The 115343-nt window shown below is 68.8% G+C and carries 108 protein-coding genes (2 of these 108 only partly in view); 46 read left to right on the top strand and 62 right to left on the bottom strand.

From position 1 onward, the window contains the following. Positions 1–743, bottom strand: partial view of a hypothetical protein gene (locus tag AC6CHX_RS08430; protein ID WP_498272432.1) — the 5' portion only. It extends 685 nt beyond the left edge of the window; the window shows 743 of its 1428 coding nt (coding positions 1–743); it begins with the start codon at positions 741–743; its stop codon lies off the left edge, out of view. A 215-nt stretch (positions 744–958) separates the two neighbouring features. On the opposite strand from AC6CHX_RS08430, the gene AC6CHX_RS08425 reads away from it, so the two are divergent. Beyond that, the gene (locus AC6CHX_RS08425) at positions 959–1432 is read left to right on the top strand and encodes an acyl-CoA thioesterase (protein ID WP_136041891.1); all 474 of its coding nucleotides are present in this window, start codon (positions 959–961) and stop codon (positions 1430–1432) included. A gap of 42 nt (positions 1433–1474) precedes the next feature. Here AC6CHX_RS08425 and AC6CHX_RS08420 read toward each other — a convergent pair whose 3' ends face one another. Continuing rightward, entirely contained in the window at positions 1475–2722 is a 1248-nt protein-coding gene (locus AC6CHX_RS08420) for a trans-sulfuration enzyme family protein (protein ID WP_498272431.1), read from the bottom strand. Between the two features lie 112 nt (positions 2723–2834). Here AC6CHX_RS08420 and AC6CHX_RS08415 point away from each other — a divergent pair, with 112 nt between their 5' ends. Both AC6CHX_RS08415 and AC6CHX_RS08410 read left to right on the top strand, forming a co-directional pair. After that, on the top strand, positions 2835–3302 hold the full coding sequence (locus AC6CHX_RS08415) for an Lrp/AsnC family transcriptional regulator (protein WP_452326379.1): 468 nt from the start codon (positions 2835–2837) through the stop codon (positions 3300–3302). A 358-nt stretch (positions 3303–3660) separates the two neighbouring features. Then, entirely contained in the window at positions 3661–5370 is a 1710-nt protein-coding gene (locus tag AC6CHX_RS08410; protein ID WP_498272430.1) for an AMP-binding protein, read from the top strand. 4 nt (positions 5371–5374) lie between these two features. On the opposite strand, the gene AC6CHX_RS08405 is transcribed toward AC6CHX_RS08410, so the two are convergent. Continuing rightward, positions 5375–5776, bottom strand: coding sequence for a hypothetical protein (locus AC6CHX_RS08405; RefSeq protein WP_498272429.1), 402 nt, complete (start codon positions 5774–5776; stop codon positions 5375–5377). A gap of 152 nt (positions 5777–5928) precedes the next feature. Continuing rightward, positions 5929–7401, bottom strand: a complete 1473-nt coding sequence (locus AC6CHX_RS08400) for an MATE family efflux transporter (RefSeq protein WP_498272428.1) — start codon at positions 7399–7401, stop codon at positions 5929–5931. A gap of 155 nt (positions 7402–7556) precedes the next feature. On the opposite strand from AC6CHX_RS08400, the gene cycA reads away from it, so the two are divergent. Then, entirely contained in the window at positions 7557–9032 is a 1476-nt protein-coding gene (gene cycA, locus AC6CHX_RS08395) for a D-serine/D-alanine/glycine transporter (protein ID WP_498272427.1), read from the top strand. 24 nt (positions 9033–9056) lie between these two features. Here cycA and AC6CHX_RS08390 read toward each other — a convergent pair whose 3' ends face one another. The 3 genes from AC6CHX_RS08390 to AC6CHX_RS08380 all read right to left on the bottom strand — a co-directional run bounded on the left by AC6CHX_RS08390 (position 9057) and on the right by AC6CHX_RS08380 (position 11511). Then, positions 9057–9506, bottom strand: a complete 450-nt coding sequence (locus tag AC6CHX_RS08390; protein ID WP_498272426.1) for a DUF2871 domain-containing protein — start codon at positions 9504–9506, stop codon at positions 9057–9059. Between the two features lie 101 nt (positions 9507–9607). Further along, positions 9608–10231 (bottom strand): response regulator, encoded by a 624-nt coding sequence (locus AC6CHX_RS08385; RefSeq protein WP_498272425.1) that lies wholly within the window; start codon positions 10229–10231, stop codon positions 9608–9610. Continuing rightward, positions 10228–11511, bottom strand: a complete 1284-nt coding sequence (locus AC6CHX_RS08380) for a sensor histidine kinase (RefSeq protein ID WP_498272424.1) — start codon at positions 11509–11511, stop codon at positions 10228–10230. Before AC6CHX_RS08380 ends, AC6CHX_RS08385 begins: the two co-directional genes overlap by 4 nt. Positions 11512–11686: 175 nt before the next feature. Between AC6CHX_RS08380 and AC6CHX_RS08375 the strand changes: the two genes are divergently transcribed. The 13 genes from AC6CHX_RS08375 (at position 11687) to AC6CHX_RS08315 (ending at position 24353) form a co-directional block, all read left to right on the top strand. Continuing rightward, positions 11687–12673 (top strand): aldo/keto reductase, encoded by a 987-nt coding sequence (locus tag AC6CHX_RS08375; protein WP_498272423.1) that lies wholly within the window; start codon positions 11687–11689, stop codon positions 12671–12673. A 34-nt stretch (positions 12674–12707) separates the two neighbouring features. Continuing rightward, the gene (locus tag AC6CHX_RS08370) at positions 12708–13361 is read left to right on the top strand and encodes an IMPACT family protein (RefSeq protein WP_498272422.1); all 654 of its coding nucleotides are present in this window, start codon (positions 12708–12710) and stop codon (positions 13359–13361) included. A gap of 70 nt (positions 13362–13431) precedes the next feature. Next, entirely contained in the window at positions 13432–14352 is a 921-nt protein-coding gene (locus tag AC6CHX_RS08365) for a J domain-containing protein (protein WP_136041879.1), read from the top strand. 261 nt (positions 14353–14613) lie between these two features. Beyond that, positions 14614–15618, top strand: coding sequence for a LacI family DNA-binding transcriptional regulator (locus AC6CHX_RS08360; protein WP_498272421.1), 1005 nt, complete (start codon positions 14614–14616; stop codon positions 15616–15618). 38 nt (positions 15619–15656) lie between these two features. Next, on the top strand, positions 15657–16928 hold the full coding sequence (locus tag AC6CHX_RS08355) for an extracellular solute-binding protein (RefSeq protein WP_498272420.1): 1272 nt from the start codon (positions 15657–15659) through the stop codon (positions 16926–16928). A 4-nt stretch (positions 16929–16932) separates the two neighbouring features. Beyond that, positions 16933–17829 (top strand): carbohydrate ABC transporter permease, encoded by an 897-nt coding sequence (locus AC6CHX_RS08350; RefSeq protein WP_376101481.1) that lies wholly within the window; start codon positions 16933–16935, stop codon positions 17827–17829. Further along, positions 17826–18668 (top strand): carbohydrate ABC transporter permease, encoded by an 843-nt coding sequence (locus tag AC6CHX_RS08345; RefSeq protein ID WP_376101483.1) that lies wholly within the window; start codon positions 17826–17828, stop codon positions 18666–18668. Before AC6CHX_RS08350 ends, AC6CHX_RS08345 begins: the two co-directional genes overlap by 4 nt. 28 nt (positions 18669–18696) lie before the next feature. Further along, entirely contained in the window at positions 18697–19668 is a 972-nt protein-coding gene (locus AC6CHX_RS08340; protein ID WP_136041874.1) for a glycoside hydrolase family 130 protein, read from the top strand. Positions 19669–19715: 47 nt separating this feature from the next. Next, positions 19716–20372, top strand: coding sequence for a histidine phosphatase family protein (locus AC6CHX_RS08335; protein WP_452326388.1), 657 nt, complete (start codon positions 19716–19718; stop codon positions 20370–20372). A 44-nt stretch (positions 20373–20416) separates the two neighbouring features. Beyond that, positions 20417–21382 (top strand): squalene cyclase, encoded by a 966-nt coding sequence (locus tag AC6CHX_RS08330; protein WP_498272419.1) that lies wholly within the window; start codon positions 20417–20419, stop codon positions 21380–21382. Positions 21383–21458: 76 nt separating this feature from the next. After that, positions 21459–21881, top strand: coding sequence for a Fur family transcriptional regulator (locus tag AC6CHX_RS08325; protein WP_029264333.1), 423 nt, complete (start codon positions 21459–21461; stop codon positions 21879–21881). Between the two features lie 66 nt (positions 21882–21947). Beyond that, positions 21948–23414 carry a catalase gene (locus AC6CHX_RS08320; RefSeq protein ID WP_498272418.1) on the top strand — a complete coding sequence of 489 codons (1467 nt, stop codon included), beginning with the start codon at positions 21948–21950 and terminating at the stop codon, positions 23412–23414. A 138-nt stretch (positions 23415–23552) separates the two neighbouring features. Further along, positions 23553–24353, top strand: coding sequence for an alpha/beta fold hydrolase (locus AC6CHX_RS08315; RefSeq protein WP_498272417.1), 801 nt, complete (start codon positions 23553–23555; stop codon positions 24351–24353). Positions 24354–24570: 217 nt separating this feature from the next. Here AC6CHX_RS08315 and msrA read toward each other — a convergent pair whose 3' ends face one another. Then, complete coding sequence (msrA, locus tag AC6CHX_RS08310) at positions 24571–25116, bottom strand: peptide-methionine (S)-S-oxide reductase MsrA (RefSeq protein ID WP_498272416.1); 546 nt, start codon at positions 25114–25116, stop codon at positions 24571–24573. Next, positions 25113–25601, bottom strand: a complete 489-nt coding sequence (gene msrB, locus AC6CHX_RS08305; RefSeq protein ID WP_452326392.1) for a peptide-methionine (R)-S-oxide reductase MsrB — start codon at positions 25599–25601, stop codon at positions 25113–25115. The genes msrA and msrB overlap by 4 nt, the downstream gene beginning before the upstream one ends. Positions 25602–25755: 154 nt before the next feature. On the opposite strand from msrB, the gene AC6CHX_RS08300 reads away from it, so the two are divergent. Genes AC6CHX_RS08300 through pnuC form a run of 3 tightly spaced genes read left to right on the top strand, consistent with a single transcriptional unit; the run spans position 25756 to position 27943 of the window. Then, positions 25756–26673: a DUF808 domain-containing protein gene (locus AC6CHX_RS08300; protein ID WP_136041927.1), complete on the top strand. Its 918-nt coding sequence runs from the start codon at positions 25756–25758 to the stop codon at positions 26671–26673. Between the two features lie 26 nt (positions 26674–26699). Then, on the top strand, positions 26700–27227 hold the full coding sequence (locus AC6CHX_RS08295) for a GNAT family N-acetyltransferase (RefSeq protein WP_498272415.1): 528 nt from the start codon (positions 26700–26702) through the stop codon (positions 27225–27227). A gap of 2 nt (positions 27228–27229) precedes the next feature. Then, positions 27230–27943, top strand: a complete 714-nt coding sequence (gene pnuC / locus AC6CHX_RS08290; protein WP_498272414.1) for a nicotinamide riboside transporter PnuC — start codon at positions 27230–27232, stop codon at positions 27941–27943. 30 nt (positions 27944–27973) lie between these two features. Here the strand turns inward: pnuC and AC6CHX_RS08285 are convergent, their stop codons facing one another. From AC6CHX_RS08285 to AC6CHX_RS08260, 6 genes are all read right to left on the bottom strand, one after another. Further along, complete coding sequence (locus AC6CHX_RS08285; protein ID WP_029264323.1) at positions 27974–28711, bottom strand: amino acid ABC transporter ATP-binding protein; 738 nt, start codon at positions 28709–28711, stop codon at positions 27974–27976. Beyond that, on the bottom strand, positions 28708–29574 hold the full coding sequence (locus tag AC6CHX_RS08280) for an amino acid ABC transporter permease (RefSeq protein WP_498272413.1): 867 nt from the start codon (positions 29572–29574) through the stop codon (positions 28708–28710). Before AC6CHX_RS08280 ends, AC6CHX_RS08285 begins: the two co-directional genes overlap by 4 nt. Further along, complete coding sequence (locus AC6CHX_RS08275; RefSeq protein ID WP_498272412.1) at positions 29571–30428, bottom strand: ABC transporter substrate-binding protein; 858 nt, start codon at positions 30426–30428, stop codon at positions 29571–29573. Before AC6CHX_RS08275 ends, AC6CHX_RS08280 begins: the two co-directional genes overlap by 4 nt. 82 nt (positions 30429–30510) lie before the next feature. Further along, a complete protein-coding gene (locus AC6CHX_RS08270) occupies positions 30511–30939 on the bottom strand; it encodes a cupin domain-containing protein (protein WP_498272411.1) in 429 nt (142 codons plus the stop codon). Between the two features lie 93 nt (positions 30940–31032). After that, entirely contained in the window at positions 31033–32328 is a 1296-nt protein-coding gene (locus AC6CHX_RS08265; RefSeq protein ID WP_498272410.1) for an amidohydrolase family protein, read from the bottom strand. Beyond that, entirely contained in the window at positions 32325–33767 is a 1443-nt protein-coding gene (locus AC6CHX_RS08260; protein ID WP_498272409.1) for an adenosylhomocysteinase, read from the bottom strand. The genes AC6CHX_RS08265 and AC6CHX_RS08260 overlap by 4 nt, the downstream gene beginning before the upstream one ends. Before the next feature lie 78 nt (positions 33768–33845). Here AC6CHX_RS08260 and AC6CHX_RS08255 point away from each other — a divergent pair, with 78 nt between their 5' ends. The 3 genes from AC6CHX_RS08255 to AC6CHX_RS08245 all read left to right on the top strand — a co-directional run bounded on the left by AC6CHX_RS08255 (position 33846) and on the right by AC6CHX_RS08245 (position 35818). Continuing rightward, positions 33846–34094 carry a type II toxin-antitoxin system Phd/YefM family antitoxin gene (locus AC6CHX_RS08255; protein ID WP_029264316.1) on the top strand — a complete coding sequence of 83 codons (249 nt, stop codon included), beginning with the start codon at positions 33846–33848 and terminating at the stop codon, positions 34092–34094. After that, the gene (locus tag AC6CHX_RS08250; RefSeq protein ID WP_498272408.1) at positions 34091–34348 is read left to right on the top strand and encodes a type II toxin-antitoxin system RelE family toxin; all 258 of its coding nucleotides are present in this window, start codon (positions 34091–34093) and stop codon (positions 34346–34348) included. Before AC6CHX_RS08255 ends, AC6CHX_RS08250 begins: the two co-directional genes overlap by 4 nt. Positions 34349–34435: 87 nt before the next feature. Next, positions 34436–35818 (top strand): LLM class flavin-dependent oxidoreductase, encoded by a 1383-nt coding sequence (locus AC6CHX_RS08245; RefSeq protein WP_498272407.1) that lies wholly within the window; start codon positions 34436–34438, stop codon positions 35816–35818. Between the two features lie 9 nt (positions 35819–35827). Here AC6CHX_RS08245 and AC6CHX_RS08240 read toward each other — a convergent pair whose 3' ends face one another. Next, positions 35828–36004: a hypothetical protein gene (locus AC6CHX_RS08240; protein ID WP_166804669.1), complete on the bottom strand. Its 177-nt coding sequence runs from the start codon at positions 36002–36004 to the stop codon at positions 35828–35830. 17 nt (positions 36005–36021) lie between these two features. Further along, a complete protein-coding gene (locus AC6CHX_RS08235) occupies positions 36022–36378 on the bottom strand; it encodes a DUF4406 domain-containing protein (RefSeq protein WP_498272406.1) in 357 nt (118 codons plus the stop codon). Positions 36379–36432: 54 nt separating this feature from the next. Between AC6CHX_RS08235 and AC6CHX_RS08230 the strand changes: the two genes are divergently transcribed. After that, positions 36433–37182 carry a DeoR/GlpR family DNA-binding transcription regulator gene (locus AC6CHX_RS08230; protein ID WP_498272405.1) on the top strand — a complete coding sequence of 250 codons (750 nt, stop codon included), beginning with the start codon at positions 36433–36435 and terminating at the stop codon, positions 37180–37182. Here the strand turns inward: AC6CHX_RS08230 and AC6CHX_RS08225 are convergent. Continuing rightward, positions 37154–37912, bottom strand: coding sequence for a MerR family transcriptional regulator (locus tag AC6CHX_RS08225; RefSeq protein WP_498272404.1), 759 nt, complete (start codon positions 37910–37912; stop codon positions 37154–37156). The two genes, AC6CHX_RS08230 and AC6CHX_RS08225, sit on opposite strands and share 29 nt — an antisense overlap. 61 nt (positions 37913–37973) lie before the next feature. On the opposite strand from AC6CHX_RS08225, the gene AC6CHX_RS08220 reads away from it, so the two are divergent. From AC6CHX_RS08220 to AC6CHX_RS08195, 6 genes are all read left to right on the top strand, one after another. Beyond that, positions 37974–38414, top strand: coding sequence for a DUF6194 family protein (locus AC6CHX_RS08220; RefSeq protein ID WP_498272403.1), 441 nt, complete (start codon positions 37974–37976; stop codon positions 38412–38414). 2 nt (positions 38415–38416) lie between these two features. Continuing rightward, complete coding sequence (locus tag AC6CHX_RS08215; protein WP_498272402.1) at positions 38417–38956, top strand: putative immunity protein; 540 nt, start codon at positions 38417–38419, stop codon at positions 38954–38956. Between the two features lie 55 nt (positions 38957–39011). Then, the gene (locus AC6CHX_RS08210) at positions 39012–39689 is read left to right on the top strand and encodes a response regulator transcription factor (RefSeq protein ID WP_498272401.1); all 678 of its coding nucleotides are present in this window, start codon (positions 39012–39014) and stop codon (positions 39687–39689) included. A 16-nt stretch (positions 39690–39705) separates the two neighbouring features. Then, the gene (locus tag AC6CHX_RS08205; protein ID WP_498272400.1) at positions 39706–40995 is read left to right on the top strand and encodes a HAMP domain-containing sensor histidine kinase; all 1290 of its coding nucleotides are present in this window, start codon (positions 39706–39708) and stop codon (positions 40993–40995) included. A 258-nt stretch (positions 40996–41253) separates the two neighbouring features. Continuing rightward, entirely contained in the window at positions 41254–42081 is an 828-nt protein-coding gene (locus AC6CHX_RS08200) for a PepSY domain-containing protein (RefSeq protein WP_498272399.1), read from the top strand. Positions 42082–42202: 121 nt separating this feature from the next. Continuing rightward, complete coding sequence (locus AC6CHX_RS08195) at positions 42203–42430, top strand: RNA-binding S4 domain-containing protein (RefSeq protein WP_136041943.1); 228 nt, start codon at positions 42203–42205, stop codon at positions 42428–42430. 9 nt (positions 42431–42439) lie between these two features. Here the strand turns inward: AC6CHX_RS08195 and AC6CHX_RS08190 are convergent, their stop codons facing one another. Beyond that, positions 42440–42892: a hypothetical protein gene (locus AC6CHX_RS08190; protein WP_498272398.1), complete on the bottom strand. Its 453-nt coding sequence runs from the start codon at positions 42890–42892 to the stop codon at positions 42440–42442. A gap of 99 nt (positions 42893–42991) precedes the next feature. Further along, positions 42992–43615 (bottom strand): LysE family translocator, encoded by a 624-nt coding sequence (locus AC6CHX_RS08185; protein ID WP_498272397.1) that lies wholly within the window; start codon positions 43613–43615, stop codon positions 42992–42994. Positions 43616–43713: 98 nt separating this feature from the next. Between AC6CHX_RS08185 and AC6CHX_RS08180 the strand changes: the two genes are divergently transcribed. Beyond that, positions 43714–44169, top strand: coding sequence for an Lrp/AsnC family transcriptional regulator (locus AC6CHX_RS08180; RefSeq protein ID WP_498272396.1), 456 nt, complete (start codon positions 43714–43716; stop codon positions 44167–44169). Positions 44170–44184: 15 nt separating this feature from the next. On the opposite strand, the gene AC6CHX_RS08175 is transcribed toward AC6CHX_RS08180, so the two are convergent. The 4 genes from AC6CHX_RS08175 to AC6CHX_RS08160 form a co-directional block, all read right to left on the bottom strand. Next, a complete protein-coding gene (locus AC6CHX_RS08175) occupies positions 44185–44583 on the bottom strand; it encodes a sigma-70 family RNA polymerase sigma factor family protein (RefSeq protein ID WP_498272395.1) in 399 nt (132 codons plus the stop codon). Continuing rightward, positions 44580–45542, bottom strand: coding sequence for an RNA polymerase sigma-70 factor (locus AC6CHX_RS08170; RefSeq protein WP_240745064.1), 963 nt, complete (start codon positions 45540–45542; stop codon positions 44580–44582). The genes AC6CHX_RS08175 and AC6CHX_RS08170 overlap by 4 nt, the downstream gene beginning before the upstream one ends. Further along, on the bottom strand, positions 45505–46275 hold the full coding sequence (locus AC6CHX_RS08165; protein ID WP_498272394.1) for an SDR family oxidoreductase: 771 nt from the start codon (positions 46273–46275) through the stop codon (positions 45505–45507). Before AC6CHX_RS08165 ends, AC6CHX_RS08170 begins: the two co-directional genes overlap by 38 nt. Before the next feature lie 100 nt (positions 46276–46375). Further along, a complete protein-coding gene (locus tag AC6CHX_RS08160; protein WP_498272393.1) occupies positions 46376–46966 on the bottom strand; it encodes a hypothetical protein in 591 nt (196 codons plus the stop codon). A 221-nt stretch (positions 46967–47187) separates the two neighbouring features. Between AC6CHX_RS08160 and AC6CHX_RS08155 the strand changes: the two genes are divergently transcribed. Then, positions 47188–47925 carry an SDR family oxidoreductase gene (locus AC6CHX_RS08155; RefSeq protein ID WP_498272392.1) on the top strand — a complete coding sequence of 246 codons (738 nt, stop codon included), beginning with the start codon at positions 47188–47190 and terminating at the stop codon, positions 47923–47925. Between the two features lie 66 nt (positions 47926–47991). On the opposite strand, the gene AC6CHX_RS08150 is transcribed toward AC6CHX_RS08155, so the two are convergent. The 3 genes from AC6CHX_RS08150 to AC6CHX_RS08140 all read right to left on the bottom strand — a co-directional run bounded on the left by AC6CHX_RS08150 (position 47992) and on the right by AC6CHX_RS08140 (position 50731). Next, entirely contained in the window at positions 47992–48930 is a 939-nt protein-coding gene (locus AC6CHX_RS08150) for an alpha/beta fold hydrolase (RefSeq protein ID WP_498272391.1), read from the bottom strand. Between the two features lie 70 nt (positions 48931–49000). Beyond that, positions 49001–49744 carry an alpha/beta fold hydrolase gene (locus AC6CHX_RS08145; RefSeq protein ID WP_498272390.1) on the bottom strand — a complete coding sequence of 248 codons (744 nt, stop codon included), beginning with the start codon at positions 49742–49744 and terminating at the stop codon, positions 49001–49003. Positions 49745–49780: 36 nt separating this feature from the next. Continuing rightward, entirely contained in the window at positions 49781–50731 is a 951-nt protein-coding gene (locus AC6CHX_RS08140) for an alpha/beta hydrolase (RefSeq protein ID WP_136041953.1), read from the bottom strand. Between the two features lie 209 nt (positions 50732–50940). On the opposite strand from AC6CHX_RS08140, the gene AC6CHX_RS08135 reads away from it, so the two are divergent. Together AC6CHX_RS08135 and AC6CHX_RS08130 are read left to right on the top strand one after the other, a co-directional pair. Further along, a complete protein-coding gene (locus tag AC6CHX_RS08135; RefSeq protein ID WP_498272389.1) occupies positions 50941–51696 on the top strand; it encodes an SDR family oxidoreductase in 756 nt (251 codons plus the stop codon). Between the two features lie 97 nt (positions 51697–51793). Beyond that, complete coding sequence (locus AC6CHX_RS08130; protein WP_498272388.1) at positions 51794–52549, top strand: SDR family oxidoreductase; 756 nt, start codon at positions 51794–51796, stop codon at positions 52547–52549. Between the two features lie 59 nt (positions 52550–52608). Here the strand turns inward: AC6CHX_RS08130 and AC6CHX_RS08125 are convergent, their stop codons facing one another. The 6 genes from AC6CHX_RS08125 to AC6CHX_RS08100 all read right to left on the bottom strand — a co-directional run bounded on the left by AC6CHX_RS08125 (position 52609) and on the right by AC6CHX_RS08100 (position 62381). Then, positions 52609–55149 carry a hypothetical protein gene (locus AC6CHX_RS08125; RefSeq protein ID WP_498272387.1) on the bottom strand — a complete coding sequence of 847 codons (2541 nt, stop codon included), beginning with the start codon at positions 55147–55149 and terminating at the stop codon, positions 52609–52611. Positions 55150–55198: 49 nt separating this feature from the next. Continuing rightward, on the bottom strand, positions 55199–56716 hold the full coding sequence (locus AC6CHX_RS08120) for a hypothetical protein (RefSeq protein WP_498272386.1): 1518 nt from the start codon (positions 56714–56716) through the stop codon (positions 55199–55201). After that, positions 56709–59237: a family 78 glycoside hydrolase catalytic domain gene (locus AC6CHX_RS08115; RefSeq protein WP_498272385.1), complete on the bottom strand. Its 2529-nt coding sequence runs from the start codon at positions 59235–59237 to the stop codon at positions 56709–56711. The genes AC6CHX_RS08120 and AC6CHX_RS08115 overlap by 8 nt, the downstream gene beginning before the upstream one ends. Positions 59238–59305: 68 nt before the next feature. Further along, on the bottom strand, positions 59306–60574 hold the full coding sequence (locus AC6CHX_RS08110) for an ABC transporter substrate-binding protein (RefSeq protein WP_498272384.1): 1269 nt from the start codon (positions 60572–60574) through the stop codon (positions 59306–59308). Between the two features lie 50 nt (positions 60575–60624). Beyond that, positions 60625–61449: a carbohydrate ABC transporter permease gene (locus AC6CHX_RS08105; protein ID WP_498272383.1), complete on the bottom strand. Its 825-nt coding sequence runs from the start codon at positions 61447–61449 to the stop codon at positions 60625–60627. Continuing rightward, a complete protein-coding gene (locus AC6CHX_RS08100) occupies positions 61446–62381 on the bottom strand; it encodes a carbohydrate ABC transporter permease (RefSeq protein WP_498272382.1) in 936 nt (311 codons plus the stop codon). The genes AC6CHX_RS08105 and AC6CHX_RS08100 overlap by 4 nt, the downstream gene beginning before the upstream one ends. A gap of 160 nt (positions 62382–62541) precedes the next feature. On the opposite strand from AC6CHX_RS08100, the gene AC6CHX_RS08095 reads away from it, so the two are divergent. Beyond that, positions 62542–63408, top strand: a complete 867-nt coding sequence (locus AC6CHX_RS08095) for a helix-turn-helix transcriptional regulator (RefSeq protein WP_498272381.1) — start codon at positions 62542–62544, stop codon at positions 63406–63408. Between the two features lie 25 nt (positions 63409–63433). Here the strand turns inward: AC6CHX_RS08095 and AC6CHX_RS08090 are convergent, their stop codons facing one another. Both AC6CHX_RS08090 and AC6CHX_RS08085 read right to left on the bottom strand, forming a co-directional pair. After that, on the bottom strand, positions 63434–64228 hold the full coding sequence (locus AC6CHX_RS08090) for an SDR family NAD(P)-dependent oxidoreductase (RefSeq protein WP_498272380.1): 795 nt from the start codon (positions 64226–64228) through the stop codon (positions 63434–63436). A 143-nt stretch (positions 64229–64371) separates the two neighbouring features. Next, complete coding sequence (locus AC6CHX_RS08085) at positions 64372–64971, bottom strand: class I SAM-dependent methyltransferase (RefSeq protein WP_498272379.1); 600 nt, start codon at positions 64969–64971, stop codon at positions 64372–64374. A gap of 155 nt (positions 64972–65126) precedes the next feature. Between AC6CHX_RS08085 and AC6CHX_RS08080 the strand changes: the two genes are divergently transcribed. The 3 genes from AC6CHX_RS08080 (at position 65127) to AC6CHX_RS08070 (ending at position 69596) form a co-directional block, all read left to right on the top strand. Then, positions 65127–65753 carry an RNA polymerase sigma factor gene (locus AC6CHX_RS08080; protein ID WP_498272378.1) on the top strand — a complete coding sequence of 209 codons (627 nt, stop codon included), beginning with the start codon at positions 65127–65129 and terminating at the stop codon, positions 65751–65753. Next, a complete protein-coding gene (locus tag AC6CHX_RS08075) occupies positions 65740–66858 on the top strand; it encodes a hypothetical protein (protein ID WP_498272377.1) in 1119 nt (372 codons plus the stop codon). The genes AC6CHX_RS08080 and AC6CHX_RS08075 overlap by 14 nt, the downstream gene beginning before the upstream one ends. A gap of 248 nt (positions 66859–67106) precedes the next feature. Further along, on the top strand, positions 67107–69596 hold the full coding sequence (locus tag AC6CHX_RS08070; protein ID WP_498272376.1) for a glycoside hydrolase family 2 protein: 2490 nt from the start codon (positions 67107–67109) through the stop codon (positions 69594–69596). A 68-nt stretch (positions 69597–69664) separates the two neighbouring features. On the opposite strand, the gene AC6CHX_RS08065 is transcribed toward AC6CHX_RS08070, so the two are convergent. The 9 genes from AC6CHX_RS08065 to AC6CHX_RS08025 form a co-directional block, all read right to left on the bottom strand. Then, positions 69665–72688: an alpha-mannosidase gene (locus AC6CHX_RS08065; RefSeq protein ID WP_498272375.1), complete on the bottom strand. Its 3024-nt coding sequence runs from the start codon at positions 72686–72688 to the stop codon at positions 69665–69667. A 46-nt stretch (positions 72689–72734) separates the two neighbouring features. Beyond that, complete coding sequence (locus AC6CHX_RS08060) at positions 72735–73622, bottom strand: carbohydrate ABC transporter permease (protein WP_498272374.1); 888 nt, start codon at positions 73620–73622, stop codon at positions 72735–72737. Continuing rightward, entirely contained in the window at positions 73622–74551 is a 930-nt protein-coding gene (locus AC6CHX_RS08055) for a carbohydrate ABC transporter permease (protein ID WP_342589076.1), read from the bottom strand. The genes AC6CHX_RS08060 and AC6CHX_RS08055 overlap by 1 nt, the downstream gene beginning before the upstream one ends. Before the next feature lie 10 nt (positions 74552–74561). Further along, positions 74562–75914, bottom strand: coding sequence for an extracellular solute-binding protein (locus AC6CHX_RS08050; protein WP_498272373.1), 1353 nt, complete (start codon positions 75912–75914; stop codon positions 74562–74564). A 142-nt stretch (positions 75915–76056) separates the two neighbouring features. Then, on the bottom strand, positions 76057–77271 hold the full coding sequence (locus AC6CHX_RS08045; RefSeq protein ID WP_498272372.1) for an ROK family transcriptional regulator: 1215 nt from the start codon (positions 77269–77271) through the stop codon (positions 76057–76059). A 289-nt stretch (positions 77272–77560) separates the two neighbouring features. Then, positions 77561–78538 carry a DUF4432 family protein gene (locus AC6CHX_RS08040; RefSeq protein WP_498272371.1) on the bottom strand — a complete coding sequence of 326 codons (978 nt, stop codon included), beginning with the start codon at positions 78536–78538 and terminating at the stop codon, positions 77561–77563. A gap of 66 nt (positions 78539–78604) precedes the next feature. Continuing rightward, on the bottom strand, positions 78605–79621 hold the full coding sequence (locus tag AC6CHX_RS08035) for a carbohydrate kinase family protein (RefSeq protein WP_498272370.1): 1017 nt from the start codon (positions 79619–79621) through the stop codon (positions 78605–78607). Continuing rightward, a complete protein-coding gene (locus tag AC6CHX_RS08030) occupies positions 79618–80790 on the bottom strand; it encodes a Gfo/Idh/MocA family protein (protein WP_498272369.1) in 1173 nt (390 codons plus the stop codon). The genes AC6CHX_RS08035 and AC6CHX_RS08030 overlap by 4 nt, the downstream gene beginning before the upstream one ends. Beyond that, positions 80787–81632 (bottom strand): class I fructose-bisphosphate aldolase, encoded by an 846-nt coding sequence (locus tag AC6CHX_RS08025; protein ID WP_498272368.1) that lies wholly within the window; start codon positions 81630–81632, stop codon positions 80787–80789. The genes AC6CHX_RS08030 and AC6CHX_RS08025 overlap by 4 nt, the downstream gene beginning before the upstream one ends. A 111-nt stretch (positions 81633–81743) precedes the next feature. On the opposite strand from AC6CHX_RS08025, the gene AC6CHX_RS08020 reads away from it, so the two are divergent. Then, positions 81744–82772: a class I mannose-6-phosphate isomerase gene (locus tag AC6CHX_RS08020; RefSeq protein WP_498272367.1), complete on the top strand. Its 1029-nt coding sequence runs from the start codon at positions 81744–81746 to the stop codon at positions 82770–82772. 38 nt (positions 82773–82810) lie between these two features. Beyond that, positions 82811–83803, top strand: coding sequence for a LacI family DNA-binding transcriptional regulator (locus tag AC6CHX_RS08015; protein ID WP_498272366.1), 993 nt, complete (start codon positions 82811–82813; stop codon positions 83801–83803). A gap of 99 nt (positions 83804–83902) precedes the next feature. Here AC6CHX_RS08015 and AC6CHX_RS08010 read toward each other — a convergent pair whose 3' ends face one another. The 9 genes from AC6CHX_RS08010 to AC6CHX_RS07970 form a co-directional block, all read right to left on the bottom strand. Continuing rightward, positions 83903–87076, bottom strand: coding sequence for a glycosyl hydrolase family 28-related protein (locus AC6CHX_RS08010; protein ID WP_498272365.1), 3174 nt, complete (start codon positions 87074–87076; stop codon positions 83903–83905). A gap of 36 nt (positions 87077–87112) precedes the next feature. Then, complete coding sequence (locus tag AC6CHX_RS08005) at positions 87113–88687, bottom strand: DUF4214 domain-containing protein (RefSeq protein ID WP_498272364.1); 1575 nt, start codon at positions 88685–88687, stop codon at positions 87113–87115. A 72-nt stretch (positions 88688–88759) separates the two neighbouring features. After that, on the bottom strand, positions 88760–89515 hold the full coding sequence (locus tag AC6CHX_RS08000; protein ID WP_498272363.1) for an SDR family NAD(P)-dependent oxidoreductase: 756 nt from the start codon (positions 89513–89515) through the stop codon (positions 88760–88762). Positions 89516–89517: 2 nt separating this feature from the next. After that, a complete protein-coding gene (locus AC6CHX_RS07995; protein WP_498272362.1) occupies positions 89518–90378 on the bottom strand; it encodes a carbohydrate ABC transporter permease in 861 nt (286 codons plus the stop codon). Beyond that, complete coding sequence (locus tag AC6CHX_RS07990; protein WP_498272361.1) at positions 90375–91337, bottom strand: carbohydrate ABC transporter permease; 963 nt, start codon at positions 91335–91337, stop codon at positions 90375–90377. Before AC6CHX_RS07990 ends, AC6CHX_RS07995 begins: the two co-directional genes overlap by 4 nt. Next, a complete protein-coding gene (locus AC6CHX_RS07985; protein ID WP_498272360.1) occupies positions 91338–92708 on the bottom strand; it encodes an ABC transporter substrate-binding protein in 1371 nt (456 codons plus the stop codon). Positions 92709–92814: 106 nt separating this feature from the next. Further along, entirely contained in the window at positions 92815–93594 is a 780-nt protein-coding gene (locus AC6CHX_RS07980) for an IclR family transcriptional regulator (RefSeq protein ID WP_498272359.1), read from the bottom strand. Positions 93595–93634: 40 nt separating this feature from the next. Beyond that, positions 93635–94501, bottom strand: a complete 867-nt coding sequence (locus tag AC6CHX_RS07975) for an NAD-dependent epimerase/dehydratase family protein (RefSeq protein WP_498272358.1) — start codon at positions 94499–94501, stop codon at positions 93635–93637. Positions 94502–94508: 7 nt separating this feature from the next. Beyond that, entirely contained in the window at positions 94509–95804 is a 1296-nt protein-coding gene (locus AC6CHX_RS07970) for an enolase C-terminal domain-like protein (protein ID WP_498272357.1), read from the bottom strand. A gap of 98 nt (positions 95805–95902) precedes the next feature. On the opposite strand from AC6CHX_RS07970, the gene AC6CHX_RS07965 reads away from it, so the two are divergent. Genes AC6CHX_RS07965 through AC6CHX_RS07955 form a run of 3 tightly spaced genes read left to right on the top strand, consistent with a single transcriptional unit; the run spans position 95903 to position 99611 of the window. After that, positions 95903–96763 (top strand): SMP-30/gluconolactonase/LRE family protein, encoded by an 861-nt coding sequence (locus tag AC6CHX_RS07965; RefSeq protein WP_498272356.1) that lies wholly within the window; start codon positions 95903–95905, stop codon positions 96761–96763. 32 nt (positions 96764–96795) lie between these two features. Beyond that, positions 96796–97638, top strand: coding sequence for a fumarylacetoacetate hydrolase family protein (locus AC6CHX_RS07960; RefSeq protein WP_498272355.1), 843 nt, complete (start codon positions 96796–96798; stop codon positions 97636–97638). Between the two features lie 23 nt (positions 97639–97661). After that, positions 97662–99611, top strand: a complete 1950-nt coding sequence (locus AC6CHX_RS07955; protein ID WP_498272354.1) for a glucosidase family protein — start codon at positions 97662–97664, stop codon at positions 99609–99611. Positions 99612–99690: 79 nt separating this feature from the next. On the opposite strand, the gene AC6CHX_RS07950 is transcribed toward AC6CHX_RS07955, so the two are convergent. From AC6CHX_RS07950 to dnaB, 3 genes are all read right to left on the bottom strand, one after another. Beyond that, entirely contained in the window at positions 99691–101640 is a 1950-nt protein-coding gene (locus AC6CHX_RS07950; RefSeq protein ID WP_498272353.1) for a glycosyl hydrolase 2 galactose-binding domain-containing protein, read from the bottom strand. Positions 101641–101680: 40 nt separating this feature from the next. Beyond that, entirely contained in the window at positions 101681–104896 is a 3216-nt protein-coding gene (locus AC6CHX_RS07945) for a GH92 family glycosyl hydrolase (protein ID WP_498272352.1), read from the bottom strand. Positions 104897–105098: 202 nt separating this feature from the next. Next, complete coding sequence (dnaB, locus tag AC6CHX_RS07940; protein ID WP_136041971.1) at positions 105099–106472, bottom strand: replicative DNA helicase; 1374 nt, start codon at positions 106470–106472, stop codon at positions 105099–105101. 530 nt (positions 106473–107002) lie between these two features. Here dnaB and AC6CHX_RS07935 point away from each other — a divergent pair. Together AC6CHX_RS07935 and AC6CHX_RS07930 are read left to right on the top strand one after the other, a co-directional pair. After that, complete coding sequence (locus AC6CHX_RS07935; RefSeq protein ID WP_498272351.1) at positions 107003–108007, top strand: hypothetical protein; 1005 nt, start codon at positions 107003–107005, stop codon at positions 108005–108007. Between the two features lie 103 nt (positions 108008–108110). Next, on the top strand, positions 108111–109889 hold the full coding sequence (locus AC6CHX_RS07930) for a chaplin family protein (protein WP_498272350.1): 1779 nt from the start codon (positions 108111–108113) through the stop codon (positions 109887–109889). 287 nt (positions 109890–110176) lie between these two features. On the opposite strand, the gene AC6CHX_RS07925 is transcribed toward AC6CHX_RS07930, so the two are convergent. The 6 genes from AC6CHX_RS07925 to rpsF all read right to left on the bottom strand — a co-directional run bounded on the left by AC6CHX_RS07925 (position 110177) and on the right by rpsF (position 114718). Further along, positions 110177–110647, bottom strand: a complete 471-nt coding sequence (locus AC6CHX_RS07925; RefSeq protein WP_498272349.1) for a hypothetical protein — start codon at positions 110645–110647, stop codon at positions 110177–110179. 373 nt (positions 110648–111020) lie between these two features. Further along, positions 111021–112736: an arginine--tRNA ligase gene (argS, locus tag AC6CHX_RS07920; RefSeq protein ID WP_498272348.1), complete on the bottom strand. Its 1716-nt coding sequence runs from the start codon at positions 112734–112736 to the stop codon at positions 111021–111023. 296 nt (positions 112737–113032) lie between these two features. Continuing rightward, positions 113033–113485 carry a 50S ribosomal protein L9 gene (gene rplI / locus AC6CHX_RS07915; protein WP_136042503.1) on the bottom strand — a complete coding sequence of 151 codons (453 nt, stop codon included), beginning with the start codon at positions 113483–113485 and terminating at the stop codon, positions 113033–113035. 11 nt (positions 113486–113496) lie between these two features. Beyond that, positions 113497–113751 carry a 30S ribosomal protein S18 gene (gene rpsR, locus AC6CHX_RS07910; RefSeq protein WP_017829850.1) on the bottom strand — a complete coding sequence of 85 codons (255 nt, stop codon included), beginning with the start codon at positions 113749–113751 and terminating at the stop codon, positions 113497–113499. Positions 113752–113828: 77 nt separating this feature from the next. Continuing rightward, positions 113829–114344: a single-stranded DNA-binding protein gene (locus AC6CHX_RS07905; protein ID WP_021201451.1), complete on the bottom strand. Its 516-nt coding sequence runs from the start codon at positions 114342–114344 to the stop codon at positions 113829–113831. Positions 114345–114349: 5 nt separating this feature from the next. Next, a complete protein-coding gene (rpsF, locus tag AC6CHX_RS07900; protein ID WP_029264265.1) occupies positions 114350–114718 on the bottom strand; it encodes a 30S ribosomal protein S6 in 369 nt (122 codons plus the stop codon). A gap of 225 nt (positions 114719–114943) precedes the next feature. Between rpsF and AC6CHX_RS07895 the strand changes: the two genes are divergently transcribed. Next, positions 114944–115343 carry the 5' portion of a hypothetical protein gene (locus AC6CHX_RS07895; protein ID WP_498272347.1) on the top strand. 305 nt of this gene lie beyond the right edge of the window, so 400 of the gene's 705 nt are visible here — the first part of the coding sequence; the start codon lies at positions 114944–114946; its stop codon lies off the right edge, out of view.

The raw sequence follows: 115343 nt of genomic DNA, 5'->3' as shown, positions 1-115343 counted from the left end.
GCCGCGAGGCGCGCGAGCGCCTGCAGCGTCGGGTTCTCGGGGTCGGCCGCGAGCAGTCCGGCGAGACCGTCGGCGAGCTGTTGGGAGTTGCCCGGCGCGGAGGCTGCGAGGCCTTCGAGGGCAATCTTCGTGTCGGGGTGGGCGAGGGTCTGCACCGAGGGGGTCACGCCCGCCGTCAGCGCGTTCCTCAGTTTGGTCGCACCGTCGAGCACGGCGTTCGTGTACTGATGAGCACCGTCGACCCCGGCCGCGAGCTTCGCTGCTCCCGTCGCGACGGTCTGCGCTCCGGCATCCGCCTTCACGAGCTTCGACGCGAGCTCCTGCGCTCCGGCGAGCGCAGTCTGGGCTCCCCCGCTGATCCTGCCCGCGCCGTCGACGGCCGAGGCGGCACCTGCGGCGAGACTTCCGGCGCCCTCCGCGAGTGTGGTCGCGCCGGCTGCCGCCTTCGTCGCACCGTCGCTCACCTTCTGCGATCCGTTCTTCGCGCTGGCCGCACCGGATGCGAGGTCGCCGCTACCCTCGGCGAGTCGGTCGGCGCCGTCCGAGAGATCGGTGGCACCGGCGGCGAGTTCGGCCGAACCGCCCTTCGCCGAGGTCGTGCCGTCGGCCAGTTCGGAGGCGCCGGCGGCGATCTTGTTCGTCACCACGAAGAACAGGATCACCATCGCGGCCAGCAGCAGGCTGAGCACGATCACGGCGATGCGCATGCCGTTGCCGTGCGCGTGGGGTTTCGTACTCGTCATCGAGGACTCCCGGGGGTCAGTGGCGTCGTTGCCACGGGTGACTGTATGGGCGCGCCGGTACACGACCCGCGGATTTGCCGCTCGAAACCAAGTCTCAGAGTCGCTGGCACTCAGTTTCTTGTGGCGAGTCCACAAACGGCGCCCGTGGCGGTCCGTCGTCGCCCCGAAAACGCCTCGTAACATCGCGGACTCACGCCCGGCCTACTCTCATGCCCATGGCGAAGCAGAAGGCACCGGCCTGGCAGTGGTCGGAAGACGGACTCAACTTCCGCACCCGCAAGTGGGTGCGGCCCGAGGATCTCAACGCGAACGGCTCCCTCTTCGGCGGGAGCCTGCTGAAGTGGATCGACGAAGAGGCGGCGATCTACGCGATCGTGCAGCTGGGCAACTACCGCGCGGTCACCAAGCACATCTCGGAGATCAACTTCGAGGCATCGGCGGTGCAGGGCGACCTGATCGAGATCGGCCTGCAGGCCACGCACTTCGGCACGACGTCACTGACGATGCGCGCGGTCGCCCGCAACATGATCACGCGCAAGCGCATCCTCACGATCGAGAAGATCGTGTTCGTCAGCCTCGATGAGGACGGAGTGCCGACCCCGCACGGCTACCGCGAGATCACCTACGACCGTGACCGGATGCCGACCGAGCACAGCACGACCGGGACGATCCGACTCCCCTCGCTCTGACCGCCGCGACCGCGAACCGCCCGAACCGCCCGAACCACCCCGCTATGTGCGAACGGCCCCCCTGCGCGCGTCACTCATGGGGGTGGCTCGGACGGAGAGGGGTGGCTCGGTTGGCGAAGACGCCGCCGCGAACGCCTGCGCGAGATCGGCGATCAGGTCATCGACGTCCTCGAGGCCGATCGACAGACGCAGCACATCGGCGGACGGGCGGGCTTCGGGCGGCACCGGGCGGTGGGTGAGCGCGGCCGGATGCTGGATCAGCGAGTCCACCCCGCCGAGCGAGACGGCGTGCGTGAACAGGCTCGTCGCGGTCGTGACGGCGGATGCTGCGGCGAAGCCGCCCCGCATCCGCATCGCGATCATCGCGCCCGTGCCGCGCATCTGCCGTTCCAGGATGCCCCGCGGGTCTCCGTCGAGCCCCGGATAGAAGACCTCGGCGACCTCGGGACGGTCGATCAGCCACTGCACCACCCGCCGCGCGCTCTCCTGCTGGTGCCGCACCCGCACCGGCAGGGTCGTGAGACCGCGGTGCAGCAGGTACGCCCCGAGCGGATGCAGAAGCCCCCCGGTCACCGCCCGCACGCGGCGCAGCGCCTCCGCGGTCTCTTCGCTGCAGGCGACGACTCCGGCGATCACATCGCCGTGGCCGCCGAGGTATTTGGTCGCGCTGTGCAGTGACATCGCGGCACCCAGGTCGATCGGGTTCTGCAGGATCGGGGTCGCGAACGTGTTGTCGACGACGACCGGCACCGAACCTGCCTGGCGCACCACTTCGGCGATGTCGGCGATGTCGAGCGTGGGGTTCGCGGGGGTCTCGACGACCACGAGCCCGGTGTCGGACCGCATGGACGCGGCCACCTCATCGGGGTGGCAGTACGTGGTCTCGACGCCGAGCAGTCCGGACCCGAGCAGGTGGTCGGTGCCGCCGTAGAGCGGACGCACCGCGACGACGTGGCGTGCGCCCGTCGCCCCCGTGTGCGCGAGGATCACGGCGGTCATCGCGGCCATCCCCGAGGCGAAGGCCACCGCGGCCTCCGCGTGCTCGAGCTCGGCGAGGGCCTCTTCGAAGCGGGCGACCGTCGGATTCCACAGCCGCGCGTAGACCATGCTGCCCTCGGCGGGCGGGCGGCCGCCCGTGGCCATCGCCTCGTAGGAGTCTCCGCCGCGCTCGATGTCGGGGAGCGGGTTGGTGGTCGACAGGTCGATCGGCAGCGCGTGGACCCCGAGACCCTCGAGATCGGAGCGCCCGCTGTGGACGGCGACGGTGTCGGGATGCAGCGGTGCAGTCATGTCTCCACGTTGCCGGAATCACGGCATCGGCGCAGGAAGTCGACAGAACACGCAATCGATTCGGCATCCAACGCTATTCTGTGCAGCATCCGGCGTCCGAAAGGGGAGCACATTGGCGAAAGCACAACTCGACGAGACGGATCTCGAGCTGCTGGCGATCCTCACTCGGGATGCCGAGACGACCAACAAGGCCCTGGCGCATCGCCTCGGCCTCGCCGAGTCGACGTGCGCGCATCGGGTGCGGGCGCTGCGTGAGCGGGGCGTCATCCGCGACACCCGCATCCGCATCGACGGGGCGGCTCTCGGCTTCCCCCTGCAGGCGATCATCAAGGTGCGCCTCGCCAACCACACCGGCGCCAAGGTGACGGCGCTGTTCGATGCGCTCGCCGACATCCCGCGGGTGCTGCAGGTCTTCCACGTCGCCGGCGTCGACGACTTCCTGGTGCACGTGGCCGTGCAGGATGCGACGGCACTGCGTGACATCGTGCTCGAGCACATCACGGTGCACCCGGTCGTGCGCGGCACCGAGACCCAGCTCGTGTTCGAGCTGCGCGACGGCCCCGGCGTGCTCCCCCGCTGACCCCGGACCTGCCTCGCCTGCCTTCCGGTCGCACCCTTACCCTTCCTCCATGCCACCGCCTTCGTTCCGGTCGCACCCTTCCTCCGTGCCAGCGCCTGCGTTCCGGTCGCACCCTTCCTCACGTACCAGCGCCTTCGTTCCGGTCGCACTTTCTGTCGCCCCGCGCGCGCGAAGGCGGCACGAACTGCGACCGGAACGGGCGAAGCGCAACACGAGGCGGCAGGAACTGCGACCGGAACGGGCGAAGCTCAACACGAGGTGGCAGAGACTGCGACCGGAACCAGCGAAGCGCGACCGGAACGGGCGAAGCTCGACGGACGGTGCGCGAAGATGGAACGCACGCCAGCAAGGGAGCACCATGAGCCGCAGCGCCACCACCGCCACGCACACCATCCGCGAGATGCGCGACTTCCTCTTCGCGAACGCCACCGACTACGCCGCAGCCCGCGCCGGTTTCACCTGGCCCGAGGCCCCGGAGTTCAACTTCGCGCTCGAGTGGTTCGACGTCATCGCCGGCGAGAACCCCGACCGTCCCGCGGTGCAGATCGTCGAGGCCGACCTGAGCCTGCGCACCTGGACGTACGGCGAGCTCTCGACGCGCTCCGATCAGGTCGCGGCCTGGCTCACCACCCTCGGCATCCGCCGCGGCGACCACGTGATCGTGATGCTCAACAACACGATCGAGCTGTGGGAGGTGATGCTGGCGATCACCAAGATCGGCGCCGTATCGATCCCGACCTCGACGCTGCTCTCCGCCTCCGATCTCGCCTACCGCGTCGAACACGGTCGCGCCGGCGCGGTGGTCACCCTCGGCCCGCTCGCCGACCGTCTCGCGGACATCGCCCCCGGCATCCTCCGCATCGGCGTGGGCGACGGCATCCCGACGGAGTGGGCACGCTTCGCCGACTCGGCCACCGCTCCGACCGCCTTCGAGCCCGACGGTCCGACCCCCGCGACCGACACCGCGCTGCTCTACTTCACCTCGGGCACCACGAACCGGCCGAAGCTGGTGCAGCACACGCACGTCTCGTACCCGGTCGGGCACCTGTCGACCATGTGGTGGCTCGGGGTGCGGCCCGACGACGTGCACCTCAACATCTCATCCCCCGGCTGGGCGAAGCACGCCTGGTCGAGCTTCTACTCGCCGTTCCTGGCCGAGGCGACCGTGTTCGTCTACAACTACGACCGGTTCGACGCGAACACCCTGATGCAGGTGATGGACACGCATCACGTCTCGACCTTCTGCGCGCCGCCGACCGTGTGGCGGATGCTGATCCAGGCCGACCTCGCCCGTCTCACCCACCCGCCGCGCGAACTGGTCGGCGCGGGCGAGCCACTGAACCCCGAGGTCATCGACCGGGTGCGCGATGCCTGGGGCGGCACGATCCGCGACGGCTTCGGGCAGACCGAGATGACGGCCTGCATCGGCAACTCCCCCGGTCAGCCCGTCAAGGTCGGCTCGATGGGACGCCCGCTGCCCGGCTACCCCGTCGTGCTGCTCGATCCGGTCACCGGAGAGGTCGTCGAGAGCGAGGGGGAGATCGCGCTCGACCTGTCGCAGCCGCCGCTCGGACTCATGGCGGGCTACTACGACGACCCGGAGAAGACCGCGGAGTCACGGGTGGGTGGCTTCCATCACACCGGCGACATCGCGGTGCGCGACGACGACGGCTACCTGACGTACATCGGTCGCTCGGACGACGTGTTCAAGGCCTCCGACTACAAGATCTCGCCGTTCGAACTCGAGTCGGTGCTGCTCGAGCACGACCTGGTGATCGAGGCGGCCGTGATCCCGAGTCCCGACCCGACACGGCTGGCCGTGCCGAAGGCGTACGTGTGCCTGACCCCGGATGCCGCCGTGCGCGCGGAGGATGCCGCCCGCGCGATCTTCACCTACGCGCACGACCGCCTGTCGTCGCACCTGTGGGTGCGGATCATCGAGTTCGTGCCGGAGCTGCCGAAGACGATCTCCGGCAAGATCCGCCGCGTCGAGCTGCGCGCACGAGAGGCGGCGCGGGTCGAATCCGGTGATGAGACCGGGCAGCACCGCGACCGCGACTACCGCTGAGCGCTCAGGGCACGACCGGTATCGACGCCGTCGCAGGAGACTTCGTCGTGAGCGGCGACTTCGACACCGCGGCCGGCTTGGCCGTGGACACGGCCTGCGGCAGCGTGTCGACCGCAAGAGCGTCGGTCCGCCCGACTCCGCCCGCGCTCATGATGGCCCGCACGACTCCGCCGATCACGAGCATCCCCACGAGTGAGGCGCACGCCAGTATCAGCGGCAGCCACTGCTGTGCGAACGACGCGGTGACACTCATCAGTGCGCCCACGATCCACACGCCGACCGCGCCCCCCACGAGCCCTCCGGACCCGCGGATCACGGCCACCGCGGCGACGATCGCACAGGCACCGGCGATCGCCGCGCCCACGTACCCGATCGGCACCATCACCTCGGCCAAATCGTTGGCCACTCTCATTGTCGTCATGACGACCCCCCGGTCCAGCGGAAACTCCGCTACCTCGACACTAGAAGTGTGTCGTGGAAAGGCCATCCGTCTCAAGTCCCATCCGCATCATCCTGCAGACGGAGATCTCGCGGCGTGGAATCGGGTGCGGCGAGGGGTCAGCGGCGGCTCGGCCACCGCAGGCGACGGGCGCGGAGGACGCGCACCGGCTGGGTGACGACGGCATCCACGACCATCGAGCCGTCGGTCGGGCCGACGATCGCGATCGCCGAGGTCTCGGTGGCCTCGGCCGGTGCGACCGGAAGCCGGCCGAGCTCGCGGTGCGCACGCACATAGGCCGGGACCAGCAGCACGATCGCGCCGATCCAGGCGAGCGGGTTGCTCAGCGCGACGCCGTCGAACCCGATCCACGCGCCCAGCACGATGGCCGCGCCCACGCGCATCACCAGCTCGATCACGCCGGTCACGGTCGGCACGAGCGTGTGCCCGAGCCCCTGCAGCGCGCCGCGCAGCACGAACAGCATGCCGAGCGCCCAGTAGCCGCAGCCGTTGATGATGAGCATCCGGTGGGCCATGTCGACCACCTCGTCGGACCCCGCACCGATGAACAGTCGCACCATCGGGGCGCCGAACGCGATCAGCAGGCCGCCGAGCACCACACCGGCTCCCACGGCCATCCAGGTCGCCTCGACGACCCCGCGACGGATGCGATCGGGGCGACGGCCACCGTGGTTCTGCGCGGCGTACATCGAGACCGCGAGGCCCAGCGATGACAACAGCGCGACGGCGAGGCTGTCGACCCGGGAACCGGTCGTGTAGGCGGCGACCGCGTCAGCCCCGAGGGTGTTCAGCGCGACCTGCACCGTGAGCGTGCCGATCGCGATGATCGACGCCTGGAAGCCCATGGGCAGGCCGAGGCGCAGGTGCTCGGAGATGTCGTCGCGACGGATCCGCCAGTCGGCCCGACGCAGGTGCAGCATCGGCAGGCGGCGGCGCACGAACTCGAGACACAGGGCGACCGAGACGGCCTGGGCGACGACCGTCGCGAGCGCGGCTCCGCCCACTCCCCACTCGAGCGGGCCGACCATCAGCACGACGAGCCCGACGTTCAGCGCGCACGAGACGGTGAGGAACACCAGCGGTGTCTTGGAGTCGCCGATCGCGCGGATGATCGCGGACAGGTAGTTGAAGAACATCGTCGCGCTGGCACCGAGGAAGCTGATCTGCGTGAAGATCGTGGCCTCGGCCATCAGCTCCGGTGGCGTCTGCAGCAGGGTGAGGATCGGGCCGGCCAGGAGAGGAGCGGCGACCGTCAGGATCACGCTCGTGATGGCACTGAGGAGCACTCCCGTGGCCACCGAGCGGCGCACGGCCGCATCATCGCGCGCCCCGAAGGCCTGGGCGATGGGGATCGCGAATCCACTCGTCAGACCCCAGGCGAATCCGAGCAGCAGGAACAGCAGGCTGCCGGTCGCACCCACCGCCGCGAGGGAGGTGACGCCGAGGTGCCGTCCGACGACGATCGCGTCGGCGAACTGGTACAGCTGCTGCACCACGTTGCCGAGGAGCAGCGGGATGGAGAAGGCGAGGATGACGCGCCACGGGCGGCCCGTGGTGAGGGAGGTGGCCATGAAGGAGCGGCTCGCAGAACTGAGGGGATGGATCGGGGCCGAACCAGACTATCGAATCGATTCGGCGAAGTGGTATCCCAGATCTCGATTCTGTCGCTCGGCATGGTGAAAGGTACCGTCGGAGCGACACCGTCGACGCAGACCGGAGGACGAGAGTGACGAAGCAGTATTCGGGGGGAACCGGAAGCCAGAGCGATGCCGGAGCCGTTGAGGAGGAGGAGCATCTGCGGCGAGCGCTGAGCAACCGCCACATCCAGCTGCTCGCGATCGGCGGAGCGATCGGGACCGGCCTGTTCATGGGCAGCGGCAAGACGATCTCGGTGGCAGGACCGTCGGTGATCTTCGTCTACATGATCATCGGCTTCATGCTGTTCTTCGTCATGCGGGCGATGGGCGAGCTGCTGCTGTCGAACCTGAAGTACAAGTCGTTCAGCGACTTCGCGAGCGATCTGCTCGGGCCGTGGGCGGGATTCTTCACCGGATGGACCTACTGGTTCTGCTGGGTGGTCACCGGCGTCGCCGACGTGATCGCGATCGCCGGATACACGGATGCGCTCATCCCCGGCATCCCGCTGTGGATCCCGGGCGTCCTCGTGATCGTGATCCTCCTCGCGCTGAACCTGCCGACCGTCGCCGCGTTCGGCGAGATGGAGTTCTGGTTCGCCCTGATCAAGATCGTCGCGATCGTGGCGCTCATCATCACCGGGCTCGTGATGATCTTCACCGGTTTCCAGCACGACGCGGGGACCGCCAGCTTCTCGAACCTGTGGGACCACGGGGGCATGTTCCCGCACGGCTTCATGGGCTTCGTCGCCGGCTTCCAGATCGCCGTGTTCGCGTTCGTCGGGGTCGAGCTGGTCGGCACGGCGGCCGCCGAGACCAAGGATCCGAAGCGCAACCTGCCGAAGGCGATCAACGCCATCCCGATCCGCATCCTTCTGTTCTACGTGGGCGCACTCATCGTGCTGATGGCGGTGACCCCGTGGACCGAGTACGTCGCCGGGGAGAGCCCGTTCATCGCGATGTTCGCCCTCGCCGGGCTCGGCATCGCGGCGACGGTGGTGAACCTGGTCGTGCTCACCTCGGCCATGTCGAGCGCCAACTCCGGCATCTACTCGACCTCGCGCATGGTGTTCGGCCTCGCGCAGGACGGCGACGCCCCGCGGATCTTCGGCCGGCTCTCGCGCCGCCGCGTGCCGCAGAACGCCCTGTTCCTCTCGTGCATCCTGCTGCTGTCCGGCGTGGTGCTGCTGTACGCGGGCAAGGACATCGGCACCGCCTTCGACATGGTGACCACGGTCTCGGCACTGTGCTTCATGTTCGTGTGGACGATCTTCCTGTGCAGCTACCTCGTGTACCGACGCACCCGCAAGGACAAGGTCGCGGCATCCACGTTCCGGATGCCGGGCGGGGTGTTCATGGTCTATGTGGTGCTCGCGTTCTTCGTGTTCATCCTGTGGGCGCTGACGACGCAGCCCGACACGCTGACCGCGCTGCTGGTGACGCCGATCTGGTTCGTGCTGCTGTTCGTGGCATGGCTGTTCGTGCGGAAGTCGCCGAACCACCTCTCACGCCATGCGGCGCACATCGCCCACCTCCGCGACGACTCGGTGGAGGCCGACACGGACTGAGCTCGGGCGGCCTCGGTTCACAACTCAGGCCGCGACGGCGGAGGCGGCGGCGGGTGCGGCGGGTGCGGCGGCGAACAGGCGCTTGCGCAGGGCGAGGAACAGCAGCACCATGCCGGCGCTGAGCAGGATGTGCCCCATCCCGGCGATGCCGGCGATCATGCTCGACGACTCCTGGCCGAGCACCGTGAGGCAGCCGTGCCAGACCATCATGGCCGACGTCAGCACGAGGCCCGCGTTGTACAGCCAGAAGAACCAGCTGAACAGGCGGCTCTCGGAGAGCGCGAACACCTTCTCCAGCAGCAGGACGATCAGCAGCACGACGAAGCCCAGCACGAGCAGGTGCGTGTGCACGAGCCCCAGCTGCGTCGACTCCCCCTCGGGGAAGTCGTTGATCTTGGTGAACTCCCGGTAGAAGAGTCCGGAGGCGACGCCCACCAGCATGTAGGCGAACGCAGCGGAGAAGAGGCGGCGCATCGGGTTCCTTTCGGTCTGATTCCAGCCTCGGCGCAGCGGCCTCGGCCGGGATCCATCGAACGGTTGAGATGCGTGGCGGTCCTGGGACTGAGGAAGCCGGCTCAGAGGAGCCCGGTGTCGCGGGCGATCGCGATGGCACGGGCGCGACTGTCGGCGCCGAGCTTCTCGAACACGTGCACGAGGTGCGTCTTCACGGTCGCCTCGGTCACGAACAAGGTCTTCGCGATCTCGCGGTTCGATGCGCCCGTGTCGAGCAGCCGGAGCACGTCGAGCTCCCGGTCCGTGAGCCGCACCCGCGGCGCGCGCATGACCTGCACGACCCGCTCGCTGAGCTCGGGAGTGAGCACGAGTCCGCCGGACGCGGCCTGCCGGATCGCCCGCACGATGTCGTCGGGCGCCACGTCTTTGAGCAGGTAGCCGGCCGCTCCCGCCTCGATCGCGCCGAGGATCTCGGCGTCGCGGTCGAACGTCGTCAGGATCAGCACCGCGGGGGCCGGATGCTGCGCGCGCAGGGCCGCCGTCGTCTGCACACCGTCCATGCCCTCGCCGAGCCGCAAGTCGCAGAGCACCACGTCGGGGTGCAGGTGCCGCGCGAGGGCGACGGCCTCTTCGCCGGATGCCGCCTCGCCGACCACCTCGACGTCATCGCGACGGTCGAACAGCGAGCGCACTCCGGCGCGGACGATGGGGTGGTCGTCGACGAGCAACACACGCACGGGAGTCATCCCTCGCCCTCCGTTCCACGCCTCACCGACGCCGCACCGCCGAACGGGACGTGCGCCGAGAGGGCGGTCCCGTCGCCCGGGGCGCTCTCGACGTCGAGTCCGCCGCCGAGCTCCCGCAGCCGCGCTCGCATCGAGCGCAGCCCGTAGCCGCCGCCCTGCCCGGCCATCCCGCCCTGAGCATCCCATCGCGTCGCGTCGAACCCGATGCCGTCGTCGACGATGTCGAGTCGCACCGCATCCCCGGCATCGGCCAGGGTCACCACCACGCGCGACGCGGATGCGTGCGAGCGGACGTTCGCGAGGGCCGACTGCGCCGTCCGCAGCAGGGCGACCTCGGCGTCGATGCCGAGTGACGGCAGGTCGTCGTCGGCGTGCAGGGTCGTCGCGATCCCGGTCTCGTCGGTCAGGCGCTCCAGCATCCGGGCGAGGGCGTCGCCGAGAGCCGTGGATTCGAGCTCTGCCGGCATCAGCGCGTTCACGATGCGTCGCGCATCGGCCATCCCCTCCGCGGCGAGCGCCCCGATCTGCTCGAGGGCACGGGTGCGCTGCGCCGGATCGTCCGCCTCCAGCGCCGAGCGCGCCAGCATCCCGATCGACGACACACTCTGGGCGACCGTGTCGTGGATGTCGCGCGAGACCCGGGTGCGCTCCTCACTCGCCCCGGACTCGCGCTGAGTGCGGGCGAGCTCATCCTGCAGGGCGGCCATCTCCTCCTGGGTCGCCACGAGCGAGGCGATCAGCCGACGTCGCTCACGCCCGTCGCGCACGAGTTCGAGGTACCCGCGGGAGATCCCCAGCGCGAAGACACCGCCCACCAGCGGTCCGATCACGTTCGCGTAGCTCGTCGTGCCGGTGTGGAGCAGCGGGGCGCTCACGACGACCGCGAGGATCGCGACGCTCAGCAGCAGCGCCCATCGCAGCCGCATCACGAATCCGGCGAGCAGCCAGAGCGGGAAAGCCAGCCATACGAACTCCGGCGAGAAGACGACCGCTCCGAGCCAGATGAGCGTCAGCCCGAGCAACCACCAGGTGGCCAGACGGCGGTCGGAAATGCGCTCGCTGAGCAGCAGCCCTCCGCCGTACCAACCGAGGAACACGAGCGAGAGCGCGAGGACCCACGGCAGCGGCACGCCGTCGAGGGCCGCACGCCACGCGCCGATCGCGAGCAGCACCACCGTGATGACGGCCTGGCCGATACGGATGGATCCGACCAGGCTCGCCCACGTGCGCGGGGTACCGCGGGCCGGCGACCCGGTGGACGGCGACTCGGTGGGCGGCATGCTGACATTCTTCCTCCGACGGGCCGCGCGCGCCTCCATCGTTCGATCGATCCGGGTGGCCAGGGAGGCTCCGGCCAGCGGGGTTCCGTCAGGCCCTCCCTCGCCGCGGACGCCGCGCGTAGCGTCGGTTCCACGGCCGCGAATCACCTCCGCGGCCACGACGAAGGGACCACTCATGCACACTCGCACTCTCGGACAGGGACTCCAGGTCTCGGCGATCGGACTCGGCTGCATGGGGATGTCGCAGAGCTACGGCCCGAACCCCGGCAGCCGCGACGACATGATCGCGGTGCTGCGCTCGGCGGTCGACCACGGTGTGGACTTCTTCGACACCGCCGAGGTCTACGGCCCGTACGTGAACGAGGAGCTCGTCGGCGAGGCGCTCGAGCCGATCCGCGACGAGGTCGTCATCGCGACCAAGTTCGGGTGGGACATCGAGGACGGCAAGAGCGTCGGGCTGAACAGCCGCCCGGAGCAGATCCGCCGCGTGGCCGAGGCGTCGCTGCGGAGTCTGCGCACCGACGTGATCGACCTGTTCTACCAGCACCGTGTCGACCCGGCGGTGCCGATCGAAGACGTCGCCGGCACCGTGGGCGAGCTGATCGCCGAGGGCAAGGTGCGCCACTTCGGGCTCTCCGAGGCCTCGGCAGCCTCCATCCGCCGCGCGCACGCCGTGCACCCGGTCACAGCCCTCCAGAGCGAGTACTCGCTGTGGACCCGCGAGCCCGAGGCCGAGATCCTCCCCGTGCTCGCCGAGCTCGGCATCGGGTTCGTGCCGTTCAGCCCGCTCGGCAAGGGGTTCCTGACCGGCACGGTCGACACGGCGGCGGACTTCGCGGCCGGCGACATCCGCGCCACGATCCCGCGCTTCACAGCCGAGAACCGGGCGGCGAACCAGGCACTCGTCGCACACGTCGCCGAGCTCGCGGTAGCGAAGGAGGCCACCCCCGGCCAGATCGCTCTCGCCTGGCTGCTCGCGCAGCAGCCGTGGATCGTGCCCATCCCCGGCACCCGGCGCACCGCACGCATCGCCGAGAACGCGGGTAGCACCGCCGTCGCGCTCTCCGCCGACGAGGTCGCCGACCTCTCGGCCCTCGCCACGCGCATCGGCGTGGCAGGCGACCGCTACAACCCGCAGCAGATGGCCTTCGTCGACCGTTGAGCCGCCGATCGTCGGCCTCGGTATCGTGAGGCGGGTGACCTCCGCCCGCAGCTACCCCGCGACCATCGCGGCGGCTGTCGAGCAGGAGACGGTCATCCGCAAGTCGCGCTTCCTCACCCGTATCGAGCCCGTCACGTCGGTCGAGCAGGCCGAGGCCGTGATCGCCGGCATCCGCAAGCGCGCGTGGGATGCGAACCACAACTGCACCGCGATGGTCACCGGGCTGCTCGGCGACCAGGCGCGGTCGTCGGATGACGGCGAGCCCTCCGGCACCGCGGGTGTCCCCATGCTCGAGGTGCTGCGACGCCGCGAACTGACCGACGTCGTCGCGGTCGTGACCCGGTACTTCGGCGGCGTGAAGCTCGGGGCGGGCGGCCTCGTGCGCGCGTACTCCTCGGCGGTGTCGGAGGCTCTCGACCTGGCCGCTCTCGTGCGTCGCGCGGCGCTCCGGCAGGTGACGCTCGAGGTTCCGCATGCGGATGCCGGGCGCTTCGACAACCTGCTGCGCGACTGGGCGTCGCATCACGGCGCAACGCTGGGCGAGCCGACATACGCGGCGACCGTGACGCTCGAGCTGTGGGCGCCCGAGGCCGAGCTCGCTCGCCTCACCGCCGACCTGGCCGCGGCATCCGCCGGTTCGATCGTCCCCGTCCCGGGCGTCGAGCGCATCGTCGACGTGCCCGACTGACGCCGGCGGGATCGGCGAAACCACAAGGATCGGCGGATATCCTGGATGCCGCGGTCGCGGAGGGAGAGCGATGTTCGACAGTCCGCTCTCGGCTTCGGCCTACGAGATCCTCGAGGTCGACCCCGGCGTCGACGACGTCGAGCTGCGCCGCGCCTACCGTCTGCGCCTGCGCCAGACGCATCCCGACACCGGCGGCGACGCGGCGGTCTTCATCCAGGTGCAGCGCGCCTGGGAACTGGTCGGCACCGCGGAGGGCCGTGCGGCCTACGACCGCCGGACGGGTGTGACCCACGAGGCCGGCTCGGAGTGGAGCGGATGGCGGCCACCGCCGACCCGCACCGACACCCGCCCCCGCGCCCGGTCGTACGGGCACCCGGGCGGCTGGCGCCGTGAGCGCTATCTCACCCTCATCCGCGAATGGGCCGGCCGCGGTGTCGAGGTCCCCGATCCATACGACCCCGCACTCGTGCGCTCGGCGCCGCGGGATCTGCGCCGGCTCCTCGCCGATGCCCTGGCGGAAGAAGCCACGGCGCGCACGGTCTCCGACCTCGGCATGGGCTACACGGTGTGGCACGACGTCGCCGCCGGAGCCGATGCCGACGACAAGCTCGACCACGTGGTGCTCGGCCCCTCGGGACTGTACGGCGTGATGTCGGAGGACTTCGGCGGAATGGTCGGCTTCCGTCGCGGCGAGATCACGGGCCCAAGTCTCGGCACCCGCGCGCCCGTAACCGCCGCGCTCGGCCGCATGCGCACGGTCGCCAAAGCCGCCCGCGTAAAGTTCGGCGGCGCGATCATCGTGCTGCCCGACGACGACCTCTCGCAGGCGGTCACCCCGCTGGGCACGACCCGGGGCGTCCCGGTCGTGGTGGTACGACGCAGCGCGCTGGCGATGGTGCTGCGTCAGGGCGTTCCGCAGGCACGGGCGATCGGCGGCAACGAGCTGTTCGACGTGCGCACCCGGCTGCAGCAGACCGTCCGCTTCGTCTGACCCGGCCCCGGCGCCCCGGCCGGCCCCGACTCCGGCCGGCCCCGACGATCCGCGGAGTCCCGGACGATTCACCGAGAGATCGGGAGGGATTCCTCGGCGAATCGTCACCACATCGGCGAATCGTCCGCCGCTGACCCGGACCTGTCGACCGACCGGTCCGGCGGCGACATCCGTTGACAGTCACCGTCAAACCGGTTTACACTCATCAAACCGGTTCACCGATGAACATCTCGGTGCGTCCAGGTCCACGAGGAGGTGGCTGTGAGCCGCACGACCATCGCCGATGTCGCCCGCGAGGCCGGCGTGACCAAGGCCACCGTCTCCCACGCGCTCAGCGGCAATCGCCCGATCTCCGAGGAGACCCGGGCGAAGGTGCTCGCCGCCGCCGAGAAGCTCAACTGGGTGCCGAGTCAGAGCGCACGCGCCCTCGCCACCCGACGCGCCAACGCCATCGCCGTGGTGCTGGCCCGCGACCCCGAGGTCATCGCGAACGATTCCTTCTTCCCCGCCTTCATCGCCGGCGTCGAGTCCGTGCTCGCCACGACCGAGACGGCGCTCCTGCTCCAGGTCGTGCCCGACCGCGCCGCCGAGGAGCGGGCCTACCGCACCCTCACCCACGGCCGCGCCGACGGCGCCCTGCTGCTCGACCTGCGCACCGACGACTGGCGCGTGCCGTTCCTCGACGACCTGGGCCTGCCCACGGTGCTGGTCGGCGCCTACGATCGGCCGACCCGGTTCTCGTGCGTCCGCACCGACGATGCCGCGCCGGTGCGCGAGATCATCGCCCGGCTCCGCGCCGACGGCCACGAGCGCATCGCCCACGTCTCCGGGCCGCTCGACTACGTGCACTCGAAGGCGCGCGCCGAGGCGTTCGTCGAGGCGATCGGCGACGACGAGCTCCTCCGCGAGGGCGACTTCACCGCGGCGAGCGGACGCACCCGCACGGCCGAGCTCCTCGCCTTGCCCGACCGCCCGACCGCGATCCTCTACTCGAACGACACCATGGCCATCGCCGGGCTGTCCTACGCGCGATCGCAGGGTCTCGCGATCCCGCGCGACCTCGCGATCTCCGGGTTCGACGACGACCACCTGTCCGCCCATCTCTCCCCCGCGCTGACCAGCGTCTCATCGGATCCGGCCGCGCGAGGTCGCGCCGCTGCCCGACTGCTGCAGGCCGACATCCTCGGGGCGGATCCGCGCACCGAGATCGTCGACTGCAACGTCGTGCACTTCCGCGAGAGCACCGCCGCACCCGCAACCGCATAACCCGCCCAGTCATCACCCACCGTGTCGAGGAGGACACCATGAACAAGAAGATCAGTGCTGTCGCACTCATCGGCGCCGTCGCGCTCATCGCCACCGGATGCTCCGGCGGAGGAGGTGGCGGAGGGGAAGGCGAAGCCTCCGGCACCGGGCCCATCGACGTCTGGCTCTCGAACAACGAGCAGGAGGTCGCCTGGGGCAAGGCCGTCGTGGATGCCTGGAACAAGGAGCACCCCGACGAGAAGGTGAACGCCCAGGAGATCCCCGCCGGCTCGTCGTCGGAAGAGGCCATCACCGCCGCGATCACCGCCGGCACCGCGCCCTGCCTCGTGTACAACGTGGCACCGGCTGCGGTCTCGGGCTGGGTCAAGCAGGGTGGCCTCGTCGACCTCAGCAGCATCGAGGGCGGCAGCGACTACATCACCGAGCGCGGCGGCGACGTCGACGCATATGCGACCGACGACAGCTTCTACCAGCTGCCCTGGAAGTCGAACCCGGTCATGGTCATGTACAACAAGGCACTGTTCGAGGCGGCGGGCATCGACCCGGAGAACCCGCAGATGAACACGTACGACGCCTTCCTGGAGGGATCGCGCGCGATCGTCGACTCCGGGGTGCAGAGCGCCATCTGGCCCGCGCCGACCAGCGAGTTCTATCAGCCGTGGTTCGACTTCTACCCGCTGTATCTCGCCGAGACCGACGGCACGATGCTGGTCGAAGACGGCAAGGCGACGTTCGACTCGGATGCCGGACGCACCGTGTCCGAGTTCTGGAAGACGTTCTATGACGAGAAGCTCTCGCCGAACGAGGCCTCCACCGACGACGCGATGTCGGCCGGCACCACCGCGATGCAGCTCGCCGGCCCGTGGGCGATCCCGTCGTACGCCGAGACGGTCGACGTCGGCTTCATGCCGGTGCCGACCAGCGACGGCCGGGAGAACCCGACCACCTTCGCCGACTCCAAGAGCGTGTCGATGTTCACGGCGTGCGAGAACCAGGGCACGGCGTGGGAGTTCCTGAAGTTCTCCACCAGCGAGGAGAGCGACGGACAGCTTCTCGAGGCCACCGGGCAGATGCCGATGCGCACGGATCTCACCGACACCTACGGCGACTACTTCGACGCGAACCCCGACTACGTCGCGTTCGCCGAACAGGCCGAGAAGACGGCCGACGTGCCCAGCATCCCGAACTCGGTCGAGGCGTGGCAGGCCTTCCGCGACGAGTACTCGTCCGCCGTGATCTTCGACAAGGAGTCGATCGACGACTTCCTCGGCAACGCCGCGTCGAAGATCGATGACCTCGTCGCCGAGTGACGTCATGACCGACCGAAAGCGGTTGCGCACCCGATGGCTGGGTGCGCAACCCATCGGCGGCCTGTTCGCGCTGCCGTACTTCGTGTTCGTGCTCGCGATCTTCGCGTACCCGCTCGCGTTCGCGGTCTACATCGCCTTCCACGACTACTTCTTCACGGCACCGGGCACCGAGGTGGAGCGGCCGTTCGTCGGCTTCGACAACTTCGTCACGGTGCTCACCGATCCGCGGGTGCTCGGATCCTTCCGCAACACCCTGATCTTCCTGGTCATCAATGTGCCGCTCACGGCCGTGCTCGCGCTCGTGCTCGCGGCGGCCCTGAACACCGGCATCCGGTGGGTCGCGGCCTACCGGGTCGCGTTCTACGTGCCGTACCTGACCGCGAGCGTCTCACTCGTGGGCGTGTGGATGCTGCTGTTCTCGGGCAACGGCCTGATCAACACGATCCTCGGCCCCCTCGCCCCCGATCCGTCGTGGCTCGTGAACAGCGGGCTCGCGATGCCGATGATCGCGCTCTACGTGACCTGGAAGCAGCTCGGGTTCTACATCCTGCTGTACCTGGCCGCGCTGCAGAACGTGCCCAGGGAGCTGTACGAATCGGCCGAGACCGACGGCGCCGGGGTGCTCTCGCGGTTCCGTCACGTGACGATCCCCGGCGTGCGCAGCGCCACCACGCTGGTGCTGATCCTGTCGATCATCACCGGGGCCAACCTGTTCACCGAGCCCTACCTGCTCACCAACGGCGGCGGCCCTGACGGCGCATCGACCACACCGGTGCTGCTCATCTACCAGCTGGGCATCCAGCAGCAGAACCCCGACACCGCAGCAGCCATCGGCATGATCCTCGTGGTCCTCGTCGGCATGCTGTCGCTGGCGGCCAACCGCGCGACCAGGGAGCGATGATGCGAAAGAAGCGTTCACTGCCCCGCATCCTGAGCATCATCCTGCTCACGATCGCGGCCATCGGCTTCGCCTTCCCGTTCTACTTCATGATCGTGGGGGCGTTCCAGGAGAGTCCGACGAACTCCCCGAGCGAGCTGTTCCCGACCGGCGGATGGACCGTCGACAACTTCGTCGCGATCGACTCGCGCATCGATCTGGTCGGCTCGCTGCTGAACTCGCTGATCTTCACGGCCGGCGTGCTGCTGGGCACGGTCGTGTTCGGCCTGCTCGCCGGCTATGCGATCGCGCGCCTCGACTTCCGCGGGCGGGGTGTGATCTGGGTGCTGATGCTGCTCGTGCAGATGGTGCCGTTCCAGCTGCTGATGATCCCGCTCTACGTGCAGATCACCCGCAGTTACGGCCTCGGCGACTCGTATCTGGGCATGATCCTGCCGTTCCTGATCAACACGACGGCGGTGTTCATCTTCGTGCAGTTCTTCAAGGCACTGCCCGTGGAGATCTTCGAGGCCGCGCGCATCGACGGCGCCGGCGAGATCCGCCTGCTGACGTCGGTCGCGATCCCGCTGATCAAGCCGGTGCTCGTGACCGTCGTGCTCGTCACCTTCATCGGGCCGTGGAACGAGTTCCTCTGGCCCTTCCTCATCACGAAGGATGCGAGCCTGCAGCCGCTGGCCGTCTCCCTCGCGAACTACATCTCCAACGTCGCGCAGTCCACGGCGAACCCGAACGGCGCGATCCTCGCGGGTGCCGCGGCGCTCGCATTCCCCGTCGTGATCCTGTTCATCGTCTTCCAGCGGTTCTTCCGCGCCACCGACCTCGGTGCAGCCGTCAAGGGCTGACCCCGCAACTCAGCCAGAAAGGGCATCCATGTTCACCGGAGCATCCTTCCCCCTCGGTCCGTTCGTCCCGTTCGAGGGCAACCCGATCCTGCGTCCGCGCGGCGCCAGCTGGGAGTCGGCCAACCTCTACAACCCGGCGGCGCTCGTCGACGGCGACGAGGTGGTGCTGCTCTATCGGGCGCACGCCGACGACATCATCTCCCACATCGGCATCGCCCGCTCGAGCGACGGCGTGAACTTCACGCGCGAGGATGCGCCGATCCTCTCCCCCTCGGAGGACTACGAGACGTACGGCTGCGAGGACCCGCGCATCGCACTGATCGACGGCACCTACTACCTCACATACACGGGCTGGGATCGACGGAGCGCGCAACTGTGCCTGGCGACCTCGACCGACCTGCGGACCTGGACCAAGCACGGTCCGCTGTTCGACGACTTCGACACCTTCAAGACCATGGACCCGCGCGGGTTCAACTGGTCCAAGGCGGGAGTGATCGTGCCGCAGCGGATGCACGGCAAGTGGTGGATGTACTTCGGCGAGGGCGCGATCTACTGGGCGACCAGCGACGACCTCATCCACTGGACCCCCGGAACGGCCGACACCGAGCCGATGTACTCGCCCACGCCGGGCACCTGGGACGAGGCGCTGGTCGAGATCGGCACCTCGCCCGTCGTGACCGACAACGGCCTGCTCCTCTTCCTCACCAACGGCGCCACCCGGGTCGTGCACGAGGACGGCACGGTCGACGTCGACTACCGCTGCGGGCAGATCGCGATCGATCCGGATGAGCCGACCAAGGTCATCGCGCGCCTGCAGGAGCCCTGGCTGCGCCCGCAGACGTTCGAGGACATGCACGGGCTCGTCTCGAACGTGACCTTCGTGGAGGGGCTCGTGAAGTTTCAGGACAAGTGGTTCGCGTACTACGGGCAGTCCGACACGACGCTGGCCGTGGCGATCCACGATCCCGCCGAGCCGTGGGGCCGGGCGCTGCGCACCTGACCGGGGCTGAGGCCGCGGAGGGGGCCGGCGCGGGTTACGGTGTCGTTGTGCCTGCACGCGAATCGATCGTCGAACACCCCGTCTCCGAAGCACCGTCCGGAAAGCTGGTCCTCCTGCGCCACGGCGAGACCGAATGGTCCAGGGCCGGGAGGCACACCGGGCTCACCGACATCCCCCTCACGGCGCGCGGGGAGGATCTGGCCCGCCGCGCCGGCGCCCTGGTGGCGGACTACGACTTCTCGCTCATCCTGACCTCTCCTCTCGTGCGGGCGCAGCGCACCGCGGAGCTCGCGGGTCTGCACGCCGAGATCGACCCCCTCCTCGTGGAGTGGGACTACGGCGGATACGAGGGCCGCACGACGAAGGACATCCGCGCGGAGCTCGGCTACGGCTGGAGCACGTTCTCCCACGGTGTGATCCCCGGGAGCACCCCCGGGGAGACCGTGGAAGAGGTCGCCGCGCGTGCGTCGCGGGTGCTCACCCGAGTGCTGCCGGCGATGGCGCAGGGCGATGTCGCGCTGGTGGCGCACGGCCACTTCCTGCGCATCCTGACGGCGGTGTACCTGCGACTCGCTCCGCGGTTCGGCGCCCAGATCAGCTTGGATGCCGGATCGGTCTCGGTGCTCGGCTTCGCGCGCGAGCAGCCCGCGATCCTGTCGTGGAACTACGGCCCGGAGCTTCCTTCGGCACCGGCCGAATCCTGATCGGACGGGTGTCGGTGCGCCTCACCGGAGAGTAGCGTGCCCGCATGGCGATCGTGACGGAGACGATGGACTGGCTGCTCGACGGTGACCCCGCACTGCGCTGGCAGGTGGAGCGCGACCTGCTCCACGAGCCCGAAGAGGTGTGGCAGGCGACGCGCGCCCGAGTGGCGACCGAGGGATTCGGCGCCGCGCTCCTCGCGCGACAGGATGACGACGGCCAGTGGGCAGGAGGCGCCTACTTCCCGGCGGGCTACTTCGGCAGCCCGGAGGCAGAGGAGCCGGGGCAGCCGTGGACGGCCACGACCTGGTCGCTGAACGCTCTGCGCGAGTGGGGAGTGGATGCCGATGTGCTCGGCGACACCGCGGAGCGTCTGGCGCGGAACAGCCGGTGGGAGTACGAGGACCTGCCCTACTGGGGCGGCGAGGTCGACGTGTGCATCAACGCGTACACGCTGGCGAACGGCGCGTGGCTGGGAGCTGACGTCGCAGCCCTCGCCCGCTGGTTCCCGGCCCACCGCCTGGAGGACGGCGGGTGGAACTGCGAGGCGGAGGAGGGCGACTCGGTGCGGTCGTCGTTCCACTCCACGCTCAACGCCGTGCGCGGGATGCTCGCCTATGAGCGGCTCACCGGCGACACGTCACTGCGCGAGGCGCGGCACTCGGGCGAGGAGTACCTGCTGCGGCGGCGGCTGCTGTACCGCGAGTCGACCGGCGAGCAGGTCGGTCCGTTCGTGGGGCGCTTCGTGTATCCGAGTCGTCATCGGTACAGCGCGCTGACGGCCCTGGACCACTTCCGCGAGGTGTCGCTCGTCGAGGGCACCGACCCCGACGACCGGATCGCGGATGCCGTCGAGCTGGTGCGGGCCGCGCGACGGGCGGACGGCACGTGGGTGCAGAGCACTCCGCTCGCCGGTCGCACCTGGTTCCCCGTCGACGTCGGGGAGGGCCACCCCTCCCGCTGGCTCACGCTGATCGGCACCCGCGTGCTCGACTGGGCCGGACGCGCCTGAGCCGCGATCACCGGCGCGGGCAGCATCCTGATATGCGTTCTTTTGAGTTATTCAAATGAACGGGTATGCTCGAACCATGGAGACGGAACTCGACTCGGCGCTTCGCGTTGCCGGGCTGCGTGCGACCGCGGGCCGCGTCGCCGTTCTCGAGGCTCTGGACTCCATGGCCCATACGGATGCGGAGCGGGTCTACCGCGCAGTGTCCGAAGTGCTGCCGACCACGTCGATCCAGTCGGTGCACAACATCCTCGCGGACCTGACGACGGCGGGCCTCATCCGCCGGATCGAACCGGCAGGCTCCGCGGCGCTCTACGAGCGGCGCATCGACGACAACCACCACCACGTCGTCTGCACCTCCTGCGGTGCGGTCGGCGATGTGGACTGCGTGGTCGGCGAAGCGCCGTGTCTCACCCCGTCCTCGACGGGCGGATTCACCGTCCAGACCGCCGAGGTCACCTTCTGGGGCCTCTGCCCCAGCTGCCAGAACGCCGCGCAATAGCCGCTCGCCGATCGCCCATCCGCGGATGGGGGTATTCGTCGCGCCTGCGCGCAGAAGGAGAGAACAATGACGAACCCTGTTCCCGGCCGTCCGGCCACCACGACCCAGGCCGGCACCCCGATCGTGAGCGACGAGCACTCGCTGACGGTCGGCCCGGATGGCCCCACGGTCCTGCACGACCACTACCTGGTCGAGAAGATCGCGGCGTTCAACCGTGAGCGTGTGCCGGAGCGCAACCCGCACGCGAAGGGCGGCGGCGCGTTCGGAGAGTTCGTCGTCACCGAAGACGTGTCGCAGTTCACGCGGGCGGCCGTGTTCCAGCCGGGCGCGAAGAGCGAGGCGCTGATCCGCTTCTCGTCGGTCGCCGGCGAGCAGGGCTCCCCCGACACCTGGCGCGACGTGCGCGGCTTCTCGCTGCGGCTCTACTCGGAAGAGGGCAACCTCGACATCGTCGGCAACAACACCCCGACGTTCTTCCTGCGCGATGCGATGAAGTTCCCCGACTTCATCCACTCGCAGAAGCGCCTCGGCGACTCGGGCCTGCGCGACCCCGACATGCAATGGGACTTCTGGACGCTCTCGCCCGAGACCGCACACCAGGTGACCTACCTCATGGGCGACCGCGGCCTCCCGCGCAGCTGGCGGCACATGAACGGCTACGGCTCGCACACCTTCTCGTGGGTGAACGCCGCCGGTGAGCTGTTCTGGATGCGGTACCACTTCGTGTCGCACCAGGGAGTCGAGGCGATGGGTGCCGAAGAGGCGCAGCAGCTCGCCGGATCCGACGCCGACCACTACCGTCGCGACCTGTTCGATGCGATCGCCCGCGGCGACCACCCCTCGTGGGACCTCTACGTGCAGATCATGCCGTACGGCGAGGCGAAGGACTATCGCTTCAACCCGTTCGACCTCACGAAGACCATCTCGCTCAAGGACTACCCGCGCATCAAGGTCGGCACGCTGACCCTGAACCGGAACCCGGAGAACTTCTTCGCTCAGATCGAGCAGGCGGGCTTCACGCCGGGCAACCAGGTGCCGGGTACCGGGCTGTCGCCGGACAAGATGCTGATGGGTCGTATCTTCGCCTACCCGGATGCGCAGCGCCACCGCATCGGCCCGAACTACAACCAGCTGCCGGTGAACCAGCCGCACGCCGCCGAGGCGCGCAACTACCAGCACGAGGGTTCGATGCGGTACCAGTTCAACGACGCCGCGCACCGCACCTACCACCCGAACTCGTTCGGCGCGGCCGGGGGCCCGGAAGCAGATCCGACCGTGGCGCACGAGGCGAACTGGGAGGCCGACGGAGAGCTCGTGCGCTCCGCCGCCACCCTGCACGCCGAGGACGACGACTTCGGGCAGGCGGGAACGCTCTACCGCGAGGTGTTCGACGGCGAACAGCGGGCCCGCTTCCTGGAGACCCTCACCGGCCAGGGCCGCTCGATCACGATCGACGACATCCGCGAGCGGTTCTTCCAGTACTGGACCAACGTGGATGCCGAGCTCGGCGCAGCCCTGCGGGATCGGGTCTGATCCGCGTCATCCGCTGAGACCCCGTCTTCGCGCCGAGACCCCCTCCTGCCCACGTCGGCAGGAGGGGGTCTCGGCGTTGAGGCGGGGTCTCGGGATTGCACCGGGGCCACCGCGCAGGAACAGGGCCAAGATGGAGGGGTGGCCACCCCCCTCTCCGACCTGACCAGCATGCCCGGCCCTCAGCACGTGTACGCCGCAGACGGCACACGGCTGGCGACCTACACCTGGGGCGAATTCGACGCCCCGGTCGTCGTGATCGTGCACGGCTTCGCGTCGAGCGCCCGCGACAACTGGGTACTCACGGGCTGGGTGCGCGAGCTCACCCGCGCCGGCTACCGGGTGCTCGCGCTCGATCAGCGCGGCCATGGGCGCAGCGAGAAGCCGCACGACCCGGAGGGCTACCGCATCCGGACTCTGGTGACGGATGTCGAGACCGTGATGGACACGTATCTCGTGGACGACGCGTTCTACGTCGGCTACTCGCTGGGCGCCCGGGTGGGCTGGGAGGTGGTGCGCGAGCTGCCGCACCGCATCGGGCGGGCAGTGCTCGGCGGAGTGCCGGACGGCATCCCCCTGGCCCGTCTCGACCTGGACCAGGTGCGCGCGTACATTGCCGAGGGCACCCCTGTCGAAGACCCCACGACGCAGAACTACATCTCGCTGACGGAGCGGGTGCCCGGCAACGACTTGCAGGCGCTGGTCGCGCTCGCGGAGGGCATGCGGTCGTCGGGCATGATCGACCCCGACCCTTCGGATGCCCCGACCCGGCCGATCCTGTTCGCCACGGGGTCGAAGGATGCCATCATCGAGGGCTCACGGGCACTGGCGTCCGCCGCCCCCGACGGTCGCTTCTTCGAGATCCCGAACCGGAACCACTTCAACGCTCCGGGCTCGCGGGACTTCAAAGAGGCCGCGCTGGCTTTCCTTGGCGAGGCGTAGCCGCCCGCCCGTCCATCCGCCCGCCCGTCCGTCTGCCCGTCCGCCCGTTGCGAAGGAGTTCGCACGGAATGAAGGAGCGGATGCAGCATCCACTCCTTCATTCCGTGAGTTCTCCTTCATTCCGTGTGAGCGACGGACACCCGTCGGCAGGCCATACACCTCACACGAGGTCAGCGCCCAGGCCGGAACGGATGCCCGCCAGGCTCGGGACCCCGGCCTAGACGGCGGAGCTCTCCGCGCGCTTGGGCAGCACCCATCCCGCACGCGGGAAGTGGCAGGTGTAGCCGTTGGGGTACTTGATCAGGTAGTCCTGGTGCTCTTCCTCGGCCTCCCAGAACGGACCCTCGGGTTCGATCGTGGTGACGGCCTTGCCCGGCCACAGGCCCGAGGCGTCGACGTCGGCGATCGTGTCGCGCGCGACCGTCTCCTGCTCCGAGGAGAGGGGGAAGATCGCCGAGCGGTAGCTCGAGCCGATGTCGTTGCCCTGACGGTCCTTCGTGGACGGGTCGTGGATCTGGAAGAAGAACGCGAGGATGTCGCGGTAGGTCGTCTTCGTCGGGTCGAACACGATCTCCACGGCCTCGGCGTGGCCGGGGTGGTTGCGGTAGGTCGCGTGGTCGTTCGAGCCGCCGGTGTACCCGACGCGGGTGCTGATCACGCCGGGCTGGCGGCGGATCAGGTCTTCCATGCCCCAGAAACAGCCGCCGGCGAGGACGGCCGTCTCGGTCCCGGGCGTGCGGGTGATGGTTCCGGTGTCGGTCATGACTGCTCCTCAGAGATGTCGGTGGTGGGGGTTTCGGGCGTCTTCGCGAAGAGGGGACTGTAGCGACCGTACCCCTCCTCCTCCAGCCTGTCAGCCGGGACGAAGCGCAGGGCCGCGGAGTTCATGCAGTAGCGGAGCCCGCCTTCGTCGCGGGGTCCGTCGTCGAAGACGTGGCCGAGGTGGCTGTCGGCGTTCGCGGAGCGCGCTTCGGTGCGCTTCATGAACAGCGAGCGATCGGTGCGCGTCGTGACGGCATCCGCCTCGATGGGCTTGGTGAAGCTGGGCCATCCGGTTCCGCTGTCGAACTTGTCGGTCGACGAGAACAGCGGCTCGCCCGAGACGACGTCGACGTAGATGCCGTCGTCGTGGTTGTTCCAGTACGCGTTGCGGAACGGCGGTTCGGTCGCGTCCTGCTGGGTCACCTCGTACTGCAGGTTCGTGAGGCCGCTGACGGCCTCGGGGGTCTTGCCGTAGTCGTTCGACATGATCTGACTCCTTGTCCGACGTCGCTGGCTGCGGCGTCACAGAGAAGAACCGCGGACGGCGCTGTTTTGGTCCCTCAGGGCTGGGAGCGCGCTGTGAGTTTCTGCGGACTCGATAGAGTTGCCTCCGCACTGCACACCACCCGAGGGGAACCACATGTCCGTTGGACTGCTCGCCGTCGTCGACGACATCCTGAGCGCCGCGATGAAGGCCTCGGCCAAGGCGGCGGGTGTCGTGATCGACGATGCCGCGGTCACCCCGCAGTACGTGCAGGGCATCACGCCCGCGCGCGAGCTGCCGGTCGTCGGCAAGATCGCGCTCGGCTCGCTCGCGAACAAGTTCCTCATCATCATCCCCGCGGCGCTGCTACTCACCGCGTTCGCCCCGTGGGTGCTGCCGTATCTGCTGATCCTGGGCGGCGCGTACCTGTGCTTCGAGGGCGCCGAGAAGGTGCTGGAGTGGTTCGGCGTGCAGCACGGCCATGCTGACGAGGGCGCCCGCGACGAGAAGAAGCTCGTCCTGGGCGCGGTGCGCACCGACCTGATCCTCTCGACCGAGATCATGCTCATCTCGCTGGCGAGCCTGGAGAAGGGCCTCGACATCTGGGCGACGCTCGCCATCCTCGCCGTTATCGCACTCCTGATGACGGGTGTCGTCTACGGCGCCGTGGCGCTGCTGGTGAAGATCGACGACATCGGACTGAAGATGGCGAAGAACCCGGTGCGTCGCGTACGGCACACCGGCACCCGGATCGTGCGTTCCATGCCGGCCGTGTTCCGCTTCATCAGCATCCTCGGCACGGTCGCCATGCTCTGGGTCGGTGGACACCTCGTGCTCGTGAACCTGGGGGAGGTCGGCTGGCACTTCCCGGTCGACGTGCTGCACGGCGTGGAGCACGCGCTCCACAACCTCGGTCCGGTCGTCGTCTGGATCGTCGACACGATCATCTCGGCGATCGCCGGTCTCATCCTGGGGCTGCTCATCGTCGGGATCATCCTGGGGATCGCGAAGCTGTTCGGCAAGAAGCCGAACTTCCACGAGGGCGAGGAATCCCCCGCCGACGTGCACGTCTGACGCAGCAGAAGAGAGACCAACCGCCGATGACAGCCGTCCGAATCCGTGATGCGGAGACCGCAGACCTCGAGACGATCACCGCGATCCACAACCATGCGGTGCTGCACACCACCGCGATCTGGAACGAGGACGCCGTCGACCTCGCCGACCGCGTCGCCTGGTTCGCCGACCGCACCTCCCGCGGCTACCCGGTGATCGTCGCGGTCGACGACTCCCGGGTGCTGGGGTACGCGTCGTATGCGCAGTGGCGTCCGCACAGCGGCTACCGGCACACGGTCGAGCACTCCGTGTACGTCCTCGGCGGCCAGCACGGCCGGGGCATCGGCACCGCGCTGATGGCCGCTCTCGTCGACCGCGCCCGCGCCGCGGGACTGCACGTCATGATCGCGGGCATCGAGAGCGGGAACGCCGCCTCCATCGCGCTGCACCAGCGCCTCGGCTTCGTCGAGGTCGGACGGATGCCGCAGGTCGGGGCCAAGTTCGGACGCTGGCTCGACCTGAGCATGCTCCAGCTCGTGCTCGACGACCGTGCCGAACCCGGCGCAGCATCCTGACCATGGATCTGCTGCAGTGGTTCGTCGACGCCTTCAACTCGAACTGGACACTTCCTGGCGGGCAGACGCTCCTCGTCCGTGAGGTCGTGGGCAACGTGTTCGGCCTGGCGAGCGCGCTCGGCGGCATGCGTCGGAAGATCTGGGCGTGGCCGGTCGGCATCATCGGCAACCTGCTGCTGCTGACCGTCTTCCTCGGGTCCGCGCTCAGCCCCGACCCCTCGCTGCCGCACCTGCTGGGTCAGGCAGGGCGGCAGATCATGTTCATCGCCGTCGCGATCTACGGGTGGGTGCGCTGGCGAAACGCCGAGGGCGGACAGGTCGTGCCGAGATGGGCGCCGACGGGGGCACGCATCGGCCTGGTGGTCGTGATGGTCGTCGGCACCGTCGCGCTGACCCCGCTGTTCCGCGCGCTGGGCTCGTGGGAGCCGGTGTGGGCCGACGCCTGGACCTTCGTCGGCTCGCTGCTCGCCACCTACGGCATGGCCAAGGGCTGGACCGAGTTCTGGCTGATCTGGATCGCGGTCGACGTGGTCGGCGTGCCGCTGCTCTTCAGCTCCGGCTACTACGCGACCGGCTTCATGTACGTCTTCTACGGCGTCTTCACCGCGGTCGGGTTCGTCATCTGGTGGCGGGCGCAGCGGAGCGCCGCGCATCCGGTCGTGATCCTTCCGCCCGATCCGAATCCGCGGCGCCCGGAAGACGACGAGCTCGCCTGAGAACGCCGTCGCCGGAACCGCCGCCGATGCTCAGTGCCGGACGCGCGCGAGGAACTCCGCGGTGGCCGCCTGCTGCGGCGCATCGAACACCTGCGACGGCGGCCCCTGTTCGACGACGACGCCGTGCTCGAGGAACACGATCCGGTCGGCCACCTCGCGGGCGAACGACATCTCGTGCGTCGCCATCACGATGGTCGCGCCCTGCTGCTTGAGCTGGCGCACGAGGTCGAGCACCTCGCCGACCAGTTGCGGGTCGAGGGCACTCGTGATCTCGTCGAGCAGCAGCACCTCGGGCTGCGTGAGGATCGCGCGCACGATCGCGACGCGCTGCTGCTGACCGCCGGAGAGCCGGTCGGGGTACTCGTCGGCCTTGGCGCCGAGCCCGAGCGTCTCGAGCAGTTCGCGCGCCTTGGCCCGCGCCTCGGTCTTGCGCATGCCGTGCACGCGGACGGCGGCGAGCGTGACGTTGTCGAGCACGGTGAGGTGCGGGAACAGGTTGAAGTGCTGGAACACGACACCGATCCGGGCGCGCACGGCGTCGGCATCCACCCGCGGGTCGGTGATGTCCTCCCCCGACAGGAAGATCTGCCCGTCGTCGACGCCCTCGATGAGGTTCATCGTCTTGAGCAGCGTCGACTTGCCCGAACCGGAGGCGCCGATCAGGACGACCACCTCGTGGGTGCCGACCGCGAGGTCGATGCCACGCAGCACGTCGTGATCGCCGAAGCGCTTGCGCACTCCCCTGGCCTCGATCACCGGAACGCTCATACGACTCCTCCGGCCTGCTCGCGCTTGTTCATCCGCGCGGTGACGACGTCGGTCAGGCGGATCATCGGCCAGCTGAGGATGATGAACATGAGCCCGGCGACGATGTACGGCGTGTAGTTGTAAGTGTCGGCGACCATCAGCTGCGCGGCGCGGACGGCATCGACCACTCCGAGCACCGAGATCAGGCCGACGTCCTTCTGCATCGACACGAAGTCGTTCATGAGCGCGGGCACGACCTTGCGCACACCCTGCGGGATCACGACGATCCGGAGCGTCTGGCCGTGGGTCAGCCCGAGCGAGCGCGCGGCGATGCGCTGCGACGGATGCACGGCCTCCATGCCGGCGCGCAGCACCTCGGCGACGTACGCGGAGTAGGTGAGGACGAGGGCGATCGTGCCCCAGAACATCGCGGGCATGCGCGGGAAGATCATCAGCGCCGGGATGCCGAAACCGATCAGGTACAGCACGATCAGCAGCGGGATGCCGCGGAAGAAGTCGGTGTAGGCCGCGGCGAGCGCACGCAGCGGGAAGAACACCGGGCCGCGCAGCGAGCGCATGGTGGCCAGGGTGGTGCCGAAGATCGCCACGCAGACCGCCGCGATCACCAGCACCAGGAGGTTGACGAGCAGCCCCTGGAAGATCGGGCCGATGCTGTCGAGCGCGACCTGGGGATCGAAGAAGGTCTGACTGACGACCGCCCAGCCGGGGGTGTTGACCACCACGACGACCAGGACCGCCGCGACGACGATGCTGCTGATGAGTGCGATCAGGACGGACCGGGTGGTCGCCCGGCGCCGCAGGACGCGGCGCGACAGCTCGAGCTCGCTCGGCTGCCACGCCGTGTCGACGGGCTGTGAGGTCATTTGAAGACGGGGACGTCGACCGCGTCGCTGAGCCACTTCTGCTGCAGCTCGTCGAGCGTTCCGTCTTCACGCAGGGCGTCGACCGCGTCGGTCACGGCCGGCGTGAGTGCCGAGCCCTTGGGCAGCACGATGCCGAACTCGTCGCCGCCATCGGCCCCGGCGAACTGTCCGGTCACCACGCCGTCGTCGAGCTGCGCACCGACCACGTAGAACGCGCCGGGGAGGTCGGTGATCATGGCGTCGATCTGGCCGCCCTTGAGGGCGAGCACGACGTCGTCGACGGAGTTGAAGACGCTGAGGTTCGCTTCGCCCAGCTGGTCCTTGGCGACCGTGTAGCTGGTGGTGCCGCTGGCGACGCCGACCTTGGTGGCCTTGAGCTCGTCGATGGTCGTCGCGGATGCCGCGGGCGAGTCGCCGACCGCGACCACGGCCTGCGTGGTCGTGTAGTACGGCGACGAGAAGTCGACGGCCTTCTTGCGGTCGTCGGTGATGGAGAACTGCTGCAGGTTGATGTCCCAGTCCTTCGGACCGGGCGCGATGGCGCCGTCGAAGGTCGTGCGCACCCAGACGATGTCGTCGGCCTTGTAGCCGAGCTGCTCGGCGACGGCGTTCGCGACCGCGCCCTCGAAGCCCTCGCCGTTGGAGGGGTCGTCGTCGACGAACCAGGGCTCGTAGTTGGGCTCGCCGGTGGCGATGGTGAGCTTGCCCTCGGTCACGGTCTGCAGGCCCGAGTCGTCTCCGCTGCCGGAGCCGGGCTCGGCAGCGGGCGTGCTGCAGGCGGCGAGGGTGATGGCGATGGTGGCGGCGGCTGCGGCAACGGCGGCGGCGCGGCGGAGAGCGGGAGCGAAGGGCACGATGACTCCAGGGCGAGAAGGGTGAGGAGCAGGAAGAAGGCGGTGAGGCAGTCGGGTCTGCGGGCGCAGAGACGGTCTGCCTCTACAGAGTAGGCGATTCGGCGAGACGCCAATCGGCGAAATCGAAACCTGGGGACACGAAGCAGGAGACCAGGACCTCGTCGGCGTCGAGCGGGCGGGCGGCCTGCCAGACTCCCGCGGGAACCAGCACCTGCGCCGCGTCATCGGGACCGAGCACGACCGTGGTCGCGTCGCCCGGATCCGCGCCGTCGCCGCCGAGGCTGAGCTCCAGTCGGCCGGGTCCGTGCCAGAGCCACAGCTCGTCACTGGTCACCACGTGCCATTCGCTCTTCTCCGACGGCAGCAGGAGGTAGTGGATGCAGGTGGCCGCCGGTCGCGGACCGTTCGGCGTCTCGACGGGCAACGGGCTCGTCCACGTGCGGCGGAACCAGCCGCCCTCGGGGTGCGGGGCGAGGTCGAGCCGCTCGGCGGTGGCGGGTCGCTGTGTCATGCGGAACCTCCAGGTTCGGGTGGTGGCGTCATTCCGGTCGCAGTTCCTGTCGGCTCCCAGCGCCGTGGACGGCAGGAAGTGCGACCGGAACGTTCACGGTGCGACGGGTGCGCGCTCGAAGGACTCGATCGCGTAGCGCACCTCGCCGGACACGACGGTGGCGGCGGTGCGGCCGGCTCCGTGCTCGACGAGTTCGGCGACGGCATCCGGGCCGGCCGGGATGTCGAAGAAGGCGAGGTCGGCGAGGGCGCCGACGGCGAGGTATCCGGTGCGTTCGGGGCCGACGTCGATCCCCATGGCATGCGCGCCGCCGAGGGTGGCGGCACCCAGCAGGCGCGCGTGCAGGTCGCGGTCGGTGTAACCCTGCGAGCGGGCGATGCGCGCGAGCTCGGCCACGTCGGCCAGGACATCGAGCGACGGGCTGGACGACAGCGAGTCCGTGCCGACGGCGATCGGGCTGCCCTCGCGCAGGTACGCGGCGATCGGCGGCTCCTCGAGTCCGATGACGGCGTTCGACCGTGGGCACAGCGCCACGGTCGTGCGACGCTCGCGCAGGATGGCGCGGTCCCTCGCGCTCATGTAGACGCCGTGTGCGATGTGGCAGTCAGGCCCGAGCACGCCGAGCTGGTCGACGAACTCGGTGGCGCTGGTGCCGAATCCGGCCTTGCGCAGTTCCTGGAAGCTGGCGAGACCGGCGGTGTGCCAGGCCTGCGGATGCTCGTGCGCGAACTCGCTCTCGAACGCGGCCTCTCCCAGGTGGATGTGGATGCGCCCACCGCGCTCGCGCACGATGTCGGGGATCTCCAGCAGCGGCTCGATGTCGAGTGAGTAGGGGGCGTGCGGGGACAGGCCGGTTCCCGGTGGGGTGGGCAGCGCGTCGAGGGCCTGCTCGACCTGGGCGCGTCCGGTGCGTGCCCAGTCGGCGTTGGTCCAGCTCATCACCTCCCAGTAGGTGATGCCGTGCAGCCGTGCGTCGTGCAATGCGGTCGCGGCCGCCCTGTCGGTCACGACATCCGCCACGGCCGTGGTGCCGAAACGCAGCGCCTGTGCGGCCCCGTCCGCCGCATCCGCCGCCCAGTCACGACCGCCTTCGTAGACCGGATCGAACGCCCGCACCCAGTCGTCGAAGCCGTCGTACTGTCCGCGGCCGACCGAGGCCATGCCGGTGTACTGCAGGTGGGTGTGCGCGTTCACGAGGCCCGGGGTCAGCACGCCGGACCAGTGCACCTCGTCGGCATCGATCCCGCGCTCCACGAGCGACCGCAGCACCCACTCGCGCTCGCCGACGTGCATGATGCGGCCGTCGCGCACGGCGACCGCGCCGTCGACGATCGGAGGGGCCGTGATCGGCACCACGAGCCCGGCGGAGTAGACGGTGACGGCGGTCATGCGGATGCTCCCCGGAATCGCGGCGAGCGCCACTCGCGCAATGCCTCGACCTGGGCCGGGCTGCGCTCGTCGATGCGCTCTCCGCGGGCGGCGAGCGCGGCCGTGCCGATCGTGGTGTCGGCCTCAGGCGGGAGCGGATGCACGCCGGCGGGCAGGTCGTGGGTGAGCAGATGCTCGACGGCGAAGAGCTGCGCCGCGAACGACAGGTCCATGATCTCGATCGGGTTGCCCTCGCCGGCCGACAGGTTCACGCAGCCGCCGCGGGCGATCACGAGGGCACCGTCGCCGGCGCGCTCGACGAACGGAGACGCTTCGCCGTTCTCGTCCGCGTACGGTTGCAGCGTCGCGGGGTCGAGGTCAATCTCGTGCGGGACGCCGCCCGCGACCGCGACGACCGCCGCCGTGCGCAGGACTTCGGCGTCGACCGAGTGCGGAACGCCCGTGGCCGAGACGACGAGTGCGCCCGGTGCGAGGTCGTGCAGCCGACCGATGCGGTATCCGTCGTGGGCGGCGCGGAGCGCGCGGACGGGGTCGGTCTCGGTGACCGCGACCTGCACGCCGAGAGCCCGCAGGTGCGCGGCGACCCCCTCGCCGACGGGGCCGTAGCCGACCACGACCGCGGGCTGGTCGCGGATGTCGATGCCCGCGGCATCCAGCGCATCGGCGATCGCGAACACGCACGACTGGCCGGTGCCGTAGCGGTTGTCGAAGGAGGTCTTGGTGAGGGCGTCGTTCACCGCGATGACCGGGATGTCGAGCACGCCTTCCCGCTGCATGAGCCGCAGCGGGGTGAGCCCGCTCGTGGTCTCCTCCGCCGCACCCTTCAGTTCGGTGGCGAGACCTTCCTCATGCGCGAGGCGGATCAGATGCGAGCCGTCGTCGAGCAGCAGGTCGAATCCGCGGCGCAGGAACGACACGGCCGCCGCGCGTTCGGCGGCACCGGCGAGCGTCGGGTCACCGTCGACGGGGATGCCGCGGGCGCGCAGCACCGCAGCGACCTCGACATCGATCTCATCGGGATGGGCGTAGACGGCGACGGTAGCGCCGGCATCCCGCAGCAGCAGGGCGAGCTGGGCGGTCTTGGGTTCGAGCACCATCGCGATCCCGATCCGCACTCCACGCACGGTCCCGGCTTCGCGCAGCCGCCGGGCGAGATCGGTCGCGACGGGCATGTGGCGTCCGGCCGCATCGACGCGGTCCTCGGCCGTCTCGCGAACCGGCAGCGGGTGGCCGTCGAGCAGGATGCCGGGCGTCTCGCCCGTCACGAACGTCACGCCGCCGTCGCCGAGGTGCGCATCGAGCGCCGGCAGCAGCTGGCGCAGCGCATCGGCCACGGCATCCGTCCCGACGACCGAGAAGTCCCGACCCGACACGAGCAGGTTGGTGTCGCGGGCGAAGCGGCGCACCAGACGCTGGGCGGTCACGGTCTCGTCGGTCACCAGTCAAGGGTAGAGCCCGCGGGGATGGGTCGTGAGCACGTCATGTACGTCTCACACCTTGAGATGTACAATTGGCCCATGTCCACGATCAGCGTCGCAGACGCGCGCAACAACCTCTCGACGGTCATCGCCCGCTCCCAGGAGGAGGCCGTGTTCATCGAGCGACGCGGTCAGCGTGCCGCAGTCGTGGTCAGCCCGGAGCAGTACGAGCGGATGATCGAGGCACTCGAAGACGCCGAAGACGTGGCCGCGTTCGACGAGGCGATGGCAGAAGAAGGCCCGGACATCCCCTGGGATCAGGTGAAGGCCGACCTGGGCTGGACGTGAGCTATCGGATCGAACTGCGCCCCGCTGCGGTTCGAGCATTGAGGAAGGTCGACCATCAGGATCGCGACCGGATCCGCGGTGCCATCGCCCTGCTCGGCGAGAACCCCCGTCCGCCGGGAGCGAAGGCTCTGCAGGGACGCAACGGACTCCGCGTCCGCGTCGGGAACTACCGCATCATCTACACGATCGACGATGACGTGCTCGTCGTCGCGGTCGTCACGCTGGGCCATCGGCGGGACGTCTACGAGCGCTGACCAGCCTCCCCGGCACCAACCCCGGAATGTGTCCGCGCGTGTCGACGGCCCTGGACCCACCCGGCACCCTTCGCCTTTCATGGGGGCATGACCCGTCAGATCCGCTTCAACGCCTTCGACATGAACTGCGTCGCCCACCAGTCGTCCGGCCTGTGGCGGCACCCCGACGACCGATCCCGGCAGTACAACACGATCTCGTACTGGACCGACCTTGCGAAGCTGCTGGAGAGCGCGACCTTCGACGGCGTCTTCATCGCCGACGTGCTCGGCACCTACGACGTCTACGGCGGCACGAACGAAGCCGCGATCCGCAACGGCGCCCAGGTGCCGGTGAACGATCCGATCCTGCTGGTGAGCGCGATGGCCGCGGTCACCGAGAACCTGGGCTTCGGCATCACGGCGGGCACCGCGTTCGAGCACCCCTACCCCTTCGCGCGCCGACTGAGCACGCTCGACCACCTCACGCAGGGCCGGATCGGCTGGAACGTCGTGACCGGATACCTGCCCAGTGCCGCCCGCAACATGGGCCAGGAGGATCAGCTCGCGCACGACGACCGCTACGACCACGCGGACGAGTACGTCGAGGTGCTCTACAAGCTCTGGGAGGGCTCGTGGGAAGACGACGCCGTGGTCGAGGACCGCGAGCGGGGCATCTTCACCGACCCGTCGAAGGTGCACCCGATCGGGCATGAGGGGAAGCACTTCAGCGTTCCCGGCATCCACATCTCCGAGCCGTCACCGCAGCGCACGCCGGTCATCTACCAGGCCGGCGCGAGCCCGCGCGGGGTGAAGTTCGCGGCGGAGAACGCGGAGGCCATCTTCGTCGCGGCGCCGTCGAAGGAGGTGCTCGCCGGCACCGTCAAGCGCATCCGCGACGCCCTCGAAGCGGCCGGTCGCGACCGCTACGACGCCCGCATCTACACGCTGCTCACGGTGATCACCGCTGCGACGAGCGAGGAGGCGACCGCGAAGCACGCCGAGTACCTCTCCTACGCGAGCCCCGAGGGCGCGCTCACCTTCATGTCGGGCTGGATGGGCGTCGACCTCTCGCAGTACGCCGAGGACGAGCCGGTCGGGAACGTCGAGTCGAACGCGATCCAGTCGGTGCTGCAGCACCTGAAGGAAGAGGCCGACCTCGGCCGCGAATGGACCGTCGGCGACTTCGGACGCCACAACGCCATCGGCGGCCTCGGCCCCACGATCGTCGGTTCCGGCGTCGAGATCGCCGACGAGTTGCAGTCGTGGGTCGAGGAGACCGATATCGACGGCTTCAACCTCGCCTACGCGGTCACGCCCGGCACCTGGCAGGACGTGATCGAGCACGTGATCCCGGTGCTGCGCGAGCGCGGCGTCTACCCGAACGAATACGCGCCGGGCACGTTGCGCAACAAGCTGCAGGGCAAGGGCGACCGTGTGCAGGACACGCACCGCGCCGCGAAGTACCGCGTCGGGGCGTTCGCCAGGACGTGAGCCGGTGAGTCAGTCGTCGCTGCGGCTGAAGATCCCGCGCAGAACGAGGAACACCACCACGGCGACGACCGCGACGATCGCGAGCTTGAAGATGAACGCGAGCACCGAGAACAGTGCGCTCACGATCCACCACGCGATCACGACGGCGAGGACGACGCCGAGGATGGTCCAGATGTTCTTGGTCATACCTCCAGCCTACGGAGTCACGCTGCCGGGATCTCCTCGAGCGACCGATAGACGGGCAGCCCGCGCTGCTGCGCGATCTCGACGTCCTTGTCTGCGCCCGCCGACTCACCGGGAAGGCGCAGCACCGCGTCGCAGTGCTGCAGCAGCCGGTGCGCCGTCTCGTACATGACGTCGCCGTCGCCGGTTTCGGTGGCATCGAGCGTGCGCAGGATCGGAAGCGCGACCCACTCCCCGATCATCGGCACATGGCCGAGGCGGAAGATCGGGCCGGAGGCCTCTTCGAGTCGGGCGAGGTTCTGAGCGATGAGGTCAGGGTCGCCGTTCGTCCCCGAGCGGTAGGGGCCGGCGATCAGGATCAGGAGTGGTTTTGTCATGGAGATGACTGTAGTCTGAATCATGCAAGAACGTGTAACTTCGGGAGAAAACATATGCTGGCCGCGCAACGCAAGGACCACCTGCTCGCCCTCCTCGACCGTGACGGACGAGTGGTGGCCAAGACCGTCGCCGATGAGCTCGGGGTGTCGGAGGACGCGATCCGACGCGACCTGCGGGAACTCGCCGACGAGGGAAAGCTCCTGCGCGTCTACGGCGGCGCACTTCCGATCCCCGCCCCGGAGCCCCCGGTTCGCGAACGCGCCGACTTGGCGACCGCCAGCAAGGAACGCGTCGCACGCGCGGCCGTGGCGACCATCCGACCCGACTCGACGATCGTCCTCGACGCCGGCACGACCACGCTCGCCATGGCCCGGATGCTGCCCTCCGGCACGGGCCTCACGGTGATCACGGCAAGCCCGGCCGTCGCCCTCGCAGCGGCGGAGCACTCGGACTCGCGGGTGATCATGATCGGTGGCGAACTCTCCCGACACTCACTCGTGGCCGGCGGCGGCCTGGCGATGGAGGCCATCCAGCACCTCGCAGCCGACACGTTCTTCCTCGGCGCCACCGGCATCGATCCCGAACGCGGCCTCACCACCGGCGAACTCGACGATGCCGCCACCAAGCGAGCGCTGGCCTCGCGCTGCACCGAGACCGTCGTGCTCGCGAGCGAGGAGAAGATCGGCGCCGTCGCGCGCTATCCCGTCCTGGCGCTCGATGCCGTCGCCGCGATCATCACCGACCCGACCGACACCAACCCGCTCATCGAGGAGGTCACTGCGCTGACCGGCGGTCTGGCGTGACGGCCTGACCACCCTCCGGCACACGGTCGGCCAGCAGGTCGTGAAGGTGTCCCGCGGCCCCGAGTAGCGCGACGCTTCGACCCGCGAGGTCGGCCAACCGCGCCGTGAGGATGCGTTGCACCTCCTCGGTGCGGCCGTGCGCGCGCACCTGGTCGAGGATCCGTGAGACGGCGGGGATCCCGTAGCCTCCTGAGCGAAGGGCGGCAGCGACCCGCGCCTCCGTGATCGCCGCCGAACCGTACGACCGCGACGACGCCGTACCCCGCCTCGGATGCACCAGGCCTTCGCTCTCCCAGTGCCGCAGCGCAGACGGGCGGATGCCGAGAGCCTGCGCGAGTTCGCCGATACTCATCGCATCCGCGTCGTCGAAGTCATCGTCAGCCTCGGCCACCGCGACGTCGAGCCCACGCAACGCCTCACGCACCCGCGAGCGCTCGCGGGCGAGATCCGCGTGGAGATCGTCGATCCGCTCGGCTGCCCGCTCCACCGAACCGTCGATCAGGGTGGGCATCATCCGCCGGGCGGGCACCGGCCCGATGGCGGCAACCATCGCCCGATACGCACGCACGGCGACCTCGTGCCGCGCCCCGTAGCGCCGATACCCGTTCGATCCGCGAGCGGCGGGCGGGATGACCCCGAGCCGCTCGAGGTCGCGCACCTGCTGCGTCGAGTACCCCACGCGTCGGCCGAGCGCGACCGTGGTCATGACCTGCTCTGGAGGGTTTGCCATGATTTTTCCGATCCTTTCGGCATCCGAGTCCACATAAGCACATGAAGCTCATCATTGAGGGATGAAGATGCAGGAGATCATCGAAACAGTCCGAGGCTTCGGCGGCGTCCTCGTCGTCACCCCCGAAGAAGGCAGCCAGTTCCCGGCGCTGTCGTGGGGAGATGCCTACTTCTACTACGCGCCCGATGGGCGGATGCCGGAGCGCACCCAGCCGTACGGAACGATCATCACGAAGAACTATCCCGACGACATCGCGTCCGCGCTGGACACTCCGGGGCGCTTCCGGGTGAACATCCATGTCCGGCGGGAGCAGGTGCAGACGCTCGTCCCGGCGGATGGCGAGCCGACGGAGACGGACGTGTTCCATCGGCATCCGCTGTACGGCGCGTCCGGGTGGGTGTGTGTGGTCGACCCGGCGGAGCGGACGTCGGATGCCGTGCTCGCCCTGCTCCGTGAAGCGCACGAGGCCGCCCGGCAGCGTGCCGAACGGCGGGCGGGGTGAACATGACCACCGTGCAGGGCATGACCGAGGCCGACCGGCGGATCGTCGCGGTGTGGGCGGCCGACTGCGCCGAGCGGGTGCTGCCCCTGTTCGAAGCGGAGGCGCCGGACGACGGCCGTGCACGCGATGCCATCGCGAGGGCGCGAGCCTTCGCGCGGGGAGAGCTCACCGCTGCCGGAGAGATCCGTCGGCGATTCGTCGCGGGCAGGGCCGCTCACAGCGCGACCTCACCGGCGGGGGTGGCTGCCGCTCGGGCCGCTGCGCAAGCCGCGGGCGTCGCGCACATGGGCGCCCATGCGCTCGGGGCTGCGGCTTACGCGGCGAAGGCCGTGGAGCTGGCGCATCGCTCGGTACGCGAGGCGCGCGCCGCCGAAGTGCGCTGGCAACTCGCGGCCCTCTCCCCCGAAGGATCCACCGCCCTGCGCACGCTTCCGCCTCTCGGCGAGGACTCCGCCGGCCCGCTCGGCCCCGGCCTGCTCGCCACCGGGACGCTGGGCGAGGTGATCCGCGAGATCCAGCAGCACCTGCGGCTTCTCCCCTGACCACTTTCGAATCGGCTTCAGCCCCGATTCAGCGGCGGACCGGCACACTGGAGGAATGCGGATCCTGGTGGTGGACGACGAGGTGCGCCTCGCCGAGGGCGTGCGCCGGGGCCTCGAGGCCGAAGGCTTCGCGGTCGACGTCGCGCACAACGGCGTCGACGGACTCTGGCGTGCACGCGAGACCCGGTATGACGCGATCGTGCTCGACCTGATGATGCCGGGCATGAGCGGCTGGAAGGTGTGCGAGGCGCTGCGTGCCGAGGAGAACTGGACTCCCGTGCTGATGCTGACCGCCAAGGACGGCGAGTGGGACCAGGTCGAGGCGCTCGAGACCGGGGCCGACGACTACGTGACCAAGCCGTTCTCGTTCGCGATCCTGGTCGCGCGCCTCCGGGCCCTCGTGCGCCGCGGGGCCGTGGCTCGGCCGGCGATCCTGGAGGCCGGCGATCTGCGGCTCGACCCCGCCGCCCACCGCGTCTGGCGCGGCGACACCCCCGTGACCCTCACCGCGCGGGAGTTCTCGGTGCTGGAGTACCTGATGCGCCATCGCGGCCAGGTGCTGTCGAAGCGCGCACTCATCGAGGGCGTCTGGGATGACGACTTCGACGGCGACCCCAACATCGTCGAGGTCTACGTCGGGCATCTGCGCCGCAAGCTCGACAAGCCGTTCGGCCGTGACGCGATCGAGACCATCCGCGGTGCGGGCTACCGACTGGCGGCCGACGGTGGCTAGTCTTAGCTGGCGCTCGGTGCGCGGCAGGACCACGCTCGGGGCGACGCTCGTCGTCGTGGTGGCGCTGCTCATCGGCGCCTTCTCGTTCTACGGCGTGCTCAGCGCGAGCATCCACGGCAGCACGGAGCGCGCGGCGGAGCAGCGCCTCGACGAGCTCACCGAGCGCAGCGACGGACCGGGCCGCGGGGGGATCGACACCCTCGAGGACGAGTTCGTGCAGCTCATCGGCGCCGACGGATCGGTGCGGGCGGCCAGCGAGGACGCCAGGGAAGCACTCGGTTCCACGGCCCTGCCGGTGTCCGACGATCCGCAGACCACGACCGTCGACGGCGAGCAGATGCTCGTCGTCTCGGACGACCTCGATGACGACCGGACGCTGGTGCTGGCTGTGTCGATGGACGACGACGCCGAGACCCTGACGACGGTCGCGACCCTGCTCGCCATCGCGGTGCCCCTGCTCCTGCTGCTCGTCGCGGTGACCACCTGGCTCGTGGTCGGACGCGCGCTCCGTCCGGTCGAACGCATCCGTGAGAAGGTCGACGGCATCACCGCCGAGCGCCTGCACCAGCGAGTGCCGGTGCCCGAGACGGCCGATGAGATCGCGGCGCTCGCGACGACCATGAACGGCATGCTCGACCGACTCGATGCGGCCGCCACCGCGCAGCGGCGTTTCGTCTCGGACGCCTCGCACGAGTTGCGCTCGCCGCTCGCGACCATCCGTCAGCACGCAGAGCTCGCACAGGCGCACCCCGACGTGACCAGCATCGGCGAACTCGCAGAGGTCGTCTCGGAGGAGGGGCTCCGGCTGCAGGGCATCGTCGAGTCTCTGCTCCTTCTCGCCCGCCTCGACGAAGGTGCGAGCACACACGACGAGCCGATCGACCTCGACGACATCGCGCTCGGCGAGGTGCGCCGGCTGCGCGCGGCCGGGCACGAGGTCGATGGCTCCGGCATCCAGGCGGCGAGGGTGCACGGCGATCCCCGCCTGCTCGGCCAGCTGGTGCGCAACCTCGCCGACAACGCCGCGCGCCACAGCCGCGGCCAGGTCGCGATCGGCGTGATCCCCTCCGGTGGGCATGTGTTCGTGACGGTCGAGGACGACGGCGCCGGCGTGCCCGCCGAGGAGCGTGAGCGCATCTTCGAGCGCTTCGTCCGCCTCGATGAAGCACGCAGCCGCGATGCGGGCGGCAGCGGGCTCGGTCTCGCGATCGCCCGGGGCATCGCCTCCTCCGCTCGCGGGACTCTCGCGGTCGACGACTCCCGCTGGGGCGGCGCGCGCTTCGTCCTCACGCTTCCACTCGGCTGACGGCATCCTCCCGCCCCTTCCCGCCCCTCTACCCGCAGCCTCTACCCCCGCCCCTTCGCCCCCGCAGCCGCGCCCGCGCCCGCGCCCGCAGCACAACTTCGGAGATCCGCAGCGACACGCCGAAGGCTCGGTCGTCCGCGCGGCGTGGCGCGGCTCATCTCCGAAGTTGTGCCGGGAATCGCGCCGATACACCGGTTGCTGAATGATCCTTCAGGAGGCTTCAGGGAGGCTTCAGCGCCCGCGCGAGACCATCGGGACATGGACGACAAGACACCCACCCCGGACCAGACTCCCGACCAGACCCCCGCGAGCACCCCGGATGCACAGACCGTCCCGGTCGCCCCGGCTCCGCACGCGGCAGCCCCAACAACCGGCGCCGGACAGCACCCGACGTTCCCCGCAGCCGGCCCGGTCACCACCCCCGCGGCATCCGAAGCGAAGCCCGGACGCAAGCGCGCTCTCCTCATCGGCGGCGGCATCGCCGCGGCCGTGATCCTCGCGGGCGGCGGCATCGCGGTCGGCGCGGCGATGGGCGACGAGTTCGGCGATGACGACGACCGGTCCTCGATGTCCGACGACCCCCGTCACGACGAGGGCGCTCCCCAGGGCGATCACGACGATCGACACGACGACGACAGCGGCTCGTCGAACGACCGCGGTCCGGTCACCGGCATCGGCACGGCATCGGCAGACGAGCTGATCGAGATCGCGGATGCTGCACGCGGCGCCGCCGAGGGCGACGTCACATCGATCGACGCGAAGCGCGACGGCACCTGGGAGGTGCAGCTCACGACGGCCGATGGCACCGAGACCGAGGTTCGCGTGGACAAGAGTCTCGCGGCGTCCGTCATCGAGACCGATCCCGCCGACGGCGACGACACCGGCCCCGCGCTCACCCTCGACGACGCGACGATCCGCTCGCTGGTCGAGGCCGCGCTCGCGGAGGCCGACGGCATGATCACCGACCTCGACGTGGACGGCGACGACGTGAGCCCGTACGACGCGTCGGTCCTCACGTCGGACAACCGCTCGATCGACATCGACTTCGGCGCAGACTTCGCCGTCGTCGGAACCGACATCGACTGAGCCGAGGCCTCACCCCGGGTCGTCCTTCGACGTCCGACACTCCCGATGCCGCCGCCCCACCCCCGGGGGCGGCGGCATCGTCATGCGTGGCGGCGGACGCAGCGGCGGATAGCATTCAGGGATGACGAACTCCGGACCGATCGACGACATCTCCATCGGCGGCGAAGTGATCCGCCTCGGACAGTTCCTCAAGTTCGCCGGCCTCCTCGACTCGGGCGGCGACGCCAAAGAGGTCATCATCGACGGGTACGTGACCGTCAACGGCGAGGTGGACCGACGCCGTGGACGCCAGCTCCGCGACGGTGACCTGGTGTCGTTCGAAGGCCGAACGGTGCGCGTCCGCCCCTGACGCGGGAGTTCAGCCCGCGTCGGCCGGCAGGACCTTCCGCACGGTCACGACGATCAGGGCGATCAGCAGGCCGACCAGACTCACATCGGCCGCGATGTACGCGTAGTGCGCCCAGTTGGTCCCCGCTGTCGCGAGTCCGGCGATCACCAGATCGCTGCGCTGGTTCAGCACGGGGCGGATGACCGCGATCTCTACGAGGTAGACGAGCCAGATCGCGCCGACGATGCTCAGCGTCGCGCGGCCCGCCCGCGCGCGCACGCTCACCACCGTGAGCAGAATCAGCACCACGCCGGCGAGCACGTTCAACGCGGTGAACACGAGCCGCCCGATGCCCAGACCGATCGGGATGGTGACACCGGGCGCCAGGAACTTCAGCGGCGCTTCGAGAAACGAGATGGCGATGATCGCGCCGAGCAGGAACGCCGGAAGCAGCAGACGGAGCGCCGTGGTCGTGCGTGCCATGCGTGTCACCGGTTCCCTTCGCACGTGGATGGTTCCGCGTTCGACGCTACCTCCGCGTGACCGGCGCGGGCGGGGCTGACGGCCGGGGATATGCGACCGTCACAGCCACTCGAACACCTGCTCGACGAGGATCCCGATGCCGATCACGGTCATCGCGATCCCGGCGAGGCGGGTGACCAGCGAACTCGCGCGCGGGCGGGTACGCAGCAGGCGGCGGGCGAGGAGTCCGACCGTCGTGTAGACGACGGCGATGTTGAGCAGATGCAGTCCGCCGAGCGCGAGCATCTGCGTCGTCGACGACCAGCCGTCGGGACTCGTGAACTGCGGCAGCAGGGCGAGCAGGAGCAGCAATCCCTTGGGGTTGATGCCGCTCACCCCCGACCCGCGCAGGAACTGGGACCATCCTCCGGTCGCGATCGGCTCACCGCTCTCGGCGATGGGTGCAGGACGGCTGGCGAGCGTCGTGGCGCCGAGGAAGATCAGATAGAGCGCACCGACCACGGTCAGGGTCGTGAGCGTGACCGGATACGCGGTGACGAGCGCGCCGAGGCCCAGCGCGACGGCGACGATGACGACCGTGTAGCCGGCGAGCATCCCGAGGATCGAGGGTGCGATCGAGCGGGCCCGCAGGCCGGCCGAGATCGCGTACGCCCAGTCGGCGCCGGGGGTCAACGCGAGCATGACCGCGACCAGCCAGAACTGCATGACCAGTGCGATATCCATCGGTCCTCCTCAATCCGAGGAAGAGACTACGAAGGATCCCGCGAAAGGTGCTTCGATTCTTCGCGTCCAGTCGGCTGTTTCCTGCAAGACTTATCGCCATGGATGCACTTGACCGGGAGATTCTCTCGCTGCTGCAGGACGACGGCCGGATGAGCGCCACGAACCTCGCTTCGCACGTCGGCCTGAGCCTCTCCGCCTGCCATCGACGACTCAAGGAACTGGAGCAGTCCGGGGCGATCGAGCGCTACCGTGCGGTGGTGGCTCCGAAGGCGGTCGGCCTCACATTCGAGGCCATCGTGTTCGTGACGATCGGGCGCACCGACAAGGACACCATCGTCGCGTTCGAGGAGGCCGTGGTGGCGATCCCGGCGGTGGTCGAGGCGCAGCGCCTTTTCGGTGACCCCGACTACATGCTGCGCATCCTCACCCGCGACATGGGCGCGTACCAGGAGCTCTACGACAACACCCTCGGCGCGCTCCCCGGGGTGCAGCGGCTCACCTCGACGATGGTGATGAAGCGCCTCGGCGCGGACCGCGCGGTGCCGATCCTCTGACGCGCCGAAGCTCGGCTATCGATTCCAGTGGCGCAGCTTGTCGGGGTTGCACACGATCCAGAAGTTGGACAGCACACGCGACCTCATCTCGGCCGTGAGTGCGGCGACGACCCGACCCTCGCGAACCAGCGTGAGCCCCGGCACACCGTTGATCGACGCGGTGGCGACGAAAGTCCCCGGCGTCATCAGGGCACGCAGCTCCGCGGCAGCCGCTTCCGACCCTGTCACCGGCATCGGAGCGGTGTGCACATGACCGCCGCTGTCGATGACCACCGTGACCTCGGGGTGGAGCAGCACGCGGATCGCGTCCTCGTCCCGCGCGCTGAGCGCGCCCGCGAGCGACTCGATGGTGTCGACATCGGCAGCACCATGACGGCGCCGGCGCAGCCACGCCGGGTAATGCTTGCGAGTCATGCGGTGACCGCGTTGACGTGCCCGAGCTTCTGCGGACTCATCACCCAGAGAAGTTGCAGGATGCCCTCGCTCGAAGTGGTCACCGTGACCATGGTCGTGACCGTCCCCTCCTCGACGAGGGTGGCCGCCGGCTGACCGTTCACCTGCACCCAATCGATCGTCTTCCCGGTCCAGAAGTGATGCGCGAACGCCGCGACGAACTTGGCGACGCGCCCGCGACCCAGCACGGGGATGCGCGCCGCGAGCTTGGCGCCGTTGCCGTCGGTGTAGCTGACGACGTCGGCCGCGAAGAGAGTCTCGAGCTCGCGGGCATCGCCCTTCTGGGCGGCCGCGAGGAAGGCCTCAAGCAGGCGCCGTTGCGCGACCGGATCGACGTCGGCGTTGCGCGCCGACGACAGGTGCGCCCGCGCCCGGCTCACGAGCTGCCTCGCGCTCACGACGCTGCTGGAGATCACCTCGGCGATGCGCGGATAGGGATAGTCGAAGGCCTCGCGCAGGATATAGGCCGCCCGCTCGGTGGGAGTCAGCTTCTCCAGCGTCAGGAGGATCGCGAATTGCAGCGCCTCGGCTCGTTCCGCACCGAGCGCCGGATCGTCATCGGTGTTGACCGGCTCGGGAAGCCACGGCCCGATGTACGTCTCGCGCCGTGAATGCGACGACTGCAGCACGTTGATCGAGAGCCGGGTGGTGATCGTCGTCAGGAACGCCACGGGCTCCTGGATCTTGCTGCGATCGGTGTTCTGCCACCGGATCCACGTCTCCTGCACGATGTCCTCGGCATCGGCGACCGTACTCAGCATCCGGTATGCGATGCCGAAGAGTCGCCGGCGGTGCATGTCGAATACCCGCACCGCCTCGTCGAGGTCTGTGATCTCTCCGAATCCGCTCTCGGCCATCGTCACGCCCTTCGCCTCCCCGTCGTCATCGGATTCCTGCGACCAAGCGCCGGCCCTCGTCATGGACCCATGCATCGAGGGCGGTGGGAGCGAGACGCAGCGGAGACCGCGGGAGCAGAAGGTCTCCGGAGATGTTGAAGCCCAGGGTAGTGGTCTCCGCGTCCTCGACGACATAGCGCGGGTCATGGTCGACGCGGAGCACGCGGCGCACGAAGTCGGGAAGGGGCATCTGCTCGGGGCCGCCGAAATCGATCGCGCCGGAGAGGGGATCGCCCATCGCCAGGTCGACGAGCATTTCCGCCACATCGGACGCCGCCACCGGCTGCACGATCTTCGGAGGCAGATGCACGGTGTCCTGCGTCGTGTTCCACTCTGCGATCTTGCGCGCGAAGTCGTAGAACTGGGTGGAACGCAGGATGGAGTGGGCGATCGGGCCCGAGCGCACGAGATTCTCCTGCACACCTTTGGCGGCAAAGTACCCGTCTTCCCCGGTGTGATCCGCTCCGACGATCGACAGTACGACGTGGTGCTTCACTCCCGCGCGCTCCTCCGCCTCCAACAGACGCTGCGTCGTCGTCTCGAAGAACGCGCGCGCGGGGGCACCCGACACGTCCGGGGTATTCGTGACGTCGATCACGGCATCGGCCAAGTCGAGTGCGGCATCGAGGCCCTGCCCCGTGCGCGCATCCACACCGCTCGACGGCGAAGCCACCACGACCGCTTGCGCGCGACGTTCGAGCTTCTCGACGACCATCCGGCCCACCTGGCCGGTCCCACCCAACACGACGATCCGCATCTCGCTCGCTCCGTTCCTGGGTCCCGCGCCGTGCGCGCAGGGGGTTCTCCTCAACAGTGACCGGACAGCACCTCGAAGTGTGACAACGGTCGAAGATGTTTCACGTGGCAGCCCGGATCCGTCGGCGTTCGTAGATCAGGGTCGCGGTCAGCAGGAGCACCCCGACGACGATGCCCACGGCCTGCGCGGGAAGCTCGACGACCCCGAAAACCCCGATGAGCACGAGGGTCACGAGGGCACCGCCGAGGACGGCGTTCACCGCGCCGACCATGCTCGCCATCGTGAACAGGAACGAGGAGCGCGCGTAGCGGACCCCGAGCTCGCCGGACTGCGGGGTGTCGAGGGCGATCAATTCGGGACCCCGGGGATGCAGGCTGACGAAATACTCGCGGATCCGCTCCATTCGTCGACGCGCGGTGATGTTCTCGACGCTCGTGTCGACGAGTCTCACGACCGTGAACCACCCCAGCGCGAAGATCGCCGGGAGGACGGTGAATGCGAGCACTCCGATCAGGGCCGGAGAGTTCGCCGCGAAGCCGATCGCGACCAGCCCACTCGACAGCGTCGACAGGTAGATGGAACTGCGCGTTCCCGCTTCGCTGATCGTCGAGCTCGCCGCCGATTGCAGCACGAACAGCTCCGTACCGACCGCGCTGTTCAGGGCCGAGACATCGGGCCTCTCATCGGTCATGATTCGCGCCGCCGCCCGGCCTCGGTGAGGGAGGACGCCTGGGTGCTGATGGTCGACATGTTCGCCTTTCGGATCGTGGGGCACGGGACCGCGCTGTCGACAGCAGAGACCGGGTGGGCGCCCCGGCTGTGACAGTCCCTGCGCCGGATGACCGTCCGCCATGTCACAGCAGCGGCGGGCTCACGGTCACATTGGCGTCCGATACAGATCAGGAGAAGCAGATGGAAAGCAGTCTCAGAAGCAAAGTCGTGCTCGTTACCGGAGCGTCGTCGGGGATCGGTCGGGCCACTGCCCTCTCCCTCTCCCGCGAAGGGGCGATCGTGGTCGCGGCCGGGCGACGGGCCGAGCGCCTGCGGACGCTGGTGGAAGAAGCGCCGGGAGAGATGGTGGCGATGGAGCTGGACGTGACCGGCCCGGAGTCCGTGGACCAGGTCGTCTCCGCCGTCGTCTCCCGTTTCGGCCGACTCGACGCCCTCGTGAACAACGCCGGTCTCATGCTCGCGGGCATGATCCTGAACGCGGACACGGACGAGTGGGTTCGGATGGTGGAGACCAACCTGTTGGGTTCGATGCGCGTCGCCCACGCGGTACTCCCCCACCTCATCGAGTCGCACGGCTCTTACGTGCAGGTGTCCTCGACATCGGGGCGCATCGCGACTGCCGGGAACGCCGCCTACTCGGCGACGAAGTTCGGCATCACCGCGTTCTCCGAGTCCTTCCGGCAGGAGGCGACACCCTACGGAGTGCGGACGATCGTCGTGGAACCGGGCTTCGTCGCCACGGAGCTCACGCACCACATCACGGACTCGGTGATGCGCGAGGCAGCGGATCGTATCGGCGAGTCGATGCGCACGCTCCAGCCCGAGGACGTCGCGGCGGCCGTCGTGTACGCGCTCGGACAGCCAGATCATGTGGCGGTGAACGAGATCCTGGTGCGCCCCACCGATCAGGTGCATTGAGCGTCCTGCGGGATCCGTACGCAGAATGGTGCGCCGCCCTCGTCCTGACAGCGGCGCACCATCGCCTCACGGGGTTCCGGCGCCGTCTCCCGGCGGCTCGGCGACATCTGCCACGGCTTGAGCGAAAGCGTGAGGCGCCTCGGCCGGGAGATGATGCCCCGCGTGCGGGATCCGGCGGTGCTCGCGCGGCCCGGTGAAAAGGTGCGCCTGCGGCGTGCCGTCGGTCGCCGGGAAGTTGCCGTCTGCCATGCCGTCCAGTGTGATCGTCGGGACGCTGATGGGCGGTGCCGATGCCAACGTGCGCTCGAGCTCTTCGTACTTCGGCACCCCCGGCGCGAGTCCGAGCCGATGACGGTAGGAGTGGATGACGACATCGACGTAGTCGGGGTTGTCGAATGCGGCGGCGGCTCGATCCATCTCGTCGTCGCTGAACGCCCACTCCGGCGAGTTGCGCCGCCAGATCACGTCGGCGATCTCGCGCCGGTTGGCGTCGAGCCCCCGGCGTCCGCGATCGGTGGCGAAGTACCAGAAGTACCAGAACCCGGCTTCGAGATCAGGACGGATCGGCGTCTGCGAAGCGGCGATGTTCTGGATGAGGTACCCGTTCACGGAGACCAGGCCGGAGATCCGCTCGGGCCATAGCGCGGCGACGACGCACGCGGCACGCCCTCCCCAGTCGTAGCCGGCGAGGACGGGCTCATCCAGATCGAGCGTGTCGATGAACGCCAGCAGGTCGGCTCCGAGCGCCGCCTGCTGCCCGGTGCGAGGCGTGTCCAGGTCGCGGAAGCGGGTGCCGCCGTGGCCGCGCAGATACGGGACGATCGTCCGATATCCGGCTTCGACGAGCATCGGCGCGACCTCGACATAGCTGTGCACGTCGTACGGATAGCCGTGCAGGAGCACGACGGGATCCGCCTGCGGATCGCCGAGGTCGAAGTAGGAGACGGAGAGGTCTCCCGCATCGACACGGCGGGCGGCGGGAAACGGGGAGGGAGCAGAGGTCATGGTCATTCCTTCTCTCGACGATGGTGCGGCGCCCCGCACCGCGGTGGCAGTGCAGGGCGCCGCGGTCATGTCAGGCCGCGCTCGATGCGAGGCTCGCGACGTAGGCCTTGCCGGCGGAGGCGATCACTTCGGCGACGATTTCCGGGTTCGACACGAGAGCGGCGTGCGATGCCCCCGAGATCTCACGCGTACCCTGCGAGGACGCGCGTTCGGCGCCGGCGCGGAAAACCGCGAGGGGGATGTTCAGGTCCTGATCGCCGAACACGTGCCAGGACGGGATGCTCTTCCAGGCCGGGTTCGCGGCGGTGACCGCGTCCGAGAGCGCCGCCTCCGTCACGGGACGCTGGGTCGCGGCCATGAGGGCGGCGACATCCTCCGCCACGTCTGCCGCGAACTGGTGGTGGAAGGCTTCTTTGCGGATCGCGAACTCGTTGCCGCCGGTCGCCACGGGGTATGCGACGAGGGTCTCGCCGAGGGTGCTTCCCGGCGCGCTCGTCGACAGGTCGAACGCACTCTGCCCGGTCTCCGGCACGAACGCGGAGACATAGACGAGACCGACGACGGCGGGGTTCTCGGCCGCCGCCTCGGTGATCACGATGCCGCCGTACGAGTGCCCGACAAGGATGACAGGACCTCCGACGGAGGCGATGACGTCGCGGACATACGTGGCGTCGACGGCGAGGCTGCGCAGCGGGTTCGCGGCGGCGACGACCGTCACGCCGTGGCTCTGCAGCCGGCTGATGACGCCGTTCCAGGATGCGGACTCGGCGAAGGCGCCGTGGACGAGGACGATGGTGGGCTTTTCGGTGGACATGGTGTCTTCTCTCTTTCGTGGGTGGGTGGTGCGGGGTCAGGCGACGGTCAGGGCTTTGCGGAGCACGTGGATGGCCTGCTCGATGGCGGCCGTGGTGGCGGCGGAGCTGCGCAGCGGGTTGAGCATCATGAAGTCGTGGATCGTGCCGTCGTAGCGCACGAGCGTCGTCCGCACGCCGGCCTCGATGAGCTTTCGTCCGTACGCCTCTCCCTCGTCGCGGAGCACATCGTTCTCGTCGACGATGAGGAGGGTCTCGGGCAGCCCTTCGAGCTCGCTGATCGCGGCGCGCAGCGGGGATGCAGTCACGTCCTTGCGGGCTTCGAGGTCGGGGAGGTAGCAGTCCCAGAACCACGCCATCGCATCGGCGCGGAGGTGGTATCCCTCGGCGTACTCGCGGTAACTCTCGGTGTTCTGCCCGGCGTCGGTCACGGGGTAATACAGCGACTGGTGGAGGAAGACGACATCACCGCGCCGCTTTGCGAGGATCGCGACGACGGCGGCCATGTTCCCGCCCACGGAGTCTCCCGCGATGGCGAGACGGGAGGCGTCGAGGCCCTTGCTCGCGCCCTCGTTCATGATCCACCGCGCGGTCGCATAGACCTGCTCGATGGCGACCGGATGGTGCGCCTCCGGCGAGCGCTCGTACTCGACGAAGACGATCGCCGCCTCCACGCCGTTCGCGAGTTCCCGCACCAGGCGGTCGTGCGTGCCGGAGTTGCCCAGCACCCAGCCGCCGCCGTGGACGTAGAGGACAACGGGGAGCTCTCCGGTCGCCCCGGCGGGCTTGACGATGCGCACCTGGACGTCGCCGACCTCTGCGCGGACGGTGATCCACTCGTCGGTGACGTCGGCTTTCGCGATGGGGCCCGCTTGGACATCGTCCAGCAATCTCCGCGCGCCATCGACGCCGAGGTCGGCGAGGAACGGCGGCTTTCCTGCCGCATCGGCGAATGCCCGGGCTTCGGGCTCGAGTACATGGTCGGTCATGACGGATCCTTTCGTGTGGGGTCGAGCCGGTGCGGATCGTCGCCGATCCTGTGGCTCATGCAAGACAAGACCAGGTGAGACCGAAGAATGTGACGAAGTTTCCGGAAGCCGGCCCTGCGCGCGCCGGGCCGTGTCACAACCCGGTCTGCTGCGCGGTCATGTTGGTGCGGAGACGATCCGGAACCGACAGTCGGCAATGAGGGAGAGACATGAGAATCACGGTCATCGGCGGAACAGGGTTGATCGGCACGAGGCTCGTCCGCAGCCTGCGAGCGAGCGGACACGACGTCGTCGCCGCCGCTCGCGCCACGGGCGGCAACTCGTACACGGGCGAAGGGCTGGAAGAGGCTCTGACCGGCGCGGACGTGGTCGTCGACGTGTCGAACTCCTCCTACACCGACGAGGAGGCCGCTCGCGACTTCTTCTACACCTCGACCATGAACCTGCTCACGTACGGCGAGGCTGCCGGAGTGCGTCATCACCTCGCGTTGTCGGTCGTCGGCACCGACCGTCTCGCCCGTGCCGAGGGCGGCTACTTCGTGGCGAAGGAGCAGCAGGAGCGGCTGATCGTGGAGTCTGGGCGCCCGTACTCGCTCGTGCATGCCACCCAGTTCTTCGAGTTCATCCGCAACATCACGGATCAGGCGGCGCGCAGCGGCATGGTCCGCGTCGCGGATGTGCTCGTGCAGCCGATGGCCGCCGACGACGTCGCCGAAGCCGTGGCTCGGACGGCCGTGGGCGAGCCCCTGTTCGGCATGGTGGAGTTCGGCGGTCCGGAGGTCTTCAGTCTCGAGCAGATCGCTGCTCAAGACCTCCGGGCACGTCAGGACGAGCGCGAGGTGGTCGCAGATCCTCTCGGCACCTACTTCGGAGCGCGCCTGCAGAACCGCGACCTCCTCCCCGAGGCGACGGCGACGCTCGCTCCGACGCGCTACCACGACTGGCGCATCGCAGCGACGGTCTGACGAGCAGGCACGCGGACCGAATCCGTCACATCACGAGCTCCCGCTCGGTCATAACTGGTGGGCACCCGTTCGGCGCCCCCGGAAAGGAAGGCATGAAATGGCAAAGATCGTCGTCATCGGAGGCACCGGCCTCATCGGCTCGAAAGTCGTCGCGAAGCTGACCGAGCACGGCCACGAGGCGATCGCCGCCTCTCCCAACACCGGAGTCAACTCGCTCACCGGCGAGGGGCTCGCCGAGGTCTTGGTCGGCGCGAACGCGGTGGTGGACGTCTCCAACTCGCCGTCGTTCGAGGCCCAGGACGTCCTGAAGTTCTTCACCACCTCGACACGCAACCTGCTGGCGGCCGAGGCCGAGGCCGGCGTGACCCACCACGTCGCCCTCACCATCGTGGGTACGAACCGCCCGCAGAACATCGACTACTTCGCGGCGAAGGTCGCGCAGGAGCAGCTCATCCGCGAATCGGGCGTCCCCTACTCGCTGGTACATGCCACGCAGTTCTTCGAGTTCGTCGGCAGCATCGCCGACATCTCGACGGAGGGCGACACCGTGACCCTGCCCGGCGCGCTGATCCAGCCCATCGCAGCCGAAGACGTGGCGACGGCTGTGGCGCGCGCCGCGGCGGGCGAACCGACCGGCGACATCGAGATCGCCGGCCCCGAGGCCATGGGCATGGACGAGTTCGCCCGCCGTGCGCTGACGTTCCGCGGTGACTCGCGCACGGTCGTCCGCGACGACACGGCGCCGTACTACGGCGCGGTGATCGAGGAGCGCACCCTCATCCCCGTCGAAGGCGCCCACATCTTCGAGACGACTCTCGAGGAATGGCTGCCGTTGAACCCGCCCCGCAAGTAGCGGAAGCGCACCAAGAAGCGGGCCCCCTCCTCGTCTGAGAAGGGGGCCCGCTTCGTGGGCTACTGGTAGGTCACCGTCGCATCCCACGCGGTCGTGTCGTACGCGGCGGTGGAGCGCGCCTGCGTGACGAACTCCAGACGGTCGCCGGCCGCGACTGTCATCGGCACCCGGAACGTGCGCGCCGCGGCAGTCGTCAAAGTGGTGCCCGTCGTGCCGGTCGGCCAGATCTGGGTGCCGTTCTTGAGGATGCGGACGACCACCCCATCGCCACCCGCCTGCGGCTTGGAGACGACGCCCGTCACGACCGTGCTGCCGGCGGTCGGGGCGACATAGACGCGCGCGGCATCGGCTCCGACATCCGGATGCTGTGCGTCGGACCGGACCATGGTCCAGGTGGCCGTCCCCTTCCAGCGGGTGTTGGCGGCATCCCACGTCATCGGCGCGATCACCCGGGAGCCGCTCGGGTAGGTCCACTGCTCGTACGACCACCCTCCCGCGCCCTGAGTGCTGGCGAAGTCGGACTTCGCATGATGCACGGCATCCGGATGCTTCAGCTGGCGCACGAAGTCCTTCGTCATGTTCCAGTACATCGAGTTGTCGATCGCGCCGTCGGTGTTGGTCCACTTCTCGGCGGGCGCGACGAGCCCACTCGTGTCGGAGACCTGCACCGAGGTCTCCTCGGCGAACTCGTTGAACGAGTTGATCACGACGCTCTCGGGCGGAGTCGGCCGGTCGAGGACCCGACGCCAGGTCTTCTCGACGTAGTAGAGGCCGTTCTGACGTGAGACGGGGGTGTAGCCGGCGATGTTGTTGTTCCAGCCAGGCATGGTGAGCATGACCTCGTCGTTCGACGGCGAGCCGTCGGGGCCGAGCTGCCAGCCGTACTCGCCCGGCAACGCGTTCGAGGCAAACCGAACCGTGAAGCGGTTGGAAGCGCTCTTGTCGCCCGTGTACGAGCGCCACGCGTTCTGCGCCGAGACCGGCGCGTACACCACGAGCAGCGGCTTCCCGTCGACCTGGTGATAGTGCGCGGGCCCACCGATCGTGGGATCGCCGGCGAACTCGGCCCAGGTCTGCGCCGCTTCCTGCTCGATCGTCACGGGGGTCCCCGTCCACTGCACCCGGCCGATAGCGAAGGCGTAGCGGATGTCGCGCTTCGCGGGCTGCGCGTTGTGCACCGCGATGCGTGCCGCGACATCTGACGCCCGGTTGAGGATGGCACCGCTGACGTTGTTCAGACCGTTCGTCTCGTCGAGCAGTAGCCAGTCGATCTCGGCACCCGAGATGGTGTTCAGATGCTCGTCGATCACGGCCGGATTCCCGCTGTCGTACGTCTGGTAGCTGCCGAGCGTGTACGGGACGTACCGGATCGCCGGCTTGCCGGGGAACCCAGCCCAGGTGTTCGTGGACACCCTGTCCGCCGTGCGATACCGCTGGGCGTTCCAGGTTCCGCCGCCGACTCCGGCGGTGAAGGCGACAGTCGCCTTCCAGCCGTAGCGATCCCCGGAGATGTTGCCCTGCAGCAAGCGATTGGCCCCCACCCCGAACCCCGTGTGGAGCGCGATGTTGTCGGGCGAGACGGCTTTGAGCGCGCGATCGTATTCGCGGCCCATGAGGTCGCCGCCCACACCGTCGCCCGTGACGTCGGCGTGGAAGTAGACGTAGGGCTCGGCGTAGCCGTCGCCGTTGCCGTCGGTGACGAACTGGTCGTTCGACCCGATGCCGTGGGTGTTGGTCCAGGCGGCTGCGGTGCCGAACGAGGTGCCGGTCGACGGGGTCGTGTACCAGGACCCGTCCCACGCCGCGAAGTACACCGCATCCGCCTTGCCGTCTCCGGTGGCGTCGGCGAGGAACTGGCGGGTGGTGTTGCCTCCGAACCCGGTGCGCCAGGTCGTGGGGGCCGCGAAGCCGGTGCCGGATGATGCGCCGACGTGCCATGTGCCGCTGTTCACCGCTCCGGAACCGTTGGTGAAGGTGGCGAGGTCCGCGCGGCCGTCTCCGGTGACGTCGGCGACGAATCGAGCATTGGCGCCGGCCCCGGTGTTCGCTCTCCACAGCGTGTACTGCTGGAACGACGACCCGGAGGAGAGGGCGGCGTACCAGTCACCCGGCTGCCCGTCACTGTTGCCGTCGGCGGAGAAGTACGCGATCGCGTCCGCACGGCCGTCACCGCTGACGTCGGCCATGAACCGCTCGCTCGACCCAGCTCCGTGGCCGGCCACCCATGCGGTCGCCGCCGCGAAGCCGGTGCCCGTCGAGAGACCCACCCTCCACACGCCCGAGGCATCGAACGTGACGGCGTCGTCCTTCCCGTCGCCGTTCACGTCGGCGAGGAACTGGCTCGCACTGGAGGCGCCGTGTCCGGTCGCGGAGGTGATCGGCAGCGCCGGGACCTTCGAGTACCAGGTGGCGTACCAGATGCCGACATTCGGCGTAGCGGCCGTGGTCGCGGCCGCGGTGGTGCCGGTGTCGGCGCCGGTAGTCGTGGCGCCGGTGGCCGCATCGGCGGTGGTGGCATCCGCGGCGACAGCGGGCGACACTGCGCCCGTGGCCACGAGCGCGACCGCGGCGAGCGCCCCGATCAGATTGCGATATCTCATGTGCTCTCCTTTGAGCGTCCGGCATCGGTGCCGGTCCGGTGTTCGGCTGTTATCGACGCCGCCCGTCGACGTCGAGAGAGAGGATCAGGCGGGGGCCGTCCACTCCGGGGAAGGTGCCCGCGACGTCGGTGAGCGGCCGCGCCGGCCCATCCGGATCGAGGGTGTCCCGCACGCGCAGGACCGGCCCCACCCGTTCGACGTCCGCCCCCGCGAGGTGCTCGCGACGCGGCGAGAAGTCGAGTGCGACGACCGCTGTCGCCCCGGCTCGCGGCGGGAGCGACACCGTGCGGAGCACATCTTCCATCGCGATCCGGATCTCGAGATCCGCGGTCGCCTGCGGGGCTTCGACGACCGTGAAGCCGACCGTCGTGTCTGCGGGATAGCGCGTCTCCAGACGGATGCGCCACACCCCGGCGTCCGTGTGCACCAGGTGTGTTCCGGGGTAGAGGTCGGTGACCACCAGCGCCTCGCCACTCAGGCGGGCTGCGGTCTCCCGAGCCTCGAGCAGCCCGATCGCCCCGCGGATCGTGCAGCACCAGTGCGCATCGGGTTCGATCGCCGCGAGGATCGGATCACTCGGGGTGGCGACCGTGTCGAGGCCGAAGCTGCCGTCGAGGCGCTCGGCGAAGGACAGCCCGTTGTGCGCGATGCGGGCGGCGTCCACGCGGTACCGGCCATCGCCTGTCAGCTCGTGCAGGGATCCCGCGACGCCGATCGAGTCGACGATCGCGCACGGCTCCGTCCAGCTGTCGGGGCGGCCGAACCAGTTGAAGGTGGCGTGATTGAGCGTGCGTCCCTCGCGCGCATACGTGTCGTAGAGCGCGGCCGCGGTGCCTGCGGCCTGTGCGTCGCCGGTAGCGACCGACCAGTCGGCGAGATTGCGGGCTGCGGCGAGCACCGCGTGCAGCTGGGCCTGGGGCGTGACGACATCCAGGGTGCTCACGGTCTGCGTCAGTTCGACGATGAGTTCGGCGAGGTCGGAGCGCCCGCTGAGCAGAGCCGCCGGCACGAGGGCGTTCAAGGACAGCAGCACGCACCACACGTCGCTCGAGACGGCCCACCTGTCGATCACCTCGGTGGCGGTGCCCGATGGCGCGCCGCCGTACGTGGGGACGACGCGTGCCCACGGGTAGTCGCGACGCCGGAGAGCAGGGGCGATGAGGGCATCGATCACCCGGAGCGCGGCCTGACGGGAGCGGTCGTCTCCGGTGACGTGGAAGAACTGGAGCAGCCCCGCGGCGACCCACCCGTGACAGGCGATCTGCTGCTCATCGCTGGTCTCTCCGACCTCGGGGCCGAGATACCCGCGCGGGGTGAGCGCGTCGAGCATCGCCTCGTTCAGCTGCGTCGCACGCTCGAGGGTCGGCATTCCGGCCCGTGCATACCGGGAGAGCGAGAGCAGCAGGCGCCCGGCGAGGTCTCCCGGCCAGTCGCCCTCGAGGGTGCTCCGCATCACTTCGGCCACCTCGTAGTCGTCGCGCAGCAGCCTGTGCACCGAAGCGCGGAGCGCGCGATCCTCCTCCAGTGCCGACACGAAAGCCGGCGTGCCGGGGCGCACGTCAACCATGAGCCCCCACCTCCGCCGCGGCCATGACCATGTCGGTGTCATCTGTGAGGTACACGTGCACGCCGGGACCGACGTCATGCGGCGCGACGCCGGGGATCATCACCCTCGCCTGTCCGTCGATCGGAACCTCGATCTCCACGCGCACGCTGTGCCCCTCTCGCTGCCATGCCACCCGGTAGGTGCCGCGCACCGAGTGATAGACCGATGCGGCGCGGGGCACTCCGGAGAGGAACGTCGGGGCGATCACCGCCGACCGCCACGCGATGGAGGTCGGCCCCTGACGCAGACCCGCGACATCGCTCTGCAGCCAGTGGTCGATCATCCCGAGCATGAAGTGGTTGTTGGAACCCTCGCCGACGGCCAGCCTCTCGGCCGACCAGGTCTCCGCGAGGGCGGTCACCCCGCGCGCGAGCTGCATGCCGTAGCCGGGCACGTCGGTGCGCGAGATCGTGCGATGGACGAGCTCGGCGTGTCCGCGACGGTGCAGCAGCTCCACGACCAGGGCGAAGGTGACCTCGCCGACCGTGAAGGCGTCGCCGTCAGCCGCGATGCGCTCGAGCAGCACCGCGAAGATGGCGTCGGCTGCCGCGTGTTCACCGCGCTTCTCGGCGATGTCGGTGAGGATCACGAGCTCGGTCTGACCGGCATCGGGGTCGGGAGCCTCGTACCGCCGGAGTGCGTGCCGGACGAAGCCCGCCTGTCGCCGGAGCTCCGACGCCCACCCCTCATCGCCGACGATCTCCGCGATGACCGCGGCGGATTCGAGCACGCGCAGGTACCCGTGCGAGGCCACGAGTTCGCGGGGCGCCGACGCGTCGATCGCGATCCAGTCGCCGAGGCCGAAGTCGATCAGCCCGCCCACCTGACGGCTGTCGAGATAGGCGACGTACGCCTTCATGGCAGCGATGTTGTCTTCGAGCACGCGCCGGTCGCCGTACTCCCGGTAGTGCGCGAGGGGGAGGTGCACGATGACGCCGCCCCAGTTGACGTCGAAACGGAACGCATCGTCGTCGTCGAGGTAGGCGTGCCCGCTGAAGTCGACGAACTCGGGGACCGTGTTCGGAATGGCGCCGGAGGGCAGCTGGGCCGTTCGCGCATGATGCAGCATGTCGCGCAGGTGCGCTTCGACGTCGTAGCCGCGGGCGATCGCATCGAAGCAGAAGTGCAGCTGCTCCAGCCAGCCGAGCTTCTCGCGGTGCGGGCAGTCGGTGAAGACGCTGTGCATGTTCCCCTGCACGGCCCGGTCGATGACCTCGTGCAGGCGCTGGAGGAACGGATCGCCGCTCGTGAACCCTCCGACGCGCGCGTTGGCGGCACGGATGACGTGAGCCGAGACGTCGATCCCCGCGCTCGGTCCTCGGACCTCGACGTATCGGAAGCCGTGATAGCCGAACCGCGGTGACCACGAACCGGCTGTTCCCGCGGGTATGCGCACGCTGTCGAAGATCGGCGTCCCCGTGCTGTCCTGGTCGACGCCGTCGTCGCTGATCAGCTCGGCGGGGCGCAGTTCGACGACGCGGTCCTCCGCGGCGGGCCGCCACCGGACCTCGGGCACGCCGGCGACGTTGACACCGAAGTCGACGACCCGTCCGCGGGACCCCTCCCAGGCGGCGCTCGGCTCCCGCGTCTCGACCACGGCGAGGGGCGGATGCTCCGGCCACCAGATCTTCGGGGAGGTGCCGTCGGCCGCGACCGCGAGGGTGCCTGGACCGCGCTCCCACGGTTCGGGGGCGGCTGCGTCGTAGTCCTCGCCGCCGTACCAGTGCGCGGCGAGTGTCGCTCCGCGGCCGGTGCGCGTGCGACCCGGCGCGGTCGTCGTGATGCTCGGGTGCGCTCCGAACTGCTCGATCGCGGCGAGCAGCCGGGGAGCCTGATGCTGCGCTGCGAACTTCCGATAGCGCGCGGGGTCGTCCGAGATCCAGTACGGCCCCGATGCCATCTCGATCGTCACCGTGTGCGCACCGGGGCTGAGCGGTCCGAGGTCGTGCGTCGCCGCCGATGCCTCCGTGCGCAGGTCGCTGTACCCGGGGCCGAGCAGACCGTCGCCGAGCAGACGCCCGTCGACACGCACCTCGACCACCCCGGGGGCTGCGAGGTGAAGGAGCGCTCGGGTGTCGGAGGCCTGGGACTCGATGTCGAAGGCGAACCACACCGTGCGGTCGTCGCCCTCGGCGCGGGCACGCGCCACCTCGGGATGAGCGACCCACTGCGCCCCGGTCGATTCGAGATCCGGGGCGGTCGTGAAGCCGTGCAGCTCGCTCCACAGGGTTCGCCCCTCTCGCAGCACTCCGACCCGCCACTGCGCGAGCCGGGCTGCCGGTCGGGGCAGGACGATCGACCGTGCATCGACGCTCAGCACGAGCGGTTTCGTGATGGCCGACTCGCTGTCGAGTTCGACGACGATGAGGTCGTCGGGTCGCAGCGGATGGTCGGCGCTCCAGCTCAGACGCACCGACGGCGAGTCGACCCCGAGCGGAGATTCGAGTCCGTTGACGCGCAGGCGGGAAAAGGTGTTCGGCATCAGCTCGTTCTCCGTGAAGAGGGTCAGCGTGTGGTGGCGGGCCAGGCACGGCCCGCCACTACACGGGCTCAGTTGTCGGCGAGGTCCTTGGCGAAGGCCGCGTCGAGTCGTTCGGCCGCCGCCTCGGGCGAATCGGAGCCGAGGATGACCGTCTGACTCACCTCGTTCAGCTCGAGCTGGGTCGCCGTTCCCGGCCAGCCCTGGTCGGGCCAGGTCGCCGTCTTGCCCGAAACCACGTACTCGAGCACCGTCGCCTGGTTCGGGCTGTCCGGCGTGAAGGAGTCGTTCGGGAGCGAGGGCGCCCCCTTCGACGCGGTCGCGTAGGCGTTCTGCGCATCCGCCGTCGCGAGGAAGTCGATGAACACCTTCGCGGCATCCTGATTGTCGGACTTGGCGTTGATGCCGAAGCCCGAGGAGTCGGCGGCGGCCAGGTAGTTGTCACCCGAGTCGTCGACCGGGAACGGGGCGATCGAGAAGGTGGCGCCCTCCGGTGCCACGTCTTCCAGCGACGTCGTGTCGGAGAACGCGAACGTGGCGAGCGCCTGACCGGTGGCGACCTGCTCGAACGAGACGTTCCACTCGGTGCCGGTCGGCCCCTCGTTGAAGCATCCGGCGGCGAGCATCTCCTGCTGCATGGCGAAGGCGTCGACCCACTCCGAGTCGGCGAAGGACTGGTCGCCCGCGATCTGCTCGACGGTGAAGTCGGGGTTCGGGCCGTAGAGCAGCGGCGCCAGCATGGCGTAGCTCGGGATCGAGCTGCCACCCTTGAGGAACATCGTGTACGCGACCTTGCCGTTGTCCTTCGCGGCGGCGCACAGGTCGAGCACCTCGGAGTAGGTCTCGGGAATCTCGAGGCCGAGCTCCTCCATCGTCTGGTCGTTGTACACGGGCCCGAGGCCGAGCGCGCCGATCGGCACCGACAGCAGCTTGTCGTCGTTGCTGAAGAGGTTGTTCTGCGTCGGCGACAGCTCGCCCGCCCAGTCGGAGCCGCCGAGGTCGACGAGCTGGCTGGCCTCGTCCAGCGGAACCACGCTCACGACGTTGCCGGCGCCGGGGAAGGTGCGGATGACGTCGGCGGCGGTGCCGGCGGCGAGACCCGTGCGAAGGAAGGTGGGGTAGTCGCTGCCACCGTCCTGGATCTCGACGGTGATGTCGGGGTGGGCGGCTTCGAACTCTTCGACGACCGCTTCCAGCGGAGCGACGTTGTCGGTGGCGATGGTGAGCGTCTTCTGATCGCCGGCCGACCCCGTGTTCGCGGGTTCGTCTGACGTCGAGCAGGCGGTGAGGGCCAGAACGGCGACGATGCCGACAGCCGCGGGTGCACTGCGTTGTAACATGCGGGTTTTCCTCTCGAGTGGGGCAGGTGGGGCAGGTGGTGGCTGAGGGTTCAGCCCTTCAGACCGCCGGCGAATCCCTGGATGATGTACTTCTGCAGGAAGAAGTACGCGATCAGGATCGGGGCGGCTGAGATCAGGAGCGCGGCGAAGACCGCCGGCCAGTCGGCGTGATAGGTGCGCACGAATCCGCTGATGCGTACGGGCAGCGTCTCGTTCCCGGTTCCGGAGAGGAACAGCAGTGGGATGAAGAAGCTGTTCCAGATCGAGATCACGTTGAGGATGGCGACGGTGCCGATCGCGGGTCGCAGCAGGGGGACCACGATGTGCCAGAAGGTGCGGATCGGACCGCATCCGTCGAGTGACGCGGCCTCTTCGAAGTCGCGCGGACTCTCGCGAAGGAACATGGTGATGATGAACACGGCGAACGGGATCGAGCTGCCGGCTCCGGCGAGGATCACCGAGAGCAGGCTGCCGTTGAGGCCGAGGTCGCGGATGCTCAGGAACAGGGGAAGCACTCCGAGCTGTGCGGGCACCACGAGGCCGATCATGAAGAGGTAGAACATCCCCCGCGACCAGCGCGAACCGAGGCGCGCCAGCGGATAGGCGGCGAGCGAGGCCGCCACGAGCACCAGCACGATGCTGACCACGGCTACGACGGCGCTGTTCATGAGAGCGGCCCCCAGGTGGCCGTCCTCCCACGCGCGCCCGAAGTTCTCGACGCTGTACTGGCCCGAGATGACGAAGGCCCCGGTCGGGTTGTGCGGCGCCTTGAGCGAGAGGTTGACGAGCGCGAAGAGCGGCAGCAGGAAGATGGCCGCGAGCGCCCACAGCGCGATCTCGAGCGTGAGGGTGCGTCCCGTGTAGCGGTTGATCATCGGTCGACCTGCTTCGATGTGAGGCGGTATTGGACTGTGGCGAGCACCGCGACGACGATCGCCATCACGGTGGCGAGCGCGGTGGCGTAGGGCACGTCGCCTCCTTGGAACCCGACTTTGTACACGACCGTCGAGATGGTCTCCGTGGCTCGAGCCGGTCCCCCGCCCGTCATCGCGTACACCTGGTCGAACTGGGCCAGCCCGTTGATGAGCGTCAGGAGCAGGTTGATGACGACCGCTCCGTTGATGAGCGGGAGCACGACGGAGAAGAATCGGCGCACGGGCCCCGCACCGTCGATCACGGCGGCCTCGATGACCTCGGAGGGCAGCGCCTTGAGACCGGCGAGGTAGATGACCATCGAGAAGCCCGTGAACTGCCACAGGTACGCGACGCAGACGGCGCCGAGCGCGAACTGCGGATCCCCCAGCCAGTTCTGCTGCAGCGAGTCGAGTCCGAGGGCTCCGAGAAGGGCGTTGACGCCGCCCGTCGGCGCGAGGAGGTAGCTCCAGATGTATCCGCACACGAGCGGGGTCAGCACGACCGGGGCGAAGAAGATCGTGCGCAGCAGCCCACCGCTCTTGACGACCGTGTTGAGCGCCAGAGCGAGCAGCAGGCCGAGCCCGTTCTGCAGCACCATCGTGACCGCGGCGAACACGAACGTGTTGACCAGGGCCGCTGTCGCGAGGGGATCGGTGAACACCTCGACGAAGTTGCCGAAGCCGATGAGGTCGAAGTCGGCGCTGATCCCGTCCCAGTCCGAGAACGCGAAGACGGTGCCGCGCGCCGAGGGCACGAGGGTGACGAAGGCGTAGAGGAGGAGGGCCGGAACGATGAACCAGAGCGGCACGTGCGCCCCACGCCACCGCCGTCGACGAGCGGGAGCGAAGGCGTTCCCCGCCGCTGGTGCGGTCTTCTGTTCGGCATTGAACATGCGTGTACTGCTCCCTGAGCTTCTTGCGTCGTCGTCAAGCGGGCGATATCCACAATCCTGACCGGCGCCCGTGGGTTGGTGCCAGCACGATGCTGTTCGTCACTAGCACGATCCTCGCAGGTGTCTTCCGCGATGCAGTTCGCTGTGTCAGTGTGAGCGGGTGGTCGTCCGTTACCCCTCCATCCAGCGCTACGAGGTCTTCCGCGCCGGCGCGCTCCCCATCGCCTCGAACGACGTGCCCGCCCTGGGGGGCATCCCCGAGCACACGCACGACTACCTCGAGATCGCGGTGGTGTCGCGCGGAACCGGGGTGCACGTGACGCGCGAGGGGCGTGTGCCCATCGAACGCGGCTCGGTCATCATCATCCGGCCGGGGTCCTGGCACGCCTATCGTGACACCGACGAGCTGTGGACCTTCAACCTCTACCTGGCCCCGGAGCTGTTGCTCCGCGAGCTCTCGTGGATCGTCGAGTACCCCGATCTGGCGCGTGCGCTTCTCGGCGGCGAGCCCAATCTCGGCGAGTTCGACGAGGATTCGTGCGCGCGGGTGCTGGGTTGGCTCGAACAGATCACCCAGCACTCGCGCACCGTCCACGCTCCGACCTTGATCGGCTTGGCGACCTGCGTGCTCGACTCCTTCAGCACTCTCGCGCTCTCGCCGCAGCCCGCGACGGATAGCACGATCGCGCGCTCGGTCATCACGATGATGAATCTCATGCAGGACGATCTCAGCGCGCGCTGGACCATCGCCGACCTGAGCAGGGTCGCCAACTTCTCGCCGGCGGTGGTGCATCGGGTGTTCAAGACGCATGTCGGCATCTCCCCCATGGCGTGGCTCACACGCGCACGGGGCGAAGCGGCCGCGACGCAGCTCGCTCTCACCGACAAAAGCGTCTCCGAGGTCGGCCAGGCTGTCGGATGGGACGACGCGAACTATGCGAGCCGCCGCTTCCGCGCGCTGTACGGCCTCACTCCCAGCGAGTATCGGAGCCGCTTCCAGCGGGACGATACCGCGATGCTCCGCTGAGCCCGCGTCACCACCGCGCAGGCGCTCATCCTCGTGCGAACCGCGCGGCCAGCGCCGGGTCGACGGCGACGTCGCCGAAGGATGCCGTCCACGCGCCGTCCACCGCGATCGACTCGCCGCTGAGGTAGGGGGCTTCGTCGGAGAGCAGGAAGGCGGTCACCGCGGCCACCTCTTCGGCACGGGCGATGCGTCCCATCGGCGGGCCCTCGGCGAGCCCGCGCTCTTCGGCGTCCGGGTCGGGCGCTGCGGCGATCTTGGCTTCGAGGTGGGGCGTGCGGACACCGCCGGGGGCCACCGTATTGGCACGGATGCCGAGGCGGCCGTAGCTCACCGCCACGCTGCGGGTCAGCGCGTCGATGCCGCCCTTGGTGAACTCGTAGGCCGCGTGGTCGGGGTGACTGGCGCGACCGTGAATCGAGCCGACGTTGACGATCGCCCCCGGGAGGCCCTGATCGATGAACGCCGACACCGCGGTCGAGCAGCCCCAGATGTAGCCGAAGCCGTTGATGTCGAGGATCTCGCGCACCACGCTCTCATCGAGCTCGTGCAGCGGGGTGTGCTTCGTGATGCCGGCGTTGTTCACCCACCCGGCCAGCGGCGCCCGCGCGAGCGCCGCCGCTGCGGCCCGCTGGTGGACGGCGCGGTCGGAGGCGTCGCCGAGCACGACCTCGGCCACGATCCCCTCCTCGAGCGTGTCCGACCCGGGAGACCGTTCCAACCCCACGACGATCCATCCGTCGGCGGTGAGTCGCTCGGCGATGGCGCGGCCGATGCCCTTTCCGCTGCCGGTCACCACGACGCTGCGTGCGGATTCGGTCATGACGTGTCCTCTCGGCGCTGCGGCGGCTGGGGCGAACCGCGTTTTGCTATAGCAATCACGAGCATAGCCGGGAGGAGGGTCGTCGGCGCAAGCGGATCGGCGCCGAACAGCCGCCGCGGCTCCTCGGCGCGGGGGAAGGCGGTTCAGACCGCGACCGCGCCGATCAACGCGTGCGGACGCCTGCCCTCCTGCACGCGGGTCTCACTGTCGATGACCGCGAAACCGGCCCGTTCCAGGTGCCCGGACATCCCCTCGACCGACCAGAAATGTGCGGTCGTGACGGCGTGCGCGAACGGCTCCCCGTCGGGGCCGTCGAAGAATCCGACGAGCAGACCACCGCCATCGCGGAGCGCGAGCCGAGCCGCAGCGAGCAGGGCGGGAAGCTCCTCCGGAGAGGCATGGATCAGGGAGTACCACGCGAGGATCCCACCCAGAGAGCCAGGTTCGATGCCGGACTCGGCGAGCGATGCGACGCGATACGAGACGTGGGGAAACCGGGCGCTGGCCGTGCCGACGAAGTCGGGGACGAGGTCGATCCCCTCCACCTCGTTGCCTCGTTCGGCGAGGAACGCCGTCCAGTGCCCGGGGCCGCAACCGGCATCGAGGATGCGCCCATCGACGCCGTCCGCCCACCGCCCGATCCGCTCCCGGTCCACCGCATCCATCTGGGCGATGTCGCCGAAGAGCTCGGTGTACTCGGTCGCCCGTGCGGCATAGCCTTCGCGGATCCGTCGTTCGCTCATCGATCCTCCTGCGGCGTCGGGCGTGGGTCAGCCCCACGCTAGCCCGCGGCCGCTCGGATGCTCGACCCACTGCCCGGATGTGGTCGTCGTCGCGCCGCATCGCTCAATCCCGAGGCAGGATGGAACCGGATGTCGGCGGGAGACGAATAACCAGTGTGAGCAACGACAACGACATCATCCGCGAATCGTTCGACGCCGCGGAGCGATTCTCCGAGATCTTCGAACGACATATCGACGCGGTCTCCGGCTACGTCGCACGCCGCGTCGGACCGGCGGCGAGAGACGACGTCGTGAGCGAGACGTTCCTGATCGCGTTCCGGAGGCGAAAACGCTTCGACATGTCCAGGCCATCGGCGCTGCCGTGGCTGATGGGCATCGCGACGAATGTCCTCGGTCAGCACCGCCGCGCCCAGGCCCAGCACTGGCGTGCCCTTCAGGCGTCCGTGGCCCAGAGCGAGCCGGTCGCCGCAGACGACCACGACCGGTCGTCTGCACAGCTCGACGCGGCCGGGGAGATCGAACGCCTCTATCCCCGGATCGCGGCCCTCTCCGCGCGCGATCGGGAAGTGCTCTTCCTGCACGCGTGGGGAGACCTCACCTACGAGCAGATCGCCGCCGCGCTGCGAATCCCCGTTGGCACGGTCCGATCGAGGCTGAGCCGCATCCGCACCAAGCTCGCGGCACCGCCGCCGTCGCCACCGCCGAAGGCTCCGCACGAGCCCCGGCCCGCGACCGCCCACATCCGACTTGCTGAGAAAGAGATCATCCATGGACATCCTTGACACGGTGCGCGAGATGAAGCCCACCTATCCCGCGTCTTCGCAGGCGCCTCGCCGCGCCCTCCACCAGGAGATCGCCCGGTCGCGACGCCGACGCCCCGTCGGGCGGATCGTCGCGGCGTCACTGGCGGGCACCGCCGTCGCCGCCGTCGCGATCGCCGCCACCGCACTCGCCCCTCCGGGAGTGGTGAGTCAGCCGCAGGCCGCCTCGGCGTCGACCTACCTCAACGAGACCGCGGCTTCCATCCGCGCCGCCGTCGCCGCGCCGATGGAAGTGACGATCACGACCCGCCACCTGGGGATGATCGGCGGTCCGAACGAGAAGTTCCTGCCGTTCGGGAACCTCAGGACGGATGCGACCGCTGCCGTCGTGACCGAGTCGAGCGCGACCTATCTCAGCGCGACCGACGGCACATACTCGCTCACCGGCCGCACCGATCTCCATGCCGCGGAGCTGTTCGGCGACGAGGCGGAGATCGAGGAAGCGTGGACGGAGTACTACGGCGCGGCGTATCCGATCGGCGCTGCTCCTGCGACGTCGACCGAAGTCGAGCCGGGCGAGGGCGATGCGACGCTTCCCGTCTCACCCGCCGATTTCCCCACCGATCCGGCTGCGTTCCTCGCCGCCTGGGAGAGCGGCATGGCGTCGCAGCTCGCGGCGGAAAAGGCCGAGGCGGCGAAGATGCCCCAGGACGGTGACCCCGAGACGAACGGCTTGTACGACAGCATCGAGGAGCGGCTCGCCGTACCGGTCGCCGAGCACATGCTGAACATGCTCGGGCACTCGGTGCCCATCCTGACGGCATCCCCCGAGTACCGAGCGACGTTCCTCGAGGCGCTCGCGCTGGCCGACGGGATCACCGTCGAAGAGGGGGCCGCGGCCGACAAGGTGCTCGTCTACGAGACCGACGACGCCCGGTTCCGGCTGACGGTCAACCCCGAGGCGGGCGCCATCGTCAAGATCGAGAAGGTCCTGCTCCGCGTGCTCCCGGCGCCGTGGAGCAACCACACGAAGGACGACCCGCTCGTCGAGGTCGGAACGGCTCCGTTCCTGCCGGAGGACGTCGCGGACTTCTCCGCATCCTTCACGACTGCACCTGCGGACTGACGCGTCCGCTCCCTCGTGCCCTCCTCCTCCGGCGACGCCGGGCGAGGAGGGCACGTTGCCGTTCGCGGCGAAAGCCCGGGTCTCACAACACCATCGGCGCGATCGACGACTTCACCCGACGCGTGCCGCAAATCCCCCTCGCGCTCGACGAAGCTGCGAAGCTGGAGCCGTCGTCATCCCCCACCCCCGTCGCCTTCATGCTCCTTCCAGAGTGGGAACCGCAGAGGCCTCGAAGCAGGAGCCGTCCCGTGAGCGTCGCGTCCCCCCTCCCTCTCATCCGCCGTCCGCTCGCCGACGGCTGGCGGGTCCGCCCGAGCGCCGGTCCCGCGCAGGTGCCCGATGCCTGGATCCCCGCCGTCGTCCCGGGTGTGGTGCACCTCGACCTGCTGCGGGCGGGCCTCATCCCCGACCCGTACCTCGATGACAACGAGTCCGCCCTGGCGTGGATCGGCCTGGTGGACTGGACCTACGAGGGCAGCTTCGTCCTCGAGTCGGAGGAGCAGGCGGCCGACCGTCACGAGCTCGTCTTCGACGGTCTCGACACCGTCGCCACGGTCACGGTGAACGGGAACGTGGTCGCCGAGGTCGCCAACCAGCATCGCTCCTATCGCCTGGATGTGACCGCGCTGCTCCGCACGGGCGACAACACGGTCACCGTCGCGTTCCGCAGTCCCGTCCGATACGCCGACGCGCAGAGCGTGGCGCTGGGTGCGCGCCCCCGCCCCTACCCCTCGCCGTTCAACGCCCTGCGCAAGTCGGCGTGCAGCTTCGGCTGGGACTGGGGCATCGCCACCTACTCGAGCGGTATCTGGCGCGAGGTGCGCCTGGAGTCCTGGTCGGACGCCCGTCTGCAAAACGTCCGCGTCCATGCGACGCCGGACGGCACGGATGGCACGGTGCGCGTCGCCGTCGAGATCGAACGCGCCTCGGCACTCCCGCTGGACCTGACGGTCGAGGTCGCCGGGACGGTCCGCACGGTTCCGATCGCCGCCTCGGAGACGTCGGCGGAGATCGAGGTCCGGGTGAGCGACATCGAGCGCTGGTGGCCCGCCGGCCATGGCGCCCAGCCGCTCTACGACGTCGAGGTCGCCCTCCTTTCCGAGGGCACGACTCTCGACTCCACGACGAGACGAGTCGGTTTCCGCGACCTGCGCTGGGACACGACGGCGGATGCCTCCGGCACGCCGTTCACCCTGTTCGTGAACGACCGCCCGATCTACGTGAAGGGCGTCAACTGGATCCCGGACGACGCGTTCCCGGGCCGCGTCGACCGCGCGCGGTATCGCACCAGACTCGAGCAGGCGAAGACCGCGAACCTCAACCTCATCCGCGTCTGGGGCGGGGGGATCTACGAGTCCGAGGACTTCTACGATCTCGCCGACGAACTCGGCCTGCTGGTCTGGCAGGACTTCCTGTTCGCGTGCGCCGCCTACGCGGAGGAGGATCCGCTGCGTGGTGAGATCGAGGCGGAAGCGCGCGAGAACGTCGCGCGCCTCGCCCACCGCGCCTCACTCGCTCTGCTCACGGGCAACAACGAGAACACCTGGGGATACGAGGACTGGGGCTGGAAGACCCTGCTCGACGGCAAGAGCTGGGGCGCGCACTACTACTACGAGCAGTTCCCCGCGATCATCGACGAGCTCGCTCCGCACGTGCCGTATGCTCCCGGAAGCCCCTTCAGCCCGGGCGCCGGGTGGGACGGGAGTCAGCAGACCGGACCGCACCCCAACGCCGAGGCGCACGGCACCATGCACCTGTGGGAGCAGTGGAACCGCCGAGACTGGCCGACCTACCGCGACCACCGCCCGCGTTTCGTCGCCGAGTTCGGGTGGCAGGGCCCGCCCACCTGGTCGACGCTGACGCGATCCATCTCGGACGACCCGATCACCCCCGACTCCCCCGGCATGATCGTGCATCAGAAGGCGGCGGACGGGAACGCGAAGCTGGGCGCGGGACTGGTCGCGCACTACCCGATCCCCGACGACATCGAGACCTGGCACTGGGCGATGCAGCTCAATCAGGCGAATGCGGTGGGTTTCGCTCTCGACTGGTTCCGCTCGCTCGCCCCGCACAACGCGGGCGCGATCGTGTGGCAGCTGAACGACTGCTGGCCCGTGACCTCGTGGGCGGCGATCGACGGCGACGGACGCGAGAAGCCGCTGCTGTTCGCCATCAAGAACGCCTTCGACCCCCGAGTGGTGACCGTGCAGCCCGCGGGCGAGGGCCTCGAGGCCGTGCTGCACAACGACACCGACGACGCCTGGTCGGGCAGCCTGTCGCTGCGACGGATCGGCTTCGACGGCACGGTGCACGCCTCCGCCGAGGTGGCAGTCTCGATCGAACCGCGAGGGTCGGCACGTGTGCCGGTTCCGGATGCCGTCGCCTCGCCCGGCGACGTCGCCGCGGAGCTGATCGTCGCCGAGGCATCCGGCATTCGCGGACTCTGGTGGTTCGCCGAGCCCCGTGACAGCGCCCTCGCCGAACCCGGCCTCACCGCCGAGGTCGAAAGTACCGGGCGCGGGCACCTGGTGACCGTCACCGCGGGGGCACTGGTGCGCGACCTCACGCTGCTCGTCGACCGGCTCTCCCCTGACGCCCGGGTCGATCGTGGCCTGGTGACGCTGCTGCCCGGCGAGCGCGCCGTGTTCCACGTCGACGGCGTCGCCGAGCTCGACGCCGCCACGGTGCTCGATCCCCTGGTCGCGCGCTCCGGCAACCAGTTGGTCGGCGGGCACTGAAGCCGGGCGACGCCGGTCGCCGCTGAACCGGCGAGTGGCCTCCGCACGGGCGGAGGCCCTTCCACAGCTCAGGCTCGCGGCAGCCGCAACGTCGCGAGCTGAAACGGACGCAGCGCCAGACGGATGCCGCCGGCATCCTGACCAGCCAGCGCCGCCTGCTCGCTCTCACGCTCGAGCAGGTCCACTTCGCTGGCGTCGCCGCTCGGGAAGCCCACCGTGACCGTGGCGTCTGCGCGACGCCCGAGAGCCTCGTACAGCCGGACGATGACGTCGCCGCTGCCGTCTTCGGCGAGCTTGACGGCCTCGACCACCACACCCGGGTGATCGATCGAGATGAGGGGCTGCACATCGTCGGCGCCCTCGATGCGGCGCTCTGCGAGGTTCGTGCGGTACCCCTCGGCGATCGCGTCGACGAGCTCGCCGCCGACGACGATGCCCACCTCCAGATGATGCCGGCCCTGGTCCTGCTGCGGGTCGGGGAACAGAGCCGCCCTGACGAGCGAGAGCCGCACGGTCGAGTACGTGCCGCCCGTCTCACGCGGGTGCCGGGTGATGTCGTGGCCGTAGGTGGAGTCGTTGGTGACCGCGACACCGAAGTCGCTCTCGCCCACTCTGACCCACCGATGCGCCACGGTCTCGAAGCGCGCAGCATCCCACGAGGTGTTGGTGTGGGTCGGACGCACGATGTGCCCGAACTGGATCTCGGAGGCGGCGTGGTCGGTGTGCACGTCGACGGGGACGCTGAGTTTGAGCAGCTTCTGCCGCTCGTGCCAGTCGACGTCGACGGCCAGCTTGAGGGTTCGCGACCCTTCGTCGAGACGGATGCTGTGCACCAGCGTCGACGCACCGAATGAGCGCGAGATCACCACGGCGCCGTCGACGATCTCGATGCCGTCCACATCGAGGAGGTCGGTGACGTTGCGGCGATAGTGCTCGTCGATGTCCCAGGCGTCCCACTGCGTCGGGGTGTCCCTGTGCAGCTGGAAGACGCCGGCACTCTGGCCGGCCGGCACGACCTCGCGCCCGCTCGCCAGGTCGATGATCGAGGCCAGCACCCCGCGGTCGTCGATCGTCGCGCGCACGAGCCCGTTGTCGAGCACGAACCCGCCGTCCACCGCGACCGGCGCGACCGGTGCGGCCGCATCCGCCTCGCCGATCGACAGCGCGCCGACCGAGGCGTGCCCGTGCGGGGCCGCGTTGGCCACGAGGCTGCGCGTGCCCTCGCCGACCAGCGCACGCAGCGAGTCGGCGATGATCTGCTCGAGCTCCACGGCGATCGCCGCGTAGTTGCGCTCGGCATCCTGATGCACCCAGGCGATCGACGTTCCGGGCAGGATGTCGTGGAACTGCTGGAGGAGGACGAGCTGCCAGAGGCGCTTCAGCTGCTCAGCCGGATAGGCGCGTCCGGTTCGGACGGTCGCCGTCGCCGCCCACAGCTCGGCTTCGCGGAGCAGGTGCTCGCTGCGACGGTTGCCCTGTTTGGTGTTCAGCTGACTCGTGTACGTGCCGCGGTGGAACTCGAGATACAGCTCTCCGCTCCACACCTCGGGCGACGGATACTCGGACTCGGCCTGCTCGAAGAACGCCCGTGGCGTGGAATGCCGGGCGACCGGAGATCCCTCCAGCGACCCCGCGCGCTCGACCTGCGCCGCCATCTCCCGGGTCGGTCCGCCACCGCCGTCGCCGTAACCGTACGGCAGCAGCGAGACACGGGCTCGGCCCTTGTCCTGGAAGTTCCGCTGCGCATGCGCGAGATCGGCCTGCGAGGCGTCCGAGTTGTACTTGTCGACCGGAGGGAAGTGCGTGAACACGCGCGTGCCGTCGAGCCCCTCCCAGAGGAAGGTGTGATGCGGCATCCGGTTCGTCTCGTTCCAGGAGATCTTCTGCGTGAGGAACCACTTCGATCCCGAGGCCTTGATGATCTGCGGAAGGGCACCGCTGTAGCCGAAGGAGTCGGGCAGCCAGACCTCGGGGGTGTCGATCCCGAACTCGCGGAGGAAGAAGCCCTTGCCCTCGACGAACTGACGGGCGAGGGCTTCGGAGCCGACCATGTTCGTGTCGGACTCGACCCACATGCCGCCGACCGGGACGAAGCGGCCTTCGCGCACGCGCTCGACCAGACGCTCCCAGATCTCCGGGTAGCGCTCCTTGATCCAGGCGAACTGCTGCGCCGACGAACTCGCGAACACGACGTCGGGGTTCTCGTCCATCAGCGAGAGCACATTCGAGAAGGTGCGCGACACCTTGCGCGCCGTCTCGCGCACAGGCCACAGCCAGGCCGAATCGATGTGCGCGTGCCCGACGGCATGCAGCACGTGTGCGCTGGCATGGGCAGGACTCGCCAGGACCGCTCGGAGCGCCTCACGGCCCTCGGCCGCCGTGCCAGCGACATCATGCGGGTCCACGAGGTCGATCATCCGATCCAGTGCCTGCACGATCTCCGCCCGCCGCGGCGACGCAGCATCCAGCTCGCCCAGGAGCCCACGCAGGATCACGGTGTCGTCGAGCAGCGACTCGACGGTCAGATCGCGCAGGGCCACGTCGACGACGCGGAGCACGTAGATCGGATCGGAACCGGCGGTCTCGGGGTCGCCGAGCGCGGTCGGGTCGAACGTGAAGATGCTGCCCACGTCGGGATTCGACGCCGCCTCGAGCAGCACGTCGATACGGCCGTCCGACTGCACCGCCGCGGCGACCGCGTTGTTGAACGGCGAGATGCCCTTGATCGGACTCCCGTCGAGTCCCCAGACGAGGGCCTCGGCCTGGAAGCCGCTCTGTCCGGCCGTGAAGCCGAGGTCCACGACGAGTTCTGCCCTGGTGCCGTCGGGGAGATCGCCGGATGCCGTACGCCATTCGCTCGGGACCTCCCCGCTCACACGGAACCACGTCGTGCCCCACGGGCGCCCCCACGGGGTGCCGACCGCGGTCGGCGTGTAGTCCGCCTGAACGGCATCCGTGAAGGGCACCGGCTCCCCCGGCACCTCCCACGCGCGCACCTCGAGCGGGTGGCTCAGGCGGTGACGCGCCGGACGGAGGCGCTCGCGGATGAATCGGTCGATGCGCATCTCGATGAGCGCGGTGCGGTCGTGCATGTGTGGTGCTTTCTGGATCGTGGGGATTGTGCGAGGAGGCCGGGGATCAGCCCTTGACGCCGCCGGCCAGCGCGAAGCTGCTGCCGGAGAGACGCTGCACGAGCAGGTACAGGACGAGGATCGGCACGGAGTACAACATGGCGAACGCGGCAAGCTGCCCGTAGGCGACGGCCCCGTTGGTGCCGAAGAAGGTGAAGATCGCGACGGCCGCCGGCATCTTCTCCGAGCTGAACAGCAGGACGAACGGGACGAAGAAGTTACCCCACGCCTGCGTGAACACGAAGATGAAGACGACGCTGATGCCGGGGCGCATGAGCGGCAGGACGATGGTCCACAGTGCCCGCATGGCGGAGGCGCCGTCGACCCATGCCGCCTCTTCGAGGGAGACCGGCACCGAGTCCATGAAGTTCTTCAGCATCCAGATCGCCATGGGCAATGACGTCGCGGCCATGAACAGGATCACGCTGACCTGCGAATCGAGCATCTTCAACTGCACGAACAGCGCGTAGACCGGCACCATCATGGCCGTGATCGGCAGGCAGGAGCCGAACAGGACCGAGTACATGAATCCGCGCTGGAACCGCGAGTTGTGCCGCGAGAGCGGGTATGCGGCGAGCACGCCGACGACGACGGTGATCAAGGCGGTGCCGAACGAGATCAGCGCCGAGTTCCATAGCGGCAGCAGCGTCATCGACCAGTCGAATACCGAGGCGAAGTTGTCGAACGTCACACTCTCCGGCACCGAGATCGACACGGTGGCCTTCGGGGACACCGAGGAGAACACGATCCACGCGATCGGCACGAGGAACACGAGCCCGATCACGATCAGGACGGTGTTGGCGAGCCATGCGGAGCGGCGCTTCGCAGGAGTCGCGACGGAGATCCGCTGGCCGCGCCTCACGGCGGGGCGGACGATTGCTTCGGTGGCGGTCATCAGTCGACCTCCGGCTTGAGGATGCGGATGTAGAAGATCGCGAAGATTGCGCCGAGCACGAGGGTCACCGCAGCGATCGCCGTGCCATAGCCGATCTGGGAGTACTGGAAGGCCTCCTGATAGGCGAGGACCGGAAGGGTCGAACTCGAGACACCCGGCCCTCCCTTGGTCATCACCCAGATGAGACCGAAGGTCCCGAGCGTCTGCAGGGTGGTGAGCATCAGGTTCGTCGAGATCGAGCGACGGATCATCGGGATGGTGATGAGGAAGAAGCGCTGGGCGGCGTTCGCACCATCGATCTGTGCGGCCTCCATCACTTCGGGCGGCACCTCGTTGAGGGCGGCTCCGTAGACGAGCATCGAGAACGCTGTACCCCGCCAGACGTTGGCGAGGATGACGGCGAACATCGGGTACTCGATGAGCCAGCTCACCGCAGGGATGCCGATGGCCTCCAGCAGCGCATTGAGCGTGCCGTCCTTCGAGAAGTAGGCGTAGAGGGCGAAGGCGGCGACGATCTCCGGCATCACCCAGGCGACGACGACGAGTGCGCCGACCACGCTGTTGACCGACTTCGAACCGATGCGCATGAGCGCGGCGACGCCGAGACCCAGCACGTTCTGACCGATGATCGCGGAGAACAGCACGAAGACGACCGTGAGGACCAGCGCGGTCCAGAAGTTCGGGTCGGTGAACAGCGAGACGTAGTTGTCGAGCCCGATGAACTCGGGCTGCGCCGCCCGATAGCCCGTGAGCGCGCGGTTGGTCAGCGATCCCCAGATGGCGTAGATGATCGGCCCGAGCAGGAACACGACCAGCAGCACCACGGCGGGCAGCAGCGGAACCGAGCGCATCAGTTCGCGGAGAGGGGCGCGCCTCCCGGCCCCGGTCTGCACCGGGGCCGGGCTGTGCGTTGTGGAAGCGGAGGTCACTGCAGGGTTCCTACTCGACCTTGTCCGCGCCGACGATCTGGGTGAGCGCATCGTCGTAGGTCTTGGCCGCGTCCTCCGGGCTCGCTTCTCCGGTGATCACCGATTCGGTGGCCTGCTGAAGCGCGCTGGTGATCTGCGAATAGTCCGGCGTGGTCGGACGGAAGTGCGTGTACTGCACGAGGTCGGAGAAGAACGCGAAGGTCGGGTTGTACGAGAGGTACGCATCGTCGGTCGCCACGTCCTCGCGGACGGCGATCTGGCTGTTCTCGGTGTCGTACTTGAGCGAGTTCTCCTGGTTCAGCGCCATCGCGATGAAGTCGAAGGACGTCTGCGGGTGCTTCGTCTGAGCGCCGACCGCGAGGGTCCAGCCCCCGGACATCGAGGTGAAGCCGGGGTCGCCGCCGTCCTGCGTCGGCATCTTGGCGAGACCGATCGTGTCCTCCCAGCCCTCCCAGGCGCTTTCGCCGCTGATCCAGCCGCCGGGGAGCCACGACCCGTCGATCGCCATGGCGAGCTTGCCCTCGGGGAGCAGCTCCGTGGGGACGCGGCTGCCGATGTTCGAGTCGAGGGCGAGATCGAGCGGAGTCGCCAGATCGTTCTTGTAGAGCGTGTCGTAGAAGCCGAACGCATCCGTGAGACCCTCGGAGTCGACCGCCCACTTGTCGGAATCGGCGTCGTAGAGGGTGGACTCGGTGCCGTAGAGCAGCATCTCGAGACCCTGCATCGACGTCTGCTCACCGGCGCTCTTGCTGCCGTAGATGTTCAGCGGGATCAGGTCTGCGTCGTACGCCTTCACCGCTTCGGCGGCATCGAGGATCTCCTGCCACGAAGTGGGCTGCCAGTCGGCGGGGAGTCCGGCCGCGGCGAAGATCTCCTTGTTGTAGTAGATCGCGCGGGTGTCGGTGCCCATCGAGACGCCGTAGGTGCTGCCGTCTCCGCCGAGCCCGGCCTCCTTGGCCGCGTCGTAGAACTGGTCCCAGTCGTCCCAGTCGGCGAGGTAGTCGTCGATCGGGAGCAGGTAGCCGGCAGCGGCGTCGGAGCGCAGCTGGAAGGTGTCCTCGTAGATCACGTCGGGCGCCGTGTCGGGCGAGCCGTTCATCAGGGCGAGCTTCGTGAAGTACTCGTCCTCGGACTCGATCGGCTGGAGCTTCACCGTCACACCGGGGTTCGCGGCCTCGAACTCGGGTTTGACCTTCTGGAAGAGATCGTCCAGCTGGTGGAACGCGGATGTCATCTGATACGCGACGGTGATGGTGCGGTCTCCGCTGTCGGACGTCTCCGCGTCCCCGGATGCACCGCATCCCGAGAGGACGACTGCGCCGACCGCGATCGCGCCGATGGCGGCGAGGGGCTTCGTTCGCATCTGATTTGCTCCTTTGCATGCGGACCTCGCTGTTGAGGCCCTCAGACGGATAATCCTATCAAATGGGATAAATGGGTCGAGAGCAGCACGTAACAGTTCCGTCACGGAACGCATTCCGTCCGGCGGCAGCGGCCGCCCGCGGTCAGCGGCTGATCATGAGCCGTGACGGCCGTGCCGTGAGGGCATCGTCGAGCACGAGGCACGCGGCTCCGACCGCGGCTGAATCCGCTCCCATCTGCGAGGGGCGCAGGTGCACGGGTTCCGTGGACGTGCTGACGGCCGAGGTGTGCACCCAGTGATCCAGCGCCGGGAGAAGCCGTTCGCCGAGCCTCGACCACGCGGGGCCTCCGAGGACGACGATGCCGAGATCGAGGAGGTTGTTCACCTCGACGATCGCCGTCGCGAGGTGCCTCCCCGCGCGCTCCAGGGCGGCAAGCACTCCCTCGTCTCCGGAGGCGGCCAAGGACGACAGCAGCTCGAGCTGCATCCGCGCATCTGCCGTGCTGCTCGGCGAAGTCGTCCGCCCCGCCTGGGCCAGGAGCACTCGCGGCTCCATGATCACTCCGATGCAGCCGCGCGATCCGCAGGTGCAGAGCGGCCCCTCCGGGTCGACGACGATGTGTGCGATATTGCCGGCGTTGCCCGTCCTGCCGTGCACCGGTGCCCCCGAGACGGAGAGCCCGAGGCCGAGGCCGGCACCGTAGTAGAGGAACATCGCGTCGGCGAGCTCCTGCCCCGCGTCGAACCACTGCTCCCCGACGACCGTCGCCACGACGTCTTTCTCGAGCAGCGTCGGCAACCCGCTGACCCTTTCCAGCTCGGTGCGCACCGACACGTTGTGCCAGGCGGGGAGGAGCGGCGGATTCAGCAGGCGACCCGCGTCGCGGTCGAACGGCCCCGGAGCCGCCACACCGATCCCGAGCACGCGCTCGGCCGGAAGGCGCGCCTCGACGATGAGCGATCGGACGCTGTCCCCGAGACGGCCCACGAGTTCGTCCGGCGACGCATCCGCGCCTCCGGGGGTCTGCTCGGTCCGCGCGACGACAGCGCCGGCGGCATCGACGACCACGACGGTGTCGACGGCCGGGTCGAGATGCACCCCGACCGCGTAGCGCGAGTCCGACCGCAGAGCGAGGAGCGTCCGTGGCTTTCCCGGGCCCGAGATGACCTTTCCGGTCTCTTCGATCAGCCCCTCGTTGGCAAGTCGGCGAGTGACATTGCTGAGCGTCTGCGTGGACAACCCCGTGCGTTCGGCGAGCTCGCTGCGGCTGAGTCCTTCCTCGGACCGGCGGATGAGGTCGAAGACGAGCGCCTGGTTGTACACGCCCACAGCAGGGAGGTTCGACCCACGCTGCATATTCCGCTCCTCACCCGTGCGCCTCCGTCGGCGCGTGAACCTCATGATCGCCGCGCAGCACCGCAACGGTCAAACCCGGGCTCGCGGGTTCGAGAGTTCGCCCGCGTGCGTCGGGGGAGACGGTCAGTGTAGGTTCGGCCGCGAGAGGGCGGTGGATTGGGCCGAATCCAGGATAGTTGGCAGTCGTTCGACCGACAACGATCCGCGATAGTTGGCGGATTCCTATGTCTGCTCCTGCTCCTGGGAGTTGACCTTCTCGCGGGAGCCGCCTAATCCGCGGGCGCGTCCGTCATGAGACGCGGAGCGACCCCGCCGACTCGTGCCGAGACGACATCGAGATCCGCATCTCCTGACGCCGCTTCTCCCCAGGTGCGAGAGTCACCAGCGCAGCATCAGCATCCAGGAGCGACGACGTGGCGGGCTCGATGCCCAGCGCCCACCGCCCCCGCGTCGGGTACATCCACTGGACGAGGTGCGGTAGCGTGTCGGCGCTCCACGTCAATCGCAGCTCGCCCACTTGGCCGTGAACCGAGACCGATCCCGCGCCCTTCACAAAGCCCGACCGTTCGACGACGTACTCCTCGAACGCATCCTCCGGTGCGGGGAAGACCCCCACCTCGATCGGCGAGGTCGCCCGGTGGTCCAGCGCGTCGCCGTCCACGAGGATCCGGGCGCCGGGAACCACCAGCGGCGCCCCGAGGTTGACGTGATAGAGCACACCCACCTCGGCCACCCCCGGACCCCGGTTCTCCACGACGTCCAGGAGCTCCAACGCGGACGCACCGGCCCTGGTCGACCGCACGATCACAGTACGGGTCAGCCGCAGCGACGGCCCGAACACCCGCGCATCCTCGACGACCGCCGACACCGCGATCTCCGCGAGATCCGCCGTCACCGTGCGAGAGATCGCGACCTCGCCCGCCGGCAGATGACTGGCATCGCCGTGCTGGCCGCGGTCGGCGGTGGGCGACCCGAATCCGCGCAGCCCGCACGTCGTCACGAGCCCTCCGTGGAATCGTGCCAGCCAGTCGAACTCGCGCGGGCGATCCAGAGGGCGGCGGTCACGCACAGGTGACACCCAGGAAATCGGGGTGCCGTCGTGCAGCGCGAGTCCGATGTCCAGACACCGATCAGGGAGGAGCTCCACGTCCCACCCGCCGAAGGTGCGCACCCGCACGACGCGCCCCTGTCGCGACGCGTACATCTCGGCGCTCGCGAGCAGGTCCTCATGCGCGACCGCCCATTCTTCGGGCCATACCTGCGGCATCTCTTCTCCTTGGTACTCCACGAAGAACGGGTAGCGCCCGTTCGCCCGAAGCGGCAATGGACTCGCTCAGATGCGCCCTGCGGTGAGGTCGCTGATGTGTGGTCTGCGACCGTGCAGCACGGCACACGATGCCGACCCCGCCCACTCTGCCGCATCCCGGGGACCCCGCTGGTGCAGCACGGCCGCGAGGAAGCCGGCCGTTGACGCATCGCCCGCACCATTGGTGGTCACCGGAACACGAACCTCGGTGACATCGTGGCGGAAGTCCTGATCCGACCAGGATCCGCTCAGGCCGGTGAGAACGCGGCCCGCCTGGCGCAGCCGTTCCGTGTCGGCGGTCCGCACCGACATACCTCGGGCGCCTGCCGAGATCGCCACGATTCCGACGCCCGCCGCCAACAGTTCCTCCGCGAACGCCTGTTCGCGCGATGACGACCACGACTCCGCCCTGCCGGTCATCGATACGAGGTCATCGAAGCTCGGGGTCAGGATGTCCAGGAGCGGTGCAGTACGCGCGAGCACGCGCCCCCAGTCGACCCGACCCGTCGGCCCGTCGGGATCGAGCACGGCGAGGTCGAGCGATGTGGTCACCCCGGCATCCTTCGCCCGTTGCAGCAAGCGCCGAAGGGGCTCACCGTCGTCGGCGACGAGCGAAGGCAACAGCATGGGGTACCCGACGTGCAACAGGTCGATCCCGTTCACGTTCACGTCGGTGCCGTCGAAGTGGTCGTTCGCACCGGTGTGGTGCCAGAAGGTGCGATCCTGCGCGGGCGGCTCGATGACAATGCTGTACGAGGTTCCGCCTGGCGCCGTGGACAGACGCGAGGAATGGATGCCGGCGGCGGCGAGTTCGTCACGCACGATCATCCCGAGCGCATCGGCGCCCACCACGCCCTGAACCTCGACGTCGATATCGAACCCGGCGAGCGCCAGCGCGGTGTTCCCCACACAGCCGCCGACGGTGATCGACAGTGCTCCGACCTCGAAGAGTCCTCCCGGCTCGCGCGGCGGATCGCGGCGCAGCGTCGGCGCGAGATCCACACAGACGTGGCCCGCGACCGAGATCCGGCGGGATGCGATCATGCCGTCCGCACTCCCACCGGTTGGACGAGCTCCGTCCGTCCAGCCGCGTGAGCGGCCAGGGCCGCCTCGTAGATCCTGTGCGTGGTCGCAGCCTCCTCCGGCGTGGCGCACGCGAAGCGATCGCCGAGCACGCCTTCCCGCTCGGCGAGGAACGCCGCCCACATCTGCAGGATCGCGTCGCTGAAGCCGCTCTCGAAGATCCCGCCCGTCACCGTGGGCCACACTGACTGGCTGCCCACTTGGATCTGCTGCCAGCTCTGCTCGGCACCGATGCCGGCGGGAGAGATCACGCCGAACACCTCCACGGTCTTGGGTCGGGCTGTTGAGTACCGGACGCCCCCGTCGAGCCCGACCGCCTCGAACTCCCAGGTGTTCTTCTGACCCGGCGCGATCCGTTTGGTCTCCACCCGCAAGGGGACCTCGATGCCGTCCTGGTCAAACCAGCTGTTGACGGTCGCGTTCTCCCAGGTGTCGCATCGTTCGGGGCGCCCGTCGGCCCCAGGGCGGAAGGGAACGAGGTCCTGCAATACGGAAGTGAGTCTGGCCGGTGTCCACCCCAGTCGCAACGGCACATGCCATGCGTGCAGACCGAGGTCGTTCATGACTCCGGCCTCGCCGCAGAACTTCGCCTGTCGCTTCCAGTTGATCGGCTTGTGCTGGTCGAGATCGCTGGAGTGCAGGAACGCACTGCGCACCTCGACCAGGCGACCGAGCGCACCGGACGCGACGTGCGCGATCGCAGCCTGCGCTCCGGGGAAGAACGGCATCTCGCTCGAACACCGCACGAACGACTCCGGGTGCTCTCCCAGGGCAGCGAGGATCGCATCCGCCGCCGAACGGTCGATGCCGAACGGCTTCTCGGCGAGCAGGCTCTTCCCTGCGCGGATGGTGTCCACGTAGAGCTGTTCGTGGAGATCGTGCCGCACGGCGATGTAGAGCACGTCGATCGAGTCGTCCGCGAGAAGGTCGCGATAGTCAGTGACGGTCGTGGTGACCGAGTCGATCTGCTCGAACCAGGCGAACGCGGCGGGGTTCACGTCACACACAGCGGTCAGTCGCGGGCGCACGGGGTGATCCACCAGCGCGGGCCACCTCTGGATGGCCGCCGCGATCTCACGCCCCATGAGACCGCCGCCGACGATGGCGACGTTGACGGCACGCCCGGTCAACGCGCGACCACCCGGTCGATCTCGAGGGCGGCCTCCGACGGCGACGCCCCCTCGTGGAGCACCCGCATCAGCGCGCGCGTGATGCCGGCCGGGTTCCGATGCTGGACGACGTTGCGGCCGTAGACGATGCCGCTCGCGCCCTGGGCGAGAACGTCGGCGGTGCGCTGCAGGAGCGTCTCATCGTCGACGCGCCCCCCTCCGCGGACGAGCACCGGCACATCGCCGGCGACCTCGATGACGCGGTGGTATTGCGAGGAGTCGTCCGTCGGGTCGGCCTTGATGAGGTCGGCGCCCAGCTCGCGTGCCTGTCGGACGAGCGTGCGGATCTTGTCGGTGTCACCGTCGACCATGTAGCCGCCGGCCACGCTGTTGTCCTGCATCACGAGAGGCTCGATCATGAGCGGCATGCCGGCGTCCGTCGCGCGCCGTCGCAGTTCGAGGATGGACCGGATGCACTGCTCGCGGACCTCCGGATGATTCGGGATTTGCAGCAGGTTGGCGCACACGGCTACGGCATCCAGGCGCACGGCCTGCTCGATCGCGTCGGGGACGTGGCGGCTGAACAGATGCGAGTCCAGGGGATTGCCGTAGACGTTGGCGACATCGGTGCGCACCACGAGTGCCGGCTTCTGTTTGCCAGGGCGTGACTGCAGCAGGCGCGCCTGCCCGAGCGTGAGCTGGATCGCGTCGGGGCCGGCATCGACCAGGACGTCGATGACGCGGTCCATGTCTTCGATGCCGGTGAGGAAGCTCGGCTCCCCGAAGAAGCCGTGGTCGACGGCGACGTCGAGCGCCCGTCGGGAGACGGGGTTGAACAAGCGATTCAGGCGGTACTGCGCCACGACGGGACTCCTTCGGTGCGGTCATCGGTCGATGCGGGAGCCGGACAGTTGTCGGTGCTCCATCGACACAGTACTGTGGGCTAGACAACGTTGTCTAGTCGAGGAATCCGAATGAGCATCCACATCCTGCCGGCGAACCGTCCCCCGAACCGCTTCTACCGCGGAGGAAGCCGCATCGCGAGCTTCCGCACCATCCCGGACGACCAGCAGTACGCGCCGGAAGACTGGCTGGCGTCGGTGACGACGGTCTTCGGAGACCCCTCCCTCGGCCTCACCTCGCTCGGCGACGGCGGCACCCTGCGTCAGGCCGTCGCCGATGATCCCGAACGGTGGCTCGGCGCGGCACACGTCTGCGCATGGGGACCGGACTCGAAACTCCTCGTCAAGCTGCTGGACGCCGGCCAACGACTCCCCGTGCACGCCCACCCCGCCACGGCCTTCGCGCAGGAGCACCTCCTGCGTCCCCACGGCAAGGCCGAGGCTTGGCACATCCTGCAGGGCGGAGAGGTACACCTCGGCCTGCGCGAAGACGTGAGCTGGTCCGAACTCTCCGACCTCGTCGCACATCAGCGCACCGGCGACCTGCTGGACCTGCTGCACAAGCGCACGGTGGAAGCCGGCGACACCGTTTTCGTACCCCCCGGCGTGCTGCATGCCATCGGACAGGACGTGTTCCTCGCCGAAGTCCAGGAGCCGGAGGATTTGTCGATCCTCCTGGAATGGCACGGTTTCGCCATCGACGGCTCCAGGGACGGCCACCTCGGACTCGGATTCAACACGGCCCTGACGGCAGTCGAGCGCGAGCGCATGACCGAGGACCGGCTCGGCTCGCTGATCGCCCGGACACCCAGCCTCCCGACGAGTGCTGACGAATACTTCCGTCTCTCCCGCCGCGCGCACCGAACTGGCGAACACCTCGAGCCAGGCTTCGCCGTGGTGATCGTCCTCTCCGGCGCCGCCACCCTCACGCGCGGCACGCTGAACGTCCACGTCCAGGCAGGGAACACTCTGCTTCTCGAACACGCGGGAGGGCCGACCACGGTCGACGGCGAGATCGAGATCATCGAGTTCCGTCCGCCGCTGCCCCCGGTGCGCACGCTGACGTCGCCGACGACCGAGGCGGCGCGAACCCCCCGCTGACACGTCGGCTATCGTTGTCCCTGACTAGAGGGGATGCCGTGGCCAGGAACCCGACGATGATCGATGTGGCGACCGAGGCCGGAGTGGCGTTGAAGACAGTGTCGCGCTACGTGAACGGGGCCGACAACATCAACGACGCGATGGCCGCGCGGATAGCCGCGGCCATCACCAAGCTCGGCTATCGACGCAACCTGGCCGCGGCCAGCATCCGCCCCGGCTGGACGAGCAAGACCGTCGGCCTGCTGATCAGCGACCTCGCGAACCCGTACTACTCGTCGATCGCTCGCGGCGCCGAATCCGTCCTCACCGACGCGGGGTACCTGCTCATCACGGCAAGCTCCGAGGAGGACGGCGCGACGCACGACCGCCTCGTCGACAGCTTGTTCGAACGCCAGGTCGACGCGATCATCGTCGTGCCCCCGCGCTCACCCGGCCGAAGCTGGTCGACCGTGCGCGAGCCCCATCCGCCCGTCGTGTTCATCGACCGTCCCGCAGCCCTGGACGGCGCGGACACCATCGTCGCCGACAACCGCGGCGGAGCCAGGGACGCCGTCGAACTGTTGCGTTCGAAACACGGCGACGTCGCCTTCCTCGGCGATTCCCTCTCGATCTACACCATGCAAGAGCGCTACCTCGGCTATGTCGATGCCCTGCGGGCGCGTGGCGAGCAGCCCGACCCGGCCCTCGCCAACACGAACGCGCACAGCGAAGAGCAGGCGTACGCCGCAGCGATCGCGCTCCTGCAGACCGGGCGGGCCAGCGCGATCTTCGCCGCGAACAACCGCGCCACGATCGGTGCCCTCCGCGCATTCGCCCACGAGGACGTGCGGCTCCCGCTGATCGGCTTCGACGACTTCGAAGCCGCGACCCTCGTGCGACCGGCCGTAAGCGTCGTGAGCCAGGATCCTCAAGCAATGGGACGCCTGGCCGCAGAGGTGGTGCTCCAGCGCCTCGCGCCCGACACGACGTCGTCCGCACGCTTCGAGGTGCTGCCGACCAGCCTCGTGTTGCGCGGCTCGGAGCTCGACTGAGCGACCGCCCCAGCGGCCACGCGGCCACGACGACCACGACGACGAATGAGCGGCCGGGCGGGAGGGAATGCACCCCCCGCCCGGCCGCCGCGTATCCGGTCAGTCCACCTCGCAGAGGGAACGGGCCAGCCCGAGGAACTCCGCGGTCGCATAGAGCTCGTCGGAGATCACGGTGATCGCCAGGCCGGAGGCGAGGCGGTCCGCCACGGCGGCGCGCTCCTGATCGCTCGGCTCCCGCTGCAGGATGCTGCGGTACAGGACCCCGGCCTTCTCCGCGTCGGTCAGCCCCCGGGCTGTGAACTCTCCGGATTCGAAGAACCCGTACGACCGCTGACGAAGTGTCGCGACACTGCATCCGTCGTTCTGGAAGAACGCTTCGTGGAAGGCGATTCCGCCGGGATCCGCCGGACGACCGAGCACCTCGGTGTAGAGGAGCTCGATGTACGCGGTCGGGACCGTGTCCGTCGGCTCGAAGGGCACGGGCGCCGCGGCCGGAGACGGCCTCCAGACCGCACCGTCGACCGTGACCGCCTTCTTGCCGGACGGCAGGACGGCCGTGAAGCCATCCCTTCCCAGCACCACGCTGATGCGGCCGCGCGCCTCCGCACCGGCGACGACCTCGGTGAGCGGCGCCTGCCGTTCCATGCCGTCGCGGTTGGCGTTAATCTTGCCGATGCGACCGAAGACGACGTTCACCGCCGTGGTCTCCCCTCCCTGCAGCAGCAGGGTGCCGCGATCCTCCTTCGCGTTCGCGAGGAAGTACGCCTGGGAGAAGTCCACCCGTCCCGCCTGCACGATCACCCCGTAGTTCGGAGTGAAGTTGAACGCACCGGCGACCCAGTTGGAGAAACGCACCCGCGTCTTGTCACCCGCTGCCGAGGAAACCCTGACGTAGGCCTCGGACAGGGACTCCGGAGGCGGCGGGATGATGCTGTCCGTCGTGGGGTCCCAGCCGTCCGGCACGGCGTTGCCCGAGCAGTTGACGCAGTCGAGGCCCTTCCCGGAGGTGCCGTCGACCTGGTACGACACGATGAGCCCATCGACCCACAGTCCCCAGAGCAGACCGGAGAAGCCGCGACCGTTCTGCGTTGCCAGATGCACGCCGTAGTGCCCGCGGTAGCCGAAGCTCATGTCGACGACCTCGTTCTTGGCGTCACCGAAGCGGAACCCGGTAAGGTTGCGGTCCTGGAAGCGCATGATCTGGAAGAACAGCTGGATCATGCTGTCGTAGTCGGCGGGTGCACCGGGAAGACCGGAGCCGATCGTCCGGAACCACAGGTGCGGGTTGTAGTGGGCGTGACGGACGGTCCCGTGCGACGAGCCGCCTCCGACCGCGAGGCCGGTCTTGAGCGGCGCACCGATGAGCCAGTCGATCTGGTGCCCGGTGGTGTTCGCCGTCTCCGCGTCGACGCCCTGGTAGGCGTTGCCGAAGTTCACATAGCGGACCCAGGCGTCCCGACCGGCCAGCTTGATGGCGAACGGGTACTCGGTGACCGCATCCGCCTTCTGCTCCGGGTACCAGATCAGCAGGCCGGTGACGCCGGCACCGCGTTGGAGTGTGATGAACGGCGTGCCCTTCGCATCCCCGGCACCGTGCGTCGTCAGCAGCCGAGTGGCAGCCCCGTTGCTGTGGAAGGACGTGACCTGCGCGCCGCGGAGCTCGACGCCTCGCGGGACATCGAGCGTTCCATCCATGCGGTAGGTCCCCGGCGGCAGGAAGACGATGCCGCCCTTGTCCGCGGCGACGTCGTCGAGCGCACGCTGCACCGCCGCCGTGGCGTCGGCAGAACCGTCCGCCGCAGCGCGATACGGAGCAGCGGTCACGTCGACGACCGTCTTTCGCTTGGGCGCGGCGGGGGCCTCATGCTCCGGACGTTCCGGGGCAGCCTCCTGCTTCGGAGCCTTGGCGACGACGGAGATCTGCGAACGATCACGATCGACGACCTGCACATCGCGTTCGTTCAGGCCCGCGACCGTGACGGCACCCGCCCCGGCGGTGACGAGGATCGGAGCGCCCCCGTCCACGGTGCGGCCCACGGTCGTCGCGGTGACGCTCAACGCACCGCCGTCGACGACCGCCGCACGTGACGCCCCCGCGGCGATGGACCCGCCGTGCAAGCTCACCGCTCCGTCCGTCCCTTCGGACAGGAGCACGCCGGTCCCGTCGGGCGCGGAGATCTTGCATTCGTGACACTGCAGCACGGTGTCGTTCAGGCTGGGGGCGATCTCGATGGCGACCGGGTTCTCCCCGACGTTCGCCTTAATGGTCGCCTTCGTCAGCTGCACACCCTGCGTGTTGAGTTCCTCGAGCAGCAGCCCACGGTTCACCCGCTCCAACGTCACGTAGGTGAACTGCCCGTTCGCGGAGGTCACGGGGTCTCCCGAGACCGCCACATCCTTGCGCATGCGGATGCCGATCGCGGCGTCGGTGACGTCCAGGTCGGTGAGGTACTGCCCGTCGGAACGCCCGATCTCCAGGCCCGTCAGGTTCTCGCGCGTGAAAGCGGCGATCGACTCCGCCGACGTCCCGTCCCATCGTTCCCAGTACTCAGGCGACAGATGCACGCTTTCGATGCGGCCCACGTCCGTCGCGAAGTCAATCGTGATGCCCTTCTTCAGCGGCGACGCGTACACCTCGTTCATCCAGTGCAGCTCATTGCCCTCCGGACCGACCCGCACGGCCTCGTAGGGGTTGACCAGGGTGACATGCCGCAGCGTGGTGAAGTCCTCGCCACGGTCGGCCAGCTTCACTGTGGGGGCGTACGCGATCGGGTCGTCCGCGCGCTGCTGCGGGTAGAAGACGGTGACTCCTTCGACCCCCGCGCTCCCTCCCACCGTGACCAGCGGCGTCGACGATGCCGGATCCGGCTGCGCGATGAGCACCGTCAGGTCGTCGCGCTTCTGAAGCTTCCTCGCATCGTCAGGGTCGCGCCAGGCACCGAGAAGGCTGACCGACTTGGGAACCTGGATGCCGCCGGTGAGCAGGTAACGACCGGCACCGAGCCACACCACACCGCCACCGGTCGACGCTGCCGCGTCGACTGCGGCCTGCAGCGCTGCTGTGGAGTCGTGCGAACCGGTGGGGTCGACGCCGAAGTCTGCGGCGTCGTACCGCGCGACCACCGGCGCACCGTCAGGCGCTTTCACCAGGAGTGCCTGCGGCGCCGGCGGGGAATCCGCGGATGCGGACGCCATCGGCATGCCGACCACCGTGCCGCCGACGACGGCGGCGACGAGCAATGTGGCCAGCGGTATACGGAATCTTTGATGCATGGAAAGCTCCGATCTGAAGGGGTGGTGCGGGAAGGGTCAGGGAAAGAGGATGCAGCCGTAGTACAGGGCGTTCGTCGCACCGGGCAGCGTTCCGGACGCGTAGCCAGCCGACGTGCTGGCACCGATCACGTGACTCGGGCACGGGGAGGCTGAGGGGATGAGCGTGGCGGTCAGCGTGTTTCCGCTGACCGTCGTGCCCAGGGCGCCCGAGACGGCGATCGCGGTCGCTGCGCGCACCGGCAGGCCTGCCGAGGTGTTGCCCGTCACGCTGCCTCCGGTGAAAGTGAGGCCGTTGGCGCCGTACCACGGGCGCCCACCGACCGAGATGGCGATCTGCGCGGTCACACCGTCGCCCATCCACAGCGTGTTCGCGTCGATGGAGCCGCCCACGAAGCTGCGACTGCTCGTGCCCGGCGCGTCGCCCGTCGCACCGAAGAGCGAGTCCACCGCGATCGAGCCCTGCGCCCGGATTCCGGCATGGATCACCGTGTTCCCGGTGACGCGGCTCGCCTGCGGCACCGTCGCCGAGACGGGGAACAGCACGATCGCCACATCCGTCGCATCGATGACCGAGTTGGCTTCGACGAGGGTGTCTTCGCAACCCACCGAGAGACCGTCCGCCTGACGGACGGTGGTGAATTCGGCGGTGTACGAGGTGATCAGGTTGCCCCGGATGAGGTTGTCGGTGCAGGGCAGGCCGTCGCCCGCACCGGCGGAGCGCAGACTCGATGCCCCCGACGGCTCGGACAACCGTGACGAGACGACGGACGTTCCGGTGCCGCCGAGCATGAGGATCGACGCGCGTTCGCGATCCCAGCCGCTCTCCCGACCGCGGGCACCGGACACCCAGACGCGATCGAGGGTGGCACCGCCGACGAGCTGCACCGATGGACCGCTCCATCCCGGTTCGCGGGTGAGCCGCGCCATCGACGCGTACGACTGCGCCGAGGGAGCACCGGCGGTGGTGAGCTTCACACCAGCGGGAATGAAGAGAGACGTCGCCAGACGCACCACGCCATGCCGGGCCAAGGTCACTGTTCCGCCGGCCGGCGTCGCGTCGAGCACTGCTTGCAGCTGCGCCTGCGTGCCGCGGAATCCCGTTCCGGCGTTCGGCAGGTTCAGCGGCAGCCCCGAGTCGTCGAAGCCGTAGCCGGTCGCAGCGGGATCGCAGATCCTGGTCGCCAGACTCGCGAACTCCGGAGAACCGAGCAACTCGTCGACCACGGTCGTGAACGACGTGCCGCTACCCATCCGAGTCACCCGGTCCGTGAAGCCGGTGCTGTCGGCCTCACGGTTGAGCACCGCTCGGTATGCCACGAGCACGCGCTCCGCATCGTCATACCCGCGCGAGGCGAACTCGGCGGTGCTGAAGAACTCGCGGACCTTCCCCGCGAGCGACGTGGCATCACATCCCGTGCCGACGAAGGAGCTGCGGTGGTGCGCCCACCCAGCAGGGTCGGGCGCCCTGCCGAGCACCTCGGTGTACATCTTCGCGATGAACTGATCGGGGATCTTGGTGGTCGCCTGCGCCGCGCTCGCGGGGACGAGGACGGCGGCGATCACCAGGACGGCCAGGGCGGCACCCAGGATCTGCCGGATACGAGGAAACATCAGAACTCCTTTGTTCAGACTGCTCGAGCGATTGCGCGGGACTGACCGACTCCGTTCAGCCGCCGCGTGTCATCAGGACGCGGGGACCAGGCGAAGCCCGCCCATACCCCCATCGACCGTCAACAGCGTTCCCGTCGTGGACGCGGCAGCGGGCGAAGCCAGATACGCGATCGCGTTCGCCACCTCGGCTGGCGAGACCAGCCGGCCCAGCGGCTGCCGACGACGCAGCTGCTCCGCTGCCCTCTCGGCGTCGACGGTGTCAGTCAGGAGGCGTTCGACCCACGGGGTGTCCGCGGTGCCGGGGAGGACCGCGTTGACGCGGATCCCCTCCTGGACGTGGTCGGCCGCCATCGCGAGAGTCAGCGCGGAGACCGCTCCCTTGCTCGCGGCGTAGGCGGCGCGCTGCACGACCCCGGCGATCGCCACGATCGAGCTGACGTTGACGATCGCCGGATGCGCGGATCTGCGCAGGTGCGGCATCGCCGTCCTTGCCATCCGCACCATGCCCACCACGTTGACGTCGAAGACGTGCGCGAACTCCTCGTCACTCGAGCTCTCGACGTCACCGGTCGCGCCGATGCCGGCATTGTTCACCAGCACATCGATGCCTCCGAGATCGGCGACGATCGCGTCGACCGTCGCCGCGACTGCGCTCGCATCCGTGACATCGCACGCGTAGCTGTGCGGGCCCGGTTGCGTCCCGAGCGCACGATCCACGACCGCCACCGTGGCACCCCGCTCGCGGAACGCCCGCGCGGTCGCTTCGCCGATGCCGCTCGCAGCACCCGTGATCACGGCGACCAGGCCGTCCAGATCCGTTCCCGTCATGTTCATCCCTTCACCGATCCTTGGAGTCCGTTGATGAAGAAGCGCTGCAGCAGCACGAACAGGATGATGATCGGCACCACCGTGATGAGGGCGCCAGCCATCACCTGGTTCCACTGCACGATGTTCGTCGCCAGCAGGCTCTGCAAGCCGACCGGAAGCGGATACTTCGACGGGTCGTCGTTCGTCAGCAGCGGGAGCACGTATTCGTTCCAGGCGGCCACGAAGTTGAGGATCGTGACGGTGATGAGCGCGGATCGCGAGAGGGGGAAGTAGATCCGCCAGTAGATCGTGAACTCCCTGCATCCATCCAGCACCGCCGCTTCGTGCAGTTCTCGCGGCACGCTGGAGTAGTACGAGCGCATCAGCACGATCGCGATGGGCGCCGCCCCGTTGACGACGGGAAGGATGACCGCGAGCGGCGATCCGGCCAGGCCGAGCTCCTGGTTGAGGATGACGATCGGCAGCAGCACGGTCACTGCCGGCACGAACAGGGCGCCGACGAAGATCGCGAACAGGGTCTTCTTGAAAGGGAACTCCAGCACGGCGAATGCGTATCCCGCCAGCGGGAAGACGACGAGGATCAGGAGGCAGGATCCCCCGGCGATGACCAGACTGTTGAGGAAGAGTCGGGGCACGTCGAGCACGGCGAAGGTGTCGATGAGCGTCTGCAACGTCGGAACGGTCGTGAAGGGCAGCGGGTCGGTGATGACCTGCTGATTCGTCTTCAGGGCGCCACCGAGCATCACAAGGAACGGGAACACCGAGATGAGCCCGTAGGTGACGAGAAGGACGATCACGACGGCACGGATGCCACCCCCGCCGATCCTCTCGAGCGGCGTGCGGGTGAGTCGCGGGGTAGTCATTGGCGGCTCCTGAGGATGCGCATGTTCACGATCGCCAACACGATGGCGACGATGGCGAGGATCCACCCCAGTGCGCTGGCGTATCCGAGGTCGGATGCCGCGCCGAAGGCGAATGTGTAGGTCTGCAGGCCCAGGGTGTTGGACGAGTCGACGGGTCCTCCGTTGGTCATCAGGAGGTACAGCTGGAAGTTCTGCAAAGACTCCCGGAGCATGATGACCACGACGAGGGCGGTGATGGGGTTGAGCAGGGGCACGATGATCGACCAGACGATGCGACCGCCCGAGGCGCCGTCGATGCGAGCCGCCTCGACGACGGAGTCGTCGACCGTCTGGAGTCCCGTGAGGAAGAGCAACATCGCGATCGGAACGCTCGACCACACCTGCACCGCGATCACGGCGCCGAGTGCTGTCGCGGTACCGCCCAGGAAGCCGTCGGTCGGAGCGATCGCGTCGAGGCCGATCAGACGGAGCACCGCGTTGACGGCGCCGTCGGGCTGGTACATGAACCGCCACGCGTAGTACACCGCGATCCCGGCAGTGACGAACGGGAGGAAGTAGACGGTTCTCAGGAAGCCGCGGAACCGCTTCACCGAGTTCAGCAGCAGCGCGAGGGCGAGCCCGATGACGACGACGACCACAGGAAGGACGATCATTCCGATCACGGTGTGGATCGTCGCATTCGCGATCCGCGGCGATACCGCCGGGTTGCCGCCGAGCAGGTCGACATAGTTGTCGACCCCGGTCCAGGTCCAATCAGGGGAGAAGCCGTTCCACCGGGCGAAGCTCAGAAGGAAGCCGTAGATGATCGTGTAGACGCCGAAGACCGCGAAGAGGAGGGTGGCGGGAGCCACGAAGACCAGCCCCACCCACCAGCCCCGGCGCAGGCGCCGGGCGTTCGCCCGGCGCCTGCGCTTGGGATCGACGACGATCAGCGCCTCGGTCGCTGTCACCGAGCTCATCTACTCGAGCACCTTCCAGGCGTTCGCGTAGATCTCGGCCAGGGATGCGGCCACCTGCTCGGTCGTTGCCGACTTCGCCGGAAGCTTCGCCAGCTCGACCGCGGTCGCGTTGGCGACGTCGGAGCCCGGGTCCGCAGAGAAGTCGTTCGGGTTGAACGGTTCCACTCCGTCGACGGGGGTCACCAGTCCGACGAGCTGCTGGAGCAGCGGGGAGGTGAGCGACTCGACCGGGATGGCCGTCGCGGGGAGGTCGTTGGCCTCCTGAGCGAAGATCGTGGCACCTTCCTCGCTGGTCAGGAACTTCAGGAAGCTCAGTGCGTCGTCCTTCTTGGTCGTCGTCGAGGTGATCGCGCCAGAGATGAGGGGGCTCGCCTGGTAGCTGATCGTGTCGAGCTCGCCCTTCTCCGACGGCGGGACCGCGAAGACGGAGACGTCATCGGTGTCGAGGCCGAAGGTGCTCAGCGACGAGAGGGTGAAGGTGCCGCCCACGTCCCATGCCGCAGTACCGGAGGCGAACGCCTGGTCCGCCTGGTCGATGCCGAGGCCGAGCACGCCGGGCGCCCAGAGCGGCGTCAGCTGGTCGTAGAGGTCGAGCGTCTCCACGCTCTCGGGCGAGGTCCACGCCGGGTCCTGGGCCTCCCCCTGCCGTGACGTGAAGTCGTCCGCGCCGAGGTAGGCGTACGCGAGCGGGCGGTAAAGCCAGAAGTACCCGGTCTGAGGCACCTGGAGCCCGGTCACGACGGAGCCGCTCTCGCTGTCGTGCGCCTTGGTCTTCTCGATCGCCGCGATCCACTCTTCCCACGTGGACGGAGGGGTCTCCGGATCGACGCCGGCCTCGGCGAGCAGCTTCTTGTTCGAGAACACCACGCCCGGGGTGCCGGCGAGGTACGGCACCGCGTAGAGGTTGCCTGCCGTGAGGTCCTGCAGCGTCGTGGCGGGGTCGGTGCCGGAGTTCTTGATGGCCTCGTCGGTGAGCTGCGTCGCTTCGACCACGCCGGGGAGGAAGTCGCTCTGCCAGTCGGCGTCGAAGTCGTCGGTCAGGTCCTGGATGATGCCGGCCTGTGCGAGCTTCCACTCCTCCCCCTGACTGTGCACGGAGATGATGTCGGGCAGCGTCTTGGACTTCGCTGCCGCCTGGACCTTCGTCAGATAGGCGTCGTCGGGCGTGTAGACACTGACTTCGACGGGGCGGCCACTCTCCTCGGTCCAGGCCTCGCCCGCCGCTTCGAGAGCGGCGACCTGTGACTGCTTGAAGGTCCACACCGTGAGCGCCTCGGCGTCGCCGCCGGACTCGGTCTGGCCGGAACACGCCGCGAGCGTCGCCACGAGGCCGAGTGCCCCGATCCCGGCGATGAGCTTTGATCGCTTCATTGCAACCCCAATCATGTGTGTGAACGTGAGTTCTTGTCTGTGAACAGTAATACAACGTTGTCTCGGCCGCAAGTGGGCAGGCACCGGACCACGCTGGCCTCCGGAGTCAGCCCTCGATGCCGAACGTGCTCTCGATCTGCGCGTACGCGGCGGCAGCGCGCCGCAACTGCTCGACGACCCGGTCTTGGAATGCGTCGTCCAGACGCGCCACAGGTACCGAACAGCTGATCGCATGCGTGTGGGGCGCGTGAATCCCGATCGCCACAGCGAAGCAGCGGACGCCTTCGGTGCTCTCCTCATCATCGATCGCGTAACCGCGCGCGCGCGTCTCCTCCAGATCGACCAGCAGCGCATCCGCGTCCACCAGTGTCCTCGAGGTGATCCGACGCCGCGGCAGCGACAGGATTCGATCGCGTTGCCCATCGCTCAGGTCGCTCAGCAGCATCTTCCCCAGCGCCGTCGCATAGGCCGGCAGCCGAAAGCCAACACTGCTGACCAGACGTAGGCTGTGTCGCGCGTCGCGCTTGGCCAGATAGACGATCTCGCTGCCGTCGAGCACACCGAGGTGCACGGTCTCACCCAGCGCCGCCGAGAGTTCGTCGATCACCGCCTCCGATCGACGCACGATGTCGTCACCCGCGATGTACGCCGAGCCGACCGTGAGCGCCTGCGGACCGATGCGGTACGTGGTGACCGCTCCGTCGTACGCGGTCAGCCAGCCCCGATTGGCCAGGTTGTGCAGCAGCCCGAACACGCTGCTGCGCGGAATCCCGAGCTCCGCGGCGATATCGGCGAGCGAACGCGGCGACGGCTCTCTCGCCAGATACTCCAAGACGCTGAGAGCGCGGTCCGCGGACTTCACGACGGCCGTCTTGTTCTCGTTCACTCGAGTCCCTCCCTCAGGGCCGACCCGCATCGCCAGCGCGTCATGACGAGTGCCCGAGCAGATGTACGGCCTGGAAACCGATCTTCTCCGCGGCAGCACCGGTCGTGTATGCGCCCCTGTTCAGCTGCCCCACCACGGGCGTCCGCGGATGCCAGCGCTCCAGGAGATCGGCGATGTCGTCGTCGAGGAGAACGTCGTCGGCGACCACGTTCAGCACATGTGCCCCCGTCAGCCTACCTGCGCGACTCGCGGCGACGGCGAGCTCGACGGCACGCGCCGCGTCTCGCACGTCGAGGTACGCCCAGAGCTCCTTCGCGAGGGCGAGACGGGAAGTGTCGTCAGACTCCGCCAGAGCAGCGCGCTCGCGGATCATCTCGGCTGTGCCCGTGAACGGAAGGCGGAGCGAGACCACCGAGAGACCCCATCGACGTGCCGCCATGCGAGCTGCGGCTTCATCCATCTCCTTGCTCAGGCCGTACCCCTCGGCGGGTCGAAGCGGGTGCTCCTCCGTCACCGGCACGAAGACCGGGTGCATCATCTCCGGCGACCACGCCATCCCGAGCACGGAGATGCTGGATGCCAGGACCACCGTTTTGACGTCATGGTGTGCCGCCGCCTCCAGGACCGCGAGGGTCGCCATCGTGTTCGCCGCGACCAGGTCGACGGCGGTCCGGTCCCCGGGCGAGGGGATCGCCGCCAAGTGCACCACGGCATCGATCTGCTCGGCCATGAGCTCGTCGACCGCCGCCGCATCCGTGGCGTCCGCGATCCGCTCGGACACCTGCGCTGGCAGCGGCTCCGCCGAGGGCCTGCGGACGAGGGAGATGATCTCGTGGTCGAGCGACGCCAGATGTGCGACCACGGCGCGCCCGACGAGTCCGGCTCCACCGGTCATCAGAATTCGCATGACACCCTCACGGCCGCGCGGGCGAGCCGTCGCCATGCCGCAGCAACGACCAGGTCTCGTAGGTCAGGGTGTCGGGGATCGGATAGCGCGCCGCCTCCGCCTCATCGACCTCGACACCGATTCCCGGCACCGTAGGGATGTGGAAGGCACCGCGATCGAGCACGGGAGCCCCGGGAAACACCTCGCGCACCGCATCCGAGTACTCGACGGATTCCTGAATGCCGAAGGCTCGCGAGGACGCGTCGACGTGGATGGAGGCGGCGTGCCCGATCGGCGAGATGTCTCCCGGGCCGTGGATCGCCAGGCGCACGCCGTGGAACTCGCAGAGATGCGCGAACTTGACCATCGGGGTCAGCCCTCCGATGGCGCCCATCCGCACGCGCGCGAAGTCGATGAGTCGATCGGTCACCAGGGGAAGGAATGTGGCGGCATCCGCGAAGGTCTCCCCCACCGCCTGCGGGGTCGAGGTCGCCTGCCGCATCTCGCGGTACCAGGAGAGGTCCTCGGGGGCGATCGCGTCTTCCAGGAAGAACAGGCGATGCGGTTCGAGGTCCTTGGCCAGCTGGATGGCGTCGACGACCGCGAGCCGCTCATGGACGTCGTGCAGCAGTTCCACGTCGAATCCGAGCTCGGAGCGGATCGCATCGAACAGCGGCGGAACCGCGCGCAGGTACGCCCGCGACAGCCACGGCACCGACCTGGCGCGGATCGCGGCGAGCGCGCCCTCGTCTTCACCGCCGTGTGCACCGTAGGTATCCGCATCCGCGATCGCGACCTGGGCACGCACGTGCGTGTATCCGCGCTCGACGAAATCGCGGATGCTGTCGATCACCTCGGCGTGCGAGCCCCCGTGGGCGTGGCCGTAGACGGGGATGCGGGTACGTGTCCTGCCCCCGATGAGTTGGTGCACCGGCAGCCCGGCGACCTTGCCCTTGATGTCCCACAGGGCGATGTCGAGGCCCGCGAGCGCGTTGTTCTCGATCGCCCCGCCACGCCAGTACGGGCTCAGCTCCATCAGATGGTGGAAGTCCTCGATGTCGAGGGCGTTGCGACCGATCAGCATCGGGCCGAGGTAGTTCTCGATCACGTTGATGATGGCGAGCGGGCGCTGCGGGCTGCTCGCGCACCCCCATCCGATGAGCCCCGGCTGATCGGTCTCCACCTTGACGAGAATGAGCGGCGCACCGGACGGAGCCGTGGTCACGACGGAGACGCGGGTGACGCGGACGGACCGGTCCTCCGTGTCCCAGGGCGCGTGCGCCAGAGGCCGGGGAAGTGATTCGACGGGCGGGGATGCAGGCATGATTCTCCTCGATGAGCCAATGCGTGGGCGATCCTTGATACGATCTCGCTGTTCATTATACTAAACCCGAGTTCATATGTATGAATAGGTTTGAGCCCATGCCCGCACATACCGCCCCGCCCGCAGCCCTGACGCACGCCGGAGCCGCAGTCGGAGAGAGTCCGATCTGGCTGACGGAAGAGTCGTCCGTGGCCTGGATCGACATGCCCGTCGGGCGGATCCACGTCTCCTCGTTCCCCTCGGGGGAGACGTCGACTGTTGAGCTCGGACGATACGTGAGCGCCATCGCACCGCGCTCGGACGGCGGGTGGCTCGCGACGACCCTGCACGGCATCGCCTGGGTCGGGCGCAGCGGCGAGGTCCCGCGGGAGATCCAGGTACTCGACGATCGGCACCGCATGAACGATGCGTGCTGCGACCCGCACGGACGCCTCATCGCGGGAAGCACGCACGTGGACGGCACCGACGGAGCTGGCAGCTTGCATCTCCTCGACCGCGACGGCACGGTCACGACGATCTGGGACGGGCTCGCCCTCCCGAACGGAATGGCGTGGAGCTCGAACGGCGAAATTCTGTACCTCGCCGACAGTCTGCGCTCCCAGATCGTCGCATTCGACATCGACGACGAAGGGCTGCCGCAGCGCGCGAACACCATCGCGGAGTTCCCACCGGAGGACGGACTACCCGACGGGCTCTGCCTCGACGAGGAGGGCTGCCTCTGGGTGGCGATGTGGGACGGCGGCGCCGTCATCCGGCTCGACCCCGACGGCCACGTGATGCGCCGAGTCGCATTGCCGGTCTTCCGACCGACCTCCTGCGCGTTCGGCGGCCGCGACGGCGACGTGCTCTTCGTCACCACCGCGACCGCGGAGCGCCGGACGCATCCGCTCGACGGCGCCGTCCTCGCGATCGACGACACCGGCGTCCGGGGCGACGCCCGACCACTCTTCCTCGGCTGACAGCCGCCATCGACACTCGACGAAAGGCACTCGTGAAACTTGCACGACTCGGCACTCCCGGCGCAGAAATCCCCGTCGCCCTCGCGCAGGGCTCGACGTTCGACCTGCGTGGACTGACCGCAGACATCGACGGAGCCTTCCTGGAATCAGGCGGACTGGAGCGTGTGCGCATCGCCCTGGCGGCCGGCTCCCTCCCGCTCCTGGACGGCGCAGAGACGCTCCGTACCGGCTCCCCCATCGCGCGGCCGAGCGCGATCATCTGCGTCGGGCTGAACTACGCCGCGCATGCGGCCGAGTCCGGAGCGGAACCACCGACCGCTCCGGTCGTCTTCCTGAAGACGCCGAACACGATCTCCGGCCCGAACGACGACGTGCCCATCCCGCCGCACAGCACGAAGACCGACTGGGAGGTCGAGCTGGGTGTCGTCATCGGTCGGCACGCCTACGCTCTCCCGAACGCCGCGGACGCTCGCGCCCACATCGCCGGATTCGTCATCGTCAACGACGTCTCCGAACGGGCGCACCAGTTGGAGGAGTCGGGCGGCCAGTGGTCGAAGGGCAAGTGCTCCCCCGCGTTCAGCCCGACCGGACCGTGGCTCGTCACGACCGACGACGTCGATCCCTCCGCGCTGCGGTTGCGGAGCTTCGTCAACGGCGAGCCCCGACAGGATTCGACGACCGCCGACCTCATCTTCGACGTCGACCACATCGTGTGGCATCTCAGCCAGTACATGGCGCTGGAACCGGGTGACCTGGTGCTCACGGGAACTCCGGAGGGCGTCGCCCTGTCCGGCCGCTTCCCCTACCTGCAGCGAGGAGACATCGTCGAGCTCTCCATCGACGGCCTGGGAACGCAACGGCAGGTCTTCACATGAGCGGCCGCCGTCGGACGGCTGGGTTGCGCACCGTGACTTGCGGAGACGAGACCGGCGTTACCCTCCGCACCGCCGTCGCGGACGACCTCCTGCACGTCGATCACACTGTCGAGGTCGCCGACGCGGCCGCTGGACGCGACCTCTCCGTCACGGTGACGCTCACGGCGCTGACCGAGATCTCAGGCGTCGTCGTCGTCGACATCGATCTCGGTCACCCCTTCGGCGTCGCGCTGTACGACGAGGGCGTGGTGCAGCGCTTCGGTGACGCGCACCGGTGGATCGCGCCGCAGGCCACCCTGCTCACGGCATACGCGATGTCGACAAGCGACAGTCGCGTCGTGCACCTCGACGACGCGTCCTCCTCCGCCGTGGTCTGCCGATGGAACCAGGAGACCTTCGTGCTCTCGGTCGTCGTCACCGGAACCATCGGCGACCATTCCCGACGCGTCAGCGACGGAGCCTGGGACCCGGCCGACCACGTTCAACCGGTCGCGATGGAATCGGGAGAAACCCGAGACGTCGTCATCCGGATCCTCGACGCGTCGGACCCTGCACCGCGACTCTTCGAGAATGCCGTGGACTATTCCGATCCGCGGGACCTTCGCGCGCATCGGCTCGCGCTGTGGGCGTCCGAGGTGCCGTGTCTGGGCAGCATCGAGCACCGGGGAAGCACGTATCCGACGAGTTTCGCCCCGGAGCGTGCCTACGGGACGCTGCACACGTTCTTCGATCCGGACGCGTGGAGCGCATCGACCGCGCTCGCCTTCTCCGGCATCCCGTTCCTGCAGCAGCAAGCGCGCATGATCGTCGAACGTTCCGTCGACGGCATCCGGCCGGACGGCCTCGTCCCGCACCACTTCGACGGTGAGGAGCCCCTCTACCTCGCCATCTCCGGCTCACCGCAACCCGGACCGAACATGTTCCTCCTCGAGGCGGCGATCGAGATCGCGTGCGCGACGGGCGACGCCGAGTGGCTCCAGGACGTCTGGGCACGCGGGCTCCGACGGGCAGCGGCATGGCTTCTCCGGCAGCGCAACCCTGAGACGGGCCTGCTCTCCGTGACCGGGGCCCTCTGGGCGGACACTTTCCGGCGCGGCGGTATCACGCTGGACACGAACGCGATGGCACTGCGGACCTTCCGCCGGGCCGCCGGTGCCGCCCGAGTAGCCAGCGATGACATCGGCGATCGACTCGAGGCCGCAGCCGGCGGCGTGAAGGCCGGGTTCGGCGCACTGTGGGCGGCCTCCGACGACCACTTCGTCACCAGCATCGCTTCCGACGGCACGATGCTCGACGACCATGTCGACACCGAGAACTACCTCGCGATCGCCACAGGCGCCGCCACGCCCGAACAGGCCGGCCGCATCGTCGACCTGTTCGACAACCATCCCCTCACCCACCCCGGCGGCAGGGGCACGTATGTGAGCCTTCGGCCGTACACTGCCGCGGACTGTTACGGCGGCAACGTCGGCGACTCCGACATCGCGATGGGGAGACTGTGGTGGGCGGACCTCCTCGCACGACGCGCGATGGGCGACGCCGCAGCATTCCGAGCGCTGTTCGAGCCGGTGCGGGGCGATCTGCTCGATCGGGTCTGGATGCCGGAGCGCTACGCCGAGGACGGGCGACTGGTGCGCCCAGACGGGTACCACGAGTATCCGGATCTGACGGACAACCTGCTCCGCGAAGGCCTGTGCGGGCTGGACCTGGACCTGACGTCGGTGTCCATCACCCCGATGCGGGAGGAACCGTTCCATGCGCGCTGGGGAACGATCGAGCTGTCGCACTCGCCCGAGCGCGTCCTCCTGCGCCTGGCCGACGACCTGCCTCGCAGCGTTCGCGTCGCCGGGCTCGTTCCCGGTGCGCGATACGCACTCGTCGGTGCGGAGTCGCGTGAGCTCGAGGTCGACCGGGATGGGGTCGCCACGTTCACGATGTCGCGATCCTTCATCATGGAGCGCTCCGACAGCTGACCGCCGCGACGAGGATCGCGGAGACGGGGTGATCGGTCGCGGCCCGCACCGATCACCCCGCCTCAGTGGCTATGCTGGCTCAGCCCCGGCGCTCGGCCGCAAGGGTGCGGCCATACACCTGGCCGAGCGCGCGGGCTGCAGGCTTCGGCCTTCCCTCGTAGTCGACGACCGCCAGGCTGATCGCGCAGGGGAAGGAGTCGTGGCCCATCCAGACGATGAAGCCGCCGCACGCGGGGAAGCGGTCCATCGCCGAGGACGCTGCGACGGACAGGGCGGTCGCCTGCTCGCGCTGGCTCTTCTCCACCCAGGCGGTCAGGTCCGTCTCCGGCACGTCCTCGCGATCGAACCACCAGTTGGAGGTGTGCCGCCAGAGCTCTGCCCGCTGCTCGGCGTTCGTGCCGTCGATGCCGTACTTCTCGAGCAGATCCATCCCGCTCGCCCCCGCGACGCCGACCTCCGAGCGCAGCAGCGCATCGTCGGCACGCCAGTACCGCTCCCATTCCGCCGGTTCGGGTGAGACCACCCACGGCCCGTGCACATCGTGGTGCAGCCCCTGCCCGAACTCGCTCTCGTCGGCGACGTACCGGGGTCCGGTCGGTGAGGTGGGCACGATCTTGCGGTCGGGGTCGATCGTGCGGATGGCCGCCTTCGCCGCGTGCAGCGCCGGATGGTCGAACGTGAGCGGGGTGCCGGGAGTCGGTTCACCGGGGGCGCCGGCGAGCTCGTTCCCCCCGCTCCACACGATCACGGAGGGGTGATGGTGCAGCGTCCGAACGTAGTGCTCCGCGATCTCCGCGAGCTCTGCGGCGTACGCAGCATCCGTGGGCGGGTGGTTGTCGAGCCCAGAGGAGCTCTGCGGCAGCTCCTGCCACACGAGCAGCCCGAGGTCGTCGCACATCTCATAGAACTCGTCGCGCTCGCGGGCGGCGCCGCCCCAGACCCGCAGCAGGTTCACGCCGAGGTCGCGGTACTGCTCCAGACGCTGCCGATACTCCTCGAGCGCGACGTCGGCGTAGTCGCCCCGCAGCGGGACCCAGTTGACGCCGCGGATGAAGACGGGTGCGCCGTCGACGTGCAGCAGCCACGGCTCGGCGTCCTCCGGGGCTTCGGGGTTGCTCTGCCAGCGGACGTCGCGGAACCCGATCCGGCGTTCGATCGCCTGACCTTGTTCGGCCTCCACCACTCGCACGACGTAGCAGCACCCGGTCCGCCACCATCCGGTCACGCCGTCCGCCGTCAGCCTGAACTGGAACGATCCGTCCGCGTCCGCCGTGACGCTCGTCTCTGCGACAGCATCTCCCTCGGACGACAGCAGCCCGATCCGCAGCTCGGCACCGGCGTTCGCTGTTCCTGAGCCGCTGACGGTTCCGGTTCCGGTTCCGGCGGTGGTCTCCGCCGTGGTCTCGGCGATGAACGCCGTCCTCACGATCAGGTCCGTCGGGGCGGGCACACCCTGGCGTACGGTGAGCCGCCCGGCACGCGCCGGACCGATCTGAACGACGCGCGGCGTCCAATCCCATCCGTAGTTGAAGCGCGGACGCCAGTCCCGCAGCTCGGAGGTGCGCCCGATCTGCCCCAGATAAGGAGGTGGGGTGAGGAACACGAGCGCGATCGAGGCCCCGGAATGCGACGAGGCCTCTCCGAGATCGATCCGCAGCGGCAGGAACGAGTTGTCCGTCTCGCCACGGCGCACGCCATCGATGAACACCACGACGGGTCCGTCCAGGCTGTCGAACTCGAGCTCGAGCTCGCCGGGCGGCAGATCCGCCGGCAGCGTCGCGCGCAGGACCCAGTGCCGGTGTTCGATGAACTCGCTCGTCCGGGACTGGAGCCCGATCGCCGGATCGGGGATCAGCCCGTGCTCCAACAGCGCACCGCGCACGGAACCCGGGAATCGGGCGGGGGCCGGGCCGATGTCGCAACTGCGCGACACCGCTGTCTCTACAGCGGAGGCCAGCTCCCACTCCCCGGGGCGCCAGCCCTCGAGGGTCCAGGTGAGCGAGGCCAGATCGACGACGGTGCGCGTCATGGGGATACCTTTCATGGGAGTGCAGCGTGCTCGGGTCGGATCAGCGGGCGGCGAGGAGCTGGAGCTCGGCGAGCGAACGAGGTTCGCGATCGCCGATCCGGAGGAGGTGTATGTGCGTGCTCAGCGGTTCCGGCACGACGAAGACGCGCGTCTCGTGCGGCCATCGCCAAGCAATACCGCTCTCCGCACAGAGGAGGTGCCGGGCGCCCGTGGCGTCCTCGGCGAACACCTCCCAGCGCGACGGCCCCTTTTCCGGCTGGGCCCCGCACGTCAGGGTGTACAGCCGCACCGCACTCACCTGCTCTGTGACGATGCGCACGGAACCCTGCGCGGTGACCACGGTCTCCGTGCTCGCGTCGTCGTCATGCAACGCACGGACGTCGTCGGCGTCTCCGGTCACCGTCGCTGACGGGTCGATGATGTCGACGAAGGGATGCACGTGCTCGTCGTCCTGCGTGACGGACGCGGGGTAGCTCCCGCCGAACCAGTCGGAGGGGATGCTGCCGAGCTCGATCTCGATGCGACATCCGGAGCGCAGACGGTCGTGGTCGATTGTCACGTCGTGCCAGTCCTCACCGTCGACGCGTACACGCTGGATGAAGACGTCTTCCGCGCGGTCGGAGCGCGTCTGGATGTGTACGGTCCGCCCGTCCGCGACGTCGAATTCCGCGTCGGGGAACAGCGGAGTCGTGATCACGTACTCGCGCGATCCGGGAGCAAGGGGGTAAAGGCCGAGTGCACCGAAGAGATACCAACAGCTCATCTCGCCGTTGTCCTCGTCTCCCGGGTATCCCTGACCGAACTCCGACCCGAGAAACAGGCGTGACACCGACTCCCTGACGATCTGCTGCATCCGCGCCTTGTCATCGGTGTGCGCATACATATAGGGGATGTGGTGCGCGGGTTGATTCGAAGGAGCGAACATACCCATGCGGACGTCGCGAGCCTCGGTCATCTCGTGCACCGTGCGAGCATAGGTGCCCCATACGGCCTCGTCGGCCCGCTCATTGGTGTCGAAGAAGAGGTCGAGGCGACGGCGAAGCCCGTCGCGCCCGCCCAGCAGACGTGCGAGTCCCGCGCCGTCGTGCGGCGCCGTGAAATTCATGCCGAACGCGTTCGTCTCGACGTAGTCACCGCCCCATACGCGCGGGTCGAACGCCGAGACGGGCAGGGAGAACTCCCCCTGCGGCGTCCGACCCCGAAAGAAGCCACTCACCGGGTCGAACATCGTCGCGTAGGCGCGGCAGCGGTCACGGAAGTACAGACCGTTCGCCCGGAACTCCGCCGCTCTCGGATGCTCGTCGCCGAACCGTTCGCCGATCGTCCGCGACAGCTCCGCCAGCGCGAAATCACTGATGGCGTTCTCGAGCGTCCACGACAGGCCCTCCTCGACCGTGTCGTCGACGTAGCCGCGGAAGACGGCGCGCTCCGCACCCTTCCGACCGGCAGAGCGTTCCACGGAGGGCACGAGCGCATTCTTGATGCCGGAGTCGTATGCCGCTTCGATGTCTGTCAGCTCGACGCCCTTGGCGACGGCATCCGCGAACACGATGTCGCTGCTCGTCCCCACCATGCAGTCGATGAAGCCGGGGGAGGTCCACCGCGGGATCCAACCCGATTCCTGATAGTGCCGGAGGATCCCGTCGAGCAGGTGCCCGGCGCGCTCCGGCGCGAAGAGGGCGTACGCGGGCCAGGCCGTGCGATACGTGTCCCAGAAGCCGGTGTTGACGACCACGTCACCGGCGACGACATCGCCCGTCGGCGCGGTCTCGGGGCGGAAGGCGAACACGTCGGGAGACACGGCACCGGACTCCGAGTGCTCGCCCAGCGCGGTCGGATACAGGAACAGGCGATGGAGCGAGGAGTACACCGTGACGAGTTGGTCGCGGCTCGCGCCGTCGACTCGGATCCGACCGAGCAGGCGGTTCCATTCCTGTGCCGCGTCCGCCACGGCCTGCTCGACGGTCAGGTCCAGGGCCACCGCCTCGTCCAGGCGTCGCAGCGCCTGCTCGGCACCCAGCGTCGACGTCGACAGGCGCAGCGTCACGGAGGGCGCGTCCACCCGGAGGGTCAGGTTGTGAGCCCAGGCGTCCGGAGCCGGTGGGTCGTCGACTGTGAACGCACGGTCCAACGCGATGGCGTGGTGGGTGACCGGAGCACCGGCAATCATGTCCGCCCCGTGTGCGTTGCGGACGAGGATCACCGGGCGCCCGCCGCGCTCGATCACGCGCACCGCTCCGCCCGCCGGTCCCTGGTCGAGGACGAGGGCTCCGCCCGCTTCGCCGAAGTGGACGACGGCGATCGCTCCGGTCGCGACCGGAGCGATCCGCATGACGATGCCGTTTTCCAGACGGATGGCGTATTGGTGAGGCCGAGCGACCTCGTCGGCGTGGCGGAAGCGGCTTCCGACCTCGTCGAGGTCCGCCGGCACCGGAAGCACGTGGAGGCGTCCCCAGTCCCCGATCCAGGGCGTGGCTGTGTGGGACAGCGCAATTCCTCGAAAGGGCGTCGAGCAGTCGGTGTCGTTGTGCAGGTGGTACGAATAGGGCCACGCGAGGTCGTCCTTCGACGTCATCGGGATGATCAGCACGCCCGCATTCGGGAGGGCCGTGGCGGGGACGGTGTTGCCTCGCGAGAAGCGCGCCGACGAATGAGTCCCTCGGCGGGTATCGACCAGTCCTACCGGCCCGTCCTCGCTCGGAGGGGGCGCGGTCGCGAGGAATGGCCCGTCCACCCATGCGGCGGCGTCGTATCCGGAGGCGTGGGCACTCACGTGGATCTGCGCGGATACTACGCTCGCGCCCGCGAAGGCCGACAGGTCGACCTCCTTCCGCGTCCACTGATCGACGGAGATGCTCCGGGATCGTCCCTGGTCCTCCGCATCGACACCGAAGCCGTGATGGTCGCGCGCTCCCGCGTCCACCAGACGGCGCCCGTCGGAGAACAGGAGGTCGATCGAGGTTCCCGTGGCCGCGTATCCTCCGGCCCACCACGGCATCGCGCCGTGGTCAGGGATGTGCCCTGGCACGAACTCGGCGAACACGTAGTACTCGAGCAGATCGCCCGGCTGTAACGTCCGTGTCGTGAACGCGATGTCGGCGGTCAGGCGCCCGTAGCCCGAGCTCGGAACCTCAATGCGCAGACACGTCGGACTCACGGCGCCGGTGCCGGGACGCGAGGTCAACGACGTGCGCGGACCCGAACCAGGAATGACGGCGAGCGAAGCAGGCTCGATCGGTCGAGGAATGGTGCGCACGGTCGTTCTCCGGTTCAGGTCGTCCCCTCAAGATAACGTTGTTCCGAGGGTGCCACAAGAGTCACCTACGACGGCACTGCGATTCGATCCCCGGGGGGCCTCCGCCGTGTCGACGGCGAGGCACCCCGTGGAGCCTTCCCGGAGTGGGGTGCCCGTAGGGAACGACCGGAGATGTCCGTGGTGCGCTGCGAACTTCCTACGGTCAGTTGAAGTCGCCGCCCGGGGCCATGTCCATGAAGCGCGAGTAGTGGCCCTGGAACGCGACGGTGATCGTGGCGGTCGGACCGTTACGGTGCTTGGCGACGATCAGGTCGGCCTCGCCGGGCCGCACGTCCTTGTCGTAGACCGAGTCGCGGTGCAGCAGGATCACCATGTCGGCGTCCTGCTCGATCGAGCCGGACTCACGGAGGTCGCTGATCGCAGGCTTCTTGTCGGTGCGCTGCTCGGGACCACGGTTCAGTTGCGACAGGGCGATCACGGGAACCTGCAGCTCCTTGGCGATGAGCTTGAGGCTTCGCGAGAACTCCGAGACCTCCTGCTGACGCGACTCGACGCGCTTGCCCGAGGTCATCAGCTGCAGGTAGTCGATGATGACCATGCGCAGGCCCTCGCGCTGCTTGAGGCGACGGCACTTCGCGCGGATCTCGACGAGCGTCATGTTGGGGCTGTCGTCGATGTAGAGGGGCGCGTCGTTGATGCGGCCTCGGGTCGCGGCGACAGTGGTCCAGTCGCGCGGGTCGAGGTTTCCCTTGCGCATGTTCTGCAGCGGGATCTGGCCCTCGGCGCTGAGCAGACGCATCGCGATCTCGCTCTTGCCCATCTCGAGCGAGAAGAAGACCGAGGGGATGTTGTGGCCGATGGATGCCGAGCGCGCGAAGTCGAGCGCGAGCGTGGACTTACCCATGGCAGGACGCGCGGCGACGACGATCATCTGCCCGCCGTGGAGGCCGTTGGTGAGTTCGTCGAGCTCCCGGAAGCCGGTGGGGACACCCGTCATCGAGCCGTCGCGGCCACTGGCGGCCTCGATCTCTTCGAGAGCCGCGTCGACGGCGATCTGCAGCGGGACGTAGTCCTCGGCGGTCTCGGATCCGGTGATCGAGTAGATCTCGGCCTGAGCGTTGTTGACGATGTCGGTCGCGTCGCCCTCACCCGCGTAGCCGAGCTGCACGATGCGCGTGCCGGCGTCGACCAGGCGGCGGAGGATCGCGCGCTCCGAGACGATGCCCGCGTAGTAGCCGGCGTTCGCCGCGGTCGGGACGATCGAGGTCAGGGTGTGCAGGTAGTCGGCGCCGCCGGCGCGACCCAGCTCGCCGGTCTTGATCAGCTCGTCGGTGACGGCCACGACGTCGGTGGGCTCGCCGTGCGAGTAGAGCGAGAGGATCGCCTCGAAGATCAGCTCGTGCTTCGGGATGTAGAAGTCGGCGCCCTTGAGCGTCTCGATCACATCGGCGACGGCATCCTTCGAGAGGAGCATTCCACCCAGCGCGCTCTGCTCCGCGAGGAGGTCATGCGGAGGGGTGCGCTCCGGCGGACGCTGCCCTCCCAGGCGCTCCTCTGAGATGTCGGCGATCGACACAGTCTTCCCTTCGATGCGACGTTTCCGATGCGATGTTCTGATGAGGCGCTTCGGCGGCGGGGCCGCGTGGCTCTCGGCCGACGAACCGCTCCGCACAGCGAAACAGGTGCCTCCGACATTCGGTCGCTCGCCCACGCTACGAGCGACGGTTTCCACATGCAACACGGCCTGTGGATAACCATGTGGAAAGCGTGCGGACAAAGCCGGAGTGTCTGTGCACAACGGGTGTGGATAACCCCGTGGATGGGTGAGAGTTCAAACTTTTTTATGCCGTTTGAACTGGTCTTTGTTGTTTCCCCAGCCTGTGGATGGGAATCAGTTTAAATCGCACATTGAAGGTTGCCCCTCTCGGGAGGGGGATGTGTAGAACCTGGGGAAAGTCAAGCCGAGTTTTCACCGGGCGCGTCACAACCCGACATCCCCGGAAACGCGCGCAAAACCCCCTAGACAGAACCTCCCCTCGCGAGTATCGTCACCCGCAATCGACGCATCTGCATCGACGTACGTTGCCTTCGGAGGGGGAGGTGGACGTGGACGTTTCGGCCACCCGACGCGGCGTTCCTGCCGTGGCCCTCTGGGGTGCCGTCGGAGCGCTCGCCTGGGCGACGCTCACCGTCCTCCTCGGCGGCGGTTCCGCGCACGCGGATGAGCAGCAGGACGGGCCGCTCGACGGGCTGACCTCGCTCGTGAATGAAACCGTGTCGACCGTCACCGCTCCGGTGGCGCCCGTCGTGTCGAAGGTCGTCGCACCCGTGGTCACGAAGGTCGTCGCCCCCGTGCAGAAGGCCGTTCCGGCGGTCGTCGAAACCGTGACGCAGACCGTCGCCGAGACCCCGGTCGTGGGTCCTGCCACCGCCCCGGTCGTGCACGCCGTCACTGAGACGGCGGAGGCGGTCGTCGCACCGGTCACCGAGGTCCTGACAGATTCGCCGGTCTCGCAGATCACCGATCCGATCCTCGACACCGTCGCGGGCGTCCCCGTGGTCGGCGACCTGGTCTCCGATCTCGGCGTGATCTCCGCCGTGGACGACGTCGTCGGAGTGGTCGATGACACGACCGCGCTTCTCGGAGAGGTGACGAACGGAACCGTGCCGCCCGTGCTCGAGGCGCTCGATCCGACGACACCCGATCCGGCCACCGGCACCGACGGCGTCATCGACACCCCCACGACGTCGGTCCCCGGCATCGCCGTCACCGCGACGGCCGCTGCGCCGGCGCTCGGCGCCTCGGACGGTTCTTCCGCGCACGCAGCGGCCCTCTCGTCGTCGCCCGCCGTATCCCTGGCGGGCTCGCAGTCTGCTCCCGCCGCGCATGACACCGCGACTGCGCCCGCCGGCTCCTCTTCCGGGAACCCGCCGGGCGCCCCTGCACCCGCTTCTTCCTCCGCCGGTCCCGGTGGAGGCTCCAGCCCTGCCCACGCGCGCCTCGGCGACGTGGCGCCTGCTCCGCTCCGTGCTGGCGAGCGGACATCCGGCGCATCCGACGACGTGCTTCCTTCGTCGCCGGTCGCCGACACCGACGTCTCTCCTGACTGACGGTCCGTCACGTCGTTCCCCCGGGAACGACAGATGCCGTGCTGCGCGCGCACTCTGATCGCGCGCACCCATCAGACGATCCATCCAGTCAGGAGAAACGATCATGCGCACTTACCTCAAGCGAGCCCTGTGGGGCACGCTCCTCGCCGGGGGCATCACGCTCCTCGGTGCGACGGCCGCGAACGCGGCCGAGACATCCGGAGAAGACGGACTGCTCTCCGGCACACAGGCGGAGACAGCGATCACGGCACCGATCTCGGCGGTCGGCAACGCGATCTCCGTGCTCGGCGACGTCGTCGCGGCGCCCGCCCCCGCACCGGCTCCCGCGCCGGCCCCAGCTCCCGCGCCCGCTCCGGCTCCGGCTCCCGCTCCGGCTCCGGCTCCCGCTCCGACGACCAGCGGATCCTCGGGCACGGCATCCGGCACCCAAGCCGTCGTGACCGTGAACCTCCCCGTCACGGTGTCGGGCAACGCGGTGAGCGTGCTCGACGACAGCTCATCGACCAGCGCCCCGGCCGCAACTCCCCAGAACTCGGCTCCCCAGGCCGAGACCCCGGCCGGGGCGCCTCTCGTGACCACGAACGGAGTGGACGGCGTGCTCTCGGGCACGCAGGCACTGCTCGCGGTCAACGCCCCGATCACGGTCACAGGCAACGCCGTGTCCGTGCTCGGCGACACCGAGAGCGCCCCGTCGAGCGGAGAGGCAGCCGCAGCACCGGCATCCTCTGCGCCGACCACATCGGGCGCCACGTCCGGTGACGACGGGATCGGCAGCGGCACCCAGGTGATCGCGCCCGTCACGGCACCGGTGACGGTGTCGGGCAATGCGATCTCGCTGCTCGGCGACAGCGCGTCGACCGGATCCGGCACGGCCGGCACCGGCGGCTCTTCCGCTCCCGCCACGACGGCGGGAACCTCGGGTGAGGACGCGACCCTCGGCGGCACGCAGGCGATTGCACCCGTCACGGCACCCGTGAAGGTGTCGGGCAACGCGATCTCCCTGCTCGGCGACAGCGCGTCGTCCGGATCCGGCACGGCCGGCACCGGCGGGACCACGGCACCCACCACCCCCGCCACAGGAGGCAACACCACCACCGGAGACGACGGCATCCTCGGCGGCACCCAGATCACCGCGCCCATCACCGCCCCCGTGGCCGTGACCGGCAACGCGATCTCCGCCCTCGACGACGCCACCGTCACCGGCACCGGCACCGGTGGAACCACCGCACCCACCACCCCCGCCACAGGAGGCAACACCACCACCGGAGACGACGGTATCCTCGGCGGCACCCAGATCACCGCGCCCATCACCGCCCCCGTGGCCGTGACCGGCAACGCGATCTCCGCTCTCGACGACGCCACCGTCACCGGCACCGGCGGGGCCACGGCGCCCACCACCCCCGCCATTGGAGGCAACACCACCACCGGAACCGACGGCATCCTCGGCGGCACCCAGCTGGGGCTGCCGGTGACGCTGCCGATCACGATCGGCGGGAACGCCATCTCGGTGGTCGGCGAGGCGACGGTGACCGATCCCGGCCCGGGAACGGACCCCGGCACCGACCCCGGTACCGACCCGGGCACTGACCCGGGAACCGACCCCGGCACTGACCCGGGAACCGACCCCGGAACGGACCCGGGAACCGACCCCGGAACGGACCCGGGTACTGACCCGGGCACCGATCCCGGAACGGACCCCGGCACGAACCCGGGCACGTCGTCCGGTGCCGCCACCGCCGCCTCCGGCGCGGTGACCATCGGGCAGGCGGAAGCGCTGGCCATGACCGGCGGCGCCCCGACGGGAGGGCTGATCGCACTCGCCGCGGCCTTGCTCCTCCTCGCAGGTGCGGGACTCCTGCGACGCCGTCGGCTGATGGCGTAGCGAAGACGCCGGTGGTGCGGTCGTCCTCGGGGGAGGAGACCCCGCACCGCCGGTGCGCCGCCGCGTCCATCCCCACTCCGACGGGTCCCCAGCTCGTCGCTCGACGCCGGCGCCACAAGGGCGGATGCCCCGTGGACCCCACCACGGGGCATCCGTCGCGCCCTCCGCGGCCGCCCCTCGGTCCACTTGTCGGGAGTTCAGACGGATGTCGGGAGGACACGCCCACCCGCGCCCGTCCGCGACGGATGCTCCCGACGGGTGCCCCACGATTTCTGGTCAGAGGGCGCCTAGGCGTGCGCCAGGCTCGGGGCGCGGACGAACGCACTCAGGCGTAACGCGAGCTCTTCGGCCTCGGCCTCGTGGTCGGCCTCTGCCTCCGAGATAGTGGAAGGGGCACCTCCTGACCCGTCGCCTGATACAGCGAGAGCGCATGAACGGGCCGGTATCCGCAACTGCTCGAATGCCATCGGCAGAGGTTCGCATCGCGTGTGCCCGCAGAGCACGTGAGCGAGCTCATGGGTCACCACGTGCAGCCGAAACCATCGCGGATCGGAGCCGCGGACGGGTATCCGGACGCGATCGCCCTCGGCGAGGACGAACGGGGCGATGGTCGTCCACTCCTCGTCATCGAGGACATCGATCTCGATGTCCATGCCGGTAAGCGCCGATACCCGGTCGACGAAGGACCCGACGTCGGCGCCGCTCTCGGCCTCCAACTCCTCGAACAGCCGCTCCACGCGACGTCGATCAGTCACCATCTGCCACACCCCTCCTGCAGCCCGACCCCCTTTCGACCGGACAACCCTCACAGTGGGAGACGGCGCCGGGTGCCCACTCATTACGCCGAAAGGCCGACAACCTTCGAATAGACTTCCGCCGCCCGACTACGACCTTCGTCTAGGTATTGCACGCGGCGGGGACCGTGGTGCCCTCGGCCGATACCGGTCGTGGAGCGCCCCCTGCACCCTGTCCCTCCGCCTGCCGAACGTCGCCGATCCGTGCCAGGTGTCGGACGTTCGCACACCTGTCGGGAGAAACTGCCGCGTTTCCTCCGACATCCGTGCATCCTCCCGACATCCGTACCTTCCGCGCCCGGGGCCGGACGCACGGCAGCGGATGCAGGATGGCCGACTACATGGCCGTCGGGATGTCGATGCCGAGCAACCCCAGACCCTTCACCAGCTGCGCAGCCGCCAGCCCACAGAGCGAAAGACGAGAGTCGCGCAGCTCGGGCGGCTCCGCCTTGAGCACAGGGCACCGGTCGTAGAACTCGTTGAACGACTGCGCGAGAGACACGAGATGCTCTGCGATCAGATGCGGCTGGGAGAGGCGGGCGGCATCCGATGTCACGCGTTCGAAGTCCGAGAGCCGGAGGGCGAGCACCCGTTCCTGCGGAGCCGCGATCCGCACGACCGCATCCCGCGGAGCCGCCTCTCCCGCTCGGGCGAGGATCCTCTTGATGCGCATGACGGCGTACTGCACGTAGGGGCCCGTCTGACCCTGCGGTTTCAGCATCCGCTCGATGTCGAAGACGTATTCGGCGTCGTGGTGGGTGATCAGGTCTGCGAACTTGAGGGCTCCGACGCCGATGATCCGCGCGTCGTCTCGAACGTGGTCCTCATCCACAGGTCCATCGCCTTCGCGCAACTGCGCTTCCGCCGACTCGACAGCCGCCACGAGAGCCGATGCGAGCGAGGGAGTCTCGCCGCTCCGGGAGCGAAGGATCTTCCCGTCACCGCCGAGCACGTTTCCGATCTGAACGTGTTCCGCGCGCGTGGTCTCCGGGAGCCAACCGGCGGCGCGCGCTGCCGCGAAGAGCATCATGAAGTGGACATGCTGCGGCTCTCCCACGACGTACAACAGACGCGAAGCGCCGAACGCCGAGACCCTGCGACGGATCGCCGCGAGGTCGGTCGCCGCGTAGGTGTAACCGCCGTCACTCTTGCGAATGATCAGCGGGAGCGGAGCGCCAGTTCGTGAGGTGAACCCGTCCGGGAAGACACAGAGCGCACCTTCACTCACTCTGGTCAGGCCCTTGGCGGTCAACTCGTCGGCGATCCCATCGAGCTCGTGACGGTAGGAACTCTCGCCGGCGATGTCCTGCGGTTGCATCGTGACGCCGAGAACACCGTACGTCTCCGTGAAGTAGTCGATCGAAGAGTCGACCAGATGCTGCCACACCGCGATGGTCTCGGGATCTTCCGACTGGAGCTTGACGACTCGCCCTCTCGCGCGGTCGGCGAACCCGTCCTCCTGATCGAAACGCTGCCGAGCCGCCTGGTAGAGGTCGGCCATCTGAGCCACGGTGTAACTTCCCGCGACCTCCGCTCCGACATCGACGACGTGCTCGAGGAGCATGCCGAACGGGGTGCCCCAGTCGCCGATGTGATTCTGGCGGATGACGGTGTTCCCGAGCGCTTCGTGGATGCGCGCCAGGGCGTCGCCGACGATCGTGGTGCGCAGGTGCCCCACGTGCATCTGCTTGGCCACGTTCGGGGAGGAGTAGTCGATCACCACGGTCTCCCCCGCGGCCTCGTCCGCTGTGGGCGTCTCGACGATGCGACGGCTCAGCCACTCATCGGCGATCCACACGTTGAGGTAGCCCGGACCGGAGATCTCGACCCTTTCGATCTCGGCGCACGGCGGGAATCCGGCGACAATCTCTGCCGCGATGTCGCGGGGAGACCGGCCGAGGGTGTGCGCGAGACCCAGCGCGGCGTTGGATTGGAAGTCCGCGAAGCCCGAGGGTCGCACCTGGGGATCGAGCGGCTGATCCATCTCGCCGAAGGCGGCGCGCAGAGCCCCTCGAACAGCATTCTCGACAGCTTCGATCGGGCTCGAGTTCATGGTTGCTCATTCTCCTGGTCTGAACGGCGACGGGCTGGCCGACGGGACGCGGCGGAGCGATCTAGCGAGCCCCCCACTGGCGAGTATCACGTTACTCCGCGAACTCGGTGCCGGATGTCGGGAGTTCGCACACCTGTCGGGCGAACTGCCGCGTTTCCTCCGACATCCGTGCATCCTCCCGACATCCGTACCCTCGCACCCGGCACGACACGGGCCCACGGCCGGCCGCGAGGACGAACCCCGAACACACAGAACGCCCCCTGTCCCGAAGGACAGGGGGCGTTCCGGGAAGTGCCTTACTTGGCGGCGACGACCTGCAGCGTGATGACTGCGGTGACGTCTTCGTGCAGACGCACGGTCGCCTCGTGGTCACCGGTCACCTTGATGGGCGACGGGATATGCACCTTGCGCTTGTCGATCGAACCCAGGCCGGCGGCTGCGACAGCATCCGCGACGTGGTCGGTCTTGACGGAGCCGAAGAGACGACCCTCCTTGCCGGCCTTGACCGTGAGGCGCACCTTGGTGCCCTCGAGAGCGTTCTTCAGTGCGACAGCGTCGTCACGATCGTGGATCGCGCGTGCCTGACGCGCGGCCTGGATCGAAGCGACCTGCTTTTCGCCACCGCGGGTCCACGCCGTAGCGAAGCCCTGCGGGATGAGGAAGTTACGGGCGTACCCGTTCTTGACCTCGACAACGTCGCCGGCGCTACCCAGCCCGACGACCTCGTTCGTGAGAATCAGCTTTGCCATCTCGATACCCCTTACCGGCCGGCGCCAGCGTAGGGCAGGAGCGCCATTTCGCGCGCGTTCTTGATCGCCGTGGCGATCAGACGCTGCTCCTGCACCGAGACACCGGTGATACGACGGGCACGGATCTTGCCGCGCTCCGAGACGAACTTGCGAAGGGTGGCGACATCCTTGTAATCGATGACACCGACCCGGATGGACTTCGCGGGAGCGGTGGGCTTGCCACCCTTCCGCGGCTTGCGGCGGTCGCCGCTCGACTTTCCAGCCATTGTTTTTCCTTAGTGATGAGCGGCCCTTCGACAAGCTCAGGGACCCAAGTGGGGCCGAGCTCAGGGCCAGAAGTTGTTCAGAACGGGGTGTCGTCGCCGAAGCTGCCCGGAGTGCTCCAGGCATCTGCGCTCGTCGAGGAACCGGGGGTCGACCACGGCTCTTCCGACACCTGCTGCTGCGCCGGGCGAGACTGTCCGCCGCCACCGGCACCGCCGGCACCGCCGGTCGAGGCCGCACGGGTGACCTGCGCGGTCGCGTACCGGAGCGAGGGGCCGATCTCGTCGACCTCCAGCTCGATAGCGGTGCGCTGGTTGCCCTCGCGGTCCTGGTAGGAGCGCTGACGCAGACGGCCCTGCGCGATGACGCGCATGCCCTTCGTCAGCGAACCCGCCACGTGCTCGGCGAACTCGCGCCAGACGGATGCACGGAGGAACAGCGCATCGCCGTCCTTCCACTCATTCGCGGCACGGTCGAAGTTCCGAGGCGTCGAAGCGATGGTGAAGTTCGCCACCGGCAGCCCGTTCTGCGTGTAGCGCAGCTCGGGGTCGGCCGTGAGGTTTCCCACAACGGTGATGACGGTTTCGCCGGCCATGGACGTCAGGCCTTCGCAGCCTTGGCGGCCTTGCGAGCAGCCTTCTCTTCGGAGCGCTTGGCCTCCGAAGCGACCATCGCCTGAGCCTCTTCCGAGCGGAGGACCTTGGTGCGCATGATCTGCTCGTTCAGCTTCAGCTGACGGTCGAGCTCCTGCGTGGCCTCGCTGGTAGCGGTGAAGTTGACGACGGCGTAGATGCCTTCGTTCTTCTTCTGGATCTCGTAGGCCAGACGGCGCTTACCCCAGATGTCGACCTTGTCAATCGAGCCACCATCGTTGGTGATGACCTTCAGGAACTTGTCGAGCGTAGGTGCGACCTGGCGCTCGTCGATCTCGGGAGTCAGAATGACCATGAGTTCGTACTGGTGCGTCACTTACCCACCTCCTTCGGACTAGAACGGCTCTCGGGACTTTCCCGGGAGCAGGAGGGTGTGTGCACGTGCCCGCCCCAGGAATCCCGAATGGACGCCGGAAGGCAGACAACCTCGACAGTCTAGCGGACATTCCTCCGTGTCGCCCGCACGGGTCGGAGCTCACCCTTGGCATGCTGGAGGGCGTGCCTGTGACAGTCGCCGGCACTCGACCAGAGGGGGGACGCCATGCGCGTCAACAAATGGGGGGTCGGCGTGATTCTCGCCGCCGCCGTGCTGCTCACCGGATGCTCGGCGGGCGGGTCCGACAAGCCGGCCGAATCGAAGCCCAGCAGCGGCGCTTCGCAGGAAGCAGAGGCTCCGGCGACGGACTGCCCTGAGCTCAAGGACGGCGCCACCGTCGACGGCAAGGCACTGAGCACCTGCATCTCCGACGCCATGTCGGGCACGGCGGGCTACGCAGCGAAGACCGACGTCATGGGCATCGAGTCGACGGCCAAGTTCAACCCATCCGAGAAGGCCCTCGAGTCGACCTCTCCGGCCGGTTCGCTGATCGCCATCGGCGACGACGTCTGGGTGAAGTCGGCGACGAGCGAGTGGCAGCCCGCCGATCCGAAGTCGAGCGACC

The organism is Microbacterium sp. GQ128 (assembly GCF_059758615.1).
This window is presented reverse-complemented; position numbering and strand designations above follow the sequence as displayed.

Bases quoted from the DNA above. Each gene is read 5' to 3' on its own strand.
- AC6CHX_RS08425 (WP_136041891.1), top strand. From the start codon at position 959: ATGGCGAAGCAGAAGGCACCGGCCTGGCAGTGGTCGGAAGACGGACTC.
- AC6CHX_RS08420 (WP_498272431.1), bottom strand. From the start codon at position 2,722: ATGACTGCACCGCTGCATCCCGACACCGTCGCCGTCCACAGCGGGCGC.
- AC6CHX_RS08410 (WP_498272430.1), top strand. From the start codon at position 3,661: ATGAGCCGCAGCGCCACCACCGCCACGCACACCATCCGCGAGATGCGC.
- AC6CHX_RS08400 (WP_498272428.1), bottom strand. From the start codon at position 7,401: ATGGCCACCTCCCTCACCACGGGCCGCCCGTGGCGCGTCATCCTCGCC.
- AC6CHX_RS08390 (WP_498272426.1), bottom strand. From the start codon at position 9,506: ATGCGCCGCCTCTTCTCCGCTGCGTTCGCCTACATGCTGGTGGGCGTC.
- AC6CHX_RS08385 (WP_498272425.1), bottom strand. From the start codon at position 10,231: ATGACTCCCGTGCGTGTGTTGCTCGTCGACGACCACCCCATCGTCCGC.
- AC6CHX_RS08380 (WP_498272424.1), bottom strand. From the start codon at position 11,511: ATGCCGCCCACCGAGTCGCCGTCCACCGGGTCGCCGGCCCGCGGTACC.
- AC6CHX_RS08375 (WP_498272423.1), top strand. From the start codon at position 11,687: ATGCACACTCGCACTCTCGGACAGGGACTCCAGGTCTCGGCGATCGGA.
- AC6CHX_RS08365 (WP_136041879.1), top strand. From the start codon at position 13,432: ATGTTCGACAGTCCGCTCTCGGCTTCGGCCTACGAGATCCTCGAGGTC.
- AC6CHX_RS08355 (WP_498272420.1), top strand. From the start codon at position 15,657: ATGAACAAGAAGATCAGTGCTGTCGCACTCATCGGCGCCGTCGCGCTC.
- AC6CHX_RS08350 (WP_376101481.1), top strand. From the start codon at position 16,933: ATGACCGACCGAAAGCGGTTGCGCACCCGATGGCTGGGTGCGCAACCC.
- AC6CHX_RS08345 (WP_376101483.1), top strand. From the start codon at position 17,826: ATGATGCGAAAGAAGCGTTCACTGCCCCGCATCCTGAGCATCATCCTG.
- AC6CHX_RS08340 (WP_136041874.1), top strand. From the start codon at position 18,697: ATGTTCACCGGAGCATCCTTCCCCCTCGGTCCGTTCGTCCCGTTCGAG.
- AC6CHX_RS08330 (WP_498272419.1), top strand. From the start codon at position 20,417: ATGGCGATCGTGACGGAGACGATGGACTGGCTGCTCGACGGTGACCCC.
- AC6CHX_RS08325 (WP_029264333.1), top strand. From the start codon at position 21,459: ATGGAGACGGAACTCGACTCGGCGCTTCGCGTTGCCGGGCTGCGTGCG.
- AC6CHX_RS08320 (WP_498272418.1), top strand. From the start codon at position 21,948: ATGACGAACCCTGTTCCCGGCCGTCCGGCCACCACGACCCAGGCCGGC.
- msrA (WP_498272416.1), bottom strand. From the start codon at position 25,116: ATGACCGACACCGGAACCATCACCCGCACGCCCGGGACCGAGACGGCC.
- msrB (WP_452326392.1), bottom strand. From the start codon at position 25,601: ATGTCGAACGACTACGGCAAGACCCCCGAGGCCGTCAGCGGCCTCACG.
- AC6CHX_RS08300 (WP_136041927.1), top strand. From the start codon at position 25,756: ATGTCCGTTGGACTGCTCGCCGTCGTCGACGACATCCTGAGCGCCGCG.
- AC6CHX_RS08295 (WP_498272415.1), top strand. From the start codon at position 26,700: ATGACAGCCGTCCGAATCCGTGATGCGGAGACCGCAGACCTCGAGACG.
- pnuC (WP_498272414.1), top strand. From the start codon at position 27,230: ATGGATCTGCTGCAGTGGTTCGTCGACGCCTTCAACTCGAACTGGACA.
- AC6CHX_RS08285 (WP_029264323.1), bottom strand. From the start codon at position 28,711: ATGAGCGTTCCGGTGATCGAGGCCAGGGGAGTGCGCAAGCGCTTCGGC.
- AC6CHX_RS08280 (WP_498272413.1), bottom strand. From the start codon at position 29,574: ATGACCTCACAGCCCGTCGACACGGCGTGGCAGCCGAGCGAGCTCGAG.
- AC6CHX_RS08270 (WP_498272411.1), bottom strand. From the start codon at position 30,939: ATGACACAGCGACCCGCCACCGCCGAGCGGCTCGACCTCGCCCCGCAC.
- AC6CHX_RS08265 (WP_498272410.1), bottom strand. From the start codon at position 32,328: ATGACCGCCGTCACCGTCTACTCCGCCGGGCTCGTGGTGCCGATCACG.
- AC6CHX_RS08255 (WP_029264316.1), top strand. From the start codon at position 33,846: ATGTCCACGATCAGCGTCGCAGACGCGCGCAACAACCTCTCGACGGTC.
- AC6CHX_RS08245 (WP_498272407.1), top strand. From the start codon at position 34,436: ATGACCCGTCAGATCCGCTTCAACGCCTTCGACATGAACTGCGTCGCC.
- AC6CHX_RS08240 (WP_166804669.1), bottom strand. From the start codon at position 36,004: ATGACCAAGAACATCTGGACCATCCTCGGCGTCGTCCTCGCCGTCGTG.
- AC6CHX_RS08235 (WP_498272406.1), bottom strand. From the start codon at position 36,378: ATGACAAAACCACTCCTGATCCTGATCGCCGGCCCCTACCGCTCGGGG.
- AC6CHX_RS08230 (WP_498272405.1), top strand. From the start codon at position 36,433: ATGCTGGCCGCGCAACGCAAGGACCACCTGCTCGCCCTCCTCGACCGT.
- AC6CHX_RS08225 (WP_498272404.1), bottom strand. From the start codon at position 37,912: ATGGCAAACCCTCCAGAGCAGGTCATGACCACGGTCGCGCTCGGCCGA.
- AC6CHX_RS08220 (WP_498272403.1), top strand. From the start codon at position 37,974: ATGAAGATGCAGGAGATCATCGAAACAGTCCGAGGCTTCGGCGGCGTC.
- AC6CHX_RS08215 (WP_498272402.1), top strand. From the start codon at position 38,417: ATGACCACCGTGCAGGGCATGACCGAGGCCGACCGGCGGATCGTCGCG.
- AC6CHX_RS08210 (WP_498272401.1), top strand. From the start codon at position 39,012: ATGCGGATCCTGGTGGTGGACGACGAGGTGCGCCTCGCCGAGGGCGTG.
- AC6CHX_RS08200 (WP_498272399.1), top strand. From the start codon at position 41,254: ATGGACGACAAGACACCCACCCCGGACCAGACTCCCGACCAGACCCCC.
- AC6CHX_RS08195 (WP_136041943.1), top strand. From the start codon at position 42,203: ATGACGAACTCCGGACCGATCGACGACATCTCCATCGGCGGCGAAGTG.
- AC6CHX_RS08190 (WP_498272398.1), bottom strand. From the start codon at position 42,892: ATGGCACGCACGACCACGGCGCTCCGTCTGCTGCTTCCGGCGTTCCTG.
- AC6CHX_RS08185 (WP_498272397.1), bottom strand. From the start codon at position 43,615: ATGGATATCGCACTGGTCATGCAGTTCTGGCTGGTCGCGGTCATGCTC.
- AC6CHX_RS08180 (WP_498272396.1), top strand. From the start codon at position 43,714: ATGGATGCACTTGACCGGGAGATTCTCTCGCTGCTGCAGGACGACGGC.
- AC6CHX_RS08175 (WP_498272395.1), bottom strand. From the start codon at position 44,583: ATGACTCGCAAGCATTACCCGGCGTGGCTGCGCCGGCGCCGTCATGGT.
- AC6CHX_RS08170 (WP_240745064.1), bottom strand. From the start codon at position 45,542: ATGACGAGGGCCGGCGCTTGGTCGCAGGAATCCGATGACGACGGGGAG.
- AC6CHX_RS08165 (WP_498272394.1), bottom strand. From the start codon at position 46,275: ATGCGGATCGTCGTGTTGGGTGGGACCGGCCAGGTGGGCCGGATGGTC.
- AC6CHX_RS08160 (WP_498272393.1), bottom strand. From the start codon at position 46,966: ATGACCGATGAGAGGCCCGATGTCTCGGCCCTGAACAGCGCGGTCGGT.
- AC6CHX_RS08155 (WP_498272392.1), top strand. From the start codon at position 47,188: ATGGAAAGCAGTCTCAGAAGCAAAGTCGTGCTCGTTACCGGAGCGTCG.
- AC6CHX_RS08150 (WP_498272391.1), bottom strand. From the start codon at position 48,930: ATGACCTCTGCTCCCTCCCCGTTTCCCGCCGCCCGCCGTGTCGATGCG.
- AC6CHX_RS08145 (WP_498272390.1), bottom strand. From the start codon at position 49,744: ATGTCCACCGAAAAGCCCACCATCGTCCTCGTCCACGGCGCCTTCGCC.
- AC6CHX_RS08140 (WP_136041953.1), bottom strand. From the start codon at position 50,731: ATGACCGACCATGTACTCGAGCCCGAAGCCCGGGCATTCGCCGATGCG.
- AC6CHX_RS08135 (WP_498272389.1), top strand. From the start codon at position 50,941: ATGAGAATCACGGTCATCGGCGGAACAGGGTTGATCGGCACGAGGCTC.
- AC6CHX_RS08130 (WP_498272388.1), top strand. From the start codon at position 51,794: ATGGCAAAGATCGTCGTCATCGGAGGCACCGGCCTCATCGGCTCGAAA.
- AC6CHX_RS08125 (WP_498272387.1), bottom strand. From the start codon at position 55,149: ATGAGATATCGCAATCTGATCGGGGCGCTCGCCGCGGTCGCGCTCGTG.
- AC6CHX_RS08120 (WP_498272386.1), bottom strand. From the start codon at position 56,716: ATGGTTGACGTGCGCCCCGGCACGCCGGCTTTCGTGTCGGCACTGGAG.
- AC6CHX_RS08115 (WP_498272385.1), bottom strand. From the start codon at position 59,237: ATGCCGAACACCTTTTCCCGCCTGCGCGTCAACGGACTCGAATCTCCG.
- AC6CHX_RS08110 (WP_498272384.1), bottom strand. From the start codon at position 60,574: ATGTTACAACGCAGTGCACCCGCGGCTGTCGGCATCGTCGCCGTTCTG.
- AC6CHX_RS08105 (WP_498272383.1), bottom strand. From the start codon at position 61,449: ATGATCAACCGCTACACGGGACGCACCCTCACGCTCGAGATCGCGCTG.
- AC6CHX_RS08100 (WP_498272382.1), bottom strand. From the start codon at position 62,381: ATGTTCAATGCCGAACAGAAGACCGCACCAGCGGCGGGGAACGCCTTC.
- AC6CHX_RS08090 (WP_498272380.1), bottom strand. From the start codon at position 64,228: ATGACCGAATCCGCACGCAGCGTCGTGGTGACCGGCAGCGGAAAGGGC.
- AC6CHX_RS08085 (WP_498272379.1), bottom strand. From the start codon at position 64,971: ATGAGCGAACGACGGATCCGCGAAGGCTATGCCGCACGGGCGACCGAG.
- AC6CHX_RS08075 (WP_498272377.1), top strand. From the start codon at position 65,740: ATGGACATCCTTGACACGGTGCGCGAGATGAAGCCCACCTATCCCGCG.
- AC6CHX_RS08065 (WP_498272375.1), bottom strand. From the start codon at position 72,688: ATGCACGACCGCACCGCGCTCATCGAGATGCGCATCGACCGATTCATC.
- AC6CHX_RS08060 (WP_498272374.1), bottom strand. From the start codon at position 73,622: ATGACCGCCACCGAAGCAATCGTCCGCCCCGCCGTGAGGCGCGGCCAG.
- AC6CHX_RS08050 (WP_498272373.1), bottom strand. From the start codon at position 75,914: ATGCGAACGAAGCCCCTCGCCGCCATCGGCGCGATCGCGGTCGGCGCA.
- AC6CHX_RS08045 (WP_498272372.1), bottom strand. From the start codon at position 77,271: ATGCAGCGTGGGTCGAACCTCCCTGCTGTGGGCGTGTACAACCAGGCG.
- AC6CHX_RS08040 (WP_498272371.1), bottom strand. From the start codon at position 78,538: ATGCCGCAGGTATGGCCCGAAGAATGGGCGGTCGCGCATGAGGACCTG.
- AC6CHX_RS08035 (WP_498272370.1), bottom strand. From the start codon at position 79,621: ATGATCGCATCCCGCCGGATCTCGGTCGCGGGCCACGTCTGTGTGGAT.
- AC6CHX_RS08020 (WP_498272367.1), top strand. From the start codon at position 81,744: ATGAGCATCCACATCCTGCCGGCGAACCGTCCCCCGAACCGCTTCTAC.
- AC6CHX_RS08010 (WP_498272365.1), bottom strand. From the start codon at position 87,076: ATGCATCAAAGATTCCGTATACCGCTGGCCACATTGCTCGTCGCCGCC.
- AC6CHX_RS08005 (WP_498272364.1), bottom strand. From the start codon at position 88,687: ATGTTTCCTCGTATCCGGCAGATCCTGGGTGCCGCCCTGGCCGTCCTG.
- AC6CHX_RS08000 (WP_498272363.1), bottom strand. From the start codon at position 89,515: ATGACGGGAACGGATCTGGACGGCCTGGTCGCCGTGATCACGGGTGCT.
- AC6CHX_RS07995 (WP_498272362.1), bottom strand. From the start codon at position 90,378: ATGACTACCCCGCGACTCACCCGCACGCCGCTCGAGAGGATCGGCGGG.
- AC6CHX_RS07990 (WP_498272361.1), bottom strand. From the start codon at position 91,337: ATGAGCTCGGTGACAGCGACCGAGGCGCTGATCGTCGTCGATCCCAAG.
- AC6CHX_RS07985 (WP_498272360.1), bottom strand. From the start codon at position 92,708: ATGAAGCGATCAAAGCTCATCGCCGGGATCGGGGCACTCGGCCTCGTG.
- AC6CHX_RS07975 (WP_498272358.1), bottom strand. From the start codon at position 94,501: ATGCGAATTCTGATGACCGGTGGAGCCGGACTCGTCGGGCGCGCCGTG.
- AC6CHX_RS07970 (WP_498272357.1), bottom strand. From the start codon at position 95,804: ATGCCTGCATCCCCGCCCGTCGAATCACTTCCCCGGCCTCTGGCGCAC.
- AC6CHX_RS07965 (WP_498272356.1), top strand. From the start codon at position 95,903: ATGCCCGCACATACCGCCCCGCCCGCAGCCCTGACGCACGCCGGAGCC.
- AC6CHX_RS07950 (WP_498272353.1), bottom strand. From the start codon at position 101,640: ATGACGCGCACCGTCGTCGATCTGGCCTCGCTCACCTGGACCCTCGAG.
- AC6CHX_RS07930 (WP_498272350.1), top strand. From the start codon at position 108,111: ATGCGCACTTACCTCAAGCGAGCCCTGTGGGGCACGCTCCTCGCCGGG.
- AC6CHX_RS07925 (WP_498272349.1), bottom strand. From the start codon at position 110,647: ATGGTGACTGATCGACGTCGCGTGGAGCGGCTGTTCGAGGAGTTGGAG.
- argS (WP_498272348.1), bottom strand. From the start codon at position 112,736: ATGAACTCGAGCCCGATCGAAGCTGTCGAGAATGCTGTTCGAGGGGCT.
- rplI (WP_136042503.1), bottom strand. From the start codon at position 113,485: ATGGCAAAGCTGATTCTCACGAACGAGGTCGTCGGGCTGGGTAGCGCC.
- rpsR (WP_017829850.1), bottom strand. From the start codon at position 113,751: ATGGCTGGAAAGTCGAGCGGCGACCGCCGCAAGCCGCGGAAGGGTGGC.
- AC6CHX_RS07905 (WP_021201451.1), bottom strand. From the start codon at position 114,344: ATGGCCGGCGAAACCGTCATCACCGTTGTGGGAAACCTCACGGCCGAC.